Origin of the sequence: Dyella flagellata (assembly GCF_030160275.1) — a bacterium.
GTDB lineage: Bacteria > Pseudomonadota > Gammaproteobacteria > Xanthomonadales > Rhodanobacteraceae > Dyella_B > Dyella_B flagellata.
Window position 1 is genome coordinate 1 of record NZ_BSOA01000013.1, and the last position, 115343, is coordinate 115343.

62 protein-coding genes and 2 pseudogenes are annotated in these 115343 nt (G+C 61.7%); 23 read left to right on the plus strand and 41 right to left on the minus strand.

From position 1 onward, the window contains the following. The 24 genes and pseudogenes from QQJ96_RS07470 to QQJ96_RS07575 form a co-directional block, all read right to left on the minus strand. The coding region (locus QQJ96_RS07470; protein ID WP_284331351.1) for an amino acid adenylation domain-containing protein at window positions 1-4289 on the minus strand (4289 nt) is incomplete at its 3' end. 38 nt (window positions 4290-4327) lie between these two features. Beyond that, window positions 4328-10963, minus strand: a complete 6636-nt coding sequence (locus tag QQJ96_RS07475; RefSeq protein WP_284331352.1) for a non-ribosomal peptide synthetase — start codon at window positions 10961-10963, stop codon at window positions 4328-4330. After that, the gene (locus QQJ96_RS07480; protein WP_284331353.1) at window positions 10960-12681 is read right to left on the minus strand and encodes a DUF885 domain-containing protein; all 1722 of its coding nucleotides are present in this window, start codon (window positions 12679-12681) and stop codon (window positions 10960-10962) included. The genes QQJ96_RS07475 and QQJ96_RS07480 overlap by 4 nt, the downstream gene beginning before the upstream one ends. Then, the gene (locus QQJ96_RS07485; RefSeq protein ID WP_284331354.1) at window positions 12678-16811 is read right to left on the minus strand and encodes a non-ribosomal peptide synthetase; all 4134 of its coding nucleotides are present in this window, start codon (window positions 16809-16811) and stop codon (window positions 12678-12680) included. Before QQJ96_RS07485 ends, QQJ96_RS07480 begins: the two co-directional genes overlap by 4 nt. A 22-nt stretch (window positions 16812-16833) precedes the next feature. Then, window positions 16834-23910 (minus strand): non-ribosomal peptide synthetase, encoded by a 7077-nt coding sequence (locus QQJ96_RS07490; RefSeq protein ID WP_284331355.1) that lies wholly within the window; start codon window positions 23908-23910, stop codon window positions 16834-16836. 49 nt (window positions 23911-23959) lie between these two features. Further along, window positions 23960-26959 (minus strand): condensation domain-containing protein, encoded by a 3000-nt coding sequence (locus QQJ96_RS23585; RefSeq protein ID WP_425605334.1) that lies wholly within the window; start codon window positions 26957-26959, stop codon window positions 23960-23962. Beyond that, window positions 26945-28252 (minus strand): annotated as a pseudogene (locus tag QQJ96_RS23590) (amino acid adenylation domain-containing protein); the annotation flags it as partial. The gene QQJ96_RS23585 and the pseudogene QQJ96_RS23590, both read right to left, overlap by 15 nt. 15 nt (window positions 28253-28267) lie before the next feature. After that, window positions 28268-33253: pseudogene (locus QQJ96_RS23595) on the minus strand (HAD-IIIC family phosphatase); the annotation flags it as partial. Then, a complete protein-coding gene (locus QQJ96_RS07500) occupies window positions 33250-39555 on the minus strand; it encodes a non-ribosomal peptide synthetase (RefSeq protein WP_284331357.1) in 6306 nt (2101 codons plus the stop codon). The gene QQJ96_RS07500 and the pseudogene QQJ96_RS23595, both read right to left, overlap by 4 nt. Before the next feature lie 375 nt (window positions 39556-39930). Beyond that, window positions 39931-41793, minus strand: a complete 1863-nt coding sequence (gene asnB, locus QQJ96_RS07505; protein ID WP_284331358.1) for an asparagine synthase (glutamine-hydrolyzing) — start codon at window positions 41791-41793, stop codon at window positions 39931-39933. Beyond that, the gene (locus QQJ96_RS07510) at window positions 41793-42833 is read right to left on the minus strand and encodes a TauD/TfdA family dioxygenase (protein ID WP_284331359.1); all 1041 of its coding nucleotides are present in this window, start codon (window positions 42831-42833) and stop codon (window positions 41793-41795) included. Before QQJ96_RS07510 ends, asnB begins: the two co-directional genes overlap by 1 nt. Beyond that, the gene (locus tag QQJ96_RS07515) at window positions 42830-44596 is read right to left on the minus strand and encodes a condensation domain-containing protein (protein WP_284331360.1); all 1767 of its coding nucleotides are present in this window, start codon (window positions 44594-44596) and stop codon (window positions 42830-42832) included. The genes QQJ96_RS07510 and QQJ96_RS07515 overlap by 4 nt, the downstream gene beginning before the upstream one ends. An 18-nt stretch (window positions 44597-44614) precedes the next feature. Then, window positions 44615-52891, minus strand: a complete 8277-nt coding sequence (locus QQJ96_RS07520) for a non-ribosomal peptide synthetase (RefSeq protein WP_284331361.1) — start codon at window positions 52889-52891, stop codon at window positions 44615-44617. Between the two features lie 18 nt (window positions 52892-52909). Then, window positions 52910-53503 carry an MbtH family protein gene (locus tag QQJ96_RS23600; RefSeq protein ID WP_284331362.1) on the minus strand — a complete coding sequence of 198 codons (594 nt, stop codon included), beginning with the start codon at window positions 53501-53503 and terminating at the stop codon, window positions 52910-52912. 69 nt (window positions 53504-53572) lie between these two features. Further along, on the minus strand, window positions 53573-54283 hold the full coding sequence (locus QQJ96_RS07530) for an ankyrin repeat domain-containing protein (protein WP_284331363.1): 711 nt from the start codon (window positions 54281-54283) through the stop codon (window positions 53573-53575). Beyond that, the gene (locus tag QQJ96_RS07535; RefSeq protein WP_284331364.1) at window positions 54280-59871 is read right to left on the minus strand and encodes an SDR family NAD(P)-dependent oxidoreductase; all 5592 of its coding nucleotides are present in this window, start codon (window positions 59869-59871) and stop codon (window positions 54280-54282) included. Before QQJ96_RS07535 ends, QQJ96_RS07530 begins: the two co-directional genes overlap by 4 nt. 44 nt (window positions 59872-59915) lie before the next feature. Continuing rightward, on the minus strand, window positions 59916-63155 hold the full coding sequence (locus QQJ96_RS07540; RefSeq protein WP_284331365.1) for a non-ribosomal peptide synthetase: 3240 nt from the start codon (window positions 63153-63155) through the stop codon (window positions 59916-59918). A gap of 59 nt (window positions 63156-63214) precedes the next feature. Next, a complete protein-coding gene (locus QQJ96_RS07545) occupies window positions 63215-64618 on the minus strand; it encodes a serine hydroxymethyltransferase (RefSeq protein ID WP_284331366.1) in 1404 nt (467 codons plus the stop codon). A gap of 8 nt (window positions 64619-64626) precedes the next feature. Then, complete coding sequence (locus QQJ96_RS07550) at window positions 64627-67212, minus strand: non-ribosomal peptide synthetase (protein ID WP_284331367.1); 2586 nt, start codon at window positions 67210-67212, stop codon at window positions 64627-64629. A 118-nt stretch (window positions 67213-67330) separates the two neighbouring features. Next, window positions 67331-68902, minus strand: a complete 1572-nt coding sequence (locus QQJ96_RS07555) for a condensation domain-containing protein (protein ID WP_284331368.1) — start codon at window positions 68900-68902, stop codon at window positions 67331-67333. A 214-nt stretch (window positions 68903-69116) separates the two neighbouring features. Further along, the gene (locus tag QQJ96_RS07560; protein WP_284331369.1) at window positions 69117-69983 is read right to left on the minus strand and encodes a CmcI family methyltransferase; all 867 of its coding nucleotides are present in this window, start codon (window positions 69981-69983) and stop codon (window positions 69117-69119) included. 29 nt (window positions 69984-70012) lie between these two features. Next, entirely contained in the window at window positions 70013-71197 is a 1185-nt protein-coding gene (locus QQJ96_RS07565) for an ABC transporter permease (protein WP_284331370.1), read from the minus strand. A gap of 10 nt (window positions 71198-71207) precedes the next feature. Beyond that, entirely contained in the window at window positions 71208-72356 is a 1149-nt protein-coding gene (locus tag QQJ96_RS07570; RefSeq protein WP_284331371.1) for an ABC transporter permease, read from the minus strand. Next, on the minus strand, window positions 72353-73036 hold the full coding sequence (locus QQJ96_RS07575) for an ABC transporter ATP-binding protein (RefSeq protein ID WP_284331372.1): 684 nt from the start codon (window positions 73034-73036) through the stop codon (window positions 72353-72355). Before QQJ96_RS07575 ends, QQJ96_RS07570 begins: the two co-directional genes overlap by 4 nt. 312 nt (window positions 73037-73348) lie before the next feature. Between QQJ96_RS07575 and QQJ96_RS07580 the strand changes: the two genes are divergently transcribed. After that, complete coding sequence (locus QQJ96_RS07580; RefSeq protein ID WP_284331373.1) at window positions 73349-74110, plus strand: YIP1 family protein; 762 nt, start codon at window positions 73349-73351, stop codon at window positions 74108-74110. On the opposite strand, the gene QQJ96_RS07585 is transcribed toward QQJ96_RS07580, so the two are convergent. Further along, window positions 74107-74877, minus strand: a complete 771-nt coding sequence (locus tag QQJ96_RS07585) for a class I SAM-dependent methyltransferase (protein WP_284331374.1) — start codon at window positions 74875-74877, stop codon at window positions 74107-74109. The two genes, QQJ96_RS07580 and QQJ96_RS07585, sit on opposite strands and share 4 nt — an antisense overlap. 193 nt (window positions 74878-75070) lie before the next feature. Here QQJ96_RS07585 and QQJ96_RS07590 point away from each other — a divergent pair, with 193 nt between their 5' ends. The 12 genes from QQJ96_RS07590 to QQJ96_RS07645 all read left to right on the plus strand — a co-directional run bounded on the left by QQJ96_RS07590 (window position 75071) and on the right by QQJ96_RS07645 (window position 87258). Continuing rightward, window positions 75071-76030 (plus strand): glycoside hydrolase family protein, encoded by a 960-nt coding sequence (locus tag QQJ96_RS07590; RefSeq protein WP_284331375.1) that lies wholly within the window; start codon window positions 75071-75073, stop codon window positions 76028-76030. A 12-nt stretch (window positions 76031-76042) separates the two neighbouring features. Continuing rightward, on the plus strand, window positions 76043-77017 hold the full coding sequence (locus QQJ96_RS07595) for a sulfotransferase domain-containing protein (RefSeq protein WP_284331376.1): 975 nt from the start codon (window positions 76043-76045) through the stop codon (window positions 77015-77017). A gap of 171 nt (window positions 77018-77188) precedes the next feature. Continuing rightward, a complete protein-coding gene (locus QQJ96_RS07600; protein ID WP_284331377.1) occupies window positions 77189-78313 on the plus strand; it encodes a class I SAM-dependent methyltransferase in 1125 nt (374 codons plus the stop codon). A 132-nt stretch (window positions 78314-78445) separates the two neighbouring features. Beyond that, window positions 78446-79144 carry a thioesterase II family protein gene (locus QQJ96_RS07605; protein ID WP_284331378.1) on the plus strand — a complete coding sequence of 233 codons (699 nt, stop codon included), beginning with the start codon at window positions 78446-78448 and terminating at the stop codon, window positions 79142-79144. Between the two features lie 288 nt (window positions 79145-79432). Then, window positions 79433-79711: an acyl carrier protein gene (locus QQJ96_RS07610; protein ID WP_284331379.1), complete on the plus strand. Its 279-nt coding sequence runs from the start codon at window positions 79433-79435 to the stop codon at window positions 79709-79711. Window positions 79712-79743: 32 nt separating this feature from the next. Beyond that, window positions 79744-80472 carry an SDR family NAD(P)-dependent oxidoreductase gene (locus QQJ96_RS07615; RefSeq protein ID WP_284331380.1) on the plus strand — a complete coding sequence of 243 codons (729 nt, stop codon included), beginning with the start codon at window positions 79744-79746 and terminating at the stop codon, window positions 80470-80472. 158 nt (window positions 80473-80630) lie between these two features. Beyond that, window positions 80631-80975: a MaoC family dehydratase gene (locus tag QQJ96_RS07620; protein ID WP_284331381.1), complete on the plus strand. Its 345-nt coding sequence runs from the start codon at window positions 80631-80633 to the stop codon at window positions 80973-80975. A gap of 104 nt (window positions 80976-81079) precedes the next feature. Further along, the gene (locus QQJ96_RS07625) at window positions 81080-81922 is read left to right on the plus strand and encodes an SDR family NAD(P)-dependent oxidoreductase (RefSeq protein WP_284331382.1); all 843 of its coding nucleotides are present in this window, start codon (window positions 81080-81082) and stop codon (window positions 81920-81922) included. Between the two features lie 22 nt (window positions 81923-81944). After that, the gene (locus QQJ96_RS07630; protein ID WP_284331383.1) at window positions 81945-82748 is read left to right on the plus strand and encodes an SDR family NAD(P)-dependent oxidoreductase; all 804 of its coding nucleotides are present in this window, start codon (window positions 81945-81947) and stop codon (window positions 82746-82748) included. 34 nt (window positions 82749-82782) lie between these two features. After that, on the plus strand, window positions 82783-84048 hold the full coding sequence (locus QQJ96_RS07635) for a beta-ketoacyl synthase N-terminal-like domain-containing protein (protein ID WP_284331384.1): 1266 nt from the start codon (window positions 82783-82785) through the stop codon (window positions 84046-84048). 1 nt (window position 84049) lies between these two features. Then, a complete protein-coding gene (locus QQJ96_RS07640) occupies window positions 84050-85348 on the plus strand; it encodes a beta-ketoacyl-[acyl-carrier-protein] synthase family protein (RefSeq protein WP_284331385.1) in 1299 nt (432 codons plus the stop codon). Window positions 85349-85359: 11 nt separating this feature from the next. Next, window positions 85360-87258: an ABC transporter ATP-binding protein gene (locus tag QQJ96_RS07645; protein WP_284331439.1), complete on the plus strand. Its 1899-nt coding sequence runs from the start codon at window positions 85360-85362 to the stop codon at window positions 87256-87258. A gap of 443 nt (window positions 87259-87701) precedes the next feature. Here the strand turns inward: QQJ96_RS07645 and rlmH are convergent, their stop codons facing one another. The 4 genes from rlmH to QQJ96_RS07665 all read right to left on the minus strand — a co-directional run bounded on the left by rlmH (window position 87702) and on the right by QQJ96_RS07665 (window position 90156). Then, window positions 87702-88172, minus strand: a complete 471-nt coding sequence (gene rlmH / locus QQJ96_RS07650; RefSeq protein WP_284331386.1) for a 23S rRNA (pseudouridine(1915)-N(3))-methyltransferase RlmH — start codon at window positions 88170-88172, stop codon at window positions 87702-87704. 297 nt (window positions 88173-88469) lie between these two features. Beyond that, window positions 88470-88859, minus strand: a complete 390-nt coding sequence (rsfS, locus tag QQJ96_RS07655) for a ribosome silencing factor (protein ID WP_284331387.1) — start codon at window positions 88857-88859, stop codon at window positions 88470-88472. A 116-nt stretch (window positions 88860-88975) separates the two neighbouring features. Further along, window positions 88976-89626, minus strand: a complete 651-nt coding sequence (locus QQJ96_RS07660; protein WP_284331388.1) for an NrsF family protein — start codon at window positions 89624-89626, stop codon at window positions 88976-88978. A 5-nt stretch (window positions 89627-89631) separates the two neighbouring features. Next, the gene (locus QQJ96_RS07665) at window positions 89632-90156 is read right to left on the minus strand and encodes an RNA polymerase sigma factor (RefSeq protein WP_284331440.1); all 525 of its coding nucleotides are present in this window, start codon (window positions 90154-90156) and stop codon (window positions 89632-89634) included. A gap of 272 nt (window positions 90157-90428) precedes the next feature. Here QQJ96_RS07665 and QQJ96_RS07670 point away from each other — a divergent pair, with 272 nt between their 5' ends. Next, window positions 90429-92153 carry a cytochrome c biogenesis protein DipZ gene (locus QQJ96_RS07670; protein ID WP_284331389.1) on the plus strand — a complete coding sequence of 575 codons (1725 nt, stop codon included), beginning with the start codon at window positions 90429-90431 and terminating at the stop codon, window positions 92151-92153. Window positions 92154-92182: 29 nt separating this feature from the next. Next, window positions 92183-92806 carry a peptide-methionine (R)-S-oxide reductase MsrB gene (msrB, locus tag QQJ96_RS07675; RefSeq protein ID WP_284331390.1) on the plus strand — a complete coding sequence of 208 codons (624 nt, stop codon included), beginning with the start codon at window positions 92183-92185 and terminating at the stop codon, window positions 92804-92806. An 86-nt stretch (window positions 92807-92892) separates the two neighbouring features. Here the strand turns inward: msrB and nadD are convergent, their stop codons facing one another. From nadD to QQJ96_RS07715, 8 genes are all read right to left on the minus strand, one after another. Further along, window positions 92893-93528 (minus strand): nicotinate-nucleotide adenylyltransferase, encoded by a 636-nt coding sequence (nadD, locus tag QQJ96_RS07680; protein ID WP_284331391.1) that lies wholly within the window; start codon window positions 93526-93528, stop codon window positions 92893-92895. Between the two features lie 12 nt (window positions 93529-93540). Beyond that, window positions 93541-94551 (minus strand): DNA polymerase III subunit delta, encoded by a 1011-nt coding sequence (holA, locus tag QQJ96_RS07685; RefSeq protein ID WP_284331392.1) that lies wholly within the window; start codon window positions 94549-94551, stop codon window positions 93541-93543. A gap of 25 nt (window positions 94552-94576) precedes the next feature. Continuing rightward, window positions 94577-95170, minus strand: a complete 594-nt coding sequence (locus QQJ96_RS07690) for an LPS-assembly lipoprotein LptE (RefSeq protein ID WP_284331393.1) — start codon at window positions 95168-95170, stop codon at window positions 94577-94579. Between the two features lie 4 nt (window positions 95171-95174). Further along, window positions 95175-97808, minus strand: a complete 2634-nt coding sequence (leuS, locus tag QQJ96_RS07695) for a leucine--tRNA ligase (protein ID WP_284331394.1) — start codon at window positions 97806-97808, stop codon at window positions 95175-95177. Between the two features lie 132 nt (window positions 97809-97940). Next, window positions 97941-98552 carry a PqiC family protein gene (locus QQJ96_RS07700; protein WP_284331395.1) on the minus strand — a complete coding sequence of 204 codons (612 nt, stop codon included), beginning with the start codon at window positions 98550-98552 and terminating at the stop codon, window positions 97941-97943. Continuing rightward, window positions 98549-100225, minus strand: a complete 1677-nt coding sequence (locus tag QQJ96_RS07705; protein WP_284331396.1) for a PqiB family protein — start codon at window positions 100223-100225, stop codon at window positions 98549-98551. The genes QQJ96_RS07700 and QQJ96_RS07705 overlap by 4 nt, the downstream gene beginning before the upstream one ends. Then, the gene (locus QQJ96_RS07710) at window positions 100218-100841 is read right to left on the minus strand and encodes a paraquat-inducible protein A (RefSeq protein ID WP_284331397.1); all 624 of its coding nucleotides are present in this window, start codon (window positions 100839-100841) and stop codon (window positions 100218-100220) included. The genes QQJ96_RS07705 and QQJ96_RS07710 overlap by 8 nt, the downstream gene beginning before the upstream one ends. After that, window positions 100838-101491 (minus strand): paraquat-inducible protein A, encoded by a 654-nt coding sequence (locus tag QQJ96_RS07715; RefSeq protein ID WP_284331398.1) that lies wholly within the window; start codon window positions 101489-101491, stop codon window positions 100838-100840. The genes QQJ96_RS07710 and QQJ96_RS07715 overlap by 4 nt, the downstream gene beginning before the upstream one ends. A gap of 104 nt (window positions 101492-101595) precedes the next feature. Here QQJ96_RS07715 and trxA point away from each other — a divergent pair, with 104 nt between their 5' ends. Together trxA and QQJ96_RS07725 are read left to right on the plus strand one after the other, a co-directional pair. Beyond that, window positions 101596-102456, plus strand: coding sequence for a thioredoxin (trxA, locus tag QQJ96_RS07720; protein ID WP_284331399.1), 861 nt, complete (start codon window positions 101596-101598; stop codon window positions 102454-102456). An 85-nt stretch (window positions 102457-102541) separates the two neighbouring features. Then, a complete protein-coding gene (locus tag QQJ96_RS07725; RefSeq protein ID WP_284331400.1) occupies window positions 102542-102994 on the plus strand; it encodes a DUF4442 domain-containing protein in 453 nt (150 codons plus the stop codon). A 7-nt stretch (window positions 102995-103001) separates the two neighbouring features. On the opposite strand, the gene QQJ96_RS07730 is transcribed toward QQJ96_RS07725, so the two are convergent. Together QQJ96_RS07730 and QQJ96_RS07735 are read right to left on the minus strand one after the other, a co-directional pair. After that, window positions 103002-103652 (minus strand): hypothetical protein, encoded by a 651-nt coding sequence (locus QQJ96_RS07730; protein WP_284331401.1) that lies wholly within the window; start codon window positions 103650-103652, stop codon window positions 103002-103004. Then, window positions 103639-104166, minus strand: a complete 528-nt coding sequence (locus QQJ96_RS07735; protein WP_284331402.1) for an RNA polymerase sigma factor — start codon at window positions 104164-104166, stop codon at window positions 103639-103641. The genes QQJ96_RS07730 and QQJ96_RS07735 overlap by 14 nt, the downstream gene beginning before the upstream one ends. Window positions 104167-104274: 108 nt before the next feature. On the opposite strand from QQJ96_RS07735, the gene QQJ96_RS07740 reads away from it, so the two are divergent. From QQJ96_RS07740 to QQJ96_RS07755, 4 genes are all read left to right on the plus strand, one after another. Then, window positions 104275-104946 carry a DUF502 domain-containing protein gene (locus tag QQJ96_RS07740; RefSeq protein ID WP_284331403.1) on the plus strand — a complete coding sequence of 224 codons (672 nt, stop codon included), beginning with the start codon at window positions 104275-104277 and terminating at the stop codon, window positions 104944-104946. A 490-nt stretch (window positions 104947-105436) separates the two neighbouring features. After that, the gene (locus QQJ96_RS07745; RefSeq protein ID WP_284331404.1) at window positions 105437-105790 is read left to right on the plus strand and encodes a hypothetical protein; all 354 of its coding nucleotides are present in this window, start codon (window positions 105437-105439) and stop codon (window positions 105788-105790) included. A 51-nt stretch (window positions 105791-105841) separates the two neighbouring features. After that, window positions 105842-106186, plus strand: coding sequence for a hypothetical protein (locus tag QQJ96_RS07750; protein WP_284331405.1), 345 nt, complete (start codon window positions 105842-105844; stop codon window positions 106184-106186). A 15-nt stretch (window positions 106187-106201) separates the two neighbouring features. After that, window positions 106202-106867 carry a hypothetical protein gene (locus tag QQJ96_RS07755; protein WP_284331406.1) on the plus strand — a complete coding sequence of 222 codons (666 nt, stop codon included), beginning with the start codon at window positions 106202-106204 and terminating at the stop codon, window positions 106865-106867. A 6-nt stretch (window positions 106868-106873) separates the two neighbouring features. On the opposite strand, the gene QQJ96_RS07760 is transcribed toward QQJ96_RS07755, so the two are convergent. Further along, window positions 106874-108478, minus strand: coding sequence for a multicopper oxidase family protein (locus QQJ96_RS07760; RefSeq protein WP_284331407.1), 1605 nt, complete (start codon window positions 108476-108478; stop codon window positions 106874-106876). 88 nt (window positions 108479-108566) lie between these two features. After that, on the minus strand, window positions 108567-110204 hold the full coding sequence (locus QQJ96_RS07765; RefSeq protein WP_284331408.1) for a phospholipase C: 1638 nt from the start codon (window positions 110202-110204) through the stop codon (window positions 108567-108569). 337 nt (window positions 110205-110541) lie between these two features. Between QQJ96_RS07765 and QQJ96_RS07770 the strand changes: the two genes are divergently transcribed. Both QQJ96_RS07770 and QQJ96_RS07775 read left to right on the plus strand, forming a co-directional pair. Then, window positions 110542-112668, plus strand: coding sequence for a M13 family metallopeptidase (locus QQJ96_RS07770; protein ID WP_284331409.1), 2127 nt, complete (start codon window positions 110542-110544; stop codon window positions 112666-112668). Between the two features lie 291 nt (window positions 112669-112959). Next, entirely contained in the window at window positions 112960-115131 is a 2172-nt protein-coding gene (locus QQJ96_RS07775; RefSeq protein WP_284331410.1) for a TonB-dependent receptor, read from the plus strand. The last annotated feature ends 212 nt before the right edge of the window (window positions 115132-115343 follow it).

Sequence of the window (115343 nt, forward strand, 5' to 3'; positions counted from 1 at the left end):
CGCGCCGTCGGTGCCTGCGCGAACGGATCGCGCACGAACCGCTCCGCCGTCAGCTGCGGGCGATTCCAGTACCCCCGCGCCACGCCCGCGCCACCGATATACAGCTCGCCGGTCACGCCTACCGGTACCGGTTCGCGCTGCGCGTCCAGGACATACATGCGCTGGTTGGCCAGGGGCGTGCCATAGGGCACGGTGGTGCGGGCGGGATCCAGCTTGGCGAGCGCAAAGGAGATCGACCAGATGGATGCCTCGGTCGCACCGCCCAGGCTATGGATGGCTGCGTTCGGGCACAGCAACCTCAGCTGTTCTATCAAGCGTACTGGTACCCAGTCACCGCTCAGCATGATGAGGCGGATGGAATCGAGCGATGCGACGCCTTGCTGGCGGGCGGACTCCACGAGAAGTTGCATCAGCGCCGGCACCGAGTTCCAGATGGTGATGCGCTGCTCTCTCACGATGCGCAGCCACACGGCTGCATCAGGCAACTTTTCCGGCGGCGGCACGACTACCGTGCCACCTTGCATCAGGACGCCGAAAACATCGAACACGGACAGGTCGAAAGCCGCGGATGACAGCGCCAGCACGCGGTCAGATCGATCCACTGCAAACCTTTGAGCGATGTCCTGCAAGGTATTCAAGGCAGCCTGGTGCTCGATCGCCACCCCCTTGGGCACGCCGGTGGAGCCGGAGGTATAGATGAGGTAGGCCAGGTGGTGGGAGGCCAGGCCGACCGCCACCGGGGATGGATCGTGCTCGCCATGCTGCCCCCAGGGCGGCGCAGCCTGCCCCAGGTCCAGCTGCGCCACGCCTTCGATCGCGTCCGCCAGGCCGTCGCGGCTCAACACCAGCACCGGGGCGGCGTCGGCCACCATCGCCTGCAACCGCTCGGCCGGATACGCCGGGTCCAGCGGCACATACGCACCGCCCGCCTTGAGCACCGCCAACAGCGCCACCACCAACTCGATGCCGCGCGGCAGGCATAGCCCCACCCGCGCATCCGGGCCCACGCCCTGCTCGCGCAGGTAATGCGCCAGCCGGTTGGCCCGTGCGTTCAAACCGGCGTAATCCAGCTGCGTCGCCCCGCACACCACCGCGATGGCTGCCGGCGTGGCCCGCACCTGCGCTTCGAACGGTGCATGCATGAAAGCGACCTGCGCAAACTCCTGTCGCGTGTCGTTCCACGTGTGGACCAGCAAGTGCCGCTCAGCTTCGCCGATGAACGGCAGGCGGTCGACGATGGCGGCATCGTCCGTGACCATGGCGGCAAGCAGATTGCGCAGATAGCCGAGATAACGCTCGATGGTCGCAGGCTCAAACAGGGAAGTGGCGTATTCAACGCCGCCGGTAATGAGATTGCCCTGTTCTTTCATCGACAAGGCCATGTCGAAACGCGCCGTGACGCGCGGCGCGGAAGAGCGCAACCGGCGCGGACGCAAGCCGGCAAGCGGCAACTCGTTGCCTTTGGGGATGTTCTGCCAGGCGAACATAACCTGGAACAGCGGACTGGCCCCCAGATTGCGAACGGGCTGCACCAGCTCCACCACCTGCTCGAAAGGGATGTCCTGGTTCTGTTGCGCGTTCAAAGCCTGAGTGCGCGTGTGTTCGAGCAGCTCGCTCACGGACGGCGAACCGGACAGGTTCAGGCGTAGCGCCAGATTGTTGGCGAAGAAACCGATCAGGCCTTCGGTTTCCATGCGCACGCGGTTTGCCACCGGCACTCCAATCACGATGTCGTGCTGTCCGGAGAGCCGGGCAAACAACGCGCTCAACCCCGCCAGTACGGTCATGAACAAGGTGGCGCCATGCCGGCGACTCAAGGCCTTCAATTGCGCGGACAGTGCTTCGTCCAATACCAACTGCGCCACCGCCCCGCGATATTGTTGCAACGCCGGACGCGGGTGATCGGCGGGCAACTCCAGCAATGCAGGACTGCCGATCAATGTCGTTTTCCAGTATTCGGCCTGTCGCCGCAGTACGTCACCGTCCATCCATTTGCGCTGCCAGACGGCGAAATCGGCAAGCTGGATGGGCAAGGCCGGCAACGGGTCAGGACGGCCGTGGCGAAACGCGGTGTACAGCGCGGTGAACTCCTTGCGCAACACACCCACCGACCAACCGTCGGAGACGATATGGTGCATGGTGATGCGCAGAATATGGTTATGTTCCTGCAGCTTGATCAGGCGACCGCGGACCAGCGGGCCTCTGGCTAAATCGAACGGCGTGAGCGCTTCTTCGGCCGTCAGCGCCAAGACCTTTTCCTTCCAGTGCGTATCCCCTTGCAGATCGTGTTCGAGCAGATGGAAGCGGCTGCCTTCCGCCGGGGCGATGCGTTGCGTCGGCTCGCCATCGACCTCGACGAAGGTGGTACGCAAGGATTCATGCCGGGCCACGATCCGATCGAGCGCACGCCGCAGCGCGACGGCATCCAGCTCACCGTCCAGGCGCATGCCCATCGCCACGTGATAGGCCTCGCTGCCGCTGGCCATCTGGGCGAGGAACCATAGGCGTTGCTGCGCAAACGACAAGGGAATGCGCTGTCCGCGTTCCGATCGGGTGATGGGGGGAAGCATCGCGCGCGAACTGCCTTCCAGCACGCGCGCCAGGTCGACCAGCACCGGATAGACGAACACATCCTCCAGCCGGGCATTGATCCCGTGTTGCTGCTGCAATTGCGCAACCAGTTCGACGATCTGCAGCGAACGCCCACCAAGCGCAAAGAAGTCGTCGTTCCGGCTGATGTGTTCGACTTGCAGCAGCCGCGACCAGATCGTCGCAATGGCGGTTTCGGTGGGAGTTTGCGGCGATTCGTAGCCGGCGTTGGTCTCCTTGGCGCCCGCTGTGGCCAGCGCCGCTTCGGTAACATGACGATGGGCGCCGCGCAGAGCATACGCATGCTCTTCCCACATCGGCACGCTCAGCTGCCCCAGCGGCAGTTCGGGATGGCTCAACATGGCCCCGATCAGCTCGTGCAGACACGCCACGAGGTGCCCGATGGTGTGCTGCTCGAACAGCGCACTGGCGTATGCGACATCACCGACGATACGAGCACCCTCGGCACGAAGCCTGAGGATCAGGTCGAACGGAACGCTACGTTGCAGGGACCCGCTGCAGCGCTCGACGCGCAAGCCGGCAAGTGCCGGCGGCTCGTCGGACGAGTCCTGCCATTCGAACATCACCTGGAACAAGGGTGCATGCGCCAGGCTGCGCGCAGGCTGCAGCAAATCGAGCACCTGTTCGAACGGAATGTCCTGGCGCAGCATGGCCTCCGTCCAATGCTTGGCCAGGCGCCGAACCAGACTGCTGCCGGAGGGATTGCCGCTGAGGTCGATGCGTAACGCGAGCGGATTGGCAAAACAGCCGATCATTGCTGCCGTTTCCGGCCGGCGGTTTGCCACGGACGTGCCGATCACCAGGTCTTCCTGTCCGGACAGGCGCGACAACAGCGCCCCCCACGCGGCCAACAGCACCATTTGCGGCGCAATGCCCCCTCGCTGCGCAAAATGTCTGAGCCGGTCCGTCAGCGCCGGTTCGAACTCCAGCTCGACCAGGCCGCCGGCGAAGCGCTGGCGCGCCGGCCGTGGATGGTCCGAAGGCAGTCGCAGCAAGGCCGGCGCACCCGCCAAGGCAGCCTGCCAATATTCGCCCTGCTGGCGCAGCGCCGCCTCTCCCATCCATTGCCGTTGCCAAGCGGCATAGTCGGCGTACTGCAAGCCGAGTTCGGGCAGGGGATCTTCCCTGTTTGCGCGGAACGCGCCGTACAGGCTGCCCAGCTCCTGCTGGAACACGCTTAGCGACCGCACATCGGCAACCAAGCGATGCAGCGTGACCAGCAATACGTGTTCTTCTTCGTCCACTTGCAACAGGCGTCCGCGGATCAGCGTTTCGCGTTCGAGATCGAAACCATTCTGCAGCTCGCGCTTCATCAACCGACTCAGTTCCGCCGGCGTGGAATCCTTGCCACACCAGTCCTCCTCGGCCAGGCGGAAGGCGCAATACTCCGGGTCTGCAATGCGCTGTACCGGACGCCCATCTACCTGGGTGAAGCAGGTGCGCAGGCTTTCGTGGCGGTAGACGATACGATCCAAGGCGCGCCGCAGTGCTGTCTTGTCCAGCAAGCCATGCAGCCTCAGCGCCAGGAACAAGTGATAGGTATCGCCGAATCCCCGCAACTGGGCCAGAAACCACAGCCGCTCCTGGGCCTGCGACAGCAGCAATTCCTCGTCCGCGATAATTTCCTCGCCGGTATCCAGACCAAACTCGGTGGACGATGATCCTGGGGAAGTTGCCATGTCCTTCATGCCTGTCAGTTGGGGAGGTTTTTGCTGCATCAGGACTCGGAGCCGTTTCGCGCATCTTGCGATGCAACGACATTGCCTGTTTCCACGTCGTACCAGCTCACCCCGTTGTCGCGGGAAGCGATGTTGCGTCCCGTGCTTGAGACTGCCATCAGCATCGGCGACGACAGCGATACCTGGGCACGCTTGCGCCTGGCGAGTTTCACCGTTTGCAGCGAAGGCTCCTGCACTTCCTCCAGGCTTTTCGCCAGTTCGGCGAGCACCGGACGCAGGAATACATCGTCGATCTTTATTTTCATGCCCTGGGTCTGTTGCAGGCGCATCACGGCTCTTACCACCAACAGCGAATCGCCGCCCAGCGCAAAAAAATCATCGGTACGTCCGACTCGCTCCACCTGCAATATGTCCGCCCAGACTTTGGCAAGGGCCGTCTCGATAGCACCCTGCGGCGGTTCATAGTGAGCGTTGATCAAGGCATCCGCCTCGGGCACTGGCAAGGCACGCCGATCGAGCTTGCCATTGGGCATGCGCGGCAAGCTTTCGAGCCGCAGGTAGATCGCCGGCACCATGTGCGGAGGCAGTACCGTGGCCAGGTGTTCCTGCAATTGCTTGGCGCCGACGTCGTCCGCGAACTCGCTTAGCAGACTGTAGTACGCCACCAGGCGCTTGAGGCCAGGCTGGTCTTCACGCACAAGCACGACGGCCTCGCGCACGGCGGCATGCTCATACAGGCGCACTTCGATTTCGCCAAGCTCGATGCGAAAGCCGCGCAACTTGACCTGGGCATCGCCGCGTCCGCGAAATTCGATGCGGCCATCGTCCAGTCGACGCGCCAGGTCGCCCGTGCGATAGAGCCGCGTCCCAGGTTCAAAGGGGTTGCAGGCGAATTTCAGTGCGGTAAAGGACGGCTGATTCATATAACCGCGCGCGAGCTGCCGGCCGCCGATGCACAACTCGCCAACCACCCCCGTGGGTACCGGTTCACCATGTGCATCCAGGATGTACAGCTGAGTATTGTCGACCGGCATGCCGAGCGGCACGAAGCCGGTGTCCTGTTCCGGCCGACAATCCCACAGCGTGACATCGATGGTTGCTTCGGTAGGCCCATAGGAGTTGTACAGGGTGGCGCGCGGCAGGATTCGCTTGAACTGGCGCAGCAGCGCCGGGCTCACCGTTTCGCCGCCGGCGATCACGTGGCGCAATAGCGGCAGCGGCGTGTCTTCCTCGATCTGCTCCAGCAGCAATTGCAGCGCCGAGGGCACGAACTCGACAAGTGCTACGCCATGCTCGCGCATCAGCTCCAGGAGATAGTTCGGATCCCTGTCGCCGTGCGGACGCGCGATGACCATGCGCGCCCCGCTCAGCAATGGCAGCAGAATTTCGCCAACCGAAGTATCGAAGCTGAAGGCGGCCTTGTGCAGCGTGGCACTGCGCGCGTCCAGGCGATAATTGGCGACCAGCCAGCGCATATGGCCCGACAGTGCATGATGATCCGTCATCACGCCCTTGGGGCGACCGGTGGAGCCAGAGGTGTAGATCACGTACGCCAAGTGCGACGGCTGCAATCCGGTCTCGCGTCGATCCAGGTTGCTCCGCGAGTGGCGGTTCCAGGCGACGGCTCCGGTCATTTGTATGACCGGAATCGGAGTATCGGTGCCGACGAAAAATCCCTCGAAATCGCTATGCGAAAGCAGGACGGCCGGCGCGGCGTCTTCGAGCATGTGGCGAAGCCGCTCCACCGGGTAACTCGGATCGAGCGGAACGTAGGCGCCGCCCGCCTTCAATACGGCCAGCACGGCGATGATTGTTTCGCAACTGCGCTCCAGGCAGATCGCCACCCGCGTATCGGGGCGCACGCCGTGTTCACGCAAGGCTCGCGCAAGCTGGTTGGCCTGCGCGTTCAACTCACCATAGCTCAGCACATATTCGCCAAACTCACCGGATACCAGGGCCACTGCGTCCGGCGTACGACGCGCTTGAGCTTCAAACCATTCGTGTACGCAAAGCTCATCAGGATAGATGACGTCGGTGGCGTTCCAGCCGTACAGCAATTGCTGTCGCTCGTTCGCCCCAACCAATGGCAGGCGATCGATGCGTTGGCGGTCATCGGCGAGCATTGCGGCAAGCAAGCCGAGGAAATAGTCCCGGTAACGCTCGATGGTATCGCGCTCGAACAACGCGGATGCATATTCGATGCCGCCAGCAATCCGGCCCCCCGTTTCTTGCAGGAACAGCGTCAAATCCAGTTTCGACGCAACCCCAGCCTGGTCAAGCGCCAACGGCTCCAAGGCCAGGCCTTGCAAGCTGTGCGCCGCATCCGTCCGCGGGCCATCTTGCCAGGCAAACATCACCTGAAAAACCGGGCTGTAATTGAGCGGCCGCCGGGGCCGCAACTGATTGACCACCTCGTCGGGGAGATAGCGGTGCTGCTGTGCGCCGATTACTTGCGCCCGGACCCGGTGAAGCAAATCGGCAACCGTAGGTGCGCCGCCCAAATCCAAGTGCAGCGCAACCGTGTCCACGAAGAAGCCGACTACTTGCTCCACTTCAGGATGGCTGCGATCGGCCATGGGCACGCCGACCACCACGTCCGGTTGACGGGCCAGGCGCGACAGCAAGGCGCCCCAGGCTGCCAGCAGGACCATATAGAGCGTCGCATGATGGCGCAGGCCCAGGGCGCGCAGACCTGCGGTCAGCTGCCCGTCGATCTCCAGCGGCACGAATCCACCCGCGTAGTCCTGAAGGGTCGGCCGCGGGTGATCAGTGGGCAGGTCCAGCAGCTCGGGGATACCGGCCAGCGCAGCCTTCCAGTAGTCGGCATGCTGCCGCAAGCAGTCATCCAGATGCCTTTGCTGCCACAGCGCATAATCGGCGTATTGCACCGGCAGTGGCGCGAGTTGCGGCTCATCGCCCGACAGCGCGGCACGATATGCCTCAGTAACGTCGTTGAACATGATGCCTTGCGACCAGCCGTCGGCAATCAAGTGGTGCATGGTGACCAGCAGCGCATGGCGCTCATCGGCCAGCTGGATCAGGCGGCCGCGGACCAGCACCCCCTGCTGCAGATCGAACGGCGTCTGCGCTTCCACTGTGACCAGCTGAAGCAACGCCCCGTGCGGATCGGCATGTTCGCGCAAATCGTGTTCCAACCACGGGAAATGGCTAGCTGCCGCTGGCGCGATGTGCTGTTCGGGCAAATCGTTGGTAAAGCCAAAGCCGGTACGTAGGGATTCATGGCGGTGCAGCAAGTGATCAAACGCATCGCGTAGCGCACGGCGATCCAGCTTGCCGACCAACTGCATGCCTTTGGCGATATGAAACGCCTCACTCACGCCCTCCATCTGCACCAGCAGCCACAGGCGATGCTGGGCGAACGACAGGGGCAAGCGGCCACTGCGTTGCTGTGGCCGCAAGGGTTCGCGAAGCGGCTCCGACGCATCCGCGAGCACGCCGGCCAGCTCAGCGAGCACCGGGCGATCAAAAACCTGTCCGATTTTCAATTCAAGTTTGAGCCGCTGCTGTGCACGAGAAACCATGCGCATCGCTAACAACGAATGCCCGCCCAGGGCAAAAAAATCGTCATGCCGCCCGACGCGCTCCACGCCCAGGGTTTCCTCCCAGGCAGCCGCCAATTCGGTTTCAATCCAGCCCTGCGGTGGCACGTAGCCCGACTGAGTAGAGATCGCTTCGTCCGGCGCCGGCAGGGCGCGGCTATCCAGCTTGCCGTTGGGCGTACGCGGCATGGCATCGAGCCGCACATAAGCGGCGGGCACCATGTACTCCGGCAGCGACGCCATCAGATGGCGCCGCAACTGTTCGGCCGTTATGAGGTCTTCGGGGGATTCGGTAATGAAGTAGGCAACCAGCCGCTGCTCGCTGGACGCTTGGGCACGCACCATGACCACGGCTTCCCGCACCCGCTCATGCTGCAGCAGGCGCATCTGGATCTCCTCCAGCTCGATGCGGTAGCCGCGGAGTTTCACTTGCGCATCGTTGCGACCCACGAATGCGATGTCGCCATTGTTCAACCAACGCACCAGATCGCCGGTGCGATACAGGTGCTGACCGGGACCGTCTCCGAACGGATTGGGCACAAACCGTTCCGCACTCAGGCGCGCACGACCCAAATAGCCATGGGCCAGGCCGGCGCCGCCGATATACAGCTCGCCGATGACGCCGACCGGCGCCGGCATGCCCTGCGCGTCCAACACATACAGTTGGGTGTTCGCGAGCGGGCGACCGATCGACGGCGCTTCGGACACCGGCCCGAGGGCCTTGAGCGTAGACCAGATGGTCGTTTCGGTAGGACCGTAGACGTTCCACACGCACGAGGCGCGCGCGGTCAAGGCTTGCGCCAGCGCTTGATCCAATGCCTCGCCACCGCACACGATCTTCAGTTGTGGCGTGCCGGGCCAGTTCGCCTCAAGCAGTAGCCTCCAGGTGGCAGGTGTGGCCTGCATCAGCGTGATGCCGCGATCCAGTTCGGCGCGCAGACGCACGCCGTCCAGGCTGGCTTCGCGACTCAGCACCACCACCGTTGCGCCGCAGATCAGAGGCAGGAAGATTTCCAGCGCGGCAATATCGAAGCCGAAGGTGGTGACTGCCAGCAGCAAGTCACCGGGTTCGACAACGAGATTCGTCCGCATCGACTGCAGCAGGTTCACCACTGCGCCGTGCTTCACCATCACGCCCTTCGGCTGCCCGGTAGAACCCGATGTATACAGGATGTAAGCCGGCAAGCCACCGACTGCACCGGCCGCTTGCATCGGATGGTTGGCTGGCGAGGTGTCCGCCCATAGTGGCTGCTCCGACAGCTTGTCCATCGCCAGCCAAAGATGGCGACTCACTCCGGCGGCAAGGCGCTGTAGCAAATGCTGCTGCGCCAACACGACCTTGGGTGCTGCGTCTTCGAGCATGAAATCCAGCCGGTCGCGTGGATAGGCCGGATCGAGCGGTACATAGGCCGCCCCCGTCTTGAGCACGGCCAGCAAGGCCACGACCATTCCCGCGTCACGCTCAACGCATATCGCCACCCGGTCGCCATGTCCTACGCCAAGCCCGCGCAAATAATGCGCCAGACGATTGGCATGGGCATTGAGCGTCGCGTAGCTCAATGCTGCATCCTCGAATACCACAGCGATGGCATCGGGCGTCGCGGCCGCTTGTCTCTCAACCAGCGCATGCACACTCGTCTCGTGCTGCACGCAGGCGGGTCCGGCTCCAAACTCCTGCAACAGACGCTGCTGCTCTTTCGCGCCCAGCAGCGGCAGGCGATCGATGCGCTGCTGGTCATTGGCGACCATCGCTTCCAGCACCACGTGCAGGCAATCGGCAATGCGCGCCGCCGTTTCCGGCAGGAACAAGGCCGTGGCGTATTCCATACCGCCGGAGATGCATTCGTCGTGTTCGTACAGGGACAGGGTCAGATCGAACTTGGATGCTCGATACGAATCCGGCGCGCGGACCTCCTCAACCAGCAGTCCAGGCAAGCTCAGCTCGTCCTTGGGGATGCTCTGCCACTCGAACATCGCCTGGAAGATCGGGCTGTGCGCGGTGCTGCGTGGAGGCCGCACCAACTCGACCACCTGCTCGAAGGGCAGGTCCTGGTATTGCAGCGCCGACAGTACCTGCGTGCGTGCCTGCGCAAGGCATTCTGCGACGGACTGTACGCCGGACAGGTCCAATCGCAGGGCCAGTGTGTTGACGAACAAGCCAATCATCGCCTGCAGTTCGCTGCGGCCGCGATTGGCCACCGGGGTCCCGACCACGACGTCTACTTGCCCCGACAGCCGTCCAAGCAGAATCGCCCATGCGGTCAGCATGGTCATGTATAGCGTCGCACCGTGGCGCCGACTCAGTTCCTTCAGCTGTTTGGTCAGCCTTGCATCGAACTTGAGCTGCACCAGCGCTCCGTCGAACGATTGACGCGCTGGGCGTGGAAAGTCCGTCGGCAACTCCAGCAAGACCGGCGCCCCATCCAAGCATTGCCGCCAGTAATCCTCGTGCCGGCGCAGTTTGCGGCCCTCGATGGAACGCCGCTGCCAGAGTGCATAGCCCGCGTACTGCAGCGCCAGCGGGGCTAGCGGATCAGCTTGACCCGCGCCAAAAGCCGCGTATAGCGCGCAAAATTCATTGATCAGCACGCCTTTGGACCAGCCATCGGAAATGCTGTGGTGCATGCTGATCAGCAACAGGTGTTCGGCATCGGCGACCCGCGCCAAATGACCGCGGATCAACGGGCCGTGCAGCAGATTGAACGGACGGGCGGGTTCGTCCCTTGCCAATTCACGCAGTCTCGCTTCCAAGTCCGGATCGACGCGCCAGTCCAGCTCAGTCAGTTCAAACCGGCTCTCTTCAGCCGCGGCAACCCGCTGTACCGGCACGCCGTCCACCAACGGAAATGTGGTGCGTAGCGTCTCGTGGCGCGCGATGATGCGATCCAGTGCGCGACGCAGCGCCTGCGCATCCAGGCTGCCTCGCAAGCGTATCGCGCTGGAAAGATTATAGGCCTGGCTGCCGCCCTCGATCTGCGCCAACAGCCACAAGCGTTGCTGCGCAAACGACAGCGGACCGCGGTCCACGCCGGATACCGGCTTCGCCGCTTCGGCCTCCAAAGTCTGCTCCGGCAACGCTTGCGCAGCGTGCTCGCCGACGGTGACCTCGTTCATCGGCTTTGCGCCTCCTCGCAATCCTTCAGTGCCGGTTCGGTTTGTTCGCGACCGATGACGATGTCATCCAACAGTGGCAGCGGACATGGCCCCACCTCAAGTACCTGGTGATGAAACGCGCGCAGATCGAACGCCATGCCGGCCTTCGCCTTGGCCAATTCTCGCAGCCGCAACAACGCAAGTTCGCCGCATTTGTAAGCGGCGCCTGCGGCTGGCTCGATGCAGACCCGCTCGATTTCCTCATCCAGCCAGCTAAGCTCCCCCAGCATGGCCTTGGCTTGCGCTCCGGCTTCGTCGACCGACCACCCGTGATAGTGGATGCCGGTGTCCAGCAACAATCGCACCGAACGCCGCAATGCCGTTTCCAGCCGGCCCAGGTCGCCGTATGAGTCGTTCTCGTAGAAGCCCAGCTCCGCAAGCAGTCCCTCGGCATAGACCGCCCAGCCCTCCGTATAGCCGCGGAACGGCAGCGCACCACGAAATGGCGGCAACACCGGATCACGGTTGTACAGATAGACCGACTGCAGATGGTGTCCGGGAATTGTCTCGTGCGCGGTCAGGGTTGGCAGAACCGCCTCATCACGCATGAGCTTGTCGAGATTGAGATGGAACACGCCAAAACCACCGGTCAGACAAGAAGGTGCTTCGTAATAGCCCTGCCCGGCATGAGCCCGCATCCAGCCCAGCATCGGTGCGGCTTTCACAGGTTTGGCCAGCGGACGCGGCACCACCTGATCCAGGTACCGGCCGGCGCGCTGAATGCAGGACTGCGCAAAGTCCAGCAATGATTCCTGGCTGGACGTCCTGGCACGATGTTGCTGCCAGCCACCCAAATCCACGCTACCAATCCGGCTGCGCATGGCCTCGCATAGGCGCAGTGTCTCGTCATGAGCGAGCGCGTGCAGAACTTCCGGCGGAGTGCTCAGTGTGGTGTGCTTCCTGAGCAGATAGCGGTAGTAGTCCGCGCCGCGTTCACGCGCGCTCAGTGAGCACGCTGCAGGGGCGCGCTCAAGCAATCCACGGCAAGCCTCGATCAGCCGCCGGTAGGCCGGATAGACGCTGTCTGTCATCGCCGCAGCGACCATCTGGGTCAGCGCGCCACGCTGAGCATCGCCGACATCCTTGATGACCGGGAGCTTGGCGCGAAAATTCACCAGCAGCAGATGCTCGTGTGGCGGCACAGCAATGCCGGCCTCCATCGCCTCAATCGCCTTGCGCAGTACCAGCGCGGGGGCGCCATGACCTTGCCGGTCGCGCTCCAGCATTGCGCTTTGCAATTGTTCGAACTTGCCGCTGACGGCATGCAGGCGCGACAAGTAGTTGTAGGCATCCTGGCGCGTATAGAGCGGATGGCCGTGAACCATGAGCAACGGCCATTGCTGTGGGATGCCGCTCAGGAACAGATCGCTGAGCCCACCGCGCGAGTGAACCGGATAGCTGTGCCGGCTGTAAGGCTCACCATCGACCACGCTTTGAAGATACCAGCGCAGGATCTGTTTGGACTGGCTTTCGTCGCGACTGAGCTGCTCCCCGTCGAAGGCTTGCAGATCCTGCAGGCATTGCCTCGCCTTGGCGATGCGCCGGGAAACGAAATGCTCGGTGGCATCCGACAACAGGCCGTCGGCGGTATTCAGGCCGAACGCGGTCAGCAACTCCGGGTCGTCCGCCAGATAAGTCGGCAGAAAATTTTGAAAATAGCCGGCCGGTGAGATCGTCACGCTGATCCTTTGCGGGGAGAGGGAGACGAGGCAGGTGCGGAACTCGCCTGGCTCAGATATTCGGCATCGGTATCGCCCAGCGCAGCAATACGCTGCAGCAGTTGTGCGGCGCGTTCGAAGTCGGATCGGCTGCCGCTCTCGGGCATGGTTTGGTCGGCATGAGGGTCGATCGCGCCACCGACGAACGAATGCAGCAGTAGATGCCGATCATCGAGGCCGAGCACCTGGCGCACCCGCGCAAAATCCAAGGTGCCGATGCTGCAGATGCCCAGTCCCAGCGGTGCCGCCGCATCACGCAACACCTGGGCGATCGAGCCCGCTTCGAACATCGCCAGGTCGTAACCCCATTCCCCATAGTGCGTTTCGACCAGGTCGACCGGACAGACCAGCAGGACGCACAGAGCCGCATGGTCGAAGATGACGCGATTCTGTTCGCCGTACACTTGCCTGTCCCACGCCACCCCGTCGCCCAGCTCGAACAACCGGTGCTGCTCAGGGTGGTAGTAGTAGTGACCGCCGAGCAGCCCATGGATCCTGCCGGGCTTCACGTAGAGATAGGCCTGCACGGGATACAAGCCGCCGGCTGACGCATAGCGATAGCGCGGCCTGCCATGCTCGGCGAACGATGCCAGGGATTGCAGCCATTCGCCGAATAAGCGAAAGGGGATCGGCTGCAAGGCATAGCGGCGGTGCGAACGACGCCTTTCGCGCAGTGCCGCTTCGTTTTCGCTTTCAGGGCCGCGTAGCAATTGCACCGCGGCACCGGTCGGCAGCCGATGCGCGCCGCCGGGAGCGATGGACAGTGCTGGTTCGAGCGATGCCCTTGTCATGGCAAGCGTTTGCCTGGACGGGCGATCGGGCGTTTGTACGCGCGGCTCGTCGACAAAGGCCGTAAGCAACGTGTCGAGCGAGGGGGCCGCGAAATAATCTTCCACCCGCAATCGCGCCGGGGCATACGAACGCGCCAGATTGCCAATGCGGACGATCTCCAGTGAACTGGCCCCCAATTCGATCAGGCTCTTGCGCGTATCCAGCGTGTCGATCTTGAGCACCTGGCGGACATCATCGAGCAGCCGTTCGGCGCGCGCGCTGCGCGCCGGAGATTCGCTTGTGCGGCCCTGCTCGGTCGCCAGCATGCCAAGCAGCGCAACCTGATCGACCTTGCCGTTGCCGGTCAGAGGCAAGGCATCCAGTGGCTGAATCTGCGCCGGCACCATGTAAGCGGGCAAACATGCCGCCAGAAAGGCCTTCAAATCCTCGGCCGCGAGCGCAGCGTCATTGCGGGGCACAACGAAGGCGTGCAATTGGCCGGCTGCATTCTTCAGCACGATCGCACGCTCCGTCGCAGGATGCCGGCTCAGCGCCGATTCGATCTCATCCAACTCGATGCGATAGCCGTTGATCTTGACCTGCCGATCCTCGCGCCCCAGGAATTCAATCAGCCCACCGGGCAAATAACGTCCCCAATCGCCGGTGTCATACAGGCGCACACCGCTGCCTGCGCGGTGCCGAAACCGGCGTTCTGTCTGGGCTGGATCTCGCCAGTAACCCGCCGCAACGCCGGTTCCCTCGATACACAATCGTCCGGCCACCCAGGTCGGGCAGTCCTGATCCTGCGCATCCAGTACATGGAACCGTTGATTGGCGAGCGGGGTGCCGTAGGGAATGCTCACCCATCTGTCGTCCACCTGTTCGATCGGATAGGCGATGGACCAGATGGCAGCTTCGGTCGCGCCACCGAGGCTGATGATCTGCGCATGGCCGCACAAGGCACGGATGCGCTCCGGCAGGCTCACCGGGATCCAATCGCCGCTCAACATCACTAGGCGCAATGTGGATGGCAAGCGCGCACCGGTGTCCTGGGCATATTGCACCACCATTTCCATCAAGGCCGGCACGGAGTTCCACACCGTGACACCCTGCTCATGCATGAGATTCAACAGATAAGCCGGATCACGCGTTTTCCGCCCCGAAGGCAGTACCAGACAAGCACCGACGGCACGAGTGCCGAAAATGTCATACACGGACAAATCGAAATTCAGCGCCGAAATCCCCAACACGCGATCGTCTGCGCCAAGCTTGAAACGCGTGTTGATGTCATGCACGGTATTGACGGCGCTTTGATGCGTGATCATCACTCCCTTTGGCGCGCCGGTGGATCCCGAGGTAAAGATGACGTAAGCGAGGTCATTTGCCGATGGGGTGGAAGGCGGCATGGCATCCACCGACATTCGCGGCGCATCCACCAGGAGGTAAGACCTGCGCTCGGCATCCACCCCCGGATCATGCCCAGCTTGGGTCAGCACTAGCCGCACCGCCGCTTGTTCGAGCAGCTGCTGCCTGTAGTCTGCGGGCAGATCCATCGCCACCGGCAAATAAGCGGCTCCGGCTTTGAGCACCGCGTGCGCGGCGACCACTTGCCGCCAGCCCTTGTCGGCCAAAATGGCCACCAGTTCGTTCGGCCTGACCTGCTCGTGCTGGAGCCGCAGCGCAAGCTGATCCGATAAGGACTCCAGCTCGCCGTGGCTGAGCGTGCGCTCATCGTCGATCACCGCTGGCGCCGCTGGCACGGCACCGCCGCCGAAGTCATTCAGTCTCCCGTCAATGACTGGCGTATCGGTGGCATTGGCGCGCTCGCGTTCCAGGCGTTGTTCGTCTGGCAACCCGACCGGATGCGACGCCTCCAGCAATGCCGGATCGATCGCCAGGTTGCGCAACAGCGTGCCATACGCCGAAAACAGCGTTTGCATGAGCCCTGGCGGAAACAATTCGTCGATGACATCCCAGTTGAAATTGAGGGCTTGCTGCATTTCCGCCGCCTGGTGGTCGAGATACACCTGGGGCGTCTGCGTGATGCCATACAGCACGCCGGCCGACTCGTTCTTTCCTGTCGCTGGGGTGCCCTGCGAATCACGCAGGTTCGAGGCCATGGTGAACACGACGGGCATCTGCACCGCCGCCGTGGTTTTCCGGTGCATCATCAGTTCGCGCAGGATGCGCACCCCGCTCACCTGGCTGTGATTCAGTCCTTCCCACAAATGCTGCTGGATGGTTCGTATCCGTGCCAGGAAAGTGCCAGAGGTGGCGCCGTCATTGCCGATCAGGATGAATGAACTGAAATCACCGACGATGTCATGGATATCCGGATGCAACGGCGGCCGATTCAGGGTAGGAACACTCACCGTCAGTTGCGGCGACTTGCTCCAGCGGCGCAATACCTCCATGAAGCATGAAAGAAGCAAGCCTGCCGTGGTGATCTTGTGCGCCAGGCACAATTGCTTCAATCGCTCCCAGCTGTCCGGATCGAGCCGGTCCTGATAGCGCGTGAAGCGCACCCCGGTGGTGGCCTTGAGCCCCTTTGGCATCGGCAGCTCCGGCGCAGCCGCCAGGCGGGTGATCCGCTCGCGCCAATACTCCAATGCCAGCCGATAGCTTTCCGATTCGCGCTGCGCGCGCTCGGCCAGAACGTATTCGCGGAAGGAAAAGCCCAGCGGCGGCAAGCTGGTTCCCGGATACAGGTACAGCTTGAACCATTCGCGTATCAATATCTGATAGCTGCGGTCGTCGATGAGGATGCCGTCGAAGCTGATATGCAGGCGGGTCCGGCGCTCATCCAGCCGGGTCGCGCGAATTTCCCAATGCGGCCAGGTGTCAAGGGGATACAGCCGGTGCGACATGTCATGGCGGACCGCCAGCAACTGCTGTTCGGCGTCCGCCGGCTTCTGCTCGCGCAGATCCGTCAGCGCGATGTGGTATGCGGGCACATCCTCGACGATGCGCTGGGTGCCCGACTCGGTGACGACCGTGCGCAAGGCGGCGTGCCGCTGCACCAATTGCATCCAGGCATCGTTCAAGCGGCTGAGGTCGAGATCTTCGAGTTCGCTTTCCCGATAGCTGTGCAAGGATGTGCCACCCAGCTCGAAGGCTGCCTGCCGGCCCACCCAGTAGGCTTCTTGCGTATCGGTCAATGGGAAGGGCTGGAAAAGATCCGGATCGTGTACCGGTCCCGCGGGAGCAGGCGTGCTGCCGCTGGCGCTTTTCACCAGCGCAGCAATGCCCTCGCTCAGGCGTTGCTCCAGCAAGCTGCGCTTGCCGGCGGACGTCTTGGGTATTCCGCGCTGTTCCGTCATGCCTGTTCCCTTGTTGTCACATTCATCCGGCCGGGTCCGCGATCGCTTCATCTTCCAGCTCGGCCGCCAATCGCTGCTCCAGGAAGGCGGCCAACTGCTCCACCGTGGTTGCGGCAAGCACATCGCGTAGAGGCAGCTCGATGCCGAACGAGGCTTTCAGGCGATTCATCAGCTGGATGGCCAGGATGGAATCGCCGCCGAGCTGGAAAAAGTCGTCGCGCAAGCCGACCTGCGGCACGCCCAGCACCTCCGACCACAGGCCGGCCAGGGCTTTTTGCAGGGGCGTATCCGGCTCCACATAGCCACCGAATGCTTCGGCCTCCAGTTCCAGCGCTTGCAAGGCCGTGCGATCGAGCTTGCCGTTGGCGTTCATAGGCAAGCGATCGACCACGGCGAAGCGGTCGGGCACCATGTGCCGCGGCAAGCGTTGTTGCAGGAACTGCGCGAAGTCTTTCGCACCGCCCCCATCCGTCGGTTGCGACCATTTCTTGGAGGCATCGGTCAGGTAAAGCTTGGGATCGCTGAACTCGCCTTCCGCTACGGCACCGCCAAGAAAGGCGTGCAACAGCACATGACGGTCATGCAACACCAGCCGCGCCTGCAATGACGAGAAGTCCATCGTGCCCACAGGACATAGACCGAGCGCGAAATCGGGCGCACGCGACATCAGCAGTTGACTAGCGTAGCCGGTTTCCAGGAGCGCGAAATCCTTGCCAAGCTTGCCGTACAGCGGGCGCATGGCGTCCATGTCACAGATCACGAACAGGGAAAACGCCGCCTGCTGCGACACCGGTGCGTTGTTGGCAGCATGAATGCCATCGTTCCAGTCGCCGTCCGCCGACAACCGCACCAAACGATGTTCGCGCGGATGGTAGTAGTAGGCGCCTCCCTGCACACCTTCAATCCGATTCTCCTTGATCAGCAGATAGAACTGCAAAGGATAGGCATTGCCAGCCGAAGGGTACTGATATTTCGGCATCGCGAAGCCTTGCGGCATGACCTGCATGAGCAGACTCACGAAGCCGCTGAAGCTGCTGAATTCAATCGCCGTTTCGATGAAATGCCGCTGGCTTCGCCGCCGCATCAAAGCTTGCAGATACTCGTCCGAAAGCGTGGGCCTGAGCAGGTCGACATGAGATGCATCCGCAGGAAGATCGTGGCGAATGCCACGCTGGTCCATCTTGAATTGAATGCGTTCTATGGCGTTGAGCAGCATGCCGTCCGTATCCACGCTGCCTGGCGGCACGTCGACGGCGTCTTCCCCACCGTCCGCCACTTCAACGTAGGCCGCCAGAAACGGACCCCGGGCCGGATCGTGCTTGACGGCCACTGCCGCGGCCCGTATTGCCGGATGTTGCTGCAGCGCCAGTTCGATCTCTTCCAATTCGATGCGCTGCCCCTGGATCTTCACTTGCAGATCGATTCGACCGAGGATGTCCAGTTCGCCGTTCGTGCGCAGACAGCCCAGGTCGCCGCTACGGTAAAGCCGTTCGCCGGTCTGCTCGTGCAGGACGAATTTCGCCGCGGTTTTATCCGCATCGCTCCAGTAGCCGCGAGCCAATCCTTCGCCGGCCATGCATAGTTCGCCAGGCACGTCGAACGGGCATAGCCGATCGGCTTCGTTCAGTACGTAGTAGCGCGCGTTGCTCAAGGGCCTGCCGTAAGGCAAGCGTTGCGCATAGGATTGGAGCGCACCGATGGGATGCCAGATGTCCCACACGGTGGTTTCCGTCGGGCCGCCAAGACTGTAGAAGCGAGCTTGCGGCAACTGTTGACGGGCCCGCTCGATCAGCGGCAACGGCACTTTGTCACCCGAGAGGAGAATGCGTAGCGCCGCCCCTCCCTCCGGCAGCAGGCCATCTTGCCCGGCATGGCATTCCAGCAGCATCGCCAGGAACGCCGGCACCGAATTCCATAAGCTGACCTTGCCGCGTACCAGCCATTCCAGCCAATGTTGCGGATCGTGCTGCAGTTCCGCGGCAGGCAGCACCAATGCGCCACCTGCGCCGAGCACGCCGAAGATATCGAACACCGACAGGTCGTGATGCAGTGCGGTAAGGCCGATGGCGCGATCGGCCGCGGTCACCGCGAAACGCTCCCGGATATCCAGCATGCGATTGACGATGCTGTGGTGCTCGATCATGACCGCCTTGGGACGTCCGGTGGAACCGGACGTGTAGATCATGTAAGCCAAATCCTGTGCCGATTGCAGGAACTCCAAAGGCGTGTCCGGCTGCGTGAGGAACCACGTCGGCTCATCCCACAGCAAATAATGCGCCTCGCGTGTCAGGTTGCGCCGGAGTCGGCTGTGCGTGATCAGGAGATCCAGTTGCGCATCCGCCATGAGGTATTCAATGCGGTCCACCGGCGCCTGCGGATCGATTGGCAGATACGCGGCCCCGGACAGCAGCACGGCAAGTACGGTGACGATCTGCTCCCAGCCCTTTTCAAGCAGCACTCCGACGATACGGTTCGGCGCCGCCCCGCGCTGGCGCAGTGCATGCGCCATCTGCCAGGCCATCGGCAATAGTTCACCATAGCTCAGCTCGCGTTCCGGCGTAATCAGCGCAAGGCGTTCTGGATGCTGTGCCGCATGCCGCAGGATCGGCTCGAATGCCAGGCCGGGCGGAACGGGCGCCGCCGTATCGTTCAAGGCGCGATACGCGTCACGCACCGTAGACGGCAACAGGTCCGGCACGCTCTGCCAGGTCTGCTCATCGGCCAGCGCGTCGACAAACGCACAATAGCGTTCGAACATGATGTCAAGCATATCCGCGGGAAACAGCTCGTCCACGCTGTCCCAGTTGAATTGCAGTTCGCCGTTCTGCTCCACCAGTTGATGGTCGAGATAGACCTGCGGCGTCTGGTTGATGCCCATGGCCTCGACCTGCTGGTCCTTCAGGAATGCCGCCTCCTCGGTGCGCTTGTGGGTCAACGTGCTGGTGAAGACCACCGGCATCAACGGCGTGGACTTGTCGGCGCGCATCCGCGCCAGCTCCCGCAAGACGCGCACACCGCTGAAATAGCGGTGTTCCAGACGTTCCATCAGCAATTTCTGCACGGCATGGACGCGTTGTTGGAACGGCAATACGGAAGGATGGAAGTCGAGCAGCACCAGCGAGGTGAAGTCGCCCATGATGTCATCGATGTCCGGATGCAACGGCGGCCGATTGAAGACGGTCAGCACCAGGGTGAAGCTTTGGCTCTTGCTCCACAGCCCGAGCACTTCTGCAAAGGCAGTCAGCATCAGAGCCGAAGGTGTTGCACCACAGGCCGCCGCGCGCTTCTTGATGAGGCTCCAGCGCTCCTGCGAAACGATATGGCGGCGGCGGCCGAACTTGGGGGCGCGGATGTCGCGCAGCTGCTTGACCATCGGCAGCTGCGGAGCAGGCGGCAAGCTGCCGATCCGCTCCTTCCAATAAGCCTGCGCGCGCAGGAACAACGGCGCATCGGGACGTCCGGCAGTAGCCATCACGTAGTCGCGGAACTGCAGCTGCAAAGGCGGCAGCGCCTGTTCCGGCTGCATGTATAGCTTGGAGAAATCGCGCAACAGGATTTCGAAGCTCCAGGCATCGGCGATCAGCGCATCGAAGCTCAGGTGCAGGCGAACGTGCCGGTCGTCCAGCACGCAGGCGGTTACCTCGAACAGCGGCCAGGTCGAAAGTTCGAACACCTGGTGCGACATGCGTTCACGCATTTCCGCGACGAATGCCCGTTGCGCTTCGCTGCTGCGATCACGCAGATCGAATACCGCCATCGCATAGGCGGGAACCTGTTCCAGCACTTGCTGGCGGCCATCCGGCATGATCACCGCGCGCAACATGTCGTGGCGCTCAATCAGTTTGCGGAACGACTCCTGCAGGCGTTCCAGATTCAGCCCGGCGAACTGCGTTTCCTGGTAGACGTGCGCACCGACGTTGCCCAGCGCGTATGCATCTGTCTGTCCTACCCAATAGGCTTGCTGCACATCGGTCAGCAAAAAGGGTTCGTAGCGGGCGGCCCGATCTGGAACGATCTGCGCCGGCAAGGCGGGAATGGCGGAGGCATCGTCCTGCGTGCCGCGCTGGCGGATGCGTACTGCCAGCGCCTCGATCGTCGGCTGGTCGAAGATATCGGCCAGGTCAAGCGCGCTCTTGAGACGCGCACGGATGTCGAACAGGATGCGGATGGCCAGCATGGAATGGCCGCCCAGATCAAAGAAATTGTCGGTCACGCCGATCCGGTTGCGCCCGAGATGCGCTTCCCATATCGCCGCCAGCGCCTGCTCCAGCTCGTCGCGGGGCGCAACATGGGCCGCCTCAGGCTGCGCCACTGACGACGCTTGCGCCAGGCCAAGCCGGTCGATCTTGCCACTGGCCGTCAATGGCAGTCGCTCCAGCAGCACGAAGTCGCCGGGTAGCATGTGTGCCGGAAGCCGATCCTTTATTTCATCGCGCAGTGTACGGGCGTTGAGCATGGCACCGGGTTTCGGCGCGACATAGGCCATGATCCTTGGTTCAGCTTCGCTGCTCAGTTCGACGGCGACAGCACCTACCCCCGCATGCTGCCGCAGTGCCGCCTCGATTTCCCCAAGCTCGATGCGGTGGCCACGCACCTTCACCTGGCGATCCAGGCGGCCGAGGTACTCCAGCTGCCGGTCTTGATTTAGCACCACGCTGTCGCCACTGCGATACAGGCGTGCCCCCGGCATAGTTGAAAACGGGTCGGGAATGAACGCCAGCGCCGTCGCAGCCGGCTTGTCGCGGTAGCCGGTGGCCAGCCCGGGCCCGCCGATCAGCAATTCGCCGGGTACGCCGCCAGGCAGCGGATGCAACGCGGCATCGAGCACATGCAGTTGCGCACCCGCGATCGGTCTGCCAATGGGTACGCGGCCATGCCTTATCCCTGAATCGGCCTCGAAAGCCGCACAGGCTACCGTGGCCTCGGTAGGTCCGTATTCGTTGATGACCCGCACATGTTCGCCCGGTGCCAGCCAGCGATTGATCTGCTCATAGCGCAGATCCTCGCCGCCGATCACCATGGCGTCGAATTTCTCGCCGGCACATTCCTGGGCGGTCAGATGCGCGACCAACATGGAGGCATGGGTCGGCGTCATCTTCAATACACCGAGGTGGTCCGCCCCCTGCAAAAGGCGGAACAGTCCGTCGATGCCTTCGTCATCGTGGACGATTTGGACACAACCACCCACCATCAACGGTGCCAGCAAGGCGGTAAGGCTCAGGTCCACCGCCGGTGACGTATGCGCCACCGAGCATCGGCTTCCTTTTCGCAGGTAATGTTGCCCGGCCCATTGCAAGTAGTGGGTCAGCGCAGCATGGCTGACCGTCACACCCTTGGGCTGCCCGGTCGAGCCGGAGGTATATAGGATATAGGCAGGACTCTCCAACGACATAGCCGCCATGACGCCCGGCCAGTTCCCTTCCTCAGGTTTCTCGGCATCGATGTACAAGGCCGGGAGATCGTCTGCGCGCAAGGCAAAGCTGCGCCGGCTGACAACCATCTTGGCGCGAGCATCGCGCAGGATGGCGGCGGTACGCGTCTGTGGCTGTTGCACATCGGTGAGCAGATAACAGGCACCTAGCGTGTGTACGGCGAGCATGCAGGCCAGCAGTTCGATCGATCGCGGCAAATGGATGGCAACCACATCCCACGCGCCCACGCCCTGGTCACGCAACCGCGCGGCGATCCATCCACTGCGCGCCGCCAGCGCGCGATAGCTTATGCAGGTGTTTCCTTCACGTACGGCGATGGCGTCAGGATGCCGCTGCACGCAGGCGGCGAACAACTCGTGCATGCACTGCGGATGCGACGACCACGACGTGTCGTCACTCAGGCTGGCGGCGGCCTGCCCTGCCCCGCCGGCCAGTCCGGTCTGCAGCAGCGGCGCTTCGCCAGTCAGCACGGTTTCCAGCCATGCCATCAGCAGCTTGGCCATCGCCATGCCGGCCGCTTCGCTGAAAGTGGCACGGCGCAACACCAGGCTCACTGCCGTCGCGCCGGCGTCCGCGTGAATTAGCAGTTTCAAGTCCGTGGCATCGTGCACGGCAGTACACGCCATGTTGCGCAACAGCGCATCCCCATGCATCCGCTTGTCTTCAAGATATTCGAAGGCAACGAGATGGCTGGCTGCCGGCTTGGCAATACCGGGCTCCAGCACGTTGAAGGTGTCCTGCCAATCCAGCGCCGTCTCGATCAGAGTTTTGGCGTAACGCGCCTGCTCGGCCAGCATCGCCGTACCGCGCAAGCTGACCTGTAGTGGCATGGATTTGGCCAGCAGTCCGAGGCATGACTCCAGTTCATCCAGCGATCGGCCATTGGCGACATAGTCGACCCGCAGCGAGCGGCTGCCGGTGAGCTTGGCGACGAAGCCCTGGAAGGCCGCGAACAATACGCTCTGCGTGTCCAGTTTCTCGCGGCGGCAGAAATCGTCGAGCTGCTGGCGCAAGGCGCCGGACAGCACCGCGCACTGCACCCAGTGCCCGGATTCGGCAGCCGCCATGTCGTACGCGTACGGCAAACGCGTTGCAGGCAGGGACGCCCAGTCGATACGCCTCCAGTACGGCACCTCCGGTTCATCGTCATCGCTGCCGACCACCTCATGCTGCCATCGGCTGTAAGCCGAGTAGGATTGAGCCGTTGCCGCCGGCGACCCGCCGGCGGCCAGCTCCCGCGCCAGCAGCTGCCAACTGGAGCCGTCGAGCAGGAGCGCCGGCGCGGTAAGCACCAGCCAAGTGTCGTCGCCGTGATACCGCATGACTGCACGCAATAGCACGTGTCCGTCGGAGCCGGCGCTCCGCGCGCATTCGGCCCCGGCCAGATCCAACGGCGGCGAGTCTGTTTCCCCGATGTCATCCAGCGCAATCGTGACCTGCTCCTTGATCGTCACCACCGGCATGCCGCCGCCGCCCGACTCGAACACCGCGCGCAAGATCTCATGCCTGGCTGCCAGGCCCTGCAAGGCGCTGAACACATGCATTCGCGGCCAGCGTCCGGCGAGCTGCAGGATGCATTGCGTCACCGGTAGCGAATCGCCCCCGAACGCGCGCCAAAGAGCCTGTTGTTGCAGTGAGAGCGGTATGCCGGGTGTAGTGCCGTCCATATTCTGTCGTCTTCGCCTTCGGTGGAATGCCCAAACTTGGGTCCGTGGATCAGACCGCCGCCGTTGCCGGCTCGTCGGGTCGAAAGGTGTCGCCCAGCGCCACCAACAACTCACGTTCGCCGCGATACGGATTGCGGCCGTGCGCAACAAGCATGTTGTCGACCAACAGCACGTCGCCTTGCTGCCAGGGGAAACTCACTTCCAGGCCGGCGTACACGTCGAGAATGTCCTGCATGACGGCATCCGGAATGGGTGTGCCGTCACCGAAATAGCAAGCGCGGGGATAACGGGCTGCCTCGGTGGCTGCAACGATATAGGCGCGTGTCGTGGCATCCAGGCAGGCTATGTGCCAGTGCTGGGCCTGATTGCACCAGCACCAGTCGCCACTCTCGGGGTGGCGCCACACTGCCGGCCGTACCGCCATCGTGCGCAGGCTACCGTCATCCAGCCATTGGTAACGGAATCCCGCCGCCCGGCATTGCGCTTCCACCTGCTCCCGGCTCTCGCTGCCGAACACCTTCGACCATGGCAGGCCAAGCCGCTGTCCGTAATAGCGCACATACATCACGCCCTTGCGGACGAAAGCTTCGCGGATGGCCGGCGGCAACCGATTGAACACCTCGCGACTGTCCACCAGCGGCGTTTCCCCGCCGCTCGGCGCAGGCCGGCGGCAGGCAAACAGGATGCGACGCGGCCAGCGGTCGTTGAATGTATTTTCGTTGTGCCATAGCAGCTTCGATTCCGGTGCATAAAACACCGGCGTTTGCACACCGCCGCCATCGGGAACAGCGACATGTTCGCCGTTTTCAGCCAGGATCTGCTCCATCAGCGCTCCCGCAACACCACGCATTGCTGCAGCGCTATCGATGCCAAATCCGCGAAACAGGATGGCGCCGTGCTGTGCCAGTTCACGGTCAACATCGTGCCGGTGGGCACGAATCCATTTGTCCAGGGCGAAATTTCCACCGCGCAATTGGAACAGCAGCGGCAATCGCGTCATGCCCGGCAGAAGACTGCGACGGATGCCATCCGCTTGCTCGCCATCGACCTGCACCTTCCCTGCCGATCGACTGAATGCTGCCGACAGCCGTTGCTGGCGCCGGTTGTGCCGTGCCTCCGGCGATGCGCCCGGCGGTGTCACTGCAAGCTGCTCCAGTGTTAGCCGAGTGTCGCGCAGCACATCCTGCACGATGTGCTGGAAGCGAGCCAGCAGCGCGTCGGTTTCCTCTGCGGTGCACAGGCGAGCGTCGGTCTCCAGTACACCGCGCAGTCCCTGTGGCGTTTCCTGCAATTGCAGCGAGATGGCGTATTTGGCGAAGCCATTGCTGATGTCCACCACCTCAAGCTCGAGGCCGGGCAGCGTCATGGACGGGTTCGGCGCGTTGTGCAATTCGAATAGGGCGTGAAAAAGCGGACGATCCCTGCCGACCCTGGCCGGGTTGGCGATGCGCACCAACTCTTCAAATGGGACGTGTTGATGCTCCTGCGCCGCAGTCACCTGCTCGTGCACCGCCGCCATCGTCATGCCGAACGATGCTCCTGGCTGCAGTTGCGAGCGGAAAACCAGGGTGTTGACAAACAGGCCGACGATGGGTTCCATGCCAGGATGCGCCCGATTGGCCACGCCGGTGCCGATCCATATGTCCGCTTGCCGGGACAGCGCGTACAGCGTCACTTTGAAGGCGCTGAGCAAGACGGTGAACAAGGTGACTTGATGCTCGTGCGCAAGCGTTTTGAGCGCCTGCAAGGCGGCTTGATCCAGATGTAGCGAGCGTACGATGGCCTCTGCCCGCGTGGCGTGCCCAGGCGTGCCCCGGCCCAGCGGGAGGGGGGGCAGCCCCCCTTGCAGGCGATCCTGCCAATATGCGTAGGACCCTTGCAATGCCTGTACAGTCAGATACTGCTGCTGCCAGATCGCATAGTCGAAATACTCCACGTCCAGCGGTGCTGCAGGTGCTGCAGTACCTTCGATCGCTGCGCGATACTGTGCGGCGATTTCTCCCCTCAGCATCGCCACTGACCATGCATCGGCGATGAGATGATGCAGTACGGCAACGATATAGGCGTGTTCGTCGGCAACCTCCAATACGCTCAGGCGAATCAGCGGACCGGCCTCCAGCTCGAACGGCAGCTGCACTTCGGCAAGGATGTGTCGCTCGATCTCCTGCCGACGCTGCAGTTCGTCTTGCTTGCCGCTCAACCCCTCGCGCAAGGACAACCGGCGCACCGGCACAAGGTGGTCGTGCGAATATGTCTGGTGCGGCTCGCCGTCGTACATGACCACGTGCGCACTGAGCATGCGCTGCCGCCCCATCACCTGCCTCAACGCGGCCTCCAGCGCAGCCAGGTCGAGCCTGCCGCGACACGCGAACACCAGCGGAATGTTGTAGACCGCCCGCTCCCCCACCAATTGATCGACCAGCCATAGCCGGCGCTGTGCCTGCGTAAGCGGGGCCATCTCGGCCTTGGCGCCGACAGCTGGAAAATGTTCAAGCAGCGCCGATACGCTGCCGCGATAGCGCGGCAGGACAGCCGCATAGGCCTCTAACGTTGCGTGCTGAAACAGCGCGCGCAACGGCAGTGCATCGCCTGCGTGCAAGCGCAGGCGAGCCGTAACCTGCACGGCCTTGAGCGAATCGCCTCCCAGATCGAAGAAATTGGCCTGTGGCTGCTCGACCCTAACACCGAGCACGGCGGACCAGACGTTGGCTACAAGGCGCTCATCCGTGCTGAGCGCATGGATCGCCGCTGGCTCGTCAACCGCTACCGCCGGCGGCTTCGCCAGAGCCTTGCGGTCGATCTTGCCATTGGGGCTCAGCGGCAAGGCAGCAAGTTCGATCAAGCGGCTCGGCATCATGTGCGCCGGCAAATGCTGTGCCAGCAGCTGCCGCAACTCGTCCTGACCCGGCATCGAAGGTGCCTTGCAGGTGTAATAGGCCAACAGCACGGGCTCGTCCGCTGCCGAGCCCACGCACACCGCCTGGTCAATGCCCGGATGTTGTGACAGCGCAGCCTCGATCTCGCCAAGTTCGACGCGATAGCCACGGATCTTGCGCTGCTGATCCATGCGGCCGACGAACTGCATCGCACCGTCCTGCCGATAGCGGCCCAGATCGCCAGTGCGATACAGGCGACCGCCAGGCTGGAGGGAGAACGGATCCGGCCTGAAGCGGTCCGCTGTCAAGGCTGGTTGCCGGTGATAACCGCGCGCCAGGCCGCCGCCGATCACCATCTCTCCCGCCACGGCCACCGGCGCCAGCTGCAGCGCCGCGCTCATCACGCCCAACGCGACATGGGCAAACGGCTCGCCCAACCGCTCCAGGTCATGCGCGTCGCGTACTTGGAAAGCACACGTCCAGACCGTGGCTTCGGTAGGACCATAGAAATTCCAGAGCGTGACGCCGGCATCCAGCCATTGCTTTCCCAATGGCTCGGGCAACGCTTCGCCGCCCGCAATCAGCCGCTTCACGCTCCAGCCGCCGACCAGTTCGCTGAGCGGCCTGGGGCCTGTCAGCAAGCGCGAGATCGCCGAAGGCGTCAGGTTGAGGACGCTGACCTGGTGGCGCAGCAGATAATGCTGAAGCGCCTGCGGATCCAGTCGCTGCATATCGGGGATGGGCACCAGGGTGCCGCCGCTCACCAGCGGCGACCACAACTCCCACACGGAAAAATCGAAGGACAGCGAGTGGAACAGCGACCACACGTCCGCTGCATCAAAGCCGAAGCGCGCGCCGCCATGCCGGAACAATGCGGCCAGCGTACCGTGCGCAATCATCACACCCTTGGGACGGCCGGTGGAGCCGGAGGTGTAGATAACGTAGGCCAAGGCGTCGGCATCGACGTCTCCGATTGCAGCATGGACTGGTACGCAAAGCGGTGGCTCCGCCAGCAGCATCTCGATCGGCAATATATCCAGACCCTGCACCGACGTGACAAGTGTTGCCGTGCCATGCTCGCAGAGCAGCGTCGTCACTGCCGAATCGTGCAGCATGCCGGCGACACGCGCCGCCGGATAGGACGGATCGATGGGCAGGTAGGCCGCGCCCGCGCGCCAGATGCCGAGCATCGCCAGTACCGCCAGTGGGCCGTTTTCCATCGCCACGCCGACCACGCATTCGGGGCCGATGCCCCGCTGGCGTAGCGCGTGCGCAAGCATCGCTGCGTGACGATCAAGGGCCGCGTAGCTGAGCTGCCAATCGTCGCCCGCGATGGCGATCTTGTCGGGGCGCCTGCGGGCCTGCGCCGCAATCTGGCGGGGCACGGACACGAACGCTCCGTCTGCCGGGGCCGGCTGCGTACCGGCTTTCAGATGCTGCGCCAGCGCCTTGGGCAGGTCCGGCATAAAGCAACTGCGTTCCGGCTGCGCAGCGATGTCGCCCAGCAGTTCCAGATAGAGAGCGGCGATGCGATCTAGCTCCGCCGGCGGAATCCGGGCCGCATCATAGCCAAGCATCAGGCGGACATGCCGCTCATTGAACGGATCGATATCGAAGAATGCCTGCAGCGGGATATTGTCCCGCACGAAATTGAGCGTATCCAGCACTTCGAAATCGCGTTGTTCGCGCACCCCTTCCAGCACGTGGAAATGGGTGAAGGTAAACAGGAATTCGAACAGTGGATTGACGGTGGTGATGCGCTGCAAGGAGCTGAGCGGGTACAGCCGGTGCGGCTGCAGCTCGCGCTCCAGCACGAACGCGAGGCGGACCAGGTCCAGCCAACTGCCGCTGTTGAAACGCGCGCGCAGCGGCACGCTATTGACGAACAGCCCCAATGCCTGCTCACCTTGCCCACCTTCCATCCGGCCATTGACCAGCAGGCCCGTCACCACATCCGTACGGCCGGTCAGATACATCACGACACGCAGATGCGCCGCCAGCAAGACCGACTTGATCGGCGTGCCGGCGCGCCGCGCCACGTCGAACAATGCACTGCCCAGCGCAAGCGGAATCACCACGTGGGTGGCTTCGGCGACAATGCCTTGCGCAGCCTGCTGGCCAGGCCAGTACGGCAGGGGCGACGCCTCCAGGTTGGCCAGTTTGCGTTGCCAGAACATGCGCTGTTCCGGCGCGGACAAGGCGGATTGCTCGCGCTGAATGAAATGGGCGAAGGATGGCTGCGGCGGCTGCGGCGCAGGCAAGGCCCGCCCGGCCAACAGCCGAGCATAGACGGTGAGCAATTCTTTGATCAGCGAGTTGAGGCTCCAGCCGTCGAGCATTGCATGATGCTGAGTGAGGCTGACCTGGAACACATCCTCGGCAAAGCGATGCACGGTATAGCGGACCAACGGCGGCTCACCGATATCGAAGCGGCGCGTGGTTTCCGCCCGCAGCCAGGCTTCGAACAGAGTTGACTGGTCGTCCGGTTGTTCGGCGCGCAAATCGATCATCTGCAACGGGATGTCGATATCGCGGTAGACCAGCTGCATGGGGCGTTCGTAGCGTGCCAGCTGATACGCTGTGCGCAGTGCCGGATGCCTGGCGGTCGCATACGAGAGCGCCTGCGCGAACAGTGCGCCGCGAAAGGGACCGCGCAACTTGAACGAATCGATCACCTGATACAGAGGCGATTCGATATCCCGTTCGGCATGGAACACCATGCCTGCTTGCGTGGATGAAAGCGGGTAGGCGTCCTCGATGCCTTGCCCGCGCAACTGCTCGATCTCGTCCTCGCCCAGGCCTGCGTCCTGGAATGGCGCGCGATCAAGCTGCGGCGAGGCCGGGATGGCGGCGGGAGTGCCGCACAAGGCAGCCAGCTCCTCGATCGTGCGCCGCTCGAAAACATCATCGATGCCAATGGCATGCCCACGTTTCTGCAGACTGGAAGCGACCTGCAAGGCGCGCAGGGAGTCCATGCCAAGCGCAAACAGGTCGTCATGGATGCCGAGTTGCTCGACATTCAGATGCTCGCCCACGATCTCCGCCAGCAAGCGCTGAGCGTCGGTCTGTGCCGCCGCATAGGCAACGCCTGTGTCGCGCGCGTGCTCGCGGCGGCGAATCAGGCGCCGAATCGCCGGCAACACCGGCCACGCCGCCGCCAGTTCGCGCAACACGCCAGCCTGTTCACGCATGGCCTGCTGCTCCGGCGCAGGCGCTGCTTCCTGCACGGGGATTTCGGCCAAATCGCCGGTTTGCGCAAAGGGCTTGTCCAACAGCGCCGATTCGAGAGCATCGACGCCGGCGTCGATGGCATCCAGGTCCAGCCGGCAGCCGTGCTCCGGCTTCCCCACCGTGCCGCATGCCTGCGCCAGGCCGTCCATGAACAGGCGAGCCGGTCGATTCTTGGGCGTGGCATGGAAGGGCAGCTGGACGAGGTTTGCGCCCTCTTCGCGGGCCTTGGCCACGATGAAACGCATCAATGCGTATTCAAGCCCACGGTTCATGGCGCGGCAACTGAGCAGGAACTGCACGATGCGCAACGTGGCGTGCTCGCGCCTGGCCATGACTACGCCCACCGTACCGTAATCACCGAAACGGTCACTTGCGCTCATCACCCAGACTCGGCCATCTGGCTGCATGCGCCAAGTGGTCGCCTGTGTGGTGTCGAGCGGCTGCTTGTGCAAATTGAACTGATTGGTGCGCCGGGTCAATTCCGCGACACGCTCGTCATCAGCGCTGGCGGCAACGCGTATGCCGTAGCGCAACTGGCTGTCCTGCAACAACGCGCGCAAGGTGGCATAGCGTGCCGCATGCGCGGCGCGTTGCTCGCTCTGCGCGTAGAACGAGGCGCGTAGCGTAGCCTCCACTCCCGCCTTGGCGATATCGAGCATCCATAGCTGGTCCAGCCAATGCCCGATTGCCGCCCGCTCCCGCGGAAATTGCAGCCAGCATACGCCCGGCAATCGTTGCGCCACGTCGGCACATTCCAGCGGATCATCGTCGATGAATACGAAGTCGTCCGGGTTGAGGTTCAGCTCCATCGCAATCGAAGCGATGTTTTGCGCCTTGGACAGATGATTGATGCGATAAGTGGCGATGGCATCCATGCGAACCAGCATGTGCGGGTGTTCTTGCAGCACACGCAGGACATCGGCTTCTTCGTTGCGGCTGCACAGGCAAAGCAGGGCGCCGGACTGGACCTGTGCCAACAGCAATTGCTGGAAACGCGCCCTGCCCTCGTCGACCCCTAGCTCCGCTATCGCCTGCTCACTGCAGACGCCCTCCCATAGCGTGTGATCGCAATCGACGACGAACACCTTGGGCGGCCTGACCAGGCTGCGCCATGCATGCCGCGCCAAATGGGTTCCCAGCGCCACGCAGTAGGATTCCGCATAGGGCAGCTGCGCTGCAGCCTCGGCGGCCGGCTCGCTGATCTCGCTGACACCGTACCAGGCAGCAAGCTGGCGGAAGTCCTTCAACACCACACCCGGCATGCCGTGAAGCGCTGTCAACCATGCCGCTTCCTCGGCTTCGCCCACCTGCGTGCCCGTTGCATGCTGCAACAACACGCAGCATAGTTCACGGCTGCCTGGCATGCGGGCGCGCAAGGCATCCAGGAACATCTGGCGGGCGGCGGGCGCACCGGGCGATGACGTGGGGCTGATCAGGACTAGGTTGATGCCATCCCGGTTCCTGTTCAGAGGGCTGTCATGGTCCAGCAGCGCGGGCACCATTCCGTCCATGGGTATGGTCGTCAGGTGCGCGCTGACCTGCAGCCGTTCCAGCCACGCATCCAGCATCTCCACGACGGGATCGATCAGGAAATTGCCCGCCACCACGACCGATGGCTTGATGCGCGGTCTGGGCCCAAGCAGGGTTTCGATCGAGCGTTCCGGGCCGGCAATGATGCGCGCCACCAGCTCAGGGATATCGCGGGCGATTTGCTGCGCGGTATTTGCACTGAACAATCCGCTCTTGTAGATCAGCACGCCTTCGAGCGCCTGATTGCGTTCCGTGAGCGTCAGATGCAGATCGAAATTCGCAGCGCCCGTATCGAACGCCACCGGCTCGGCGGCCTGCCCTTCCAGTTGCCATGATGCTTGCGCATCGGCTTCCATCTGCACATCGAGCATCGCCTGAAACAGGCTGCGCGCAGGTGTTCGCTCCGGCCGCAGCTTACGCAGCAGGCATTCGAACGGTACGTCATGGGATAACGCTTCGGCCCAGGTTTGTTTGGCCTGGGCAAGCAAGTCCAGGAAGCGCTCGCCAGGTGCCAGCTGATGACGCAATACCAGGATATTGGCCATCGGGCCGACCAGTTCCCGAAAGGCCGGATGAGTGCGCCCGGCTACGGGCGTACCCACCAGCAGGTCCTCCTGGGAGGAATAGCGATACAGCTCAAGCAGGAATACGCAGAGCAACACGATGTAGACGGTGCTACCGTGTTGCTTGCTGAAGGCGCGCAACTGGTTGGTGAGTTCGAGCGGCAAGCGCAGTTCTGCGACCGCGCCACGCAGGTCGGTGAGCCGGGCTGGGGCATAGTCGCCGGCCAGGCGCAGTCGCGGCAGCCGCCCGCCCAACTTGTCCAGCCAATAGGCCATCGGCGTATCGAACGCCTCGCTATCGATTTGGCGGCGTTGCCAGATCGCATAGTCGCCATACTGCAGGACCGGTTGCGCCGGCCCGGGCAGGTTCTCGCCGGTGCGAAATGCCGTGTAATGACGTGCCAGCTGGGCACACAGCAGGCGCAACGAGGCAGCATCGGCCACTAGATGCGAGACCACCAGCACCAATACGTGATCGTCCTCGGCCAGCGCCAGCAGATGTGCCCGCAGCAGCAAGCCGCAGCGCAGATCGAAGGCCTCCTCGACGATTTGCTTGATCAGCGACTCGCACGCCGGTGAGCGTTGCTGCTCGGCTCGGACCGACAGGTCATGCCAATGCAGCGTGACCGGCGGTATCGGGCCCACCCGTGCACTCAGCGCGCCGCCTTCGGTTTCGAACGCGGTTCTGAGCACGGCATGGTCTTGAACGATGCGCTGAACAGCCGCTTCCAGCGCGATACGGTCGATACGGCTGCGCAAACGGCAGACCAGCGGGATATGGGTAGCGGCTGAGCCAATGCTCATCTGATCGACCAGCCACAACCGCTCCTGCACCAATGAAGGTGTCCTGAGCAAAGGAAGCGGCAGGGGCTCGATCGCTTCGGGCGTTGCCGGCGCGGCGGCACGCAACAATTGCAGCAAGGCCTGTTTGTGCGCGCGCAGGGCAGCCAGCAATGCCGGTGTAAGAGCCTGGTCCGGGCCGCGATAGACCAGTGCGCCGTCACGCTCGCTCAGCGTCACGCCGGCGGCCTTTGCCAAGGCCAGCACCGCGAACGCGTCATCGTCCACCTGCACCGCAATGGAAGCTTCCAAGGCTGCGGGCGGCTGTAGTGATGCGGCTTCGTCGGCGGCGGGGATACTCATAGATATCCTTCGATTTCCCTTTGCGCGTTCGGGTGCGCGACTCGGACATCGGTGCTCTGCAGATAGCGCAGACCATCGATGCGCGTGGCCAGGTCGGTGAAGGAGCTGCTTTCCAGCAGCCACTGCAACGACATGCTGATGCGAAATTCGGTGTTGATATCGCTCAGCAGCGCGATCGCGGCCAGGGAGTGGCCACCGGCCGAGAAAAAATCCGCGTCGCCATCGATCGAATCCGTCCGCAGGTGATGCATGAACAACGCACCGAGCTTCTGCTCGGTGGCGTTTCGGGGTGTAAACGGGCCCCGTTGCTGCACCGGTTCGAGCGGGTGTCGCATCAAGGCTCCACGGTCCACTTTGCCGCTGTTCAACACCGGCAGCCCGTCGAGCACGACGATACGCGCAGGCAGCATGTAGGGCGGCAATTGCGAAGCCAGATAGCGCTTGACCTCAGGCAACTGTCCAGCCTCGATGCCGGCCACGTAGGCCAACAGCCGCGCATCGGGCGTGGCGCTGTCCTGCACCAAGGCCGCCGCCTGGGTGATACTCCTGAATTGAAGCAGCACGTGTTCGATTTCACCCAGCTCGATGCGGAAGCCGCGCAACTTGATCTGCTGGTCGCGACGTCCAAGGAATTCGACCGCGCCGTCCGCGCGATGCCGCGCCAGATCGCCGGTGCGATAGAGCCGCGCACCCTCGACGCCTCCCTGAGCGTCGGGAATGAAAGCCGCTGCCGTGGCCTTGGGATTGCCCCGGTATCCGCGTGCCAGGCCAATGCCGCCGATCAGCAATTCCCCGACCGCGCCACGCGGCACGAGCGCCAGGTCAACACCCGAGACATGCAAGGCCATGCCATCGATCGGGTGTCCGATCGGCACCGTCGCGTCGCCCCGCCGACATACCCAGGAAGAAACGTCGATGGAAGCTTCGGTCGGCCCGTACATGTTGTAAAGCGCGACGCTGTCCGCCTGGCCGAAAAAGCGCTCGCACAAGCTCGCATCGAGCGCTTCTCCGCTGCATACCACCGCGCGCAGAGCGTCCAGACGTTCGAACCCCCGCGCCTGCAGAAAGGTGCTCAGCATGGCCGGCACGAAGTGCACGAAAGCGACCCGCTCCTGCGCCAGCAGCTGTTCCAACGCGGCCGGGTCCCGGTGCTGCCCTGGCGATGCCAGCACCACACATGCCCCCTGCAGCAACGGCCAGAACAATTCCCACACCGACACATCGAACGTATAAGGTGTTTTTTGCAGTACGGCCTCCCCCTGCCGCAACTGCAGGAGTTGCTGCATCCATTGCAGCCGATTGACGATGCCCGCATGAGGAACGGCGACGGCTTTCGGCTCCCCGGTGGAGCCCGAGGTGTGGATCACGTAGGCCATCTGTTCGGGCCACACCGGTCGCTGCGGGGCTGCCTGCGACGCTGCGAAAATGGCTGACGCATCGCGCGCCCAGCTGACTTCCTTATCGCCGAGGAAGTCATGACGATCATGTGGCTGGTCCGTAATCACATACGGATTTCCCGCCCGAGTCCACAAGCGCTCCAGGTAGGCCGGCGGTGACTCGCTGTCCAGCGGCATGTAGGCGCAACCAGCCTTCAAGATGCCGAGCAGTGAAATCATCAGCTCGGGCGAGCGTGCCAGGATCAGCGCAACCGGCGTCTCCATCGCCACGCCGCGTGCGATCAGGTAATGCGCCAATTGATTCGCTTGCCGGTCGAGCATCGCGTAGGTCAAAGCGGTGCCTTCGAAGCGAACCGCCACGGCATCCGGAGAGCGCGCCACTTGCGCATTGAACAGTGACAGCAAGGTTTCGCTGGAGGGTTGCGATGGCGGGGGGTTGAGCGCACGCAGGCTGTCGCACTCCGCCACGCTCAGCATGTCCAGCTGGCGCAGCGGCACGTGGGGATGAGCCAATACCGCATGCGCCATCCACTCGAGGTTTTCCAGCAGCCGTTCGATAGTAGCGTGCTCGAACAGGCTGCTGTTGTATTCCAGCTGGCCATGAAAAGCGGCCTCGGTTTCGAATAGCGAGAGAGTCATGTCGAATTTTGCAGACCGACTCTGATGCGGGATCAGCGTACAGCGCAGATCGTCCAGCTCAAACGCAGCCAGTGGCAGGTTCTGCATCACCAGCATGACTTGGAACAGCGGCGAGTGCGCGAGGCTTCTGGCCGGGTTGAGCGCCTCCACCAATTTTTCGAACGGGACGTCCTGATGGCAGTAGGCGTTCACTACCACGTTACGCATCCGCGCGAGGAAGTCCCGCCAACTTTCCCCCGCCATGAGGGTGTTGCGGATCACCACAGTGTTTGCCACCGGGCCAACCAAGGCCTCGGTTTCGAGCCGCCCGCGGTTGGCCACTGGCGTACCGATCAGAATGTCGTTCTGCCCGCTATAGCGCTGCAGCAGCAGCGCAAACAGGGCCTCGAAGAACATGAAGGCGGTAATGCCGCATTCGTGGCACTCGCGCCGAACCGACTTCGACAAGATGCTCGACCACTGGAAATGCAGGGTTTGGCCGGTAAAGCGCTGCTGCGCCGAACGCGGATGGTCGGTCGGCAATGCCAGCACGCCGGTGGCGCCCTCCAATTGCCGGCGCCAGTAGTCCAGCTGGCCCTGCCATACGCCTCGCTGCCACTGGCGGCTTTGCCAGCGCGCGTAGTCGGCATAAGCGAAGTTTGCTGCCGCTGCAGGTTCCGGTGCCGCCGGCGGGTCGCTGTATAGTTGCCTGACATCCGTGACCAACCGTCGCAGCGACCAACCGTCAAACACTGCGTGATGGACGACCAATACCAACAGATGCCGATCCTGCGCCAAGGTGAACAGGCAGGCCCGAAACGGTAGATCATGTTCCAGCTGAAACGGCTGCGAGCCGACTTCCAGCAGCAGCGCGGCAACGGTCGAGGGCCTTGTATCCGTGCCGGAAAGATCCTTGCGCTTCAGTTGAAACGGCAACGCGTTGTCGACGAACTGCCGCAGCGCACCCGCCTGCATGCGCAGGCGCGTGCGCAGTGCTGCATGCCGCTGCACCAATCGATGCAAGGCAGCTTCAAGCCGCGCGACGTCAAGCGTACCTTCCAGCTGGATGGCGAATGGGCAGTTATAGGCCGTGCTGTCCGGGTCGGCAGCTTGCAGAAAGTACAGGCGTTCCTGGAAGAAAGAAGCCGGTGCGGCTTCGTCTCCGCCAGACTCCAGCTGCGCCGACAGCGGCTCTTCGGCCGCAAAGTCGGTATCGACACCGGCCGGCGCGAGTTGGAGACGGCGCAATTCTGCGGCAAAGCCGGCGAGCACGGGATGGTTGAACAGCTCGCGAATGCCAACCCGGCTACTTTGCAGAGCATCCTGCACGCGCGAGATCACTTGTATGCCGTTGAGCGAGTTGCCGCCAATGGCGAAGAAATTGGCAAGCCGATGCACCCGCGCCTTGGGCAGGCACTGCGACCAGATCGCGGCCACCAGCGTCTCCAGCGGGTCTTCCGGCACGTCGTTGCGGGCGAACCCCGCCGGCGTGTGCTCGACGATCGGCAATTGCTGCACATCGATCTTGCCGCCGGGCAGCCGCGGCAGACGCTCCAGCACGACGTACTGGTGCGGTAGCATGAAACGCGGCAGCAACCGCTGCAGATGCGGCTGCAGGGCCGCTGCCGCATCGCTGTCGCCGTGCCAGACGACATAGGCCACGATCTGCGCATGATCCGGATCATGGCGTACGCATGCTTCTCGCACCTGCGGATGGGTTTCAATCGCCTGGCGCACTTCTGCCAATTCAACGCGATAGCCCAGGATCTTCACCTGCTCATCGCGGCGGCCAGCGAACATCAGGCTGCCATCCGCGCACCACCAACCATAGTCACCACTGCGATACATCACAGCGCCAGGCGTAGTGCCGAACTTGTCCGGCACAAAGCGACGGGCGGTTTCCTTCGGGTTGCGCCAGTAACCGCTTGCCAGCGCGCCTCCAATGCAGATCTCACCGGCCTCGCCCACCAGCACCGGCTCGCCCGCGTCGTCCAACACGTATAACCTCGAATGTGGCGCGGGAATGCCGATCGGCACCCTGCGCTGGCGCAGAATCCGGCAGTCGAACACGGAAGCCCAGACGGTTGCTTCGGAAGGTCCGTATTCGTTGTAGAGCCCGGCTTGGGCCAGAGCATCGGCATGCCGCGTCACCAGATCACGCTGGCAAGGTTCAGCGGCGACAATCGCCGCAGTCAATGCGATGGCATGGCCGGCGCGTTGCACTTCCTCCAGCACCAGCTTGTAGAGCGATGGGATGCACAGCAAGTGCGATGCCTGAACGCTTTCCAGCAATACCTGGATGCGGCGTGCGTCGCGCCTGGTTTCTTCTGCCGGCACCACCAGTTCGCCACCGCTGGCGAGCGTCCAATAGATGCCGGCCACCGAACTGTCGACGTACAACGGCGACAACAGCACAAAGCAACGTACCGGCTCCCGATAATAGGCGAGCCGCGCTGCGGTGGACTGCAGCAGGCTTTGGTGCGATACGCTCACCCCCTTTGGAGTGCCGGTCGAGCCAGAAGTGAGGATGACGTAAGCCAATTGCTGACCCGCCAACGGGGGCGGGCACGCGATCGGCGGGGGGGCCGCCGCCAATCGAACGTAGCGCAGCTGTGGCAAGTTTTCGGTCATGCGCGGCTGTTCGCGTATACCGAAAATGGGCAGCGGCGCATCCGTCGCGGTCCACACGGCGGCCAAGCGCTCCGTCGGCTGCTCCATGTCGATCGGCACATAAGCCAGGCCGGCCCACATGGCTGCAAGCATCAATACGATGGTTTCCGCGGCAAAACGGGCGTCGATGCCGATGATCCCTGCGTCCCCTTGCGCACGCATCGCCGCCGCGTAACCAAGCGCCTGCCTCTGCAGCATCGCATAGCTCAACACGCCATGCTCGCCGCGCAAAGCGATCGCGTCGGGTCGCTGCGCTGCTTGCTGCGCAATCAGCGCCATAACCGACGCCGGTTGCTTCAAGGTGAGCGGCTGCCCGGCAAACTCGTCCAGTAGTTGTCGGCGCTCGCTCTCACCCAGCAACTGTAATGCGCCAAGGCTGTCGCTGGGGGCTGCCAGACAAGCCGCCAGCGCCGACTGCCATTGTTCGCCAAGATGCGCCACCGCAGCAAGATCACGCCGATGCGGTGCGTACGTCCACTCCGCCTCGATTCCGTTGGCGCTCTCGATCAGGCGCAACTTCACTTCGTAAGATGCATCTCCGCCCTGCAGGGCAATTTCCTCCCATTGCTCCATGCCGCGACAATCAAGCCACTCCAGGCAGAACGGCAACATCATGGAGGGGTCGCCGGCCGCTTTGGCCAAGACTTCCCAATCCACGAAATCCTGCCGTTCGGCGGCGTCACCGAGCGTCGCATCGACCCGCGCGATTAGCGATTGCACGGTATCGGCGGGGGCAGCCCGCAACGATATCGGCAGTGTCTGGCTCAACGGCCCAACCACGGTCTGCAGCTCGTTGAGGGAGCGACCATCGAAAACGAAACCGAGGGTGAAGTCTTCTGCATCGGTCAGGCGCTGCAACAAACCTAACACGGATGTCATGGCGATGCTGGAAATCCGAACACCCAGTCGCGCCGACAGCGCACGCAAGCAACGCACCATTTCATCAGGCAACTTCAGGCGCACCGCAATGCGTGGCGAATGAGCGCGCCGTGTATCGCAGGCCGGCATGAAGCTCAACAGATCGACGCCATGGCCCTGCACAGCCCAATAATCGGCAAGCTCCCGCGCCTCCGGTTCGCGCATGACGCTGAACTGCCATTCGGCATACTGAAAATAGTCGAGGGCCTCAGACTTATGCGGCAAACCGCCCTGCCCCGTCACATCCAGTAGCGCGCCAACCAGCAAGTACAGGCTGCGTGCGTCGCAACACTCGGGAGCGACAGTAATCACCACCCAATGATCCGTCGACGACGCGTTTGCCGCCAACACGGCCAGTCGTGCCCGCGGAGCATCCGTTTCGATCAGCTCGCGTTCCTGTTCGGCAACGAGATACAGCTGCGTCTCATTGTGTTCCGATGCCTCGTGGCGAAAGCTTGGGCGGGAACTGCCGGGAGCCTGCCACCCGCCGTCCTGTTCAGCCACTCCCAACAGTGCGACGCTCAAAATGGGATGCGCGTCGGCCTGCCTTGCCCAGGCATGCGCCAGCGCGTCCACATCGACAATACCGTGCAAGCGCAGCCTTGCCTGTAGCGCAGGTAACAACCCTGCCCTGCGCAACTGCACGCATCGCTGCTGTTGCTGAGTACTGTGATATGCCGATGTGGTTTCCGCCGCCATGCTCCTCCACCCAACGCAATCAGCTTCCCCTTGCCGATGTATCCATTGCGGGGCTCCCAGCCCATTCCCATAACATGTTGCACAGAATGGAACTAGACATCCCTTGCATCGACGCCAGCCTGCTTCGCACGGAGAGGAATCTCTCTTCGCGATCAGGTTCACTACAATGATTACGCCGGCATTTGGCAGCACTTCCCCGACGCTGCTTTCCGGCATTGAAACATGTTTCAACCGGTTTTATACACCTTCCCGATTGAGCTGGGAAGCGCATAAAAAAGGCACTACCGTTCATTTCTCCGAATGACGCACGCAATCATTTACGGCGAATGCTACCCCTATTGGTCACGCCTGATTTTGAAATGCCGCCGGATATGACTATCCGCTGCCTACCGAATACATTTCCTGCAGCAAGGCAGCACTCAAGGTCATGGTCATAACACCATCCAATGACAATTTGACATCTTCTCCCATGGACGGCAGACGATCGAGCAACTCAACCACCGTCTGCGCATCGAAGAACGGCACATCCTTGAAACGCTCGCTGCGCAACGAATCTTGCAAAAGTTCATAGAAGGGGCTTTCTGCATCCAGTGTGATCGGCGGCGCAGTGAACGAATGCTTGCTGCGCTTGCAGATCAGATCGGGCAAATAGGGCCGCGCCGCCTGGCGCAAAGCATATTTCTCCTGCTGACCCTTGATCAGCCGGGCGGCTGGAATACGCTTGATGACCTCGAACAGGTGATGGTCCAGGAACGGCAGCCGCACTTCCAGACCATGCGCCATCTCCAGGCGTTCGGCCAATAGTTCGTAGTTGCCTAGAAACGCCTTGGTCCACAGGTAGAGCGACTGGATCACCGCATCGCGTCCCGCCAGCTGCCGCGCGTCGACCGAATCAAGAAAATCTTCGAACGGATTGCGTCGTTCGTACAAACTCACCATGTCCGGGTGCATCAGCACGAACAGGATCGAACGGTCTGCCGCAAGCTTGCTCATCCACGACGGCACGAAGCCCAGCCTTTGTTGCACCTGGTGCAGCAATGGCTGCTCGGCCGCGAAGCTTGCTCCCGCAGTCCCGCGCAGCAGTGCGTTTTGCAACATGTCCTGGCGCGCCGAAGGGTAACCGCCGAGCAAATCGTCGGACCCTGAGCCGGACAGAACCACTTTCCAACCGGCCTCGTGGATCGCTTTGCTGTGGATGTAGCGCGCCACCCCATGGCCGTTGAGGGCGAACATCTCGCCGTGCCACAACGCTTCCCGGAACGACGCCGACAGATCGGCATGACGCACTTCCGTAGGGACGAACGTGGCGCCGGCAAAGGCTGCCATGCTTTGGGCATAGTCGCGCTCGTTGTAATAGCTCTCTTCGAAACAGACCGTAAACGCGTGCATAGGAGTCGCGGCATGCCTTGAGGCAATGCCTAGCACCGACGAGGAATCCAAGCCTCCGCTCAGAAAGCAGCCTACAGGCACGTCTGCGCGCAGGCGCAGCCGGACCGCCTCATCCAGCGCTGTGCGAAGCTGCTCCACCTGCGCACGCTCCCCATCTGCGTCATCCTGGTCATGCAGGGGATAGTCCATGTCCCAGTATTTTTCGATGCGCATGCCCTTTGCGTCGACGATCATCCGGTGGCCCGGAGGCAGCTGCCTGATTCCGGCGTACGGGGTGCGGTCCTCCGGCAGACAAATGAACAGCTGGTCCAGGGTCGACTGCCGATCCCACACGGCGGGGACACCCGCCGCGAAGAGAGCCTTGATCTCCGAAGCGAACAGCAACAGTCCGTTCCATTGGGCATAGAACAGCGGCTTGATGCCGAATCGGTCGCGCACGGCCAGCAGGCGCCTGGCCCTGCCGTCCCACAGGCAGAATGCGAACTCGCCGCGCAACATGCGCACGCAATCGTCCCCGTGCTCCTCGTAAAGATGCAACGCGACTTCGCTATCCGATTCGCTGCGGAAGCGATGGCCACGTTGCATCAATTTGGCCCGCAGATGCTCGAAATCATAAAATTCGCCATTGACGGTCACGCATAGGCGACCGTCTTCATTGCGCATGGGCTGCTCGCCATTGGCGAGGCCGACGATGCTCAGGCGCGTGTGAAGCAGTCCCACGTTGCCATCGGGCGCCAGCCATTCGCCTTCGCCGTCAGGGCCGCGATGCGCCAATGTCCGCCGCATTCGTTGCAGCATTTGCGGATCGACACCTGCGCCGTGCGCGTAAATCGCACCTATGCCACACATCAGAAGGCTCCTTGCGCGACGGAAGAGGACTGGCTGAGCTGCCCCATCGCCACGAGTATCGAGCGCACGCCCTGATAGGGGTTGCGGCCGTGGTTGATCAGCACATTGTCAAGCAATAGCACGTCATGCCGTTCCCAGGGAAACACGACTTTCGCTGCCTCGAACGCTGCGCGTATCTGCGCGAGCGATTCCGGCTCGATCGGCGTGCCATCGCCGTAGAGCGCCTCGCGTGGAAACGTGCCATGCATGACGCGCCGAATGGACTCGTGCACTTCGACCGGAAGATTGCTCGCATGGAACAGATGGGCCTGATTGAACCAGACGGTTTCGCCGGTGACCGGATGGTGCGTCACGGCCTGGCGCACCTGCCGCGTCGTGAGCTTCTCACCATCCCATTCGTAGTGTATGTCGTGCGCCTGGCAATATTCCTCGACCACGCGAGGATCCGCCGTGCCGAATGTCTCCTGCCAGGAAAGATCAACCCCCCAGCCGTAGCGGCGCACATACATCACGCCTTTACGCACAAAGGAGTCTCGTACCTCGGGCGCTATGCCCTGATACACGGACCTGCCATCGGCTATAGGCGTTTCTCCGCCCTGGGCCGCTACCTGCTGCGCGTAGAAGCATATGCGCATGGGCCAGTTCAGGGCGTAGGAAAACTCGTTATGCAGCGCGATGGTCTGCTCACTGGGATAGGCGGTGGACGTGTACACACGTCCCCCGCGTTCCTCCCGCGGCGTTGAGCGCTCCTGATAGGGTATCAACTCGTCGATACAGCGCATGCACACCGCCCGAAAGGCATCGACACCATCGACCTCGAAGCCACGAAACAGCACGCCACCGACTGTGTGAAGGAGGGTTTGCAGCATGTCGGCATGCGCGAGCAGCCAGCGCTCCAGCGAGCGATCAGCCTCAGCGTGGATGATCCTGGGCAGCCGCCCGCGCACCTCCGCATCGATACGGGTGGCCGCCGGCTTCCCTGCTTGCAGCAGCCGTGCCTTCAGCGCGGTGCTCTTGTCGTGTTGCCGGTCCATGCTCATGCCTGCTCGTGCCCGATATGCTTGAGGCGCTGCCGCCACGCATCGCGCCGCTGCTGACCTGTTTGCGCGTCTTGCGCGTCCATCTCCGCCAGCAGCTCGCCGATTGCTTGCTCGGCGTGAGGCAAGGCGTCGAGTACCAGCCGGTAGCGCGCGAGGAACGAGTCGACGAAGGCGGAGTCGAACAAGTCGGTGTCGTATTCGAGCCAGCCATTCAAGCCAATGTCGCTCTCTTGCAGGGACAGTGCCAGGTCGAAGGTGGAGGTTGCGCGGTCCAGCTCGACCGGAGTGAAGGCCACATCCGCCGAATGCAACGTACCGGCCTTGCCGGCCTGCATCACAAACCATAGCTGGAACAAGGGCGAATGCGCCGGATTACGCTCGATATCAAGGGTTCGCAACACCTGATCGTACGGCATATCCTGGTTGCGCAGCGCATCGGCCGCCACCGCGCTCACGTGCTCGACAAGCGATGTCACATTCAAAAGCGGATCGCAGGCGACGCGCAGCACCAGCGTATTGAGAAAGAATCCGACCAGTTGCTGTGTTTCTTCCAGCGCTCGCCCCAGCACAGGCGTACCGATCAGCAAGTCGCGCTGTCGGCTGTAGCCGTACAACACCAGACAATAGGCGGCAAGGCAAGCGATGTAGCGGGTAATGCCGTGCTTTTTGGCGAACTCATCGATCGCATCCACCGTATGCTGTGAAACTTCAAAGAAATGCGCGCGCCCACGGTAGGAACGCAGCTGTGGCCGCGGCTGACGCAACGGCAAGGCATGTAGGCGGGGCGCCGCTTGCAGGTTTTCACGCCAATAGGCCAGTTGTTCGGCCAGTCGCCCCGAACCGACCAACTCCCGCTGCCATCCGGCAAAATCCGCGTAACTTACGGGCAACGGCATGAGCGGCGACGGCAGCCGATTGATCAGTGTCTCGTACACGCGGGTCAGCTCGACCAGCAGCAGAGCCATCGACCAGGCGTCGCAAATGATGTGATGCGCAGTAAGGATAAGGTAGCGAGGCGCTCCTGCGATGCTCGCCAGGCTGCAGCGAAACAGCGGTGCCGCAGCCAGGTCGAAGGGCTTTTGCGTCTCCTGCATGGCAAGTTGTTGCAGCAGCGCGTCTTCTGGCGCGGCTGCGGAGGCGTCCATGCTCAACAGGGCGAGCTCCGGCTGCACGTCATCGAGGACGACGCGACGCACGGTGTCGCCTTCCCGGCGGTAAGCCGTACGCATGGTGTCGTGTCTTTTCATCAGGATGCCAATCGCATCGCGCAACGCGTCAACCTGCAGCGCGCCGTCAATGCGTACGGCCATGAACGTGTTGTAGATGGGCACGTCCGGGCGAAGCTGGTGCTCCAGCCACATACGCTCCTCGCCATAGGACAGCAGTCCGCCATCCTGCCCAGCCCTGATCGGCGGCAAGCCACCGAAGGGGGCCGATGATTGGGACAGGAAAGCGGCCAATTGGCGAATGGTCGGCTGCCGAAAGCATTGGTCGGCACTGAAGACCAGCTCCTGCTTGCGAGCCCGCGCACTGATCTGGATCGCGCGGATCGAGTCGCCGCCCAGGGCGATGAAGTTGTCCTGCGCACCAACCTGCTTCAGTCCGAGCACATCGCGCCAGATATCGGCCAACGTCTGCTCTAGCTCCCCCTCCGGTGCCACGTAGCTGTCCACTGCAACGGATTGTTCGCGTTTCAATAGCAGATCGACCAGTTGTCGCTTCTGCGACGAGAGCGCATTCAGTCGGTCATCGAGCCGGGACATTCCAATCTCCTCGTGACTTTAAGTGGATCCCAGTTCAGTCTGGAATTGTTGCAACAAGCGGGCCGCTTCTTCGTCGCTCAAGCACTCGATGTGCGCCAGCACCTGTTGCATGCGCCAGTCTTCCGCCAGGGCCTCGCCACGCTCGCGCAGGCACGTGTAGTCGACCTTGCCGTTGCTGTTGAGCGGAAGGCTTGCAACTTGCAGGAATTGATGCGGCAACATGTAGGCTGGCAGCAACGCGGCCAGGCGCTCATGATCAGGCACCCAACCGCTAGCAGCCACAACGTACGCATGGATGCGTACGATGCCGTCTGCGCGGTTATGCAGCAGCACCGCGCATGCTTCGATACCGGGCAATTGCCGCAGTGTGTGCTCAATCTCGGCCAGCTCGATGCGGTAGCCATTGAGCTTGATCTGCCGATCGCGCCTGCCCGACAGCAAAAACCCGTGCTCAGCGCAGCGGACCAGATCACCGGTCGCATACACGCGCGCACCCGGTGAGGCGGCGCTGTCATCGGGCACGAAGGCTTCGGCGGTAAGCGCCGGGTTGTCGAGATAGCCGCGCACCAGGCCTTCGCCGCCCAGCATCAGTTCGCCCACTTGTCCAGGCATGGCAGCGAGCCGCCGGCGGTCCAGCACCTGTGCCGTGACATGCTTGCGGACCCGGCCAATGGGTACTGCGCCATCCTCTCCGGGCGTGCAACGATGCACGCTGCTCCATACCGCACCTTCGGTCGGCCCGTATTCGTTGAACATCGCGACCCGTGGAAGCTGCTGGTAATGTCTGGCAACCAGGCTTGCCGGCAATATCTCACCGGCCATGATGACCGTGTCCAGGCTATCCAGCTCGGTTTCGCTGCGCTCAGTCAGCAGGCTGTGGTAGTACGATGGCGTACACAACAAGTGAGTAACGCCTTCGCGTCGGATCACCTCCAGTACTGCGAGCGCGTCGCGGATGTCGGTGTCCGGAAACACCAGCCGCTGGCCTAGCGCGAAGGTCCAGAACAACACCGCCACCGAGCTGTCGAAAGCGAACGACGGGATCAGCATGAATACCATAGGCTCGCTGCGGGCGTAATGCTCCAGCCGGCTCTTCAACGAGAACCATAGGTTCCGGTGGCTGACCATTACGCCTTTGGGTGTGCCCGTCGAACCGGAGGTGTAGATCACGTAGCCGAGCTGATCAGGATCGATCGTAGCCGTGGTAACAACCGCCGCTTGCCCGGGTAAACCGGCGTCCAGCATGCAAGGCGAAATCAGTTCGGCACCCGGCAATTGCCCAAGATCTCCGCTCGCCGCGATCAGTACCCGGATGCCTGCATCGGCGATGATTTTGCGGTTGCGTTCCGACGGTTGCAACGGATTCAATGGCACATAGGCGCCGCCGGCCAGCTGGATGGCGAGAATGGCCACAGCATAGGCAATGGGCGCATCGAGCAGAACGCCGACGCGGCTTTCCTGCGTAATACCGCGCGCAGCGAGCTGAGCAGCCCAACGCCGTGCGCGCGCGTGCATGGCAACAACGCTCAGCTGTTGGGAACCGTGCGTCAACGCAATGCGGTCCGCTGAATCTTCAACGCGGCGCAGCCACATCGACAACCATGTGGCCGGCGGTTCTTCATCCACCGTGGTAGCCGGCGCGCGGCGCACTGGCCGGTCGTAGCGACTTGCCGCGTCGTCCGCAATGGCCTGCAGCGCCGTGGCAAAGCTATCGCCGATGTCGCGGATCAGCGCCGCGCCAACCAGCTGCGTATCGCATTCCAGGCACAAATGGATGCGCCCGGAAAACGGATCAATACTGAATTCGGACCGATACGCGAAATGAGAGGCACCGTAGCCCCTGGCAGCCTTCACCTGCAGCTGGCGCAATTGCGTCAAGTGGCTGAATCCATGGAAGTGGACGTAATTGAATACAGTGTCGACCAGGTCCCCTTTACCGAGGCTGCGCTGCAAGTTGGCATAGGCGTAGCGGCGCACTGGTAACAGTTCCTGCTCAGCCGCATACACCTGACGGATGAGTTCCTGCCAGGTACCGCCGCGACACTGGACGCGGAACGGCACCGTATTCAAATGCATGCCGATGACGGACTCGCCTTGCTCGGTCTCAAGCCGCCCGTTCGATTCCAGCCCGGTCAGCACATCATAGTCACCGAACACCTGCGACAACACGTTCACATGCGCCGCCAGCAACACATGTTTGGCACTTACGCCCAGTTCGGCCGCCACGCGGCGCAAACCGGCGCTGAGCGCAGCGGAAATCGGTACATCCTGCACGGCAAACCGCGGAATGGCACCAGACCCACCCGGGCGCTGCGGAAAACTGTGTACCGGTGCGCCTTGCAGATACTGCGCGTAGAATGCGCGCGCGTTTGCGGATCGATGAGCGGCAAGCTCGGCCGCGATGTAGTCGGCAAAACGGACCCGTGGCGGTGCCAAGGCCACGGAAGCGCCACCGAGCAGGCGGTCATAGGTCAGCAGCAGCTCCGATACCAGCAAGGACGCGCTCCAGCCATCGAGCAGCAGGTCGTGGAACGCCAGGAAGATTTCGAAGCGACGCCCAGGACCGACGCGGATGGCAAACCGGAAGAACGGCGGCCGGCTCCAATCGAAACTGCGCGCGCGCAGCTGTTCGACGAATGCGCGCGTCTGGACCATGTCCGGCGCTCGATCCAGCCGCTCAGTCTCGATCAGCACGTCGGCATGCGCATGGACCAGATGCATGGGCACGCTGAAGCTGGTCAGGTCGATCGCTGAGCGGAGCGTTTCGTGGCGTTGCACGAGCTGCGCTACCGCAGCGTGAAACACCGCTTCGTCGAAATCGCCCTCGATCTCGTAGACGAATACGTCTTTGTAGACCTCCCTGCCTTCGGCGGATTCATCGTGATAGATCAGTCCGGCCTGCACCGCCGCCAGCGGATACGCGTCGAGCACGCCGGGCGGGACGCTTGCGCGGTCCCCGGCACTCAGCAAGGCGAAAGGCTCGACCCCGGGCGCATGGGGCACGCTACCGACCGCAGGAGCTGCGCCGGCCAATTGCGCCACGGTAGGACGGGCAAACAACATGGCGAGGTCGAAATGCAATCCCCCGCGGCGCGCCGCAGCAATCACCCGCAGCGCGCGAATGGAGTCTCCGCCGAGCGCAAAGAAATTGTCGTCGATACCGATGCCGCCTACTTCAAGAACCTGCTCCCACACATCGACCAGCATCCGCTCACTCGCGTCGCGCGGCGCACGATGCGCCGAGGCCAGCTTCGGGCGCAACAGCTCGACCTCGGGCAGACGTCGCTTGTCCAGCTTGCCGTTCGGACTGAGCGGCAGCATGTCTACGAAGGCAATCACGCCCGGCACGCTTTGTTCCGGCAGTTGCGTGCGCAGCCACTGCTGGAGCGCCTGCGCATCGAGCGCCACGCCGGCCTCACCCACGCAATAGGCAATCAGCCATGCCGGCCGCTCCGACGCGTCCGTGGCGACCAGCTCACCACGTAGAAACTGGCGATGCTCGGCCAGCGGTGGCCAAGCGGGCTCCAACGCTTCCTGATCGATATAGTTCAAGGGCGCTGCCATTGCCCGGCCCTGCCGGAGCACCACCGCAGCCGCCTGGACCTGGGCATGCCGCTCCAGCGCGGCCTCAATCTCAGCCAATTCGATGCGGAAGCCGCGCAGCTTCACCTGGCCATCCTGGCGTCCACGGAACTCGATCAGTCCCGATGCATGCTGACAACCCAAGTCGCCGGTACGGTATAGACGCTCGCCTGGCTGCACAGCATAGGGATTGGGCACGAACAGCGCCGCGGTCTGCCGTGGATTGTGATGATACCCCCGCCCAAGGCCGTGGCCTCCGATGTAGAGCCCGCCGGCCATACCCGGCGGCAATGCATGCAAGGCTTCATCCAGCACATACATATGGATGTTGGCGATGGGATGGCCGATCGGTTGCACCGCACTTTGCCATTCGCCGTCGCAACGGTAGGCGGTCACATCTACCGCCGCCTCTGTCGGCCCATAGAGGTTGTCCATGCGCACTGCCAGCCCGTCCGCAACGGCCCGCACCAGGCTGGTAGGCAGCGCCTCCCCGCTGCAAATCAGCGTGCGTAGCGTCCGGCAAGCCGTACAATTTTCTTCGAGCAGGAACATGCGCAGCATGGAAGGCACGAAATGGACGGTAGTGACCATCCCGCGCGTGAGCAATTCGACCAGATAGGCCGGGTCCTTGTGGCCTTCGGGGCGCGCAATTACCAGCCGCGCACCCACCATCAGCGGCCAGAACAATTCCCACACGGAGACGTCGAAGCTGTATGGGGTCTTTTGCACCACGGCGTCCATGGCGCCCAGCTGATAGGCGTCCTGCATCCACAGCAGGCGGTTGACGATGGCCGCATGCGTATTCATCGCGCCCTTGGGCCGGCCGGTCGAGCCTGAGGTGAAGATCACATAGGCCAGCTGGTCCGGCAGCGGCGGCGTAAAAGCTGCTGCGCCGGGGGCCTTGTGCATAGCGGCAGCGGCATCGATCAGCTGGATGCCGTGCAAGTGATCCGTCCATGGCACAACCAGCTCGCTGTCGCAGACGACATGCTGCAGCCCCGACTCCACCATCAGGGTTTTCAAATACTCGACCGGGTAGGACGGCTCCAGCGGCAGGTAGGCTCCGCCCGCTTTCAGTACGCCGTAGATCGCTGCAACCATGCTGGCAGAACGACGCATGCATACGCCGACGATGGTCTCCGGTCCCACGCCGCGACCTTGTAGCTCGGCGGCGATACTCCGAGCGCGCTCGTGCAATCCGGCGTAGCTCCACGAGCCGTCTTCGAATTCCAGCGCAATGCGATCAGGCGTGGCCCTGCACTGCACTTCGAATGACTGCAACAGGGTGCGCGGCTGCAAGTAATCGGCACGATTGGAGGCCTGAGCCTGCGCGGCCAGTGCGCCTGTTTCTTCCTCGCTTAGCCAGCTGAGTTCATTCAACCGCACGGCAACTTCGCCCTTGGCGAGCCAGCGCAGGATGCGCTCGAACAACTCGGCAACGGCCTCGATATCGTGCGGTGCAAACGCCGTCTCGATCGCCTTGTAGCGACACAGGATGCGCCCTTCGTGCATACCGGCATACAGCGCAAGCGGAAACTGTGCATCGGTTTCCTCCAATGCCAGCGAGTTCAACTCGAAACCGGCCAGCTTCCAGCGCCCACCGGCCTGTCCCAGCGAGAAGGGCACGAATCCAGCAGCATCGGAGGCACCCTCGTCCTGCATGATGAAGGCGTATCGCGACGGCAGTTCATGGGCCTCGCGCAGGCCGCAGCTGCGCAGCACTTCCTCATAAGGCAGCTCATGCGTATATGCATCGAGCAGTTGCCTGCGCACATCGCCCAGCCATTGGGCCACCGTTGCGCGCCGATCCACTCGAACGCGCATTGGCAATAGATTCGCCAAATATCCGACCAGATCCCGTCGCTCCACCTCGGCCCGGTTGTTGGTCAGCGAGCACATCAGGAATCCATCCTGTCCCTCGAACACCGCAGCTGCCAGCTGGAACGCTGCGAACAGCAACATCTGCATGCTGAGACCTTGCTGCTGCGCGATGCCTTGCAACAACGACGCCAGCGGCCGCTCAACGATACGCATGCGGCAGGCAGCGACCGGCTGCCGCGCCGTTGCCGCCGCCGCGGACGGCCACGTGCGCGCATCGCCGAGATGATCCCGCCAGTAGGCTACACGCCGTTGCCATGCCTCGCTGGCGTGGGCGCGATGTTCTGCGCGTACCTGATCCAGATAGGATGCCGTAAGAGTGGGCTGCGTGGCGTTCTCCCCGCGCAATGCGGCGGCATAGGCTTCGAACAAATCGCGCAACAACACGCTCAGCGACCACAAATCGCAGAGAATATGGTGGGCCACCAGCAGCAGCACGTCGTTCCGGCCCGGCGTCCGCAGCACACTCACACGCAACAACGGCGGGCACGCAAAGTCGAAGCTGCGCGCCGCTTCCGTATGCAGCAGCGCAGCCAATGCCTGCGGCGTTTCGCAATTGAACAGCTGCGGCTTGAGCGTAGCGTCCACGAGCACGCGCTGTATCGGCGGCCGGTCCTGGTCCTGGGTGATGGCAATGCGCAATGCTGCGTGTCGCCGCGACAGACTTTCCAGCGCCACGTTCAAGGCGGCAAGATCGATCGCCGGATGGACCTCGGCCGCGCGCGCGATCTGGTACGCGGTGCTGTCCGGCCGCAGCGCCTGTGCGAACCAGATGCCCTGCTGGCCGTGACTCAAGAGTGTTGCCTGCAGATCGGCGTCCGGCGCGACTGCGTGCATGGGCGGCAGTGACGGAGGTCCGGCCTGAAGATGTGCAACAACGCGTGCCGCAAGCAACTCGATCGTGCAATCGCCCAGGGCCTCGGCCAGGGCAACCCGAATGTCATAACAGCTTTCCAGCTGATGGATGAGACCGATCACCTGCACCGATCCCAAGCCCATGGCCAACAAGGAGCGGGAACGCTCCGCCTGCAAGGCGGCCGGTTCGATGCACGGACCGATCCACTCGGACATGGCCGCAACCAGCTGCGATTGCGCTACTTGCGCAGACAACTGGCGCAAGGACTCGGCGTCGGGAAAGGTGGGTGCTGCCATGTCGCAAAGCACCTGGCCGAGCACCGGCAGCGCTCCTGCCTGCCATAACCGACGTGTGTCATTACGGCGCAGTTTGCCGCTGGAAGTTCGTGGGAGCCCGCCTCGCTTGACGGCAAGCAAGGCATGCAGTTCCACTTCAAAGCGTTCGCCGATGATGCGTTTCACACGATCGCCCAGCGCCGCCATTGCCAGTTCGCGACCTGCGCCGCTCTCGAACGCGACCACCAGTTTCTCTTCACCGCCCACCTCGTCGGAGAAAGCGGCCACGCTGCCGGTAACGGTACCGGCCAGACCGTCTTCGACGGTCATTTCGATGTCTTCGGGATAGAGGTTGCGCCCCCGAATGATGACGAGGTCCTTCAGTCGCGCGGTAATGAACAATTCGCCACGATGCAGAAAGCCCAAGTCGCCTGTACGCAGGTAGCCCCTTGCCTGGTCCCAGGTGGGATAGGTACGCGCGTCAGTGGAAGCGTGCCAGTAGCCGGAGCTGACGCTCGCGCTGGCCACCCACACTTCGCCAACAGCGCCTTCAGCAAGCGGCTGCAGTGTTTCCGGCTCGACAATGGCCAGGTGCTCACCCGGCAGTACGCACCCAAGGCCGGTCAAGGCGATACTGTCGGGCGACTCGCCCGTTTCCATGGCACGGCGCTGTTCAAGCAAGGCTTGGGCATCGAAATGCCTGACTTCGGGCGAACGGCCCGGCATCCGTCCGCTGATCATCAGCGTCGCCTCGGCCATGCCGTAGCAAGGCAGGAAACTATGTCGGCGGAACCCACAGTCCGCAAAAGCCTGTTCGAATCGCGCCAGCGTACGTGGCCGCACGCGCTCCGCGCCACTGAAGGCAACGCGCCACCGGCTCAGATCCAGGTTTTGCCGGTCCTGCGGCCGCAGCATGCGCACGCACAGTTCGTAGGCAAAATCGGGGGCGCCGCTAGTGGTTGCACCGGTTTCGCTGATCGCGCGCAACCAGCTCAAAGGCCGCCGCATGAAGCGTTCCTGCGCAAGCAAGATGCTGGGAATGCCTTTGTACAGCGAGTGCAGCGCAATCCCCATCAGGCCCATGTCATGAAACAACGGCAGCCAGCCGAGCACGACATCTGTCTCGTTCAAGCCGAATGCCGCATCGATCAGGGTCTGGTTGTGCAACAGGTTGGCGTGAGTGAGTTTCACGCCCTTGGGCGCGGTGGTCGAACCGGAGGTGTACTGCAGCATCGCAACCGCGTCCAATCCTGGCGGCGGCAGCGCAAGGCCAGATCTATCGGCGTCGATACCGTTGACGGCCAGCCAATGCGCGACTTGTGCTTCGGCGCCCAGTAGCGGCGCAAACGTAGCGCTGTCCTGCTGGTCCTGGGTAATGATCAGTGCCGGCGAGCAATGGCGAATGATCAGTGCCAGGCGCTCGTTCACGCCCTGTGGCCTCGGCACCGGTACCGGCACCGCAATCACGCCTGCCCGCAGGCAGGCGAAATACGCGATCATGAATTCGATGCTGTTGGGCAACATGAGCAACGCGCGCTCGCCGGGTCGCGCCTGTCGCGCCATCCGGGATGCGAGCGCGCGCGACCGCTCGGCCAGGACAGCATAGCTGATGCTGTCCTCGATATCGGCGTTGCCTAGAACGCTATAGGCCGTATCGCGAGGTCGCTGCCGGGCCCATTTGTCCAGAACATCGATGAGGGTCATCGGGGCATCTGTGCCTGGCTAGGTGAGCGCTTCGCTGAGCGGCTGCAAGCGGCCGCTGCCTTGCAGGGTGGCCAGATCGAGGTTCGCGATGCATTGCACCTTCACCATGTCCAGCGTCAATTCGCCGACCAGGTGAATGCTGCCAATGGCGCTCTCGAAATTGGCGGCACTCCAGTCACACTGTTCAACCAGCAGGCGCACACCGAGTTCCGTGCCACCATGGGTGTTGGGAAAATGCAAATGGATGTAGCCGCGGTCCAGGCAGCGCTTCACCGCCTGCGCCGTATTTTCCGGCCGCAAGTTGGTCCGTATGGGATGGTCGCCGTCGGAGAGCCGCTCGACCAGCGTTTTTCCTTCGGGCAGCGGGTCGGGTTCGACCACCGGCGGAGGCGGATTGGTGCGCCATTCCTCCATCTTCTTGCGCAGGCTGAGCGGACGCATGTCCGTCCATACTTCGCCGATGTAATCCAAGCATTCCTGCTTGGTTCCCTGCTTGCCGCCATCGCGCCAACCCGGTGGGTTGTCCCGTTCTGCCGGCCAGATGGAATATTGCTCTTCGTGATTGATGACTACCTTGTAGGTGTCAAAAGGATCGTTTTCTTCGTTGGCCACCGCGTACGTCCTCCCAGTCTGATCCAAACAAAATCCGATGATGATTCGATATGCCGGCGCGCCGGCAGGCTATTCAAGCAATTGCCGGTACTTCGGATCGCGCGAACGGGACAGCAGGCTGCGCACCGTCACGCCGTCGTAGTCGGGCAGGTCGGCCTTGGCGCCGTGTTCCAGGAACATGCGAACATGCTTAGCGTCGCTGCGTTTTTTCAGCATGAAATGCAACGGGGTTTTGCCGCTGATGTCCTGCACATTGGGATCCGCGCCACATTCAAGCAGCGTCTTGGCGGCGGCAAAATGGCTCCATTTGATCGCAAACATCAGCGGCGTTTCCTCACCAGGCGGATCGATGTCCGCACCTGCCTTGACCAGCAGCTTGATCGCAGCCGGACTGTCGTTGAAAGCCGCGGCCCATAGGCAGTAATTGGGATTTGCGCCACGCTTGAGCAGATGACCGGCCAGCTCGAGATTCTTGCCGCGGCCGATGGCATACCAAAGCGGCGTTGCCTTCCACTGTCCTTCGGTGAAGGCCTCCTGGTCGATGCTCAGGCCGGCATCGAGCAATACCTGCGCCGTCTTGATGCTGTCGGGTGCGGGCAAGCCGCGCTTGGCTATCTCGATCCCGCAGCACAGGTGCAGGAGATTTTCGCCCTTTTCGCCATGATACTTCAGCAACTCGGGGTGATCCTGCAACGCTGACTTGATCGCCCTCCAGTCCAACGCCTTGATCGACGCGAGCATCTTTGTTTTGGAGACCGGCTTGCTGTTTGTGGTCGTCATTGCACACTATCCACGGGTTGGCTGAGGCTGGCTGCCGCAGCTTTGGCGCACGCCATATACGCATGCTCAAAGCGCTGCAGAAAGAGTTCGATGGTACTGGCCTTGTGCAGCGCTTTTGAAAATGTCACGCCTATGCTGAGCCTGGCGTCGGCCATGCCGGCCACGATTTCCAAGACGTGCGAGCGTTCGTTGACGGGGTCTTGCGTCCATCCAGGTGATTCGACGGCCAGTTCGAACCCCTTCCCCGCAGAGGGTTTCTGTCCGCCTTGTCCCAAATAGAGCACCAGCGCTTCAGGTTGGTTGCCGTATCGGATCAGGTCATCACACAGATAAGCCAGCACGCCATAGTCGAGACCGCGGCTGGATGCTTCATTCAACGCTTCTTGCACCGCTATCGCATGGACTTGGGCGGACGATGACGGGCGTGGAATGGCGAAAGGATACAGGGCAGTGAACCAGCCTACTGTGCGTGAGAGATCCATGTCCGGCGCAATGCCGTCACGGCCATGCCCTTCCAGCGCCACCAGCGTACTCCCCGGCCCCATCCAATCCGCGAAAGCCGTTCCCAGCGCAGCCAGGAACAGGGCAAACGGCGAGACGCCTGCGCGCGCAAACAGATGCGCCTCGTCCAGCGTGAGCTCCCGGCTCAGCGTGGCGGCGGAGGCCACAGTGTTGCGCCCGTCTGGGAAGTCGCGTGGCAGCACGTTATGGTCGGCGGACAGCATGCGCAACCAGGCGTCGCGAACAGCCGCTACCGGCAAGGCATCGGCATAGGCGCGCAGACTTTCCGCCCACTGCTTATAGGAGGTGGACTTGCTCGCCAAGCGTAACGGCTCACCGCGCGCAAGCTGCTCGTAGCCGGTATGCAGGTCTTCAAGCAGGATTCGCCACGAAATCGCATCCACCACCAGGTGGTGGGCGCAGATCATCAGCCGATCGTTATCAGCATCGCCGCTGTCGAAGAACACCGCCTTGATCAGCAAACCCTGATCAAGGTCGAGCGCCACCTGCACGCGCGCGCAAACCGCGCTTAGCCTGCCCTGATAGTGTTCCGGCGTGCAGTCGCTCAGATCTTCGACCTCCAGCACGATGCGCGGCGCATAGGGCAACAACTGCTGTTGCCAGTGGCCATCGCGCTGAAAGAAGCGCGTGCGTAACGCATCGTGTTGTTTCAAAAGCCCCAGCATGGCTTCATTCATCCGCCCGGCATCCAGGCGTTGCGTCGTCTTCAGCAGAAAGGCCTGGTTGAAATGCTGCACTTGTGGCAATGCCTGCTCGAAAAACCAGAGCTGGATCGGCGTAAGCGGCAGATCCCCGGTCACTTCCGCGTCATCCATGGCCGAACGCGATGGCGCCGACTTGTCCAGCGACGCGCACAGCGCATCGATAGTTCCGCTCTCCATGGCCGCGAACGGCCCTATGCGCAAGCCGCGCTCGGTCGCCTTCGCTGCGATCTGCAAGCTGGTGACCGAGTCGCCGCCAAGCATGACGAAGCTGTCCGTCACCCCGATGGGGCTGACACCGAGATATTGCTCCCAGATATCGACCATCCGTGCTTCGGTTTCATTGCGTGCTGGCGCATAGGCGCTATCCAGATGTTCCGGGCGCTGTCCCGCAGTGCTGCGCCTCGACTCAGCCGGCAGCCAATCCAGCGGACTAGGGCCGTTCGTCGCAGCCATGGATGCCGCCAAGTCGTTCACGTTGGAAGGTGAAACCAGTACTTGCGGCTGCTCGATCGATAGTGCCAATACCCATGCACGCAAGCCGTCCGCAACCGCCAGCGGTGCAGGATCGGCTGGGCTGCCGGCAGGCTGTTTCACCCTGGCGCTCATGCCTACGCCAGCCCATCCGTCCCAATTGATCGATCGCACATACGTCCGTCCGCTGGCCCAGGCTTCATTCGCGTAGGCGTCCATAAAGGCATTGGCCGCAGCGTAATCGCCGTTACCGGCGCCGCCAATAATGGCGCGCAGGGAGGAAAACAGCAGCACGAAGTCAGGTGGCCGGTCGGCAAACAGGGCGCAGATCACCTCCGTACCCTTGACCTTGGCCCGAAGCCCCTCCCATGCGGAAACCTCGCTCATGCGCTGCACGATGGTCGTCGGCAGGCTTCCGGCCGCGTGGATGACTCCGTTGATCGCACCGAAGCGCTCCTCCGCGGCGAGCCTCGCACGGAGCATGGCTTCGCCATCGGTGACGTCCGCTTGCAGCACCAGTAATTCGGCACCCTGTTCGCGCAGGCGTTGCAGCCTATCGTCGGCACCCAGGTTGCGCGAAATCAGCACCAGCTTCGCCTGCATCTGCCGCGCCAGATATTCCGCTATTTCCAGCCCGATGCCGCCAAGCCCGCCGGTGATCAGGTAGACACCGCGGTGCCGTAGCAAAAGTCCGTCGGTTGCGGAAATACGCACCGGCTCAAAGACGCGCTGCCAGCGCAGTCGTCCGCGCAAGGCGACTTCTGCGGTTGACGCATCGCCAAGCAGCTCGTCCAGGAGCATCTGCGCCTTCGCGCCGTGGGCAAACGCGGTCGCGCTTTGGGCCGGCAGATCGACGCTCTTGAAAATTAGTCCGGGATATTCCTGCGCCAGCACCTTGCCGAGCCCGCGGGCCAGCGCTTTCTCGGCGAAGCAAGCCTCTTCGCCGTCGACGCTCCACATGCCGTTGGACACCACGATCATGCTAGCCGACACGCCAGCGCCGGCGGGGATCGCGCCACCGCCCAAGAGTTTTTCGCCCAAGGCCTGCGCCAGCCACATCGGCACGCAGAACCATGGACTCGGCCCCTCGGACGGCCATTCGCCGGCCAGTTGCACGAAGTAGCTGTCGAAAAACACGAAGCGATTCGTGCCAGCGCGCGAAAACTCGTGGTCTTGCAACAGACGGGCATAGCTATCGCGTCGGCAACCATCCAACGCCAAGGCGCCGTCCATGCCGGCAGGAACCTGGCGATGATGCACCCGCACCACCGATGCGCCCCCCTGCATGAGCGATGAAGCCAGCGATTCGGCCAGCACATCGCCAGCGGCGGCAAGCAGGAAATAGTTCGTGCCACAGCTGTCAACCGCCACTGGAGAGGCCACGTGCTGTCGCCATACCGGCAGCTGGAACCAACTTTCGACATCGTTGCTTGCGCTTGACCGCGCTTCGCTTTCGGTCGTCGTGGGATGACCCTCGGAGGTATCGATCCAGTAGCGTTTTCGTTCGAATGGATAGGGCGGCAGCTCGATGCGTCTGCCTTCGCCGTACACCGCTGCTGGCGGCCTGGGTGGCACTTGCCCGAGCCTCCACAGTTCGCCGACGATACGTAACAGTTGCTGATAGTGCTCCTGGACAGTGTCCGTGGCCCTCCATAACTGCAGCGCCCCATCCTCCGAGGCGTGCACGGGATCGATATGCACAGCATGCAGCGCGGCGATCGTGGCTGCATCGGGCTCAAACCTTCGACCGCCACGCACCTGCTTGATCCAAGCCCGCCAATAGGCGGCCTGGGTGACCTGCTCGGCCGTGCACCAGCGACCGCTGCATTGCGAGAAATAGGCGATTCGAGGGGTGGCCAGCGTCATCGTTGACAGCAGGGCTTCCAGCTTCGTTTCCAGGGGCGTGCTTGCAGGGGGCTCATCCAGCAAGCGGGCAATTTTCAACCCGTCTTCTAGCGTGCACACCCCTGCCAGGCAGGCTGCGATCAATTCATCGGCGCCGAAGGCGACTATCGCCTGCAAAGCGATGCCGAGCCGCAGGATAAAACCGCCGAGCAGATAGCCCGCAGCAAATCGCCAAACCGAGCTGTCCTGCCTGAATCCAGCGGCGGGCGTAGGCCATGTCGGCACGAGCATGTCGATCGTCAGACCGGCTGCCGAAAAGGTCTGCGCGTCGGCAGCCGTCCAATCACGAAAGACCGCACTGTGACGGTAATAGCCTTGCACCAGCTGGCACCAGGCCGAAGAGGCGCCGTCGATGAACAAGGCTGGCCTGCGTGTGGAAGCTTCACTGTCAGGCGCCGGCGCCGATACGGCTTCGAGCTGCCCGATGAGTTCTGCGCGGTTGCCAACGAAGAAGGCGCGTTCCTTCAAATCGGTCCGACCGTGGCGCAGAGTGAAGGCGATATCGCGCAAGGCAGCGCCGTCGTGTCGACGCAAATATTCACCCAGGCGCTTGCGCGCGGCCGTCAAAGCCGTCTTGCTGTTGGCCGAAAGCACCATCAACTGCGGATCCTCGTCCGCTGGCGGCACTGGCATCGTCGGCGCAGGCGCCTGTTCCAGAACCAGATGGGCGTTGGTACCACCCAGGCCGAACGAGCTGACCGCAGCGCGGCGAGGCCTCTCGGCAGCGGGCCATGGAACGGGCACGCTGTTGATGTAGAACGGGCTGCCGCCGAGGTCCAGCTCGGGGTTAGGCGTCGAAAAATGCAGCGTGGGCGGAATCCAACCATGCTGCATGGCGAGGATAGCCTTGATCAATCCCGCCATGCCTGCAGCCGTATCCGGGTGGCCGATGTTGCCCTTCACGGATCCGAGCGCGCAGTACTGTCGCCGCGCCGTCTGGTCGCGGAATGCACGCGTCAGCGCCTCGAATTCGATCGGGTCGCCTTTGAGCGTGCCCGTGCCATGCGCCTCAACATAGTCGATGCTGTCCGGATGCACGTCAGCCAGGCGTAGCGCCTTGCGGATCACTTTGTATTGCCCGCTGACTGAGGGCGACAGATAGCCAACTTTAAGCGAGCCATCGTTGTTGACGGCGGAGGCACGGATCACCGCGCGGATGTTGTCGCCATCCCTGAGGGCATCATCCAGGCGCCTCAGCACGACGACGCCAACGCCATTGCTGGCCACGGTTCCCGCGGCCAAGGCATCGAATGGGCGGCAACGACCGTCGGCCGCGAGAATATTGCCTTCCTGGTAAGTGAGCGGCGTAGCGGGTTCGAGCCCGGCCGTCACCGCACCGGCCAGTGCCATGTCGCATTCGCCGCCCAGCAGGCTTCGGCAAGCCAGATGCACGGCAACCAGGGATGTGGAGCATGTGGTCTGCACGGTGACGGCAGGGCCGGTCAGGCCGAGCTTGTAGGCCGCCGCGGTAGTGAGATGATCCTTGTCGTTGCCGATGATCTTCTGAAACCCGATCTGTGCGCGAGCCAGCCAGCCGCTTGCCAACAAGCGCATGGTATAGGCGCTGAATCCGCTGCCGGCGAACAGGCCGATGCCGCCAGCAAACTTTTCCGGTGCGTAACCCGCACTCTCAAGCGCCATCCAAGCTTGTTCGAGAAACAGCCGTTGCTGCGGGTCGAGTATCTCTGCGTCGCTGGCCGAATAGCCGAACAGGCCGGCGTCGAAGTATTCCGAATCTTCCAGTAGCCCCAGGGCACGAATCAGAGCAGGATCGCGCAGACGTTCCTCGCCGACCCCCGCGGCTCGCAATTGTGCATCCGACAGCCTGCGGATGCCCTCCCTGCCTTCCATGAGCAATTGCCAATACTGGCCCAGATCACGCGCTCCCGGCATGCACGCGGCCATACCTATTACGGCGATTTCCAACCCCGTCATGCGGCTGGCCGCCGAAGCGCGCGCGGTAGCAGCGGGATTATGACTGGACATGGGCGAGTAATGGTTGCGTCATGACGGTTGTCGAGGCGGCCGGCTCAAGCCGGATCGCTCACTCCTTTCAATGCTTGCCTCATTCTCTGTAGCTGCTCGCGTTCCTGTTCGCCTGCGTCGGCAAGCTCCCGTTCCGGCACCTGCCGGGTCCTGTCGCGCAAGCTTTGCAAATAGGTTGCACAACTGCGGATGGTGGGATACTCAAACAGAGAAACCGCCGGAAATTCCACGCCGATCCATTCCGCCACCCGGCGATACACCACATACAAACTCATCGAATCGCCACCGGCTTCAAAGAAATTGTCGGTGGGGCTCATCGACGCATTGCCCAGCACCTCACCCCAGATCGCCAACAGCTGTCGCTCGATGTCGTCACCGAAAGCTTCGGGCTGGCCGCGTTCCGCGGGCCTGGCACGTGCACGCAATGCGTTGCGGTCGATCTTGCCGTTCGCAAGCAGCGGCAACGCGTCGATGCATTGAATGCTATGCGGCAGCATGTACGAAGGCAGTTCCTGCGCCGCAAAGTGACGTAGGGCCTGTTCCGAAACGACACAACCGCGCTTTATTTCGACCAGGGCCACCAGCCGCGGGAATTCGCCTTGCGTCTCCAGCAGCACGGCCACCTGCGCCACCGCCGGATGTGCACCGAGGGCTGCTTCCACTTCGCTCAGCTCGACCCGATATCCGCGGATCTTGACCTGATCGTCGCGGCGGCCCTGGTACACCAGCTGCCCATCGGCGAGGCGCATTCCCAGATCACCTGTGCGGTACATGCGCGAACCGATTCGAGCGCCGGCCTGGTGATCCGGCAGAAAAGCCGCCGCCGTCAGTGCCGGCTGACCTGCATAGCCGCGCCCCACGCCCGCGCCGGCGATGAAGATCTCGCCGGTCGCGCCGTCCCGAACGGCTTGCATGCTCTCATCCAACAAATGGATGGCCGTATGGTCGATCGCCTTGCCGATCGGCGCCACGGACGCGATCTTCCTGCCCGTCATGTCGCAGGCCGTGCTGCCGACCACGGTTTCCGTGGGACCATATTCGTTGACGAAGCGTATGCCGGTGTCCAGCCACGGTTGCAGGTCAGCGGCAGCCAGTGCCTCGCCGCCGACTACGCAGACCTCGCACCAGCGGCGATTCGGCGGCTGGGACTGCTGGCGCAGGATACGCAAATGCGAAGGCGTCAGCTTGACCACGGCAAAAGGATCATGCCCCGTCAGCGCCGCGTGCAACCCCTCCACTCCGTGGGCGCGCGTGGCCATATGCACGCGCTGACCGACCATCAGCGGCCCCCACAGGGTCGTGATCGTCATGTCCGACAGCAAGGAGGTATGCAGCAGACTGGGCGCCGCATGCATGGCGTAGTGCCGTGTGCTCCAGGCCAGGTAGTTGTTCAGGCCGCGATGCGTGACCATCACGCCCTTGGGAACACCTGAGGAACCCGACGTATAAAGGATGTAAGCCAGACTGTCTTGGTCGACATCCTTCGAGATTGCGGCAAGGCTTGCCTCGACTTGCTGCAGCTGCGAAGGGTGCAACGCATGCGCACCGCAGAGCCTGGCCCGGTCGGCATCGGGAGCACACAGCACTCGACGCAACCCTGCGGCTTGGATTTGTGCCTGTACCCGCGCAGACGGAAGGTCAAGGTCCAGCGGCACATAGGCGGCGCCGGCCTGCATCACGCCGAGCATGGCGGGAATTGCCGCCATGCCCAGATCGATCGCCACCCCGATCCTTTCTTCGTCGCCAATACCAAGCTCGCGCAACCGTCGACACCATTGGCTCGCCTGGCGTTGCAACTGTGCATAGGAGAGCGAGCCCTCTTCGCTCTCTATCGCGATGCGATCGGGTACCTCGCGTGCCCATTGCGCAATCCGCCCATGCAGCAGGCAGGCCGCATTCACACTCGAATCCGGGCGAACGGCATCCGTGCTCGGCACGGCCGGCATGACATTGAGCTGCGCCAGCAAGTCGCGCAAGCTGCCATGCGGTTGCTCAAGCACACGTTGTACCAGCGCCTGGTACGTGCTTCGCATGCCCTCGATAGTCGTGCGATGAAACAGATCGCTGCGATATTCGATCGCGCCGGTGAGAGTGGCTCCATCGTAGTCGAGAAGCATTGTCAGGTCGCACTTGGTGCGCCCGCTGTGCAACACGAACGGTTCAACATGCAGTCCGGAACGCTGGTAGCCGTCCGCGCCACGCTCCTGGAAGGCGAACATCACGCGATAGGCTGCCAGGGCGTCGCGGCGCAGCGCGGGATTCGTGTCACGGCCGGCCAAACCTGGCGCTTGCTGCTTGTACGGCAAAAGCTCAAGGATGCCTTGGCGACAGCGGTGCAAATAGTCGATCACCGTGGTATCGAGATCCACCGGCAGCACGAACAACAGCGTGTTGACGAAGCACCCGATCATCTCCAACTCTTCCGGGCGCTCGCGGCAATTGACCGGGCAGGCTATGCGCGTGCCGCCCCGTCCCGACCGGCTGAGCAACAGCAGGTTGAACAAGGCCAGGAAGACCACGAATGCCGTGGTTTGCACTTGACCCGACAGATGCCGCAAGCGGGCTGTCAGATCGCCCGTAACCGTCAACGGCACGCTTTCGCAGGGGTAGTCCAGCGAATCGCGACGAGGCATATCGACCGGCAACAGCACATCCGGTTGGCTTGCCGCGCCGTGCAGCGGCAGCCGCTCGGTCGAATCCGCCGCGGCGTAGCCGGGATCCCGCGCCCGCGCCAGGGCATAGTGAAAATACTGGCATGGCAGCGGCGGCAAGAGTTCATGATCGCCTGCTATCAGTCGTTCGTACTGACGCACGATCTCACCCACCAGCAGCTGGCGCGACCAGCCATCAAAAACGATATGGTGAATGACCAGCACGATGACGTGCAGGGTATCGTGCACTTTCAGCCTGGCAGCGCGAATCGGAAGCTCGTGCGACAGCACAAACGGCTGGGCAATGAATCCGGCGACCCATGCCTCATGCGACGCCCATTCGGCATCGTGTTCGCCGCAATCGCGCACCATCCAATGGATCGCATCGTCAGCCGCGGCGCTCTGCACTAATTGGCCGCCTTCCAGCCTAAATGTGGCTCGCAAGATGCTGTGCCGCTGCACCACGCGCTGCAACGCGCTCTCAAGCGCGCCCGTATCGATGCGGCCTTCCAGCCGCAGACCGATCGGAACATGATAGCTGGACGGACCCTCGCGAAACTCTTCGGCAAGATAGATGGCGCTTTGAAACGGCGTCAACGGATAGATGCCGCCCGCCCCATCTTGGACAAGCATGGGCGGCTCCCGCCGCTTCTTCAGCAGCGCACGGAACAATGCCTGTCTGGACAGCTCCGTCATGCGTACTCGATCCGTACCGGGTCGGCGCCGGGATATCCGCCCACGGGAAATCGGCGACACAGCTCGCCCACTTCCTGCGCAACCTCATCGATCACGTCCTGAGATAGATCGTAATCGAGCTCGCCGCGTGGCTTCACCGCGCGCAGCACCTTGTCGATCAGATGCGCGCACTGCTCCATTTCGTTCCGGCCGAAGCCCCGCAAGGCCGTAGTGTTGCTGCCGGTGCGCACGCCGCTGGCGATATGGACAGGATGCTTGTCGCGGGGAATCGCGTTCTTGTTGACATTGATGCGACAGAGCTCCAAGGCTCTTTGCGCGACGATGCCGGTGAGGCCGTACGACGATAGTACGTCGATCAGCACGATGTGATTATCAGTACCACCCGACACAATGGCCGCCCCCTTGTGACCCAGGTGGCTGGCCAGATCGCGCGCGTTGTCCTTGATGCGTTGGGCCAGATGCCGAAATTCAGCAGTGGCAAGATGACCGAAAGCCCGCGCTTTGGCGGCGATCACATTCGGCACCGGCGCTCCCTGAAAGAAAGGAAATACGCCTTGTTGCAGTTCCTTCTCCAGGGTGTTGTTACCGTGCCAGACCCGATTTCGGTCGGAGCCCATCAACACCAGGCCACCCCGCGGACCATAGAGCTGTTTGTGCGTGCACGTGGTGGTGAAATGCGCATTCGCCACGGGACTTGGATGCAAGCGCGCCGCCACCAGTCCGGCCACATGGGTAATATCGGCCAACAACAGCGCGTCTACTTCATCGGCGATAGCGCGGAAGCGCTTGAAATCGATTTCGCGCGGATACGCGGTCGCCCCGCAGATGATCAGCTTGGGCCGATGCGCGTGCGCCAGCTCACGCACCTGCTCGTAATCGAGCAGCCCCTGGTCGGTAACCCCATAGCCGATCGCATTGAAACGCCGGCCTGACACCGATGCACGTGAGCCGTGGGTCAAGTGACCGCCTGCGTCCATGCGCATGCCGAGCAGCGTGTCACCCGGCTCCAGCAGCCGTAGCAGTAACAATTCGTTGGCAATCGACGCGGAGTGCGTCTGCACATTGGCGAACTCCGCGCCAAAGGCAAGCTTCGCGCGCTCGATCGCCAGCGATTCGATCTCATCAATGATGGCACAGCCGCCATGGTAACGATGTCCCGGGTAGCCCTCAGCCGTGACATTGGCTGCGACCGAGGCCTGGCACACCTGGGTGGCCGGGTCGATCGCACTGGAGGAAGCGACTAGGTTGAGCGTCGTGTTCTGACGCTCGAATTCCCGTTCCAGCAACCCATAAAGTTCCGGGTCCCCGTCACGTAAGCGTTCGCAGCCGTGCCTGAGCATCGCATCCAGATGCGAAGATGTTGCGGCCGGCGCTTGCAGCATGTCTTTTTCGTACAGCATCTCGCCTCCTAGCTGTTCAGCTGTTCACGCTCCGCAAGTTCGCGTAACCCTTGCTCGCTCAGACTGTTGACCGATTGCCACAGATGACTGATCTCGCCGATATCGATTCCGCTGCGCGCTGCTTCTTCCTCCACATGCGCTGCAAGCTTGCCGGCTGAGGGTGATTCGAACACGGCGTGCAGAGGTATCTTGATCCCGAACACTTCTTCCAGCCGTGACATCAGCCGAAGTGCGAGGAGCGAATGCCCTCCCAGCGCGAAAAAGTCGTCTTCGCCGCTAACCTGCGGCACATCCAGTATCTCGGCAAACAACGCGCGAACAATGCCGGCCACAGGCGTTTCGGGTACCGCCGCGGGCGCCGGTGCCCGAATCGTACGCAATGCCTTGCGGTCGACCTTGCCGTTCGCCGAGAGCGGCAGCTGCGGCAGCTGCAAGGTTTGGTGCGGAATCATGTAGAAGGGAAGCTGTTCGGCCAGGTGCTTGCGCAGCGCACCCAGGTCCAATTCGCGTTCCGCCACCACGTATGCAGTGATAAGTTGCGCCTCGCCACTATCCTTGTTGACCAGCGCCACGGCTCGGGTCACGCCTGGAAAACTCTCCACTGCCGTTTCCACTTCGCCCAGTTCGATGCGCAGGCCGCGAATCTTGACCTGGAAATCCATGCGCCCAAGCAGTTCGAGCTGGCCGTCGGGCTGATATCGCGCATGGTCGCCGGTCGCATACAGGCGCGCGCCGGGCGTGCCGGAGAATGCGTCCGGTATGAATTTCGCCGCACTAAGTGCAGGCTGACGGTGATAGCCCCAGGCCACCCCGTCTCCCCCCAAAAACAATTCGCCGGTCATCCCTACCGGCACCAGCGCATGCTCCTGGTCGAGCACATAGGCTTTCTGATTGGCCATCGCCCGGCCATAGGGGACGCTCTTCCAATGGCGCTGGATTTCGCCGATGGAGTAAATAGTGGAGTCCATCGACACTTCGGTGGCACCGCCGAGGCTGACTACCTCAGCTGCAGGCCAGAATGCACGGATGCGATCGACCATGTTCACCGGAATCCAGTCGCCACCCAGCAGCACCAGCCGCAAGCCTTGCGGCACCGTGTCCGGACGCTCGTAGCGCTCCAGATGGTCGAGCAGGTTTTCCATCAGGCTAGGCACGGAGTGCCACAGCGTTACTTGCTCCCTGCCCATCAAGCCAAGCCACTCCGACGGCGTGGAGTGCTCCTGTTCCGACACCATGACCAGCTTGCTGCCCGCCATGAAGCTGCCCAGCATGTCGTAGGCGCACATATCGAAGCTGAGTGAAGAAACACCCAGCACGCTGTCTGCGGGACCGATACGAAAGCGTCGATTGAAGTCGGAAAAATTGTTGACCCGGCCGCGATGATCCAGCAATACGCCCTTGGGGTTGCCGGTCGAACCGGAGGTGTAGATCAAATAGACCGGTGCTGCGGGGTGATGCGCATCCGGCAGCGGCGCGTGGTCCTCCGACTGCAGCAGATCCTCGATGCACAATACCGGCACCTGTGTCTCAGGCAACTCGGACAGCAGGCGCCGCTCGGCGAGCACAAAGGCCGGATCGGCATCGGCAAGCAAATAGGCGATCCGCTTCTGCGGATACATGCGGTCGAGCGGCAGGTATGCCGCACCGGCGTCGATGATGCCAACGATGGCAGCCACTGCACTGTAGCTGCGACCGGCAAACACGGCCACTACCGCCCCCGCCGGCATATTGCGCGCATGCAACGCCTGGGCGATGCGCCGCGCCCCGGCCGCCAATTGGGCATAGGTATAGCTGCGGCCGTCGCATACGTAACAGATGCGGTCGGGCGCCTCTGCGGCAGACTCGCGAAGAAACGCCTGCACGCAGCGCTCGCCCTGGTATTGGACCGTCGTGTCGTTCCAGTCGCGGCAGATGAGATTGCGCTCGACCGTCGACAGATGCCAGAGCCTCGCCAGGTCGGTTTCCGCTGCCGCCAACCCCGCATCGAGCAGGGCCAGCAGCTGGCGCATGCTCAGTTCGATCGTATCGTCCCGATAAAGGGCGCGGCTGTACCGGCATTGCAATACGACGCCGTCATCGCTACGGGACAGGCAAAGGTCAAGGTCATTCCTTCCCGATGCCGTTTCTGCATGCAACCCTTGCATGTGAACCAGCATGGCGGGGCTTTCGTCGTCCAAGGCGGCATGGGCTTGAACTGTTTGCTCCTGATAGCTTTTGCGCAAGCTCGCCTTGATGGATTCCAGTGCATCCTTGAATGTCACCCACCGGTCGCAGTCCACGTATACAGGCAGGCGAACGGAGTCGCCTTCATCATGTACAGGCGGCGCGTAGAGGGCGAACCGCTCATGACCGCCATGCCGCCGGACGTAAATCGCCACTGCTGCAAACAAGGCCATATAAGCCAAAAATGCATTGTCACCCGCCAGCGCATCGAGCCGCGCTCGCAAGCCTTCCGGGGCGACGACGTCCACGCTGCCTTCCTGCGCCGCAAACGGATCACGCCGCGCAAAATCGGCTCTCAGACTGCCGTTCGGATAATCACCTGCGGCCGCAGCATGCTTGGTGAAAGATGCAGGATTTTCAAGAGATTCCATCTTCAATCCCGTTGCTGGTTTCGAAACACCGTGCGCACACGGCATCGGCTCAATCTTCCATCTTCAGCCCGGCCGGCATGCTCCGCCGGCCAGCCCTAACTGCTGGTGCAATTGCCCCTCAAACGTGACCGCCAGCATCCACGGCCGCATAGTTGAACTCATCAAAAAGACCGCTCAACTGAGGACGAACATTCGCCTCTTCTACCAACCTTCCCGTAAGCGACACCATGGGCTGATCGAGATTGCGCGTCATGCCGCGCAGCAGCCCAACGTAGGCTTCCGACCATCCAGCAATACGACCTGCCTCAAACAAGTCACGGTCATATTCGATGATGCACTCCAGCCGTGGACCAAGTTCCCAGCAGCACAGAAACAGATCGCACTTGGCGGTCTGCGTATGCACTTCAACCTCGAAATCCAGCGACTCGGGCAACTCCCACTGCTGCTCGTCCAAGCCAAGCAGATCGTACTGCTGCGTACGAAAATCAAGATATTCAAACATCGTATCGTACATGGACCCGTTACGCGAAGCGTGCGCGCCGCCATAGGCGCGGACGATCTCCTCGAAAGGCACGTCCTGGCCCGCATGCGCGGCCAGCATGCCTCGCTGTATTTCCGCGACCAATTGACGCAATGTCCACGTCTGCGCCAGCCGCGCGTAGCAAATGACGGTATTGCCGAAAAAGCCGATCAGCTCTTCCAGCTCGGCCCGATGCCGGCCGCTCATGGGCACGGCGACGGGAATATTCCATATTCCACTGAGTCCGGCCAGCAGCAGGGCATAGCCGGCAAGCAGCATCACGAACAGCGTTACGCCTTCCTCGCGCGCCGAATTCCGGAGCTCGGTGACCAGCGTCTCGTCCAGCATGAAGCGATGGACCTTGCCACGGTGGCTGCGCTGGGCTGGACGCGGGAAGTCAGTCGGCAGGCGCAGCCGCGGCCACTCCGTGCCGAGCTGGGCAAGCCAATGATCGAGCCCTTCCCGTGATGTCCGGGTCGCCCGCTCGCGCTCCCATATCGCGTAATCAATATATTGAATCGGCAGCGGCGCCGGTTCCCACCCGCTCGCACTGACGAGACTTTGGTAATGCATGCCGACTTCACGGACAAGGATGCGAATCGACAAGCCATCGGCGACGATATGATGAATTACGAACAGGACATATTGCTCGCCATTGTCCGTATGGATAAGCAGCACGCGAAGCAGGGGTGGCCGACGCAGATCGAAAGGGCGAAGTGCATAGTCGAACACTACATCTTGCAGAGCAGCCTCGCGCGATTCGCTGGAATGCTCGCCGAGCCGGCATTCATCCAGCGCAACAAAAACTTCTTGGTGCAATTTCTGTGTGATCTGGCCGCGAACGAGCTCGAAGCCCAGCCGAAACACCTCGTGCCTGGTGGCAACCCGCTGCAAAGCTTGCCGCAAGCATTCGGCATCCAATGGACTGCGTGTACGCACAATGGACGGAAGGTTATAGACGGCGCTGGAAGGATGAAGTTCCTCGAAAAAAAATACCCTTGCCTGCGCCGAAGAGACGGGATAGCCCTCTGTGGTTCTGGATCGAGGCAAAATGCACAGCTGATTTTCGTCAATCCCTTCTTCGAGCAACAATTGCTCAAACAAACGCCGCTTGGCTGAGCTCAGCCCGGCGTAGGCTTGATAGAACTGCTGCAAGGATCTTGTGACCATGATTAAGCCATTCGTCATCCAGATAACAAACAACTCCCCATCGCAGGAACTAGCGACCTGCGCAAATCGATGGCACTGGCTGATACCCCGAGGCAATGCAACCGTTGAATAGCACGCCTAAAAATCGCCGTCAACGATTCTGCGACAATTCAAACGCGCTGTATATCCCATCGCATTGCCATTTCGCCGTGCGACACCGCCGACTCACCCATTCCTACCGCATGCGCCGGAAAATGGAATCCTGCGCAGTCGTAACATTGCAACCGAATAAATCCACGTATCGGGTATCCACCTGATAAGCGTTCTGGCATTTTCCCAGCCATTCGAGCAAAGGCTCGCGCTTGGCAAGGCTGTCTTCCACGACCACATAGTCGCCCTGCTTCAATAGCGGATGGAAGTACTCCAGCACGCCAGCCACATTTACATGGGCGTCTTCAAGCAAAAGTATCGGACCGTGATTTTCAAGCACGACACTTCGGTCAAAATCCTGCGCGATGCGTCGGCAGTCGCCCTGCAGATAACGTACGCGATCGTAGGAGATATCCAGTTTCTGGCAATCAAAGCTGACCACCCTGCCCTCGATGCCGAACATGCGCATGAGATCCGCAAGCCAGATCGCGCTGGCGCCGGTTCCTGATCCGATCTCAACGATGAGAGTGGGCTTGAGCTCCCACAACAAGGTCGGATAGATGGCCATGTCGTACGCCGTCTTGAACAACGGCATGTCTCTCCATGTCACCGACTTGGCCACGCCAGAGGACATGGCAAGAATGGACGGGCTCATGTCGCAACCGCTTCGCCGCAATCTTGCGTCGTAATCGACATATCTCCCCGCACCCCGGTGCGCCAGCAACCCCTTCAGGACGCCCAACGCCTCCCTGACATACACGCCCTCGGCCCCTGGAATGGCTTTTGCGCTTTCCTGCCATGCCGTGGCTGGATCCAGCTTGGCCAGCAACACGGCGAGCTGCCACATCGACTTGTCGAAAGCCGTAGGTATTTCATGCTGCTCGTGCTTCCTTCGAAACTCGGATTCCTCCAGCAGCTGGTAGACCCCCTTCCTGAATTCGGCTTCGTCCATGTCTTTGTCCACGATGCTTGTCACGCCGGTCACAACTGCCGCAGCGCCGCGACCACCGGCAAGCGCGCGGACCGTATGGCAGGAATCAAGCCGCCGACCAGGCCGATCACGACTGCAATGGCCAGTCCAAGCGCGACCAGCGCAGGAGTAACGATCAATTTGAACACTACGGGCGTGTGATCGCCGGCAAGCGTGTTGACCGCGTTGCCGTTGAATACAAGACAGGCCAGCAATGCGCCGAGCAGGCCGCCGAACAGGGCCAGAATGATTCCCTCCACCGCAAACGAAATAATCACATTCGTCGAGTCAAACCCCATGGCACGCAAGGTGGCGACCTCAACCCGGCGCGAACTGACCGTGGTGTACATGGTATTGAGCGCGCCGAAAATCGCACCAATCGACATGATTACGCCCACGAGCAGGCCTACCACGATCAGCAGGTGGCTCAAGTTTCCTGACAACTGCGCGTAATAATCCGATTCACGCACGACTTCGACCGACAAGGTAGGATCGGACATCAATGCGCTCTTGAAAGCGCCCAGTGCGCCCGGACTTTCAAGCATCACCGTGACACTGGTGAAAGATTTACGGCGCAAGGCGTCCAGAACGCTCTCCACGTCCCCCAATACTTCCGATTCGTGCGAATCGCCGCCACTGTCAAAGGCGCCTACGATTTGCCATTCGCCGTTGCCGATGGTCACCCGGTTGCCGACCTTCAACCCAGGGAACTGCTTCTGGATGGTTCGTCCGGCTATCAGCTCGCGCATCCCGGGGGTGAACATCCGCCCTTCGGTGATATGGATTTCCGGGCGCAACATCGCGGCATTCCTACTCACGCCACGCACGGTCATGCTGATGCGCTTGTTGTTTCCCGGCAGGTTCACCGGCACGACCATCACCGATTCCGATGATGCGATGGAGTCGCCCTTGGCGTCATGCTTGACGCCCGGTGCGTCATCGATGGTCAACGCCGCGTCCCGGCTCAATACGCTGGTCAGCTCGGAATTGGAGCCGCCGCGCAATACGATCACACGATCCGGACGCCCCGTTTGGTTAACGGTGCGCGTGAATCCCACCGCCATGGCCAGCACCGATATCAACACGGCAACGACGCCGGCATTGCCGATGATCAACACCGAACAGCCACCCAGGCGCTGCGGCAAGGTGGACAGGTTCATCTCGACCATCGCGAAAATCTGTCGAAAACTGATCATGCCGGCATCCCTATCGTCCCGCCAACGCGTCGACCACATTGACCCGCCTGAGGCGCTCCGTCGAGGGAATGGCCGTGGCGATGGCAAGCAGCATGGCAATCAGAACTCCGCCGATCAGCACCCAGGCCGGCATGCGTGGTGCATCCGTCGCCCCCTGCAGGATCGGGTAGAACAGCCAGGCACACAACAATCCCAGCGAGGCCGCCCCGATGCAGATGACCATGGCTTCGCACAAGACGATCAGGCTGATCATGGTTGTCGAATAGCCAATTGTCTTCAATACGGCGAATTCCGGGACACGCTCCCGCACGGACTGCATCATCGTATTCCCCGTCAACAACAGCAACGTGAAAAAGACGGCGCCGATGATCAGGTGAATGGCCATGTCGATGTCACCGTGCTGCTTGAGCATCGCCTCGGCCTTTTCTTGCTCGTTCTGGGTCAGTGTCTCGTCGCTGGAGTTGGCGAACGCGGCATCGATGGCATCTGCAACCTGCGCAGAGCCTGCAGGGTCGGCGATCTGAGCGATATACCAACCCACGGTGCCGTTCTTGAACTGCCGGGCTTCGTCGAAATAGGCGTAGCTCAGCAAAAGCTCGGAGAGAGTTCGACGATCTTTCTGGACATCAAAAATGCCCACCACCTGGAATGACCACACGGAAGTACCATCGGACTTCAGCGACCAGATGCTTGATCGCAGCGGAATGCGATCGCCTATCTTCCAATGGTAGCGCTCGGCGATCTTGCGGCTGACGACCACGCCATCGCGCGTTTTCAGCCAGGCGGCGACCTGGTCCTTCGGCAGCAATAGCTCCGAATAGACATCCAAATAGGACTGAGGATCGACCGCCAGCGCAAAGATAGGCTGCCGCGCATCCTGATAAGAGCCGCCAAACCAGCTTGAATGCGTCACCCTGGTTACGCCGGGGACCCGCTCAATCTTGCCTAGCGCCGCCAATGGCAAGCCTTTTGCCACGCCGAAGCGGCTGTCCACATACAGGCGATCCAGGTGGGTCTGGGCCACGGCATGGTTGAAAGCGGATGTAATGCCCTGAAGCATGCCGAACAACACAAACGCCGCGAAAATGGAAACCAATGTATACGCGGTGCGCGTGCTGTCGCTCCACACGCCCGCCCAGATCAGACGGTAGTGCTTCATGCCGCCGCCTCAAGCAACTGACCCTTGTCGACGTACAGTCGTCGGGCGGCAAAGTTGGCTGCGACCGGATCGTGCGTGACCATGATGATGGTCTTTCCCAATTCCCGATTGAGCGTGCGCAACAGTTCCAGGATGCCCGTCCCGGTCTGGCGATCAAGATCCCCAGTGGGTTCGTCGCAAACCAACAACGCGGGGTCCGCAATAATGGCTCTTGCAATCGCAACTCGCTGCTGTTGACCGCCAGACAGTTCGGCAGGCCTGTGCTTGGCGCGATCGCTGAGTCCAACCATCGCCAGCGCGGCAGCCACATGCGAAGCACGCTGTTTTCTGCCCAATCCGGTGAGCATGAGTGGCAGCTCGACATTGGCGTCAACTGTGAGCTTAGGCATCAGGTTGTACATCTGGAAGATGAACCCGACGTGCTGCTTGCGCCAACGCGTAAGCTGCAGGTCGCTCAACTCATTAACGCGTTCACCGGCCACGGTCACGCACCCCGCGCTGGGACGATCCAGGCCGCCGATCAGATTCAGCAATGTTGTCTTGCCCGATCCCGAAGGTCCCATCAAGGCCAAAAACTGCCCCGCCCCTATATCGAGATCGATCCCTTGCAGGATCTCGACTTTCTCCGCACCGCGCCGGTAGAACTTGGCAACCCGTTCCAATTGGACCGCAACAGACATGCCACCCCCGTAATCCCTTGCGTGACTGAAATGCTGCTTTAGACCATCACTATTGCCTTATTGCTTTTGTCGACGCAAGTGCCGTCGATTCCGAAATGTACTGCGGGCGTATTACAGACAATTGAACGCACGTCGTCGCAATTGACAAGCACGAATCACACTGGTTAGGCTCCAGCGGCGTAGGGGAATAAAGCTCATCACATACACCATCGAGGCGCCGTTTGAAGCGCGCCTTATGTTTTGTACGCCGAAGCTTCACGATTGGGGAACAAGACCAATGGTGAAGCTGAATCGCCGCAAGGGAGATGCCGTATGAACGCGTTTGAGGACTCATCCGCAAATCAGGCGCAAACCGCTGAAACCAAGCCGCTTTCGCAGGCCGAACGTGTCATCAATGTTTTCGTAGCCCCCAGCAGGACGTTTGTCGACATTCTGCGCAGCCACAGCTGGTGGCTACCATTCCTGATCATGGTGGTGATTGGTTATGCGTACCTGTTTATTGTTCAGGGCGAGGTCGGCTGGGACACGATAGCGACCAATATCACCCGGCATCTCGCGCTACCGATGGATGACCCGGCACGCGCGCCGCGTATCCTTGAAATCACCATCGCCATCGTCAAGGCGAGAATGTACGCCTATCCGCTGATCATCCTGGTCGCCAGCGCCATTGCAGCATTGCTACTTTCCGGAACGGTCAACTTTTTGCTCGGCGGCAAGGCTTCGTTTGAGCGCGTGTTCGCCATCTGGATGTATGCGATGTTGCCGCGAACACTCTCGGCGATCATTCCCGCTGCGGGCCTGTTGCTGGGCATGCATCGCGATTCGTTTTACCTGAGCAATCCTATCGGTACCAATGTTGGCTACTACCTGAGCCCCAGCGCGCCGGAGTGGCTGATGTCCGTCGGCACCGCGTTGGACGTGCTGCACATCTGGTCATTGATCCTGGTTAGCATCGGCCTGTCCGTCGTGGCCAACATCAGCCGCGCATCGGGATTCATCGCCGTGTTCGGCTGGGCTGTGCTTATCGTGCTTGGCAAGCTGGCCTACGCCGCACTCTCCGCCAACATGGGTTAGGGAACAACGCGTAGCACAGCGTGGAACATGGGTTCCACGCCTGTCTGACGGGGTGGTTCGATATGCTGCCAAATCAACTCAAAGCCGCTGCTAGCCAGCTGTTTGCCAAGCTGCTCAGGACTGAGCACTCGGCGATACGGCAGGCATTGCATGCCATCGATGTCGCGCATGTCGTCGCAACGCAGGCCGGCGCCGGGCATGAATTGGTCGACGAAACCACTATCCACCCACAACACCCCGCTCTCGTCCCGGTACAGCGGATGCTTGTAGGCAACCGCCTCGTTCCAGCACATGGTGCTGACCAGGAAATAGCCTCCCGGCGCCAGCAAACCGCGAATACGCGCGAACACTCCGGCTCGCTCCTCGTCGAACACTACGCAGTGCAGACAGTTGCCATCCATGATGAGGTCAAAATTACGGCAACTTGTGTCGAGCGCCATCACGTTGCCGCAGTCGAAGCGGATCGGCAATTTCCGCTCGCGTGCGCACTGTTGCGCCATGGCGATGGCGGTGGGCGAAATGTCGATTCCACTTACTTCGAAGCCGCGCTGCGCCAGGTAACAGCAGGCTTGCCCTACCCCACATCCCAGCTCAAGCGCACGCGGCGGCATTCTATCGAAGGAAATGTGTTGCAACGCCTGGTCGATAAAACCCTTGGTCCAGAACTGGTCGAACGATGAGCCGTGATCGAAGAAGGCATCCCAAGTCGGCTTATTGCTCAAGCGAATCTTTTGGTAGAGCGCTTCGTACAGGTCGTAATACTTCATGGGTAATTTGCCGCCCTGGAGTACGCGTGGAGAAATGGATAATGAGTTTACTCTGCAACGAATGTCTTTCACCGAAGGGGATTGTCGCCCGCGCTTTGCGACTGCCGCAAGTAGTGACGACAGCTCATTCCACCCATACTCCGCACCCAATCCGGATGCCACCCAAGCCAAACGAAGTGCCCGCGGTAGCGCCATGAGCTCAACAACTCGCGCGTTCGAAGCGACCAGGCTGCCGGGCAATCCCATCGTCCATTCTGAACTGGATGCGTCACTGGGCACCAACATCAACGGCCCATCCTTGATCAAGGTGCCGGATTGGATCGCTTCCCCATTGGGCAAATATTACCTGTATTTTGCGCACCACCACGGTCGCCACATCCGAATGGCGTATGCCGATTCACTGAGCGGGCCGTGGCGCATTTTCCAGGGCGGCACACTGCAGTTGCGTGACACACCGGCTGCTTCGTGGAGCTATCGTGCACATATAGCCAGCCCGGACGTGCACGTCGACGACGAGACGCGAAGCATCGTTATGTTTTACCACGGAGGCTATCGACTGCTTCGCCCCAGACAGGCGACCTACGTAGCAACCTCGCGCGATGGCCTGAAGTTCGTCAGCCAGCGCGCGCGGCTAGGCATGCCTTATTGGCGGCGCTTTCACTGGAATGGCCACTATTACGCCATCACCATGTCAGGGCAGTTATACCGAGCCACCAATCCCTTGAGCGGTTACCGGCCCGGGCCGGCACTGACACTGCCGGGAGCGAGGCATGCTGCCGTCTGGATCGAAGACGGGCGACTGCACCTGTTCTTTTCCCGGATTGGCGATGCACCCGAGCGGATTCTGGCTTGCCACGTCGACCTCTCCGATGATTGGATGACCTGGCACCCATCGAAGGAACACACGCTGCTGTTCCCCCGGGAAATCTATGAAGGCGTAAGGCTAACCGTCTGCCCGTCCGCGCGCGGCGCGGTTTATGAGCGGGCACGCCAGTTGAGAGATCCCTATGTTTTCATGGATGAGCGGCAGCTGTACATGCTTTATGCCACCGCCGGCGAAGCCGGCATTGCCATTGCAAAACTCGATCCGGCCGCGCGCGCTGCGACGATCGAAGCGAACAACGTGTTGGAACGGAAGCACGCATCTTCGTAATAACGAACCATCTTGCTCTATCGGTCCCGGCTCAGGAAGAATCCATTGATAGACAGATTTTCCCAACCGCTCAAATCGGTGCTCGTCGCCGTCACTAGCCTGCTGCGCTGGTCAGGGGTGCCGGTTCGAAAGCAATTCGTGGTAGCCGCATGGATCCATAAATGCTGGGTTATCCTTTGGCGAACGCCTACACGCCGGCTGCGAACGCTGCCCGATGTCCTTGTCATAGGTGTAAGCAAGGCCGGCACGAGCACCATTGCAGCCTATCTTGCTCAGCATCCGGACTTTCATCCGCCGCTGTACAAGGAGCCACATTATTTCGACCTGCATCCGCAGGAAAACGTGGAATGGTATCGGGCCCAATTTCCGCTGCGCATGCACCGTTGGCTGGCGAAGAAAGCCTTCAAGCGCCCCTTTGTCAGCGGTGATTTCACGCCCAGCTACTACCTGCTTCCGCATGCACCCGAACGTACGCGTCGCGAATTGGGTTCACCCAAAATCATTCTCAGCCTGCGCAACCCCATCGATCGCGCTTATTCCCACTACAAGGACTCGCGCAGCATCGGCTATGAAATCATGGACCGGTTTCAGGATGCCCTGAAAGCCGAGCCGACCCGGCTGCGCGGCGAACTGGAAAAAATGGAAAAAGATCCCAACTATTGCAGCAAAGCACTGCTGAGTTTCGGCTACAAGACGCGCGGCATCTACATTCGTTACATCCAGCACTGGCGCAGATGGTATCCGGACAGCGATATGCTGATCCTCAATTTCGACGAGTGGATCAAGCAACCGGATGACGCCTACGCGAAGATTTGCGACTTCCTCGGCATCCGTCGGTGGGCCCTGGGACGCTATGCCGCCTACAACGTCAACGAACACGCTTTCCCCGAGATACCTTCGGATGTTCGTCGGGAGCTGGCCGCGTTTTTCGAGCCGCACAACCAGGCGCTTTATGAGTATTTGAAGACCGATTTTTGTTGGCAGTGAGCCCCGGGCACGTCGGGGGCGGCTCTTGTCATCACAGATAAGGAATTTCTGATGCGGATCGATGGCCAACAATCGATGGAAGCGACGGTCAGGGAGTTCTATGAACAATTTCCCTATCCTTGGCCGCCGATGTCCTTTCCAAGCTTGGAGGAGGCCAACTTTGAATCAATCATGCTCAATCAGAGCGTGGGCGATTTCTCGCATGCGACCATTCGCTCCGACGCACGCATATGGGTGGCCGGATGCGGCACTAACCAGGCGATCTATACAGCCCTGAAGTTCCCCAGGGCAAGCGTACTTGGCTCAGACCTGTCAGCCGCCTCCCTCGAGGTAGCCCGCAGGAATGCGCAATCCTTGGACATACGTAATCTAGAACTGCGCCAGGAAAGCCTGCAGGACGTAAGTTATGACGCGGAGTTCGACTACATCATCAGCACTGGCGTCATCCACCACAATGCCGACCCACGCCTGCCGCTAGCCGGTATTGCACGTGCCCTGCGCCGCGAAGGCATTCTGGAATTGATGGTCTACAACCGATTCCATCGCGTCTTCAACACGTCTGTACAGCAAGCGATCAGGCATATCTCACGGCACGAAGGCAAGCAGGCTTCCTTCGATGAGGAGTTGAGAATCGCGCGGAACCTGCTCGACGTCATTCCCGGCGATCCGCGCCGGGTCGAATACTACCGCTCGGCCCATGACGCGGAAGTCGCCGATTCCTTGATTCAGCCAATCGAGTTCAGCTACACAGTGGAAACGCTCAAGGATCTGGCGGCCTGTTGCGGATTGAGCTTGCTGCTGCCCTGCCCCAATCCGTTCGACAAGCTGAACTCGGCCTTCTGGTCCATTCGCCTCGCCGACGTCGAGCTGCAGAAGAAGCTCGATGCCCTGCCAGACACCACGCGCTGGCAGATCACCAACCTGCTGCAGATGGAATGCTCGCCAATGCTGTGGTTCTACCTGAAGCATTCGACCGAGCGCCATCCAGACAGGTACGAGGCGATCGTCGATCAAGCATTCCTGGACCGGCGCTTCGTTCCGACTGCTACGAAATTGCGCAACTACTTCCGTGGCGCCAGCGACATGAATTATCGAATGGCTAACAGCCTAACCACTTATCCCGCTCCGCCTCAGGATGAATTGCTGAAGCGAATACTTGCGCTGGCCGACGGCCGCAGAACCATGCACGAAATATTGACCAATGCCCAAGTGGATATCCGGGACCGCAAATCCGTCAGCGACATCCGCATACGTACCACAACCGGCATTTTCCCTTACCTGCGAGCAATTACTTAACGCGCCAGCAACTGCCTTTCCTCGGCGGAGCAAAGAAGCTATCCGGTCAACGCCACACCTACATCCGAGATTGAAGTGATGCCACCCGATTCCTCACGCTGGTTCGATGTTCATCAAAGCGGAACCCGTTCGGTGAGCCTGTTTTCCATTCCACATGCAGGGGGTTCCGGCTACCCCTATACCGCGTGGCGCCGTCGATTGCCTGAATCCGTCACCGTGTTCGGCGTACGCCTGCCTGGCCGCGGGCCACGCATCACCGAATCGCCGTACCGACGCATGGAGCCCCTTGCCAGCGCCTTGTGCGATGCCATGACCGAGAAGCTGGACGGACCCTTCGTGATGTTTGGCCATAGCATGGGCGCCCTCATCGCCTTCGAGGTCTGCTCGCGACTGCAGCAGCGCGGCTTTTCGGCATCTCACCTTATCGTCTCCGGTGCACACCCCCCGCATCGTCCACGCGGGGAAAAGCAACTTCACCTATTGCCGCGCAACGAGTTTCTTCAAGCCATCAAGAACTACAGAGGAATCGCTGCCGAAATTTTCGAAGAAGAGGAACTGGTATCGATGTTCGTGCCGATACTTCGGGCGGATTTTGAACTGGTTGAAACTTACCCCGTGCGAAGTCACCCGCCTGTTGCATGTCCGATTACCGCGTTCGGCGGTGAACAGGATCACGCCGTCAACGCGGACTGGCTGCAAGAGTGGTCACGATATACGAGCTCGTCCTTTCGACGACAGATGTTTCCGGGTGGGCATTTTTTTATATCCACCCACGAAAAGGAGGTTCTTTCGGCTGTCAACGATATGACTGAAGGCATTCCCGCAAAATAGCACTAAAACCAACGGCGGCTACGCGCGGACGCGATGTAATCGCGTTAATCTGCTTGCATCAATAGGCTTATTTTCAGCCTATAAGATGCGCTTTTGATTGAAACAATCCGCGCATAACAAATAGACCATATAAAACTGTTGCGCGCGAACGAGTCTGTTGTTATGTTGTGGATTAAGGGGAACGATAGGGGTTTCTCGTTCACTCATGGAATTTGCATCCAGCAAGGGGGCGGAGTTCGCCCCGCTCGTCATTTTCTTGGCTGTAGTTCTGGACGGAGAAGTATTCACATGAGCATTATCGTTAACGACGTTGAGCAGCTGAAAAGCTTGGTCGCACTGATCAAGGAAGTAAAACCCGGATTGGATGAAACCGATATCAATCCGGAAGATTCACTGGTCGACCAGCTAGGTCTCGATTCTCTGGATATTCTTCAGCTTTCCCGCAAGATAAATCGTCAGCTTGGCGCTTTCGACATCGACGCGTGGAACAACGGTCCGCGTACCGTGCAATCGATCCTGGAACAACTCAACAACATTGATTCGTCGCTCCAGGCTTCCACTACATGAACGGGGGCCGGGGCACGGAAGCACGGCGCCGGGTGGCGATCGTTACCGGCGGATCCCGCGGCATTGGCGCGGCAATCTGCAAAAAGCTGGCGGCCAACGGCCTTTCGGTACATCTTGTCTATAAGAACGCCGACGGACCGGCGGAACAGGTAGCTGCCGATATCACGCATGCCGGAGGCGAGGTAATCGTACACAAGGCGGATGTCTCGCTTGAGGGGGAAGTCAAGTCCCTCATCGGCAAGGTTCTCAAGAGCGGGGATACGATCGACGTGCTGGTGAACAACGCGGCCATCATCGACGATCGACTGTTGGCCATGACCAGCCTCGAGCGATGGGAAAACGTTATTCGTGTCAATTTGACCGGCCCATTCCTGATGTGCAGGGCCGTACTTCCGTCCATGCTCGAACAGAGTTGGGGACGCATCATCAATCTTTCCTCCAATTCCGTGCGCATTCCAGGGGCGGGGCAGTCGGCGTACGCAGCGTCAAAGGGTGGCGTCGAGGCACTCACACGTGCGCTGGCGATGGAAGTAGGCCGCAAAGGCATCCGCGTAAATACGGTGGCTCCCGGCCGAGTGAAGACCGACATGACCGAGAACGTCGCCAACCAGCTGGGAGGTGATTCGGGCCCACGTTGGGGAGTTCCGGAAGATCTGTCGGGAATCGTCGCCTTCCTCGCTAGTGATGAAGCCGATTATATCCAGGGACAAACGATTACCGTCGACGGCGGCCGGTTGGTTATGCGTAGCGCCAAGGGCTAAACCGCCTGCAACGGGCAATGTGCCGATTTAAAACTTAATCAGATCGAGGCTTTCCAATGCGTGGAGCAATGAAGTATTGGGAGGATTTGAAGTCAATCCCAATACACCGATACGGACCATTGACTTTTAGCTCGGAACTTTTGGACCAACTACTGGACATGATGGGTGAAAAGCATCCCATTCATGCTAGTGACGGTTTTGCGCAATCGAACGCCAGGCGCAAGCGTATCGTGCCGGGCGGCTTCATTCATTCGATTACTTCGGGATGGATCGTGCAACACGGCTCGCCGGTTGCCATCCTTGGCTTGCGATCGATGAATTGGAGTTTCGTAAACCCGCTTTACCCCGATGTTCCGTTCTTTTTCACCACCGAAACGGTGGGTTCGGAAGAGATCGACGAGCACCGGGGTATTGTCAATACGGTGCGCCGCGTTTTCGATGAAAGCGACAATACCTATGCCATTGGTCGGATGAATGTAGTAATGAAACGCCGCCCAAAGTGATGATTGGTGTCGCTGAGCGTCCCGGTTCCAGTTAACAACTGACCGCGACCGGCCCGCTCCAAGCTTTCATTTTTTCCAACTCAAACGTATTCGAGGTAGTGGATATGAGCTTAGAAGGACAGCCGCTGAAGGGCAAAGTCGCATTGGTTACGGGTGGCGCCAGGGGCATCGGAGGAGGTATCACGCGCAAGCTCGCCGCATGGGGATGCAAGCTGCATATCACCTATATCGATCGTCCTGCCGCTGCCAAGAAAATGGCGGCCGAAATCGAAGCCGAGGGCGGGAGCTGCACCATCCACAGGATGGACTCCGCCTCGCCGGAAGATATAAAGGCGGTCATTGACAGCATCGCTAAAATCGACGGCGACCTGAACATCCTTGTGCACAACGCCGCTGCCACCAAGTTCACCCTGCTTAAGGATGCCTCGCTCAGCGACTGGCAGTTTGTACAAGACACCAATTCGCGCTCTACGTTGTTGCTCGCGCAATATGCGCTGCCGCTGATGAAGAATCGGCCCGGCGCCCGCTTCCTCACCATCACCAATTCCAACACCCAGCGCATCCTGAAAAGAGCAGGCCTGTTTGCCGCGGCAAAGGCGGGCCTTGAGACATTGACGATCTACCTTGCCTACGAACTTGCCGCGTACGGCATCGTGGTCAATTGCATTAGGCCCGGCCTGGTGCAGACCGGCGTGTTCAATGTGCGCCCTGATTTTGAAGGCGGCGTTACGCACGAACTGGCCGTCTCGCCATGGGGCAACGATCGCATGACCACCTCGGAGGATTCCGGTGACGTCGTGGCGATGATGTGCCTGGACGAGGCCGCATGGATCGCAGGCCAGACCATTACCGTCGACGGCGGCTTCAAGTGGTGGGGCCATTTGCGTGTACGCCAAAAGCCGCGTGGCCAGCGTGACCAAAACGAAGCCGAAGAAGCCTCGGCCTGACGTTGACGACAGGGTGTAAGCGATGGGTATCTCAAGTCAGCCATTGAAGGGCCGCGTAGCCCTTGTAACAGGGGGCAGCAGGGGAATAGGCGCGGGCATTACCCGCAAGCTTGCCTCCTGGGGCTGCAAGGTCTGCGTCAATTACGTGGACAGGCATGGTCCGGCAAAAAAGCTCGCCAAGGAATTGAACGCGCAGGGCGGCGAAATCAGTCTGCACTGCGCGGACATAGCCATCCCCGGCGAGATCGAACGCTTGATGAGCGAGATTGGCGCGCTGCATGGCCAGTTGAACATCCTGGTGCACAATGCTGCCGCCAACCAGTTTTCGCGCTTGGAAGACAGCTCGCTGGGCCAGTGGGAGTTCACGCAGGACACCAACGCTCGCTCGACCTGGCTACTGGCCAAGCATGCCCTGCCATGGATGGAGCACCGCGAAGGCGCTCGCTACATCACTATCACCAATTCGACACCGCACCGCATTATCCAGAGCGCGGGCGTGTTTGCCGCGGCTAAATCGAGTCTTGAAGTGCTGACGTCATATCTTGCGTACGAATACGCTCCGTATGGCATCGTGGTCAATTGTCTGCGTCCCGGGCTGGTGAGGACCGGCGTTTTCAGCGTACGGCCGGATTTTGAGTTTGCGGTGGAGCACGAATACGCCATCTCGCCGTGGGGAAACAATCGCATGACTACGGTCGAAGATTGCGGGGATGCGGTGGCCATGTTGTGCCTGGATGAGGCCAAATGGATCGCAGGCCAGCTGATCACCCTGGATGGCGGTTATCGCCATTGGTGCAATCTGAGGGAACCTGAGTCGGTCGAGTAGGTGTTGCAACGGATCTCTTTTACGAATGCGCTGCATGAACCAGGAGGATGGAAAATTGGACAAGGTAGCGATTACGGGCATAGGAATGATCTCCTCTGCGGGAATCGGGACGGAGCCGGTTTTGGGCGCCATGACGTCGGGTACTCATTTTTTCAATCGCCAGGCGGAAAAGAAGCGCTCGCTGCATCCAAAGTTTCCCTGGCCGGAAGCAAGCCTGGAACAGCCCGATGTACCGTGGCCTGCAGGCGCGGCCTGGGCCGACATCAAGAAATACGCAAACCAGGCCGCCCACCAGGCTGTTGCGGTATCGCGCATGGCGATGGAAGTCAGCGGCGCGGCAGCCAGCGATCAGGCGGCATTGCGATGCGGTGCAGTCGTTGCATCCGGCAGCCGCACGGACGAGCTCAGCCCGCTGATAGGCAAGCTGGGCGCAATGGCACAGACCGACCCAAGGCCACTGGCCAAGCTGCTATACGACGAAGTTCCCGACTACTCCTACTTGCGTGGCATTCCGTGCCAGAGCGGCCAGTTCATCTGCTTGGCCGCGGGGTTCCTGGGCTCGAACGTGGCCGTCTATGGTGAAGCCGGCGCATCCGGACTGGGTTCGCTTGCCTTCGCTTTGCGCCTGGTCCAAAGCGGAGAGCTGGATCGCGTGATAGTGACCGCAGTGGGCATTCCTCTTCCTCCCCCGATGCTCGTGGCTTTCGATCGTCACGACCCGCTGGGGCTGGAAGCACGCCCGGGGCGCGGGCCGTTCGATGTCAATCGCGGGGGCACTCTGCTCGGTCATGCCGCCGTTGCGGTCGTCATTGAAAGAGATGACATTGCGAAGGAACGTGGCGCACCTCGCCTGGCCAACCTGCTGGCCTGCGAAGCGGTCAATGCGACGGGACGCAATATCGCCCTGGACATGGCGACACGCATGGTACTCGAACAGTCTGCGCGCCAACCCGACTTCTGGTGGGCGCATGGCGCCGGCTCCATCGCCATGGACTTGACTGAATGTGAGGCCGTTCATCCGTTGGTCAAGGCGCCTGCCACGTCCAGCAAGGGCACGATCGGCAACACCTTCGAATCGGCGGGACTGGTCGATCTGGCGCTCGCCGTGGAAGCCCTGAAAAGCAAACAGGTACCACCGATTGGCCTGCTGGAAACCCCAGACCCTGCGCTGGGCGACGTCGACTTCGTCATGAAGAAAGCGCGCCAGCTTCGCGCAACATCCAATGCAGCCCTGATTACAGCCTTGGATCCGCGCGTCGCCTCGGCGGGTGCGGCAATCATCGCGGATATAGGTGAATGACATGAAAAAGAAGATCGTCATTTCCGGCATGGGCGTAGTCACCCCTATCGGCGATTCCGTTGAGTCGTTCTGGACGTCCAATCTTCAAGGGATATCGGGATTGCGCCTGGAGGATCGGATGGACCTGTCGGCCCTGCCCTGCGGCTGGGTCTCCGCGACGGTTCCGGAGGAAACCAAGAAGGTCATCAAAGCCCGCTGGGGCGACTCCAACCAGGCATGGGGCGACATCCTCATGCACACCGCCGTGTCGCAGGCATTGGACGACGCCCAATTCAAGGGTGGCCTCAAACGACCGGCCGGCTTGATGTGGGCACGCGTGTGGCCAGGCCCTAGCGGCTCTTTTCCGCAAGACTATGTCGACTTCATGAAGAGCGCGGGAGAGCGCTACCTGACCGCCGGCAACGAACCCGGCGATGTAGTGGCATATTTGCGCGAGAAGCAGGAAGAGGAGCGTCTGGAGGCCAGCGATCTGTCTGCCTTCCCCACGGAGTTGTCGGCCAAGCTCGGTGTACCGCTTGTAGCTTCGCGCCTTGACGCGACCTGCTCAGGCGGCTTGCGCTGCCTGATCGAAGCCTCGCGCCTGCTGCAGATGGGCAAGGCCGACTTTGTCGTGGTCGCCGCAGTCGTCTCGCGCAGTAACCACTACACACTCTCGCAGTATGCCCAGTTGATGGCGCTTTCGCGCTGGCGTGGGCCGGCCGCGCAAGCGTCCATGCCTTTTGACAAGCGACGCACGGGCATGGTCATCAACGAATCGGCAGGAGCGCTGATTCTCGAAACGGAAGAACATGCGCGCGCGCGCGGCGTGAAGCAGCACTATGCGGAGCTCGGCGGCTGGGGACTCGCGATCGACACGGTGCACCTGACTGCGCCGCGCGTGGACATGGTCGAGCGCGTGATGAGAACGGCACTTGAACAATCCGGTTTGGCTCCAAACCAGATCGACACAGTGAATGCACACGGCACGTCGACGCGGCTCAACGACGTAACCGAAGCCAAGGCGCTGCATCGCGTATTTGGCGAGCACATGCAGACGGTTGACGTCTGCGCCGTCAAGTCGCTGACCGGGCACGGTTCCGCCGCTTCCGGCATCCTGGAAACGGTGATTGCCTCACTATCATTGTGCCGCGGGATTATTCCACCCGTCACGACATGCACGGAACCTGACCCCGAGTGCAATGTCAGGACATCTCTTACGCCCATTCACCGACCGGTCGCGAATGTCCTCAAAAACTCTTTCGGTTTTGGCGGGCAATATGCGTCCATCGTATTCCGGCGTCCAGAGAGCGCACGACCCTAGGATTGCATCCGATGAACCAAGCACGCGCGGCAACCGAGCAGGAAACCAAGTCGCTCTTCACCTTGGCCAGATCCAGCCTGCCCCTGGTATGGGAATTGGTTCGTCCGCGCCGCTATCGTCTGCTGCTGGGCCTGGCCATGCTGCTGGTCAGTCGCGCCGCCGGCCTGGTCATACCCTATGCGCCAAAGCTGGTGATTGATACCGTCATCGGCGAGCATCAGTACTATCTGCTGCGTCCGCTATTTGCGGTGCTGATTGCTGCAGTATTGCTCCAAGGAATGACGAACTACGCGCTCAACCAGCTCCTCTCGATCGAAGGGAGGCGGCTGATTACCGATATGCGCTGCCGGGTGCAGGCGCACATCAGCAAGCTACCGGTCGCGTTTTTCGACACGACCAAGACCGGCATGCTGGTATCGCGCGTAATGACCGACGTCAACGGCATCCAGAACCTGGTGGGACAAGGACTGATCGAATTGCTCGGCGGCCTCATTACCGCCGCTTTCGTACTAATCATTCTGTTCCACATAAGCTTGCCGCTGACACTGATTACGCTGGGCTTTTTGGCAGCACTTTGCGGATTCCTCGGCGTATGCTTCAAATTGATCAGACCGCTGTTTCGCGAATCAGGAAGAATCGCGTCGGAGGTAACCGGCAGACTGGTTGAGTCGTTCAGCGGAATCCGTCTCGTAAAGGGCTATCGCGCCGAGACGCGCGAACAGAGGGTATTCGCCGCGGGAGCCAACCGACTGCAGGAAAACGCCATCAAGACGGTGACGCTCGGATCGGTCATGGGAACGGTCGCCATCATGGACGTGCGTTTCATGAGCGCCGTCGTCCTTTGCGTAGGCGCGCAGCAGGCCATTGCTCATCACATCACGGCAGGCAGCCTGTTCAGCTATCTGATGTACCTGGCCATCGTAGTGGCACCCATCACGCAGATGGCAAGTTTCGGCACGCAATTGGCCGAAGCGTTGGCGGGCCTCGATCGCACCCGCGAGATTCTTTCCGTGCAGCCGGAAGACCAGGCCCCCGAGCGGACCGCAAGCATGGCGTCGGTGCAAGGGCATATCCAATTCAGAGACGTCACATTCGAATACGAGCAGGACAAGCCCGTTCTGCATGGCGTAACGTTCGAAGCAAAGCCAGGCACCGTGACGGCGCTGGTAGGGCCTTCAGGATCGGGAAAATCCACCATCACCGCGCTGATCTCGGCGTTCTACAAGCCTTCGCGCGGAAAGGTTCTGGTTGACGGCGTCGACCTGGACACTGTCCGCCTCAGCAGCTATCGCCCTTCGCTCGGCATCGTGCCGCAGGAGTCATTCCTGTTTGACGGAACGATTCGGGAAAATGTCGCCTTCTCAACCCGCAATCGAAGCGAAGAGGCTTTTTTGCACGCCTGCCACCTGGCCCACGTAGACGAGTTCGCCGACCACCTTGAAAATAAATATGAAACCACCATTGGCGAGCGAGGCGTGCGGCTGTCGGGTGGCCAGCGGCAACGAATCTCCATTGCACGCGCCATCTTGGCGGCACCCAAGATTCTGATCCTCGACGAAGCCACGTCCAATCTCGATTCCGAATCGGAAGCGTTCATCCAAGACAGCTTGCGCCACCTGATGAAAGACCGCACGACCTTCGTCATCGCTCACCGCCTCTCGACCGCACGCCAGGCTGACCAGATTCTGGTGGTGGAAGCAGGCCGGATTGTCGAACATGGAACGCATGCGTCGTTGTATGCGCAAAAGGGGCGCTACTTCGATTTGTATTCAAAGCAGCACGACGTAGAAGCCAACACCTTCAAAGGCATCGAGGAAGAGCAGCTGTCAACGAGAGGTCGCAAGCGAGGGCAGCGCCTGGCCGATCAATCCAACGATGGCGACCTACGCGCGTTGGATGAGTTGCTGTAGCTGGATACGCCGCTCGAAGCCTATGCTAACCATGCGCATGGCCTCTGGAAATGAGGGTGGCCTGCCAAAGGCAGGCGGTTACATCAGCGGCAGCGCACAATCACGAATTTCGCGATCACGTTGCCATCCGAGCGTACATAAAGTGCCGGCGCAAACGCGTTGTCCATGGCTGCTTATACCCATGGCGCACACCGATGAAACCATCGGAAGCAGCGGCACAAAACTTGGGCCTGCGTGCCCTTCGTTGCCAGTCTGCACGATAGCTGATTCAAGGCGGGCAAAACGTTCCGTAAGGAAGAGGCGCCTGCGCCGGATGGGATACTTGCCGGCAATCTTCAAATGGCGGCGCTAGCGTATCGAGATCGCGAATGCTCGCCTGCCGAACCTGAAAGCGCATGACTACTCCCGTGACAATGAAATGACGCAGGCTCGCGCCAGCGCCTTCACGCGCGATGGTACGGGTGCCCGGCCAGCAAGGTGGTCGCGCGGTAAAGCTGCTCCACCAGCACCAGCCGCACCAGCATATGCGGGAGAGTGAGCGGTCCCAATGACCACTTTTGATTGGCGCGGGCCAACACTTCCGCGGCGTGGCCGTCGGGGCCGCCAATCAGAAAGGCCAGGTCGCGCCCCGCCATGCGCCAATTCGCCAGCTGCTCGGCCAGCTCCTCGCTGGACCAGGACTTGCCGCGGCCATCGAGCGCAACCACATGGATGTCGCGCGGCAACGCGGCCAGGATGGCGGCGCCTTCGTCTTGGATGGCGCGTGCATCGTCGCGGCCTTTGCCGCGTGCGCCAGGCTTCAGCTCGATCAGTTCAAGAGGCAAATCGTGGGACAGCCGTTTGCGGTATTCGGCAAACCCTTCTGCAACCCATGCGGGCATGCGTTCGCCGATGGCGATCAGGCGGGCGCGCATGCCGGATTAAGGAGCCTCTGATCTATTCCTACGTACCCGTCACCGCACTGTATGCGCGCCTCGCTTCGCCCCGTCGGCGAAGGCATACCGGGAGTATGTCTAGACGGCGGGGCGAAGCGAGGCGCGCATACAGTGCGGCCCCAACCCTTTGAATTTTAATGACGGGGTGACGTCCAGAAGGCCCGCAGACCGTGCTGCGCGCCTTGCCAAGACGGCCAGTCTTCCCTGCGCCGCGCAGCACGGTCTGCGGGCCTTCTGGACGTCATGCCGGGCACGTAGGAATAGATCAGAGGCTCCTTAGCCCGTGGCTAGGGCAGCTTCGCCCTCGGCATCGCGGTCACCTACGGTCCACAGGCGCTCCAGGCCATAGAACTCGCGGATGCGCGGCAGCATCACGTGCACGATGACGTCGCCCAGATCCACCAGCACCCACTCCGCTTCCTGTTCGCCTTCGACGCCCAGCGGCATCACGCCCGCCTGCTTGGCGAACCTGACCACTTCGTCGGCGATGGATTTGACGTGGCGTGCCGAGGTGCCGGAAGCAATCACGAGCAGGTCGGCGATGGAGGTTTTGCCGCGTACATCAATTTCCCGGATGTCCTTGGCCTTGAGATCCTCAAGGGCGGCAATGACGGTCTTGCGCAGGGCAGCCGTGTGAACGGCTTTGGTATGACGAATGGTGGTCAAGAGTTGGGGCCTCTCAAGCGTATCAGCAGCGCTGGATCGCGCGAGTGCAGTATATCCGCCTTGGCCGCATGCCACGTCAAGCACCGGCCGCCATGGCCCTTGCGGGGGGCTTCCCCTCAGGATTTCAGCAATAACCGCCCGCCCATCAAGGCATTGGCGCCGATCACGATGGCCACGGCCAGTGCATGCATCAGCAGATCCGAGGCGGTGGCATCGAAGTTGTGGCAGATCTCCAGCAGGCAGGCGGAGGCCGCCGCGCTGGCCATTCCCACCAGCACCGCGGTAAGGACCGGGCGCAGCGGACAGGCGCGCCGCAGCAACCAGATCATCAGGCCGGACAGGGGAATGGAAAAGCTCAAGATGAAAACCAGGCAGTCGTTGGCGCCATGCCAGCCCATCAGCGGCATGCCCGGGATGTGGGCACGCAGGCAGCCCAGGCCGCTGGAGCCAATCCACAGCAGCGCGCTAGGCAGCGGCAGCCACGCCCATGCAGCCGATCGTCCGGGGACGGCAAGCATGAATGAGGCCAGCGCCGCGGTGATTGCGGTGACCACCGCGCCACCGGCAGCTACACCCAGATCGGGAGCCGCCCCCCAGCGATGCAGCATGGTGCTTGCGCCATAACGCATGAACATCACCACGGCGGCGGCCGCCACCACCAACAGCCAGCCGAGCGCACGCCGCCACGGCGGCGGCAGACGCCGTACCGGCGTCAGCTCCGCGCCGAGCGCGTCGATCAGGGCTTCATGGCGTGCCGAATCGGACATCGTCTTCAGGATTCTCCGTGCAGGCGATCGCGCAGGGTTTTCAGTGCGCGATGCAAATTGACTTTCAACGCCCCGGTATTGCGCCCGGTGCTTTGCGCGGCCTCGGCCAGCGAACGCTCCTTCAGGCCCAGCTGCTCCACCGCCTCGCGCTGCCCCGGCGGCAGCGTCTCGATCGCTTTGCGCAGCAGCAGTGCATCCTGCGCACGCTCAGTGCCGGCGCTGGCGTCCTCGCGGTCGGCGTGCGTGTCGAGAGCGAATTCATCGTGCACTTCACGCTGTTCGCGCCGTCCGTGACTGCGCAACAGGTCGATGGCGCGGCGCGCGGCAATGGCCGACAGCCATGCGTCATAGGATCGCAACGGATCGTAGGTATGCCGCACGCGATGCACGGTAAACAGGGTTTCCTGCACCACGTCATCCAGCGCGTCCACGGCGACGCCCTGCCTTCTGGCCACCGCGCGGATCAAGGCCACCGAGTCGTTCAGCACGCGCGTATAGGCGCGCTGGTCGCCCGCTTGCGCGGCGGCCATCCATGCTGCCCGCTGCCGGTCAGCCTGCTCGCTGGCGCTGGGGATTTCGGTGGGCACGGCCTTGTCGCTGTCCAGCCTCCAGGATGAAGGCCGACTTAGTAGGACCCAGGGGCCGTCAAAGGTCAAGGATGAGGTGGCGGGCATGGCCGGCTAGCCGTTGGTTTCTATCAGCTCATTCGTCCACCATGCCGCTGCGGTTACTCGCCGGACGATAGGTAACCCAAGCGCCCGGACAGCGAATACCCTGGCAAGACCCAAGCTGAGAGCCGTCCATGCTTCTACTGATCCTCGCTTTCTTCGGCGGCATCGTGACCATTCTCAGTCCGTGCATCCTGCCGGTGCTGCCGTTCGTTTTTGCGCGCGCCGACCGGCCGTTCGCACGCAATGGTCTGCCGATGCTGATCGCCATGGCCGTCACGTTCGCACTGGTCGCCACACTGGCGGCAGTGGGCGGTGGATGGGCCGTGCATGCCAATCAATATGGGCGCTACATCGCCATGGCCGCGTTCGCCGTGGTCGGCATTGCATTCCTGGTGCCCCGGTTTTCCGATTGGATCAGCCATCCGTTCGTCGCCGTCGGTAACCGGCTCACTGAAAAGGCCGACGCCAAGCCGGACTCACCATGGTCCGCCGCGGCGCTGGGCATCGCCACCGGCCTGCTATGGGCGCCATGCGCGGGGCCGATACTCGGCTTGTTGCTGACCGGCGCAGCCTTGCAGGGCGCCAGCCTGGAAACGTCTTTGCTGCTGCTTACCTACGCCTGCGGCGCTGCCCTGCCACTTGCGATCGTACTGTTGGCTGGCGGCCGCATGTTCGCGCTGATGAAGCGCTCGCTAGGGGCCAGCGAGTGGTTGCGCCGCGGCCTGGGCGTGTTGGTCCTGGCAGGCGTGGCCGCGATCGCGTTGGGGGCGGATACTGGTTTGCTTACCCGCGTTTCATTGGCCAGCAGCAACGCCATCGAACAAAAGCTGATCGATGCTGTGCGTCCAGCCCCGGTGCAAGCCGCAACCGTGCCCAGGGCCGACGAATCTTTTCCGGTGGAAGGCGAACTGCCTTCGCTGTCCGGCGCCACCCAATGGTTCAACAGCGCACCGCTGACGCCCGCAGCGCTGCGCGGCAAAGTGGTGCTGGTCGATTTCTGGACCTATTCCTGCATCAACTGCATCCGCTCGCTGCCGTACGTGAATGCCTGGGCGCAGAAATATCGCGATTACGGGCTGGTAGTTATCGGCGTGCACGCACCGGAATTCGCCTTCGAGAAAGATCCCGCCAATGTCGCCAAGGCGATCAAGGATTTCCATATTTCGTATCCGGTGGCGATGGACAACGACTACGCGATCTGGAAAGGCTTCAACAACGAATACTGGCCAGCGCATTACTTCATCGATGCGCATGGACAGATCCGCGCCCATCATTTCGGCGAAGGCGACTATCCCGGTAGCGAAGATGTGATCCGCCGCCTGCTGAGCGAAGCCGGACACAAGAACCTGCCGGAAGGCTACGTGCAACCGGGCGCATCCGGGGCTGAGGCGGCATTCTCGGGCGACATGCAGCGCTCGCCGGAAACCTATGTGGGCTACGCGCGCAGCCTAGGTTTTGCCAGTGGTTACATTGCGCATGACGATGGCTTCCAGTACCAAACCCGAGGTGCGCTCGCTATCAATCAATGGAGCCTGGAAGGTACCTGGACGGTATATGCCCAGGACGCCATGCTCAACCAGCGTAACGGCAGCGTGATCTACCGTTTCCGCGGACGTGACCTGCATCTGGTGCTCGGGCCGGGCAAAAACGGCAAACCGGTCCGCTTCCGCGTCACGCTCGATGGCAAGGCACCGGGTGATGACCATGGCGCGGATATTGATGCCGATGGCAACGGTGTCGTCGACGGGCAACGCCTATACCAATTGGTGCGCCAGGCGCATGGTACTGGTGCGCGGACCTTCAAGATCACTTTCCTCGCTCCGGACGTTCACGTTTACGCATTCACGTTTGGCTGAGTGCAGCGCCATAACTACGGGAGACTGGCATGACATACGCGTTCGATGACAAGACGATGGAGCGTCGGCGATTCCTGTTCGCTCTGTTTGGCGGTGGCACAGCGGTAGCACTGGGTGGCTGGGCGGCCGTTCGGCTGATGGGCCGCAAAGGCGGCGGCGCGATGGCGGCGACTAGCGCTGCTGCCAACGCTCCATCGCAGATCGTGCAGCTGGAATGTTTCGCGGAAGAGGACGGCCGTGACCTGGGCATGTGCGACGTGCGCAAACTGGTGCTCACCGATGCGCAATGGCATCAACGCCTCTCCGACCCGGCCTTCAACGTGCTACGCCGCGCCGGTACGGAAATGGCATTCAGCGGCCCGCACGAAAAGCCAAACCATAAGGGCATGTATCGTTGCGCCGGTTGCGATACGGCACTGTTCAACGCCAGCACGCAATTCGATTCCGGCACCGGCTGGCCAAGCTTCTGGCAGCCGATCGCCAAACGCAACGTGATCGAGAATCGTGACAACAGCTATGGCATGGAACGCATCGCGGTGAGCTGTGCGGGATGCGACGGCCATCTGGGGCATGTGTTCGATGACGGTCCGCCGCCAACGGGTTTGCGTTATTGCATGAATTCGGTGGCGATGCGATTTGTGGCCATCGCGTGAGCTGACGCTGGCCATCGTAGGCTGGGATGACAATCCCAGCATTGCCATGCATGCATATATCGCGATGCTGGGATTGCCATCCCAGCCTAAGTTACGCGATATGGTGCCAACAACATCGGATCATCAAACAACCCCGCCGGCAGCAAATAGCGCGGATCACGCCCCGCCGCCAGCAACTCGCGAATGCGCGTCGCGGAAACCTCCAACGGCGTCACCGCCAACTCGATCAGCTTACCTGCCGCTTGCGCTCGAATCACGCCCGGATCATCCGTACGCCGCGCAGCCACCGCACACTCCACTTCCGCCGGAATACATGCGTCGATGCCCGGGCGGTTGATCACGCCAATATGCGCGACACCAAATAGCTCGCGCCAGCGATGCCAGCTGCGTAATCCCGCGAACGCATCCGCGCCAAGCAGCAGCACCAGCGGCCGCTCACCAGCTTCCTGGCGTAACTCTGCGAGCGTATCGAAGGTATAGGACGGCCCACCGCGTTCCAGTTCGCGCGTATCCAGCGTAAGGCGCGATTGACCGCGCAAGGCCGCGCGCAGCATATCCACACGCTGCGCCGCGGTGGCCGTTGGCGGCGGCCGGTGCGGTGGAACGTTGGCGGGCATCAGGCGCACTTCCGCATCGAGCAGTTCGGAAGCTTCCCAGGCCACGCTGAGGTGGCCGATATGGATCGGGTCGAAGGTGCCGCCAAAGAGGGCGAGCGGTCGCATGGTTCTTCTCGCTTATATGAGCGCTTGCGCCGCGCGCGGCTCGGCGATCGCCGCAATCAGGCGCTGCGTTTCCAGCCAGGCATCACCGGCCTCACGGCCCTTGGCGATGCGGTCGATGCGTGCCGCGCGTGCCAGGCATTGCATCCAATGTTCGCGCGGTGCACGACGCAATGCCTTGCGGAACAATTGCTCGCGCGCCGGCCACAAACGTTCCGCCCGTACCTGTGCGGCGAAATCCTGCGCATTGGCCAGGCGCAACGCCAACTGCAACTGATTCACCAGCCAGCCCATCAGCGCGATCAGCTCGTCGCCTTCCGCGTGCAGGCCTTCGAGGATGCGCAGCGCACGCGCGCCGTCGCCGCCCAGCGCGGCATCGGTGAGCTTGAAGGCGTCATAACGAGCGCTGTCGGCAACCAGATCTTCCATCTGCGCCGCATCGATCTTGCCTTGCCCGTGCAGGACTGCCAGCTTGTCGACTTCCTGGGCCGCCGCAAGCAGGTTGCCTTCCACCCGCTCGGCCAGCAGGGCCACGGCATCGGATGTCGCCGCGAGCCCACGCGAAGCGAGGCGGGCGCCGACCCAGGCCACCCATTCGTTCGGGCGCGGTGCGTTGAAAACGACCAGACAACCCGTGCCGTCGACCTGCTTCGTCCAAGCGCCCTCGTGCTTGTTGCTCCATTCGACCGCGGTGATCAGCAAGCTCACATCCGGTGGCGGATTGGCACAGAACTCGGTGATCGCCTTGGCACCTTCCACGCCCGGCCGCCCGGTAGGCAGGCGCAGGTCGAGCAGGCGGCGGGATGCGAACAGCGACATGCCTGCCGCCGCACGCGCCAATTCATCCCAATCGAAATGCGCGCCCACGTCGAGCACCTGACGCTCGCTGTAGTCGAGCTTGCGGGCTTGCGCGCGTAAGGCATCGGCAGCTTCAAGCACCAGCAATTCTTCCCCTGCCAACAGGTAGACCGGGCTGAGGCGATCCGCAGCCAGCGCCTTCTGCCACTGGGCGTGATTGAGCGGCATGGTCTTTAGCCTGCTGCTTAAGTTCTCAATTGCCGACCGGCGCCGACATGGCCTGCGGCGGCGGCTGGGTGCTGCTCGCGTTGGCCGGCATGGGGCCGACCGCCTTGGCCGCCGCAGCCTCGCCGTTGCGCGCCACAGCCTGCAGGCGGAACAGCATGGCCTGGATGGCGTCGTCGGTCAGGCTGCCCTCGATCTGTTCCATCTGCGATTGCGTACCCACCGGCTGGCTGGCGTCATAGCTGAATTCGCGCTGCAGCTCGAACGACTGCAGTGGCGCGATCACCTTGCCTTGCGGATCGGTCGCGGAGAACGCCACATGGAGGCGCACGGCAAATTCCGTCACCTGCGCCGCACCGTTGATGGTAAGCGATTGCACGGTGAAGTTCTGCGCCGGCACGTGCAGTTCGGCAATATCAGGGCCGGACTCGTCTTCCAGCGTGACATTGGAGGCGAGCAAGGCACGCACCAGTTTGCGCTGGAAATCTCCGCCACCGCTGACTGTCAGATGCACGCGCTGCATGCCCTTGGGCATGTCGGCGCTGCCACGCAGGTGGAAGCCGCAGGCCGCCAGGGCGAGCATGGGCAACAGCGCGATCAGTTTCAGCATGCGGTGGTTCATGAACTCATCCTGCGACGATGTTGACGATCTTGCCGGGCACCACGATCACCTTGCGCACCGTCTGCCCTTCCAGAAAGGCTGCCACATTGGGATGCGCGCGCGCCAGCGCTTCGGCTTCTTCCTTCGGGGCGCTGGCGGACACTTCGACCGTGCCACGCAGCTTGCCATTGACCTGAACCGCCAAAGTGAGCGTATCGCGTACCAGGGCGGCCGCATCCGCCTTCGGCCAGGGCTGGTCGTCCAGCACGGCTTGGCGGTGGCCCAGAGCCTGCCACAGAGCGTGGCTGACGTGCGGCACCACCGGGTTGAGCAGCAGCACCATGGTTTCCAGCGCTTCATGGCGCACGGCACGGCCCTGCTCGCTCTGGTCGGTGAACTTGCCCAGGGCGTTGAGCAATTCCATCAGCGCGGCGATCGCGGTGTTGAAGGCATGGCGACGGCCGAAGTCGTCGCTCACCTTCTGGATCGTTTCATGCAACTGGCGGCGCAGCGCCTTCTGGCCGGCGTCCAGCGCTGACGGATCGACTTTGGGATGATCCGGCTGGCCAACGTGGGTGGTCACCTCGCGCCAGAAGCGGCGCAGGAAGCGCGCCATGCCTTCCACGCCAGCCTCGCTCCATTCCAGCGACTGCTCCGGCGGCGCGGCGAACATGGAAAACAGGCGCACGGTATCGGCGCCGAATTTCTCCACCATCGCCTGCGGGTCGACGCCGTTGTTCTTGGACTTGGACATCTTCTCGGTGCCACCGATCAGCACCGGCTTACCATCGGCCTTCAGCACCGCGCCGATCACGCGCGCTTTTTCGTCGCGCTGGATCTCCACGTCGGCGGGATTGATCCAATCCTTGGAGCCGTCCGCGTTTTCGCGATAGAAGGTTTCCGCGATCACCATGCCCTGGCACAGCAGGTTGGTGGCCGGCTCATCCGCCTTCACCAGGCCGACATCACGCATTAGCTTGTGATAGAAGCGGAAATACAACAAATGCAGGATCGCGTGCTCGATGCCGCCGATGTATTGGTCGACCGGCAACCAGTAGTTGGCGCGTTCGTCCACCAGGCCGTTCGCGCCGGGACTGGTGTAGCGAGCGTAATACCAGCTCGATTCCATGAAGGTATCGAAGGTGTCGGTCTCGCGTTCGGCCGGGCCGCCGCAATGCGGGCAGCTGGTCTTGCGCCACTGAAGGTCAGCCTTGATCGGCGACTGCACGCCGGAGAAGGCTACGTCTTCCGGCAGCACCACCGGCAGTTGGTCTTCCGGCACCGGCAAGGCGCCACATTTCAAGCAATAGATCACCGGAATCGGGCAGCCCCAATAGCGTTGGCGGCTCACACCCCAATCGCGCAGGCGCCAGTTGACGCGCCGATGCCCCTTGCCGGCCGCCGCCAGCTGGGCGGCGATGAAATCGAACGCCTGGGTGTGATTCTTGCCGTCGAGATCACCGGAGTTGACCACGCGCATGTCGGCACGCGTCTTGTCGGAGTACCACTCTTTCCAATGCTGCGGATCGTAGGCAGCATCGTCGCCGCCCACGGCGATCACCTGCTTGATCGGCAGCTGGTACTTGTGCGCGAATTCGAAATCGCGCTCATCGTGACCGGGCACCGCCATGACCGCGCCGGTGCCGTAGCCCATCAGGACGAAATTGGCCACCCATACCGGTACTTTGTCGCCGGTGACCGGATGGATCGCATTGAGGCCGGTTGGCATGCCCCGCTTTTCCTGCGTTTCCAGCTCAGCCTCTGACACACCGCCATGGCGCAATTCTTCCAGGAACGCGGCCAGCTGCGGATTGCTCGCCGCAGCTTTCTGCGCCAGCGGATGCTCGCCGGCGATCGAGACGAAGGTGACGCCCAGCAAAGTATCCGGGCGCGTGGTGAACACGGTCAGCGGTTCCACCTCGCCTTCCACCGCGAAGTGGATGTCCACGCCCTCGCTGCGCCCGATCCAGTTGCGCTGCATGGTCTTCACCGCGTCCGGCCAGCCGGGCAGCTGGTCCAGGCCGTCCAGCAGCTCTTGCGCGTAATCGGTGATCTTCAGGAACCACTGCGGGATCTCGCGCTTTTCCACTAGCGCGCCGGAGCGCCAGCCGCGCCCATCGATCACCTGCTCGTTAGCAAGCACGGTCTGGTCGATAGGATCCCAGTTCACTACCGCGTTCTTGCGATAGGCCAGGCCCTTGTGCATCAGCCGGGTGAACATCAGCTGTTCCCAGCGGTAGTACTCCGGCCGGCAGGTGGCGAATTCGCGGCTCCAGTCGATGGCGTAACCCAGCGACTTGAGCTGCTCGCGCATGTGCTCGATGTTCTTGTACGTCCATTTGGCTGGCGCGGTGGCGTTCTTGATCGCCGCGTTCTCCGCCGGCAGCCCGAACGCGTCCCAACCCATCGGCTGCAGCACGTTCTTGCCGTTCATGCGCTGGTAGCGGCTGATTACGTCGCCGATGGTGTAATTGCGCACGTGCCCCATGTGCAGCGCGCCGGAGGGGTACGGCAGCATGGCCAGGCAGTAGAACTTCGGGCGGGAAGGATCCTCCTTCACCTCGTACGCGCGCTGCGCGGTCCAATACTGCTGGGCGGCGGCTTCCACCACCTGCGGGCTGTAGTCGTTGGGGAAACCCTGGTCTTGATTGTCCTGCATGATCCGGCGCCGTTCTCCGTTGCGGGCGCGCCGGAAACCAAACCCGGGCACCGCGTTGAACCCGTCAGACTAGCAGAAATGACCATCGGGCTTGAGCACCGCGATGCTGGGATGGTCATCCCAACCTACGCGTCACCGGCCGGGACATGCGGGCACGCGCCCGTCCGCCATGGCCGGCGCCACGCCGGCAATCTGCCCGGCCAGGGTCGCCAGCGCCTGCTGATGCCCGGCCACCAGGCCGGCATAGCCCTGGCCCGCGCTTTCGTTGACGCGGCTGCTGCAGGTGAGCACGGCCTGGCTGCTGAGCTCGCGGATCGTCCAGGTTGCATCGATCAACGCGTAGTTACCCGGTGCGGAATCGAAGCGGCGCAGGTCGACCTTGATGCGCAACACCGGCTTGCCGTGCGTGGGGGCGGTGCCACTGATGTCCTGCGCATGGGTGCGTAGCGCCAGCTCGGCCGCCAAGGCGCCACGTACTTCGTCCGCCAGCGGCGCGGCCCAGCGTTCGCCGTTGAGCAGGGTTACTGCCTGGCCGCCCTGGCGCACCACCAATTGCGGCACGTCATCCTGGGCTGGGACGACCACCGGCATCAGCTCGAACTGGAAGTTCGCCGGCGGCACCGCGGTTTCGGCTTGCGCGCTGTCAGGCGCCGACAGCAAGGTGTAGTAGTGGATGGGCGCCGATGCGCAAGCCGCCAGCGCTGCTGCGCCGCATGCCGCGATCAGTTGTCGCATACGAATCATGGCTTGCTCCCTTGCTGCGGCGAGGCGCTAGGTGAACCCGTGTCGGGTGGTGGCGCATCCTGGCCGCGCCCACGAATCAACGAGCTGGGTTGGGCGTTCAAGTAATCGGTCAGCGCGCGCAGCGAACGGGCCATGCGCTGCAGTTCCTGCAACGTGCCGGTGAGGTTCTGCTGCAACGGCGAATCGGCCGAGAACGCGTTGTTCGCCGTGCCCAGGGTCTGGTTGGCGCCCTTGAGCGTTTCATGCAACTGGGGCAGCACGTTGCCGTTGACCTGCTTGAGGGTGCCGTCCAGATCGGCCAACGTGTGGTTGAGGTTGTTGCCGATCGCGTCGAACGGGATCTTGTTGATCTTGTCGACGATCTCCGCCATCTGCTCCTGCAGCTTGTCGAAGCTGCCCGGGATGGTGGGTATCTGCAGCGGGCGCGCATTGGGGTCGTACGGCACCTTCGGCGCTTTCGGCACCATGTCCAGCGAAATGAACAACTGGCCGGTAAGCAGGTTGCCCACCTTCGCCTGTGCACGCAGGCCTTGCTGGACCATGCCGGCCACCACATGATCCAGGTCGTCCTCGCCCCTGGACTTGGCGATCGCCTGCAGCTTGGAGTGCGCACGTCCCAGGCGCTCCGGATAGACCAGCGCGCCCACGTAGATCGGGAAGCGGTTGGTCTTTTCGTCATAGTCCATGCGGATGGAGACGACGTGGCCGAAGTTGATGCCACGGAACTCCACCGGCGCGTCCACCGTCAGGCCGCGCACTGGCTGATCGAAGCGCATCACGATGTACTGCGGCTCGCCGTTCGGCGGCGCCATGGCATTGCCTTCGTTGTCGAACAGCGTGAAGCGGGCGTTCTCGTCGGCCGGTTTTTCGTTGGGGTGCGGCCCGGGCGCATCGTTGAAAGCCACGCCCCCGGCCAGCACGGTGGCCAGCGATTGCGTATTGAGCTTCAGGCCGTCGGCGCTGATCGATACGTCCACGCCGCTGGCATTCCAGAAGCGTGCCTCGGTGGTCACGAAGTGATCGTACGGGCTGTCCACGAAAATCTGCAGCGTGACGCCTTTGCCGTCGCTATCGAGCTTATAGGAAGCCACCCGCCCTACCTGGATGCGGCGGAAATAGATCGGCGAGCCGATATCCAGCGACCCCAAGTCGCCGGCATGCAAGCTGTAGCTGCGGCCACGCGAGTCGTGCAACACGGAAGGCGGGTTCTCCAAGCCGACGAACTCGTTTTGCGGCTGATCGGACTTGCCCACGTCCACACCGATGAACGAGCCTGACAGCAAGGTATCGATACCCGACACGCCACCCAACCCGATGCGCGGACGCACTACCCAGAAGCGCGAATCGGATACCGCGATATCGCCCGCGCTTTTCTCCAGCTCCACCTTCACGATCACCTTGCTGTGATCCTGGCTCAGGCGAATGCCGGTGACCTTGCCGATCACCACGTCCTTGTACTTCACCACCGTCTTGCCTGATTCCAGGCCTTGGGCGGTCTGGAAGCTGATGGTGATGGCGGGGCCCTGCTGCCGCCAGGCGTTGATCACCAGCGACAAGCCGATCAGCGCCGCCACCGCCGGTATCAGCCAGATCCACGACGCGTTGACGCGACGGTGCTTGACCACCGGCTCGGGCAGGTTGCCGCCTACATGGGGAGTGTTCTGGTCAGTCATCTTCGTCCGGGCAATCCCATATCAGGCGGGGGTCGAAACTCTGCGAGGCCAGGATGGTAAGTATCACGGTAAGGCCGAAGTACACCACTCCAGGCAACGGCGCCACTTCGCTGAAGAAGCCGAACTGCACCAGCGCGGTCAGCAGCGCCACCACGAATACGTCCAGCATGGACCAATAGCCGATGAACTCCACCAGCCGGTATAGCATCGCGCGCTGCCGGCGCGCCCAGTTGCTACCCCGCTGCGCGCTCAACAACAACATGCTTATCACCAGGAACTTCATCATCGGCACCATGATGCTGGCGGTGAACACGATGACGGCCAGATCCGGCGAGCCTTTCACCCACAATTCGACCACGCCGCTGAGGATGGTGTTGTCATCGACGTCGCCCAGGCTGGCGGTGCGCATGATAGGCAGCACATTGGCGGGAATGTAGAAAAGGAAGGCCGCGATCAACAGCGCCCAGGTACGCGCGCAGCTATTGGGCTTGCGCCGGTGCAGCGCACTGCCGCAGCGCGGGCAGGCCGGATCGTCGGCATGGTTGTCGCGGCAGACCTGACCGCACAGATGGCAGCCGATCAAGCCCAGCTCATGCGCCCGGGGCAGCGCGCTCATGACGACCGTTCCGGGGGAATCTTGTCCCATAGCTGGCGCAGATCGATGCCGGAGAAAACGGTGATCAGTACCGCCAGCGCAGCGTAGGCGAACGCACCGATATTAGGTGTCACGTCGAAATACAGCTGCGCCTTGACGATGGAGACCAGGATGCCGAGCACGAACACTTCGCTCATGGTCCATGGCCCGATGTAGTGCAGCACCGCCATCAACGGCACGAAGCCCGGCGCACGGCGCCCTTTGCGCCCGAAGCGCAGCAACCAGCCCAGCACCAGCATCTTGCACAGCGGAAAGAAGAACAGCGTGCAGGCCGCCAGCACCGCCACCACCTGCGACTGTTCTTTCCACATCATGATGATGATGCCCCACAGCGTGGCGTGGATCTGCTCGCCGTTGAGGCCCAGCGTGATGATCGGCCATACATTGGCCTGCACGAACACCACCATCACCGTGATCACCAGCGCATACATCGTGTTCATGCCGATGCGCTGGTGGCGCTCCAGCACGGCGTTGCAGCGTGCGCAGCGCGCCACATCACCGCGCGCCAGCGGCCGGCGGCGATACACCGTATCGCAGTGCTCGCAGATCAGCAGGTCCGACATCGGCGCCTGCTGCGCTTGTTCCATGCTGGTCGGGGGTGTAGTGCTCATGTAGGCGATTCTCGCAAATCCGGGATAAGCATGCCTGGCTAGGGATGCCCTTGATATGCTGGGCGGCGCCCCGATCTGCACGAACTAGCCCCCTGGAGCCAACTGTGAACGCCGCCGTTTCCCCGCACATCTTCGAGGTCGATCAGGCCAACTTCGAAACCGAGGTGCTGCAAGCCTCGCTCACCACGCCCGTGCTGGTGGACTTCTGGGCGACCTGGTGCGGTCCCTGCAAGTCATTGGGCCCCCTGCTGGAAAAACTCGCAGTTGAATTCAACGGCGCCTTCCGCCTGGGCAAGGTCGACGTCGACCAGAACCAGGAGCTGGCCGGCGTCTTCGGCATCCGCAGCATTCCCACCGTGATCCTGGTGAAGGATGGGCAGCCCCTCGACGGCTTCGCCGGCGCCCTGCCCGAAGGCCAGCTGCGCCAATTCCTAGCGCGTCACCTTGAGCCGCTGGAAGATGATTTCGAAGAGCCGGAAGAAATCGCGCCCGAATCGCCTGAGCAGGCGATCAACCGCCTGCAGCAGGAAATCGCGGCCGACCCGAAGCGCTCCGAGCTCAAGCTCGACCTGGCGATCGCGCTGGCCCAGGCCGGCCACGCCGCAGCGGCGGAAACCGAACTCAACGCCCTGCCCGCCAACCTCGCCACTGATGCCCGCGCCGTGCGCCTGCGCAGCCAGCTCGATCTGGCTCGCTCGCTCGAAGGCACCCCGCCGATGGAAGTGCTGCAACAGCGCCTGCACGCCAATCCGCAGGATTGGGAAGCACACGACCTGCTCGGCGTGCGCCTGTTGCTTGGCAATGATCCCGCGGCCGGCCTCGAACATTGGCTGCTATTGCTGGAGAAAGCCCGCGACTGGAACGAGGGCCAGGCGAAGAAGCGCCTGCTGGCGGCGTTCAATACCCTGGACGATGCGGAGCTGGTCGGGCGTTATCGCCGGCGCATGGCTTCGCTGTTGTTCTGATGTCGTAGGCTGGGATGGCAATCCCAGCCTACGACGTTCCATACGCACAAGTATGGTAGATTAAGGGCTCTCTCCGGAGCCCTCCATGCGCGCGCCCACTTTCCGTCGTTTGCTAAATCTGTGGCCACCTTTCCTGTTCAGCGGCATTCGCCTGCTGAACCTGGATGATGACTACACCGAGGCGCGCGTGGTGCTCAGGCTGCGTCCGTGGAATCGCAATTACGTGCGCACGCAATTCGGCGGCAGCCTGTTTGCCATGGCCGATCCGTTCTGGATGCTGCTGATCCTGCATCACCTGGGCAAAGATCATTTCGTCTGGGACAAGGCCGGAAGCATCGATTTCGTTTCGCCGGGCCGCGAGGATGTCTACGCACATTTCAAGCTGGAATCCGGTTTGCTGGAGGAATTGCGCGCCGCCGCCGCCCAAGGCGAGAAAGTGCTGCGCTGGTTCGAGGTACCGATCAAGACGGCGGCAGGCGAAGTGGTCGCAGTGGTTCGCAAGCAACTGTATGTGCGCCTGAAGCCCAAGCATCGCTGAATGGCGCTCACTCCTGCTGGAAACGCGTGATCTGCTCCAGCATGGTTTCGGCTTTTTGCACGCCGCCGCCTGCAAGGCTGTTTTCGAGCCAGGCACGATAACCCCAACGCCGAATGAGCCAGGCTACCAAGGCCACCAAGCCCAGCGAAGCAAAACCGGACAACAGCAGGTAACTCGTCAGGGCGGGAGCGGCGTCCTCAGGATCGACACCGCTGCTTGCAATCGCCATCAGCACCAGCGGGATCCACACAAACGAACACGTCACCGCATACAACGGTGCTTCCACATGCACCCGCCAAGCACGCAAGCTGGCAATACGCCGCTGGATCTCCAACACCGGAGCCGCGTAGTCGATCTGCTTGATCAGATGCAGGTTGCGCGCCGCCGTCACGATCATCACGATGCCAAAGACGTGCACGGACAGGCCCCACACCAGAAAATGGAGTACGGTCATGCGCGGGAACCAGAAAGAGACCGCCATTACCGCCACCAGCGCGCCGGCGACGATCTGCAGCAGTTGGCCCCAGAAAAGCGGCCATAGGCCGTGACGTGCTTGATCCAGGCGTCGCTCTGTCAGCAGCTGGATGTTCAAAGCGTGCTGCGTCTCCCACTGTCGGCCCAGCGTCTGCCAGGCAAGCTTCATATCATCGAGTTCCATAAGCCACTCCCGCGGGCAAGTCGCCCGTCATCCGGCTGCGAAGTTTCTGTTTGATGCGACTGATCTTGGTAGCCACGTTGGTTTCGCTGATGCCGAGAATCTGGGCCATTTCGCCGTAGTCGCGGTCTTCCAGATACAACAGGATCAGCGCTCGATTCAGAGGGTCCAGCTGGGCGATGAATCGATGCAGGGCTGCCAGGCGCTCATCGGGCTCGGCAATGCCTGCTGCTCCCTCCAACGTATCGAGCTGCTCGGGCTCCAGCGATTCTTCCGGACGCAACCGTCGCTTATAGGAAATCGCCACATTCAACGCCACCCGATACATCCAGGTGGAGAAACTTGCGCGCCGTGCATCGAAACTGGCAAAGGAACGCCACAGCTGCACGCAGATTTCCTGCCTCAAATCGTTGCGATCTTCCGGATGGCTGGCATACACCGACGCCACCTTGAACACGATGCGCTGGTGTTCCTGCAACAACTTCTCAAACGCCTGCTGTAGTTCCCGTCCGCGCATGAGCCGTCCCCGTGGTTACCTCTGTTATTCGCGCCGCGCGCGAAAAAATCACAGCCGGCCATCCTGCCGCCTACAATAGGCAGGCCCCTCCCCCGCCCCGAGTCAGCCATGCCTCCGCTACGTCTGAAACGCTACCTCATCACCGGCTTGCTTACCTTCATGCCGCTATGGGTGACCTGGCTGGTGTTCAAATTCATCGTGGGATTCCTCGCCGACCTCGGGGCACCGCTGGTGGCCGCGTTCGTCGGTGCCTTGGGCTGGGTGTCGCCCCAGGCTGCCGGCCGGCTCAGCCATGGCTGGATAACATATGTGCTGGCACTGTTGCTCACCTTGATCGCGCTGTATCTGCTTGGCTTCCTGGCCAATCGCATGATCGGCCAACGTCTACTGCATGCGTTCGACAGCGTGCTGCAACGGATTCCGCTGGTGCAAACCATCTATGGCGGCACCAAAAAGCTGACGGCCGTGCTGCAGAACAAGCCCAGCGGGATGCAGCGCGTGGTGCTGGTCGACTTTCCCCGCCGCGGCATGAAGGTGGTCGGTTTCGTCACCCGCGTGATGAACGAGGAAGGCAGTGGGCGCGAGATCGCGGCCGTGTACATCCCAACCACGCCCAACCCCACCGGCGGTTACCTAGAGATGGTTCCGGTGGACGAATTGACGCCCACCGACTGGACCATGGACCAGGCCATGGCCTTCATCATTTCCGGCGGCGCAGTGGCACCCGATAGTTTGCCGGCATCGCCGGCCGCCTTGCCGCCACAGAGACACGCAGGATGACCAGGCGCCGGGCATGACCGGCTTTGAAGATCACCGTTAATTCATTCGGCTAAAGCACCCAAGCCATACATCGCATCGGGGATGCGCTGTGCGTCACGCCGTGGGTGACGGATACACAAGTGCTCGCTGCGGCATGCAACCGCACGCCACAGCTTGGAGGCTTTTTGCACATGCGTCTGGGATGACGCCGGCATTCAGGCCTCATCGCCCGGCTCAGGCCGTGGCGGCCGTTCTGTGTCGCACGCTCACAGGCGAGCAGGAGCCTACTACCGTCACCCGAATAAACGGCACAGCAACAAAACTGCTGAACTGACCATTGAATAAAATGAAATAATTTCACGGCGTACTGAAACATCCAACAAATACTTCCGCCTTAATCTTCGTGACGCTCATTTCGTCATGAAACGGCGCCCATGATAACACTCAATAATCCAGTGCCATCACCGTGATCTAACGATTTTCACCACATCAGTCCCCAGGGAGTGCAATCATGAAAATAAAAAACAAACTTATCCCGCCTCTTTCTATGGCCATTTTTTCCATGTTAGCAGCCAATGTACATGCTGATGACGCTCAGTGCATCGGCGGAACCTACTATACCGGCTATCTTGTTACGCTTGATCCCGTCCCCAATAACAACAAGGAAATATTCAAGGCGACCATTAAAACGACAGACGGGAAAAACACATACACACTCCCCGTCGATGAAAATATAGGACCCAGAACACGCAATGGCAATATGGTCTATGCAACACTTTTATCAGCCGGCATATCAGGAAATAAAGTTGATTTATGGTGCAACCACTTAAATAAAATCAGCAATGCCGTGATTCATTTCGATTGACCCAATCAACAACTTCTTGCGGCCAATCAGGTCAGGGGAGTATCCGAACTTATGCAAACGATGCAAAAAATAAAAACGAGCATGACCAACGCGGCACTCGCCATACCATGGGTTGCCGCCCTCTTGCCCACCTCCGTTCAAGCTCAGAACGTGCACTCGTATGACCACGTATCCGTGGTACGCCTGGACTATTCTGTTAAAGATATGAAAATCTACACGGAAGACCCGAAGAACAACACCACGCACGTCACTTCCATGTCGTGGTGGATAGACTCGGATATCGGCGACAACTACCTTCCATTACTGCTCACGGCCTACTCGAAAGACCTCCCAGTGAACATCAAGGACAGCGCATATTCAGGCCTGGCTGAAATTGAGTTGACCACTGGCAACTAATCAGGAGACATGCTCATGCCTGTCAGTATAAAAAAGATCCTAGCCTGCATAGGCTTATCGTTTGCCGCATGGAGCGCCCTGCCTGCGCAAAGCATGCCTTTGACCTTCACCCTTAACAACGTCAGAGTGAAAGGGCTGCATATGAAGGGAGAAGACTACTATATCTCGGTACGGGCCGTGGACCAGCAATGGAATGATACGGATTTTTGGTTTTACTCCGATTCACGCATGTATAGCAAAGGGTGTCCGAGGGAATACTATTTAACCGACGTTACAAAATTCAGGTTACTTCAGTTTGCACAAATCAACGATCTACCAGTCAGTGTCGACTTATCGAAAGGATACGACGAATACCCTGGTCCTACACCCAACAAAAATATCCGTCGCATGGTAGTCACGCCTTCAGGCCAAGCGATTGATGTCGTTCCAAACGTTCTCCCGGTGACGAAGACGATCGAGCGCGGACATGTAGTAGGAGTCGGCGATGACGCGGTGTACATTAAAGACGACTCGTCAGGGTTGACGTACATCATGCATCACGGCGGATGTGAACTCAGCAATAGCGAAGTCAGGGCATGGCGACAGTTCGTCGAGATGGAACTCGTAGCGCTGAAACAGGACAGGCCTGTCAAAGCAAAATTCGATTATCGTATGCTCGAGCTGGATCTGCTCTCACAGTGACAGCGGCTAGGCGGCGACCACCTCGAACGGCCGCATCATCTCGTTTGCTTCGTGCTCCAGCAAATGGCAATGCCATGCGTAACGCCCCGCATAGCCATCGAAGCGCACGATGATGCGCGTAATCATGCCGGGCCAGGCCTGCACCACATCTTTCCAGCCCGCCTCGCCGGCTGAAGGTGCTTGTGCCGCACCCGTGTAGCGCACGGCTTGGGCATCCATCCAGGCACCGGTATCAAACGGGCGGCGATCCAGGATCTGGAACTTCACTAGGTGCAGATGGATGGGATGCGTGTCATCGGTGAGGTTGACCAGGTTCCAGATCTCGGTGCTGCCTAGCACCGGCTTTTCCGTCACCGGCTCGTGCCAGCGCTTGCCGCCAAGCAGCATCAGCATCGGTTCGGCCACGCAATCCTGGTAGGAGTCCAGCGTCAGCATGCGCTGCTTGGTAGCAGCCGACTCGGACATACGAGGCACGTCGCGCAGTACGGCGGGCAGCATGCTCGCATCCTTCGCACGACCGCTGCCGACGCGAAATTGCATGATCGGCAAAGCATCGTTGACCAGTTCGAGCTGCTGTCCGGCGAGAGCGGCAAAGTCGATGACGATGTCCGCGCGCTCGCCCGGCGCAATGAAGAGGTTGCGCAACGACACCGGCGCGGCAAGCAAACCCTGGTCGCTGCCGATCTGCACGAACGGGCGCCCATCGCGCATTTTCAGGTTGAAGAACCGCGCATTGGAAGCATTCAGCACGCGAAAGCGGTAGCGACGCGGCTGCACCTCCAGATACGGCAGCAACGCGCCGTTGACGAGCATGGCGTTGCCGAACACTTCCGAAACCCACGGCGCTTCGCTATTGCCCGAGACCGGGTAGTAAAGCTGCGCAGCGGTGGTTAGCAACCTATCGCTCAGGGTCAGCGGAATTTCCTGCTCGCCTTGCGGCAGGCCCAAGGCTTGCTCGTGTTCGTCACGCACGATGAAATGACCGAACATGCCCGCATAGATATTCAGGCGATTGATACCCATCGCGTGATCGTGATACCACAAAGCGGCCGCATCCTGCCGGTTCGGATAGGTATGTAAGCGCGATTGGCCAGGCACGTACCAGTCATCCGGGTAACCATCGCTTGCGGTCGGCACGCAAGCACCATGCACATGTACTACAGCGCGAACTTCGGGCTGGTCTTTTTCGGCACCATGAATGCGATGGTCGATCGGCAGAAAGTGCTTGGAAGGAAGTAAATTGCGCCAATCGATGCGCAATACCTTGCCGCTTTGCGCCTCGATGCTAGGCCCAGGCATGCAGCCACCGTAGGTCCACAGGCGCGTGGGCGGCAGATCGTGATGCAGGCGTTGTTCGGCTTCACGCATATCCACGCGCAGCGTCGTGCCGTCGGCGCGCAGCACCGGCGGTAGCGGCAATCGGTCGACGAACGGTTTGAGCTGGCCAGGATCGAGCAGGCGCGGCACGCTCGCCTGATCTGCCACCAGGTGCTTGCACAAGGGGCCACCACCCAGCTTGCCCATTCCGCGCATGTCATGCGCGCCCAGACGCGTAGAGCATGCGCCCAGCCCCAACACCGTCCATTTCAGAAAATCGCGGCGAGTCGACACGGTGGATTTCTCGTAAGCAAAAAGGCATCGCCCCAGCCAGTGGGGCGATGCTTGCAACATTCTGACGTCTTGATCAACAACGCGCGAATTACTTCCCGGTCACCGGCTCGCCGGTGCTTGCGTCCAGGAACAGGCGGCGGTTTTCGCCGAACGGGTCGTCGAAATCGAACATCTTGGTGAGCTTGCCGGCCACCGCATCGAACGAGCCGCCACCAAGGCGCTGGCCACCCAGCCAGTTGTCTTCGATGAAGCGCGTGATCGAGCTTTGGTCGGTCACCGTGTGATCGACGTAATTGCGGCGGGCCCATGGCGAAATCACCAACAGCGGCAGGCGCGGGCCGTAACCGCAGCGCCCCTGTACCGCCTGGTTGGTATTCACGCCCGGCAGCGTGCTGCGGCCGTTGCACACGCCCGCGGCATTGAGCGCATCCTGGCTGGTCTGCGAGGCGTTCACCCGTGGCGAGGTCTGGTGGTCATACCAGCCGTCGGAGTCGTCATAGGCAATCACCACGGCGGTGTCGCGCCATTCCGGCCGCTGCTGCAGGAAGTTGAGCACGTGCACGATGAACTGCTGCTCGTCCAGCGGATCGGAATAGCCGGCATGGCCGTCCTGGTAGCCCGGCGCCTTGAGGAAGCTCACCGCCGGCATGTTGCCCGCTTCCACCGCGGCGTAGAAATCGTTGAGGTCGTACTGGTGATTGGCCGCATCGCCGTAGTGGCCGATCATCGCCACCGAGGTGGGACGCGCGTGCGTAGGATTGGCAGTGTGCGAGTAATACTGGAACGGCTGGTGATGCGGGATATAGTCCGCCTTCTTCGCCTGTGTCACCGTAGAGGTGGTGCTGCGCTTGCAGCCGGTGCTGCCATTCGGGTTGATGGTGGAGAGATCGAAACCGCCTTCGAAGAAACCCCAGGTGATGCGCTTGGCGCTGAGCAACTCGCCGATGTTCTTGCCGCTCATGCGCACGCGCGCACCGCTGGAGTTGGAACACACGTCGTCGATCGGGTCGGCATCGCTGATCAGCGTGTAGCCACCCTGGCCATCGGCAACCACGTCCCCGGCAGCGGCCAACTGTTCGCTGACGCCGTTGGTCTGGCCCGAAACCAGGTTCAGTGCGCCCGGCGTGGACGGACCGAAGGTGGTGTTGTAGCTGTTGTCGCTCATGGCGAAATGCTGGGCGTAATGCCACAGCGCGGTAACGGTGTTGCCGTCGTAGTAACCCATCACTTGGCCAGTGCCGTCTTCAGCCGTGCTGCCACCCGGCAGGGTTTCACCCGAACCGGTGTACTTCGGAAACAGATCCATGGCGCCGTTGTCGAACGCCTGCTGCTCCGGCATGTAGTCGTGATCCTGGTCGGCCGTGGCGGCCTGGGCGCGCGACAGGCGGAACGGATTGATCGCCCCTGTGCCGTTGGCGGCGTTGTTGGCATTCGGATTATTGCCGAGCAGTTCCTTGCTGAGGCCGTTGACCTTCGGCGTATCCGGCTTCGCGTAGAACGGCGGCTCGCCCGCCGGGTTCGCCGCATAAGGATAGGTGCCGAAGTAGTGATCGAAGGACACGTTCTCCTGAAAGATCACCACCAGGTGCTTGATCGGCGTGGCGGTGGGAACATGCTTATGTCCCTGCCAGGAAGCAGCATCGACGGCCGGATCCGGCGCGGACAACGCGACGGCGGACAGTGTTAGCAAGCAGGCAGCAAGACAGACGGCAAGACGAGAGCGCATGGCAGCCTCCGGTGACGGTCAATGGGCACGCTCCCCTCGGCGCGACAGGCGGGACCTTAGCGCTTGGCCATGACAGGCGAATAACAGCTGCTCGACGAGTGCGGGTTTTCGGTGGGCTGCGTAGCTGGGATAGCCATCCCGGCCTGCACACGGCATAACCGCACAAACGGCCACGGCGGGCGCCTACCCCACCCCTGACCTTTGACACTGGGTACACCATGACCTATGACCTAGCTTGGGAAGTCATGGCCGGAATCGGCATTGCGCGCGATACCAAGGCCAGCCAAACCAGGAAGCGCCCCGGGCGATTCATACGACCTTTTCCAGAGGGATATTCATGACCTACAAGCATTTGAAGCCGCTGTTGCTCGCCGCGAGCGTCACCTTTGCCCTGGCCGCGTGCGGCAAGCAAGAGCAAGCCCAGACACCGGCCCCGGCACCGTCGGCCAGCGCACCTGCCGCTGCAGCCAGCACCGCCGCTGCCACCAAGCCGGTCAGCGTGTTCGACGCCAGCGAGCTGGACGCCTCCATCAACGCGTGCCAGGACTTCAACGGCTTCGTCAATGCCAAATGGGTCGCCGCCCACCCGATTCCGCAGGACCGCACCCGTTGGGGCGCGTTCGATGCGCTGGCCGAGCAGAGCCTGAGCACGCAGCACGACATCGTTGATGCGGCCGCCAAGAACATCGCACAGGCCAAGCCGGGGTCGATCGAACAGAAGATCGGCTACCTGTACCAGGCCGGCATGGACCAGGACGCCGTCAACAAGCTTGGCTACGATCCGATCAAGCCGCAGCTCGCCGCGATCGATGCGCTGAAAAAGCCGGCTGACGTCGCCAAGTACATTACTGACCGCTTCGCCGACGGCGACAGCCAGGTGTTCGAATTCGGCTCCGGCGCCGACTTCAAGGATGCCAAGATCCAGATCGGTTTCGCCAACCAGTCGGGCCTGGGCCTGCCCACGCGCGACTACTACACCGAGGCGAAATACGCCGATATCCGCAGTGCCTACAAGGACTATATCGCCAAGTCGCTGGAGCTGACCGGCGTAGCCGAGGCCGATGCCAAGAAGCAGGCCGACGAAGTGCTGGCATTCGAAACCAAGCTGGCGCAGTCCTCGCTCTCGCCCACCGAAATGCGCGACCTGGACAACCAATATCACTTCGTGAGCGTGGCCGAGGCGGACAAGCTCACTGCGCACTTCAACTGGGGTGACTTCTTCAAGGCCCAGGGCGTTAGCATCGACAAGGGCTTCTCGCTGTCACAGCCGAAGTTCTTCGCCGAATTCGACAAGCTGCTGACCACCGCGCCGATAGCGCAATGGCAAGCTTATCTGCGCTTCCACGCCATCAGCAGCGCTTCGCCGTACCTGAGCACCGCCTTCCAGGACAACCGCTTCGATTTCTACGGCAAGACGCTTTCCGGCCAGCCGGAACAGAAGCCGCTGTGGAAGCGCGTGCTGGGTGCAGTCAACGGCTCCATGGGCGAAGCCTTGGGCCAGCTGTACGTGGCCAAGGAGTTCACGCCCGAAGCCAAGCAGCGTGCGCAGGATCTGGTGACCAATGTGCGCGAAGCCCTGAAGGATCGCATCCAGCACCTGGATTGGATGAGCGACGCCACCAAGCAGAAGGCGCTGGACAAGTGGCAGAAGTTCCTGCCCAAGATCGGCTACCCGGACCACTGGCGCAGCTGGGATGGCCTGGACATCAAGCAGGGCGACTACTACGGCAGCCTGATGGCCGCGGCCAAATTCAACTACCAATGGGACATTGGCCACATCGGCAAGCCCACCGACCGCACCGAGTGGGGCATGACGCCACAAACGGTGAACGCCTACTACGATCCCAGCACCAACACCATCAACTTCCCGGCCGCCATCCTGCAGCCGCCGTTCTTCTATGCCAAGGGCGATGACGCGATCAACTACGGCGGCATCGGCGCCGTGATCGGGCACGAGTCCAGCCACGGCTTCGACGACCAGGGCGCGCAGTTCGACGGCGACGGCAACAAGGCCGACTGGTGGACGGCGCAGGACAAGGCGCAGTTCAAGGCACGCACCGGCAAACTGGTGGATCAGTTCAACGGGTATGCGCCGATCAAGGACAAGCCGGACCTGCACGTCAATGGCCAGCTGACCCTGGGCGAGAACATTGCGGACCTGGGCGGCATCAACGTGGCCTACGATGCTCTGCAGGATGCGCTGAAGAAGAACCCCAGCGAGGCGCAGGACAAGATCGACGGCTACACTGAAGACCAGCGCTTCTTCTTGAGCTGGGCGCGCGTATGGCGCAACAACACCCGCGAGAAGCAAGCGGAGTTGTATCTGAACATCGATCCGCACGCTCCGGCTTCGCTGCGCGCTGTTGGTGCGCCGTCGAACATGCCGGCATTTGCGCAGGCCTTCCAGTGCAAGGCGGGCGACACGATGGTCCGTGACGGCGACAAGCAGGTGAAGATCTGGTAAGTCGCACGACGCCCTAGTTGGGAAAACCAAAGCCCCGCATCGCCGATGCGGGGCTTTTTCGTGGATAGGCTGGGATGACAATCCCAGCATCCCTGCACCGCGAGAAAGCTGGGATTGGCATCCCAGCCTACGCGGCGGTCGCTGCTTCACAGACGTGTAACATTATGTAAGAATGGGAACGATTCGTATTTACAGAACGCCTTTCAAGGTCGCAAGCGGGATTGAGCCCAGACGCGCTCAAGCAGCCAGCCAAGCCGGTTCTGTTCCTTCCACCTTGCCGACATCGTTCCCATGCCCGCCAACTTCCCTGCTTCGCCTTTGCAAACCGCCCTGCTGCTTGCACTCGCCCTCCCCGCTGCGACATCCGCACAAGGCACAGCTTCCTCCGCTGGCCCAAGCAACGAGCCGTCCACGCCCAAAACCATGAACACGGTGCACGTCACCGGCAGCATCATCGGCAACGACTACACCGCTGACACATCGAGCGTCGGCGCCAAGGTGCCCACATCACTGCGCGACATCCCGCAGAGCGTGGTGGTGGTAAACCGCGATCTGCTCGACGCCCAAGGTGCCACCTCGCTGCAGGATGCGTTGCGCAACGTGCCGGGCATTACCATCGGCGCGGCCGAAGGCGGGCAAATCGGCAACAACATCAACCTGCGCGGCTTCACCGCACGCACCGACATCTATCTGGACGGCTTCCGCGACCCCGGCCAGTACTACCGCGACGTGTTCGATCTGGACGCCGTCGAAGTGCTGAAAGGGCCCTCGTCCATGTTGTTCGGCCGCGGCTCCACCGGTGGCGTGATCAACCAGGTCAGCAAGCAACCCGAGTTGAAGGCGTTCGGCCAGATCAGCGCGACGGTGGGCAGCGGCGACCGTTACCGCCTTACCGGCGACATCAATCAACCACTGTCCGGCACCGCCGCCGCGCGCTTGAACATCTACGGCCAGGACATGCACTCCACGCGCGAGGTGTTGAACAACCGCGACGGCGGCATCGCACCGGCGCTGCGCCTTGGTATTGGCACACCGACCCAAATCACGCTATCGGCCTTGATCCAGCGTAACCACGACATGCCCGACTACGGCCTGCCACCGATCAACGGCCGACCTGCGCACGTCAATCCGAAAAACTGGTACGGCCTGACCGACGACCGCACCATTCAAAGCATCGACGAATTCAACGCACGCCTGGAGCATACGTTCTCGGATCACCTTACCCTGCGCACGCAATTGCAATACAGCCAATACAAAACCGATGCGCGCGAAACTGCCGCCAACAGCGTCGTCACGGCTGGTGGCGTAACGCTCAACCGCACTCTTGGCAATCCCACCAACCTGCCATTGCAGGATCTCTACGTGCAGTTGGCCAGCCACGACCGCGTCATCCACGACAAACTGCTGGACAGCCAGACCGATCTGGTCAACAAGTTCTCAACCGGTAACTGGCAGCACACCCTGGTCACCGGCGTGGAGTTCGCACGCGAAACCTACAACAACCAGACCTATACGCGTAACGGCTTGCCACTCCTTTCCTTGCTCGATCCTGCGCAGCAAGCCACACCCGCCAACGTCACCACTACTGTGGGCAATTATGCGCAGTCTGTCGGCAAGTCGGTCGGTGTCTACGCCAACGACACCATCAAGCTAGACGATCACTGGATGGTGGTGGCCGGCGTACGCCGCGACCGCTTCGACGCACACATCAGCAATACCCTTTCAGCGCCGGCCTATGCCCAGCAGACGGTGTATTTCACCAGCGTGCGCGGCGGCGTGATTTATCAGCCCAGCGAAAAACAGTCCTATTACGTGTCGTATGGCACCTCGTTCAACCCGGTGCTGGAACAGCTCACGCTTACCAACGGCACGCAAAACCTCGCCCCTTCGAAAAACCGCTCCTACGAAATCGGCGCCAAGTGGAATCTGCTCGACGACATGCTTGGCGTCAATGCCGCGCTGTACAAGCTGGAACAGACCAATGCGCGCACGCAAACCTCATCCGGCGAATACACGCTCAATGGCAACATTCGCGTGCGTGGCGCGGAGCTGGGAGTAGTCGGACATCTCACCGACCACTGGCAGGTCTTCTCCGGCTACAGCTACATGGACGGCAAGATTGTGAAAGCCTTGGACGGCACCCAAGGCAACGTACCGGCCAACACGCCACGCAACACCTTTACCGCCTGGACCACCTATACCTTCGCCCAGCACTGGGAAGCAGGCGGTGGCCCTACTTACATGTCGCAACGCTATGCGGCGAATACCGACAAGACCAGCGTGGGCGGCTATACGCGCTGGGATGCGATGCTGGCGTACCATCAGCCTCGCTATGACATCCGGCTCAATTTGTTGAACCTTGCCAACAAGCGGTATTTCGATGCAGTGATACCGTCCGACGGCGGGCGGGCGGTGCCTGGGGTTGGGCGTACGGTGTTGGGGACGGTTACGTACAAGTTCTGAGAGATACGCTCATAGTTGGTTGTAACCCGAAGCGTGCACCTCGACACTCGCCATGACGTGCTCCCTCCCCTGCGTGCAGGGGAGGGCTGGGGTGGGGTTGCACGAGCTTGCGGAAATGCTTGAATTCATCGCGAGCTTGCTTCACCCCACCCCAACCCTCCCCTACTACACGTAGGGGAGGGAGCAAACCCTCATTCCATTGCGCTGATCAC

Excerpts from the sequence above, each read along its gene's own strand:
- QQJ96_RS07490 (WP_284331355.1), bottom strand. The coding sequence starts at position 23,910 with ATGGACGGCACTACACCCGGCATACCGCTCTCACTGCAACAACAGGCT.
- QQJ96_RS07600 (WP_284331377.1), top strand. The coding sequence starts at position 77,189 with ATGCTCAATCAGAGCGTGGGCGATTTCTCGCATGCGACCATTCGCTCC.
- QQJ96_RS07575 (WP_284331372.1), bottom strand. The coding sequence starts at position 73,036 with ATGTCTGTTGCGGTCCAATTGGAACGGGTTGCCAAGTTCTACCGGCGC.
- QQJ96_RS07560 (WP_284331369.1), bottom strand. The coding sequence starts at position 69,983 with ATGGACGAAGCCGAATTCAGGAAGGGGGTCTACCAGCTGCTGGAGGAA.
- QQJ96_RS07625 (WP_284331382.1), top strand. The coding sequence starts at position 81,080 with ATGAGCTTAGAAGGACAGCCGCTGAAGGGCAAAGTCGCATTGGTTACG.
- QQJ96_RS07530 (WP_284331363.1), bottom strand. The coding sequence starts at position 54,283 with ATGACGACCACAAACAGCAAGCCGGTCTCCAAAACAAAGATGCTCGCG.
- QQJ96_RS07710 (WP_284331397.1), bottom strand. The coding sequence starts at position 100,841 with ATGAGCGCGCTGCCCCGGGCGCATGAGCTGGGCTTGATCGGCTGCCAT.
- nadD (WP_284331391.1), bottom strand. The coding sequence starts at position 93,528 with ATGCGACCGCTCGCCCTCTTTGGCGGCACCTTCGACCCGATCCATATC.
- QQJ96_RS07630 (WP_284331383.1), top strand. The coding sequence starts at position 81,945 with ATGGGTATCTCAAGTCAGCCATTGAAGGGCCGCGTAGCCCTTGTAACA.
- QQJ96_RS07775 (WP_284331410.1), top strand. The coding sequence starts at position 112,960 with ATGCCCGCCAACTTCCCTGCTTCGCCTTTGCAAACCGCCCTGCTGCTT.
- QQJ96_RS07670 (WP_284331389.1), top strand. The coding sequence starts at position 90,429 with ATGCTTCTACTGATCCTCGCTTTCTTCGGCGGCATCGTGACCATTCTC.
- QQJ96_RS07545 (WP_284331366.1), bottom strand. The coding sequence starts at position 64,618 with ATGCTGTACGAAAAAGACATGCTGCAAGCGCCGGCCGCAACATCTTCG.
- msrB (WP_284331390.1), top strand. The coding sequence starts at position 92,183 with ATGACATACGCGTTCGATGACAAGACGATGGAGCGTCGGCGATTCCTG.
- QQJ96_RS07485 (WP_284331354.1), bottom strand. The coding sequence starts at position 16,811 with ATGACGGAACAGCGCGGAATACCCAAGACGTCCGCCGGCAAGCGCAGC.
- QQJ96_RS07750 (WP_284331405.1), top strand. The coding sequence starts at position 105,842 with ATGCAAACGATGCAAAAAATAAAAACGAGCATGACCAACGCGGCACTC.
- QQJ96_RS07610 (WP_284331379.1), top strand. The coding sequence starts at position 79,433 with ATGAGCATTATCGTTAACGACGTTGAGCAGCTGAAAAGCTTGGTCGCA.
- QQJ96_RS07730 (WP_284331401.1), bottom strand. The coding sequence starts at position 103,652 with ATGGAACTCGATGATATGAAGCTTGCCTGGCAGACGCTGGGCCGACAG.
- rlmH (WP_284331386.1), bottom strand. The coding sequence starts at position 88,172 with ATGCGCGCCCGCCTGATCGCCATCGGCGAACGCATGCCCGCATGGGTT.
- QQJ96_RS07550 (WP_284331367.1), bottom strand. The coding sequence starts at position 67,212 with ATGGAATCTCTTGAAAATCCTGCATCTTTCACCAAGCATGCTGCGGCC.
- QQJ96_RS07765 (WP_284331408.1), bottom strand. The coding sequence starts at position 110,204 with ATGCGCTCTCGTCTTGCCGTCTGTCTTGCTGCCTGCTTGCTAACACTG.
- QQJ96_RS07725 (WP_284331400.1), top strand. The coding sequence starts at position 102,542 with ATGCGCGCGCCCACTTTCCGTCGTTTGCTAAATCTGTGGCCACCTTTC.
- QQJ96_RS07690 (WP_284331393.1), bottom strand. The coding sequence starts at position 95,170 with ATGAACCACCGCATGCTGAAACTGATCGCGCTGTTGCCCATGCTCGCC.
- QQJ96_RS07635 (WP_284331384.1), top strand. The coding sequence starts at position 82,783 with ATGAACCAGGAGGATGGAAAATTGGACAAGGTAGCGATTACGGGCATA.
- QQJ96_RS07565 (WP_284331370.1), bottom strand. The coding sequence starts at position 71,197 with ATGATCAGTTTTCGACAGATTTTCGCGATGGTCGAGATGAACCTGTCC.
- holA (WP_284331392.1), bottom strand. The coding sequence starts at position 94,551 with ATGCCGCTCAATCACGCCCAGTGGCAGAAGGCGCTGGCTGCGGATCGC.
- QQJ96_RS07715 (WP_284331398.1), bottom strand. The coding sequence starts at position 101,491 with ATGAGCACTACACCCCCGACCAGCATGGAACAAGCGCAGCAGGCGCCG.
- QQJ96_RS07555 (WP_284331368.1), bottom strand. The coding sequence starts at position 68,902 with ATGGTCACAAGATCCTTGCAGCAGTTCTATCAAGCCTACGCCGGGCTG.
- QQJ96_RS07745 (WP_284331404.1), top strand. The coding sequence starts at position 105,437 with ATGAAAATAAAAAACAAACTTATCCCGCCTCTTTCTATGGCCATTTTT.
- QQJ96_RS07620 (WP_284331381.1), top strand. The coding sequence starts at position 80,631 with ATGATGGGTGAAAAGCATCCCATTCATGCTAGTGACGGTTTTGCGCAA.
- QQJ96_RS07645 (WP_284331439.1), top strand. The coding sequence starts at position 85,360 with ATGAACCAAGCACGCGCGGCAACCGAGCAGGAAACCAAGTCGCTCTTC.
- QQJ96_RS07520 (WP_284331361.1), bottom strand. The coding sequence starts at position 52,891 with ATGACCCTCATCGATGTTCTGGACAAATGGGCCCGGCAGCGACCTCGC.
- QQJ96_RS07755 (WP_284331406.1), top strand. The coding sequence starts at position 106,202 with ATGCCTGTCAGTATAAAAAAGATCCTAGCCTGCATAGGCTTATCGTTT.
- leuS (WP_284331394.1), bottom strand. The coding sequence starts at position 97,808 with ATGCAGGACAATCAAGACCAGGGTTTCCCCAACGACTACAGCCCGCAG.
- QQJ96_RS07735 (WP_284331402.1), bottom strand. The coding sequence starts at position 104,166 with ATGCGCGGACGGGAACTACAGCAGGCGTTTGAGAAGTTGTTGCAGGAA.
- QQJ96_RS07700 (WP_284331395.1), bottom strand. The coding sequence starts at position 98,552 with ATGATTCGTATGCGACAACTGATCGCGGCATGCGGCGCAGCAGCGCTG.
- QQJ96_RS07585 (WP_284331374.1), bottom strand. The coding sequence starts at position 74,877 with ATGAAGTATTACGACCTGTACGAAGCGCTCTACCAAAAGATTCGCTTG.
- QQJ96_RS07535 (WP_284331364.1), bottom strand. The coding sequence starts at position 59,871 with ATGTCCAGTCATAATCCCGCTGCTACCGCGCGCGCTTCGGCGGCCAGC.
- QQJ96_RS07510 (WP_284331359.1), bottom strand. The coding sequence starts at position 42,833 with ATGAGCATGGACCGGCAACACGACAAGAGCACCGCGCTGAAGGCACGG.
- QQJ96_RS07500 (WP_284331357.1), bottom strand. The coding sequence starts at position 39,555 with ATGGCGGCGGAAACCACATCGGCATATCACAGTACTCAGCAACAGCAG.
- QQJ96_RS07540 (WP_284331365.1), bottom strand. The coding sequence starts at position 63,155 with ATGCTTGTCCAAGATGGGGCGGGCGGCATCTATCCGTTGACGCCGTTT.
- asnB (WP_284331358.1), bottom strand. The coding sequence starts at position 41,793 with ATGTGTGGCATAGGTGCGATTTACGCGCACGGCGCAGGTGTCGATCCG.
- QQJ96_RS07515 (WP_284331360.1), bottom strand. The coding sequence starts at position 44,596 with ATGTCCCGGCTCGATGACCGACTGAATGCGCTCTCGTCGCAGAAGCGA.
- QQJ96_RS07665 (WP_284331440.1), bottom strand. The coding sequence starts at position 90,156 with ATGGCCGCCGCGCAAGCGGGCGACCAGCGCGCCTATACGCGCGTGCTG.
- QQJ96_RS07705 (WP_284331396.1), bottom strand. The coding sequence starts at position 100,225 with ATGACTGACCAGAACACTCCCCATGTAGGCGGCAACCTGCCCGAGCCG.
- QQJ96_RS07580 (WP_284331373.1), top strand. The coding sequence starts at position 73,349 with ATGAACGCGTTTGAGGACTCATCCGCAAATCAGGCGCAAACCGCTGAA.
- QQJ96_RS07570 (WP_284331371.1), bottom strand. The coding sequence starts at position 72,356 with ATGAAGCACTACCGTCTGATCTGGGCGGGCGTGTGGAGCGACAGCACG.
- QQJ96_RS07590 (WP_284331375.1), top strand. The coding sequence starts at position 75,071 with ATGAGCTCAACAACTCGCGCGTTCGAAGCGACCAGGCTGCCGGGCAAT.
- QQJ96_RS07475 (WP_284331352.1), bottom strand. The coding sequence starts at position 10,963 with ATGAACGAGGTCACCGTCGGCGAGCACGCTGCGCAAGCGTTGCCGGAG.
- QQJ96_RS07640 (WP_284331385.1), top strand. The coding sequence starts at position 84,050 with ATGAAAAAGAAGATCGTCATTTCCGGCATGGGCGTAGTCACCCCTATC.
- QQJ96_RS07660 (WP_284331388.1), bottom strand. The coding sequence starts at position 89,626 with ATGTCCGATTCGGCACGCCATGAAGCCCTGATCGACGCGCTCGGCGCG.
- QQJ96_RS07770 (WP_284331409.1), top strand. The coding sequence starts at position 110,542 with ATGACCTACAAGCATTTGAAGCCGCTGTTGCTCGCCGCGAGCGTCACC.
- QQJ96_RS07740 (WP_284331403.1), top strand. The coding sequence starts at position 104,275 with ATGCCTCCGCTACGTCTGAAACGCTACCTCATCACCGGCTTGCTTACC.